The sequence below is a fragment of the Nocardia sp. NPDC059154 genome, assembly GCF_042755705.1.
In the GTDB taxonomy this organism is placed as follows: Bacteria; Actinomycetota; Actinomycetes; order Mycobacteriales; family Mycobacteriaceae; genus Nocardia.
This window is the reverse complement of the sequence record NZ_JBHZCS010000007.1, coordinates 72,299-182,916: the sequence shown is the minus strand read 5'-3', so window position 1 is coordinate 182,916 and position 110,618 is coordinate 72,299. Positions and strand designations below refer to the sequence as shown.

92 protein-coding genes, 4 tRNA genes and 2 pseudogenes are annotated in these 110,618 nt (G+C 68.7%); 51 read left to right on the top strand and 47 right to left on the bottom strand.

Going from position 1 to position 110,618, the window contains the following annotated elements:
* The first annotated feature begins 166 nt into the window (after positions 1–166).
* Positions 167–2,323 carry a S9 family peptidase gene (locus ACFXN1_RS09235; RefSeq protein WP_379398041.1) on the top strand — a complete coding sequence of 719 codons (2,157 nt, stop codon included), beginning with the start codon at positions 167–169 and terminating at the stop codon, positions 2,321–2,323.
* A 104-nt stretch (positions 2,324–2,427) separates the two neighbouring features.
* Here ACFXN1_RS09235 and ACFXN1_RS09230 read toward each other — a convergent pair whose 3' ends face one another.
* On the bottom strand, positions 2,428–3,936 hold the full coding sequence (locus ACFXN1_RS09230; RefSeq protein ID WP_379435743.1) for a glutamate decarboxylase: 1,509 nt from the start codon (positions 3,934–3,936) through the stop codon (positions 2,428–2,430).
* Between the two features lie 131 nt (positions 3,937–4,067).
* Here ACFXN1_RS09230 and ACFXN1_RS09225 point away from each other — a divergent pair, with 131 nt between their 5' ends.
* A complete protein-coding gene (locus tag ACFXN1_RS09225) occupies positions 4,068–4,277 on the top strand; it encodes a hypothetical protein (RefSeq protein ID WP_379398037.1) in 210 nt (69 codons plus the stop codon).
* Between the two features lie 13 nt (positions 4,278–4,290).
* On the top strand, positions 4,291–5,673 hold the full coding sequence (locus ACFXN1_RS09220; protein ID WP_379435744.1) for a dipeptidase: 1,383 nt from the start codon (positions 4,291–4,293) through the stop codon (positions 5,671–5,673).
* 99 nt (positions 5,674–5,772) lie between these two features.
* On the opposite strand, the gene ACFXN1_RS09215 is transcribed toward ACFXN1_RS09220, so the two are convergent.
* The gene (locus tag ACFXN1_RS09215) at positions 5,773–6,417 is read right to left on the bottom strand and encodes an MBL fold metallo-hydrolase (RefSeq protein WP_379383048.1); all 645 of its coding nucleotides are present in this window, start codon (positions 6,415–6,417) and stop codon (positions 5,773–5,775) included.
* Between the two features lie 153 nt (positions 6,418–6,570).
* On the opposite strand from ACFXN1_RS09215, the gene purS reads away from it, so the two are divergent.
* Entirely contained in the window at positions 6,571–6,804 is a 234-nt protein-coding gene (purS, locus tag ACFXN1_RS09210; RefSeq protein WP_040803258.1) for a phosphoribosylformylglycinamidine synthase subunit PurS, read from the top strand.
* Complete coding sequence (purQ, locus tag ACFXN1_RS09205) at positions 6,801–7,478, top strand: phosphoribosylformylglycinamidine synthase subunit PurQ (RefSeq protein ID WP_364606110.1); 678 nt, start codon at positions 6,801–6,803, stop codon at positions 7,476–7,478. Before purS ends, purQ begins: the two co-directional genes overlap by 4 nt.
* Before the next feature lie 17 nt (positions 7,479–7,495).
* Here purQ and ACFXN1_RS09200 read toward each other — a convergent pair whose 3' ends face one another.
* Positions 7,496–8,563, bottom strand: a complete 1,068-nt coding sequence (locus ACFXN1_RS09200) for a substrate-binding domain-containing protein (protein WP_379435746.1) — start codon at positions 8,561–8,563, stop codon at positions 7,496–7,498.
* A 47-nt stretch (positions 8,564–8,610) separates the two neighbouring features.
* On the opposite strand from ACFXN1_RS09200, the gene ACFXN1_RS09195 reads away from it, so the two are divergent.
* On the top strand, positions 8,611–9,048 hold the full coding sequence (locus tag ACFXN1_RS09195; RefSeq protein WP_379435748.1) for a MarR family winged helix-turn-helix transcriptional regulator: 438 nt from the start codon (positions 8,611–8,613) through the stop codon (positions 9,046–9,048).
* Positions 9,049–9,210: 162 nt separating this feature from the next.
* The gene (locus tag ACFXN1_RS09190; RefSeq protein WP_379463534.1) at positions 9,211–10,518 is read left to right on the top strand and encodes a M18 family aminopeptidase; all 1,308 of its coding nucleotides are present in this window, start codon (positions 9,211–9,213) and stop codon (positions 10,516–10,518) included.
* On the opposite strand, the gene ACFXN1_RS09185 is transcribed toward ACFXN1_RS09190, so the two are convergent.
* Positions 10,508–11,764, bottom strand: a complete 1,257-nt coding sequence (locus tag ACFXN1_RS09185; protein ID WP_379435751.1) for a glycosyltransferase 87 family protein — start codon at positions 11,762–11,764, stop codon at positions 10,508–10,510. The genes ACFXN1_RS09190 and ACFXN1_RS09185 overlap by 11 nt on opposite strands.
* Positions 11,765–11,954: 190 nt before the next feature.
* Here ACFXN1_RS09185 and purL point away from each other — a divergent pair, with 190 nt between their 5' ends.
* Positions 11,955–14,249 carry a phosphoribosylformylglycinamidine synthase subunit PurL gene (gene purL / locus ACFXN1_RS09180; protein WP_379435752.1) on the top strand — a complete coding sequence of 765 codons (2,295 nt, stop codon included), beginning with the start codon at positions 11,955–11,957 and terminating at the stop codon, positions 14,247–14,249.
* 94 nt (positions 14,250–14,343) lie between these two features.
* On the opposite strand, the gene ACFXN1_RS09175 is transcribed toward purL, so the two are convergent.
* Entirely contained in the window at positions 14,344–14,631 is a 288-nt protein-coding gene (locus ACFXN1_RS09175) for a YiaA/YiaB family inner membrane protein (RefSeq protein WP_354831026.1), read from the bottom strand.
* A gap of 151 nt (positions 14,632–14,782) precedes the next feature.
* Here ACFXN1_RS09175 and ACFXN1_RS09170 point away from each other — a divergent pair, with 151 nt between their 5' ends.
* From ACFXN1_RS09170 to ACFXN1_RS09160, 3 genes are read left to right on the top strand one after another with little or no spacing between them, the layout of a single operon-like run.
* Positions 14,783–16,537 carry an alpha/beta hydrolase gene (locus ACFXN1_RS09170; RefSeq protein ID WP_379435754.1) on the top strand — a complete coding sequence of 585 codons (1,755 nt, stop codon included), beginning with the start codon at positions 14,783–14,785 and terminating at the stop codon, positions 16,535–16,537.
* A gap of 2 nt (positions 16,538–16,539) precedes the next feature.
* Positions 16,540–17,190, top strand: a complete 651-nt coding sequence (locus tag ACFXN1_RS09165; protein ID WP_379435756.1) for a type II CAAX prenyl endopeptidase Rce1 family protein — start codon at positions 16,540–16,542, stop codon at positions 17,188–17,190.
* Positions 17,191–17,234: 44 nt separating this feature from the next.
* On the top strand, positions 17,235–17,621 hold the full coding sequence (locus tag ACFXN1_RS09160) for a sterol carrier family protein (protein WP_379435758.1): 387 nt from the start codon (positions 17,235–17,237) through the stop codon (positions 17,619–17,621).
* A 10-nt stretch (positions 17,622–17,631) separates the two neighbouring features.
* Here the strand turns inward: ACFXN1_RS09160 and ACFXN1_RS09155 are convergent, their stop codons facing one another.
* On the bottom strand, positions 17,632–18,990 hold the full coding sequence (locus tag ACFXN1_RS09155; RefSeq protein ID WP_379435759.1) for a YhgE/Pip domain-containing protein: 1,359 nt from the start codon (positions 18,988–18,990) through the stop codon (positions 17,632–17,634).
* Between the two features lie 113 nt (positions 18,991–19,103).
* Here ACFXN1_RS09155 and purF point away from each other — a divergent pair, with 113 nt between their 5' ends.
* The 7 genes and pseudogenes from purF to purM all read left to right on the top strand — a co-directional run bounded on the left by purF (position 19,104) and on the right by purM (position 27,774).
* Entirely contained in the window at positions 19,104–20,669 is a 1,566-nt protein-coding gene (purF, locus tag ACFXN1_RS09150) for an amidophosphoribosyltransferase (protein ID WP_379435761.1), read from the top strand.
* 10 nt (positions 20,670–20,679) lie between these two features.
* Positions 20,680–20,724, top strand: a pseudogene (locus tag ACFXN1_RS09145) (hypothetical protein); the annotation flags it as partial.
* Positions 20,725–20,947: 223 nt separating this feature from the next.
* A complete protein-coding gene (locus ACFXN1_RS09140; protein ID WP_379435762.1) occupies positions 20,948–22,534 on the top strand; it encodes an ABC transporter substrate-binding protein in 1,587 nt (528 codons plus the stop codon).
* 118 nt (positions 22,535–22,652) lie between these two features.
* Positions 22,653–23,663: an ABC transporter permease gene (locus ACFXN1_RS09135; protein WP_379463537.1), complete on the top strand. Its 1,011-nt coding sequence runs from the start codon at positions 22,653–22,655 to the stop codon at positions 23,661–23,663.
* On the top strand, positions 23,663–24,724 hold the full coding sequence (locus ACFXN1_RS09130) for an ABC transporter permease (RefSeq protein WP_379435764.1): 1,062 nt from the start codon (positions 23,663–23,665) through the stop codon (positions 24,722–24,724). Before ACFXN1_RS09135 ends, ACFXN1_RS09130 begins: the two co-directional genes overlap by 1 nt.
* Positions 24,717–26,453, top strand: a complete 1,737-nt coding sequence (locus ACFXN1_RS09125; RefSeq protein ID WP_379435765.1) for an ABC transporter ATP-binding protein — start codon at positions 24,717–24,719, stop codon at positions 26,451–26,453. The genes ACFXN1_RS09130 and ACFXN1_RS09125 overlap by 8 nt, the downstream gene beginning before the upstream one ends.
* A 241-nt stretch (positions 26,454–26,694) precedes the next feature.
* Positions 26,695–27,774, top strand: coding sequence for a phosphoribosylformylglycinamidine cyclo-ligase (purM, locus tag ACFXN1_RS09120; protein ID WP_356998884.1), 1,080 nt, complete (start codon positions 26,695–26,697; stop codon positions 27,772–27,774).
* Between the two features lie 345 nt (positions 27,775–28,119).
* Here the strand turns inward: purM and ACFXN1_RS09115 are convergent, their stop codons facing one another.
* The 4 genes from ACFXN1_RS09115 to ACFXN1_RS09100 all read right to left on the bottom strand — a co-directional run bounded on the left by ACFXN1_RS09115 (position 28,120) and on the right by ACFXN1_RS09100 (position 31,292).
* Complete coding sequence (locus ACFXN1_RS09115) at positions 28,120–28,332, bottom strand: DUF3073 domain-containing protein (protein WP_071811571.1); 213 nt, start codon at positions 28,330–28,332, stop codon at positions 28,120–28,122.
* A gap of 187 nt (positions 28,333–28,519) precedes the next feature.
* Positions 28,520–29,482, bottom strand: a complete 963-nt coding sequence (locus ACFXN1_RS09110; protein ID WP_379435766.1) for an asparaginase — start codon at positions 29,480–29,482, stop codon at positions 28,520–28,522.
* A gap of 26 nt (positions 29,483–29,508) precedes the next feature.
* A complete protein-coding gene (locus ACFXN1_RS09105; RefSeq protein ID WP_379435767.1) occupies positions 29,509–30,180 on the bottom strand; it encodes an MOSC domain-containing protein in 672 nt (223 codons plus the stop codon).
* A complete protein-coding gene (locus ACFXN1_RS09100; RefSeq protein WP_379435769.1) occupies positions 30,177–31,292 on the bottom strand; it encodes a YgfZ/GcvT domain-containing protein in 1,116 nt (371 codons plus the stop codon). The genes ACFXN1_RS09105 and ACFXN1_RS09100 overlap by 4 nt, the downstream gene beginning before the upstream one ends.
* Before the next feature lie 319 nt (positions 31,293–31,611).
* Here ACFXN1_RS09100 and ACFXN1_RS09095 point away from each other — a divergent pair, with 319 nt between their 5' ends.
* The 5 genes and pseudogenes from ACFXN1_RS09095 to ACFXN1_RS09075 all read left to right on the top strand — a co-directional run bounded on the left by ACFXN1_RS09095 (position 31,612) and on the right by ACFXN1_RS09075 (position 39,052).
* Positions 31,612–32,538 carry an aminodeoxychorismate lyase gene (locus ACFXN1_RS09095; RefSeq protein ID WP_379435770.1) on the top strand — a complete coding sequence of 309 codons (927 nt, stop codon included), beginning with the start codon at positions 31,612–31,614 and terminating at the stop codon, positions 32,536–32,538.
* Positions 32,539–32,717: 179 nt separating this feature from the next.
* Positions 32,718–34,190 (top strand): cytochrome ubiquinol oxidase subunit I, encoded by a 1,473-nt coding sequence (locus tag ACFXN1_RS09090; RefSeq protein ID WP_379435772.1) that lies wholly within the window; start codon positions 32,718–32,720, stop codon positions 34,188–34,190.
* A 9-nt stretch (positions 34,191–34,199) separates the two neighbouring features.
* Positions 34,200–35,249, top strand: a complete 1,050-nt coding sequence (gene cydB / locus ACFXN1_RS09085; protein WP_379435773.1) for a cytochrome d ubiquinol oxidase subunit II — start codon at positions 34,200–34,202, stop codon at positions 35,247–35,249.
* Positions 35,250–35,315: 66 nt separating this feature from the next.
* Positions 35,316–37,040, top strand: a pseudogene (cydD, locus tag ACFXN1_RS09080) (thiol reductant ABC exporter subunit CydD); the annotation flags it as partial.
* Between the two features lie 335 nt (positions 37,041–37,375).
* Positions 37,376–39,052: an ATP-binding cassette domain-containing protein gene (locus ACFXN1_RS09075; RefSeq protein WP_379435775.1), complete on the top strand. Its 1,677-nt coding sequence runs from the start codon at positions 37,376–37,378 to the stop codon at positions 39,050–39,052.
* A 327-nt stretch (positions 39,053–39,379) separates the two neighbouring features.
* On the opposite strand, the gene ACFXN1_RS09070 is transcribed toward ACFXN1_RS09075, so the two are convergent.
* The 6 genes from ACFXN1_RS09070 to ACFXN1_RS09045 all read right to left on the bottom strand — a co-directional run bounded on the left by ACFXN1_RS09070 (position 39,380) and on the right by ACFXN1_RS09045 (position 43,654).
* Entirely contained in the window at positions 39,380–40,048 is a 669-nt protein-coding gene (locus ACFXN1_RS09070) for an FABP family protein (RefSeq protein ID WP_379435863.1), read from the bottom strand.
* Between the two features lie 274 nt (positions 40,049–40,322).
* Positions 40,323–40,628: a DUF1416 domain-containing protein gene (locus ACFXN1_RS09065; RefSeq protein WP_354830981.1), complete on the bottom strand. Its 306-nt coding sequence runs from the start codon at positions 40,626–40,628 to the stop codon at positions 40,323–40,325.
* A 6-nt stretch (positions 40,629–40,634) separates the two neighbouring features.
* Entirely contained in the window at positions 40,635–41,468 is an 834-nt protein-coding gene (locus ACFXN1_RS09060) for a sulfurtransferase (protein ID WP_379435776.1), read from the bottom strand.
* A 69-nt stretch (positions 41,469–41,537) separates the two neighbouring features.
* Complete coding sequence (locus ACFXN1_RS09055; RefSeq protein WP_379435778.1) at positions 41,538–42,068, bottom strand: DUF4395 domain-containing protein; 531 nt, start codon at positions 42,066–42,068, stop codon at positions 41,538–41,540.
* Positions 42,069–42,323: 255 nt separating this feature from the next.
* Complete coding sequence (locus tag ACFXN1_RS09050) at positions 42,324–42,782, bottom strand: thioredoxin family protein (RefSeq protein ID WP_354830975.1); 459 nt, start codon at positions 42,780–42,782, stop codon at positions 42,324–42,326.
* The gene (locus tag ACFXN1_RS09045) at positions 42,779–43,654 is read right to left on the bottom strand and encodes an LmeA family phospholipid-binding protein (protein ID WP_379435780.1); all 876 of its coding nucleotides are present in this window, start codon (positions 43,652–43,654) and stop codon (positions 42,779–42,781) included. The genes ACFXN1_RS09050 and ACFXN1_RS09045 overlap by 4 nt, the downstream gene beginning before the upstream one ends.
* 246 nt (positions 43,655–43,900) lie before the next feature.
* Between ACFXN1_RS09045 and ACFXN1_RS09040 the strand changes: the two genes are divergently transcribed.
* The 7 genes from ACFXN1_RS09040 to ACFXN1_RS09010 all read left to right on the top strand — a co-directional run bounded on the left by ACFXN1_RS09040 (position 43,901) and on the right by ACFXN1_RS09010 (position 51,475).
* Positions 43,901–44,656: a winged-helix domain-containing protein gene (locus ACFXN1_RS09040; protein ID WP_379397989.1), complete on the top strand. Its 756-nt coding sequence runs from the start codon at positions 43,901–43,903 to the stop codon at positions 44,654–44,656.
* Positions 44,656–45,552, top strand: coding sequence for a mycothiol synthase (gene mshD, locus ACFXN1_RS09035; protein ID WP_379435781.1), 897 nt, complete (start codon positions 44,656–44,658; stop codon positions 45,550–45,552). Before ACFXN1_RS09040 ends, mshD begins: the two co-directional genes overlap by 1 nt.
* A gap of 229 nt (positions 45,553–45,781) precedes the next feature.
* Positions 45,782–46,900: a phosphate ABC transporter substrate-binding protein PstS gene (gene pstS / locus ACFXN1_RS09030; RefSeq protein WP_379463533.1), complete on the top strand. Its 1,119-nt coding sequence runs from the start codon at positions 45,782–45,784 to the stop codon at positions 46,898–46,900.
* Between the two features lie 114 nt (positions 46,901–47,014).
* Positions 47,015–47,986, top strand: coding sequence for a phosphate ABC transporter permease subunit PstC (gene pstC / locus ACFXN1_RS09025; RefSeq protein ID WP_356998922.1), 972 nt, complete (start codon positions 47,015–47,017; stop codon positions 47,984–47,986).
* On the top strand, positions 47,983–48,882 hold the full coding sequence (gene pstA / locus ACFXN1_RS09020; RefSeq protein ID WP_379397983.1) for a phosphate ABC transporter permease PstA: 900 nt from the start codon (positions 47,983–47,985) through the stop codon (positions 48,880–48,882). The genes pstC and pstA overlap by 4 nt, the downstream gene beginning before the upstream one ends.
* A gap of 12 nt (positions 48,883–48,894) precedes the next feature.
* Entirely contained in the window at positions 48,895–49,671 is a 777-nt protein-coding gene (pstB, locus tag ACFXN1_RS09015; RefSeq protein WP_040854892.1) for a phosphate ABC transporter ATP-binding protein PstB, read from the top strand.
* Positions 49,672–49,858: 187 nt separating this feature from the next.
* A complete protein-coding gene (locus ACFXN1_RS09010) occupies positions 49,859–51,475 on the top strand; it encodes an MFS transporter (RefSeq protein ID WP_379435784.1) in 1,617 nt (538 codons plus the stop codon).
* Positions 51,476–51,531: 56 nt separating this feature from the next.
* On the opposite strand, the gene phoU is transcribed toward ACFXN1_RS09010, so the two are convergent.
* The 8 genes from phoU to ACFXN1_RS08970 all read right to left on the bottom strand — a co-directional run bounded on the left by phoU (position 51,532) and on the right by ACFXN1_RS08970 (position 59,677).
* On the bottom strand, positions 51,532–52,203 hold the full coding sequence (gene phoU, locus ACFXN1_RS09005; protein ID WP_379397979.1) for a phosphate signaling complex protein PhoU: 672 nt from the start codon (positions 52,201–52,203) through the stop codon (positions 51,532–51,534).
* Positions 52,204–52,313: 110 nt separating this feature from the next.
* Complete coding sequence (locus tag ACFXN1_RS09000; protein WP_379463532.1) at positions 52,314–54,467, bottom strand: LCP family protein; 2,154 nt, start codon at positions 54,465–54,467, stop codon at positions 52,314–52,316.
* Between the two features lie 244 nt (positions 54,468–54,711).
* Entirely contained in the window at positions 54,712–55,860 is a 1,149-nt protein-coding gene (dusB, locus tag ACFXN1_RS08995; RefSeq protein ID WP_379435788.1) for a tRNA dihydrouridine synthase DusB, read from the bottom strand.
* 72 nt (positions 55,861–55,932) lie between these two features.
* Positions 55,933–56,754: a hypothetical protein gene (locus ACFXN1_RS08990; RefSeq protein WP_379435789.1), complete on the bottom strand. Its 822-nt coding sequence runs from the start codon at positions 56,752–56,754 to the stop codon at positions 55,933–55,935.
* Between the two features lie 4 nt (positions 56,755–56,758).
* Positions 56,759–57,532, bottom strand: a complete 774-nt coding sequence (locus ACFXN1_RS08985) for an alpha/beta fold hydrolase (RefSeq protein ID WP_379435791.1) — start codon at positions 57,530–57,532, stop codon at positions 56,759–56,761.
* A gap of 156 nt (positions 57,533–57,688) precedes the next feature.
* Entirely contained in the window at positions 57,689–58,675 is a 987-nt protein-coding gene (locus tag ACFXN1_RS08980; RefSeq protein ID WP_354830944.1) for an acyl-ACP desaturase, read from the bottom strand.
* A gap of 210 nt (positions 58,676–58,885) precedes the next feature.
* A complete protein-coding gene (locus ACFXN1_RS08975) occupies positions 58,886–59,470 on the bottom strand; it encodes a DUF937 domain-containing protein (RefSeq protein ID WP_379397969.1) in 585 nt (194 codons plus the stop codon).
* A gap of 134 nt (positions 59,471–59,604) precedes the next feature.
* A tRNA-Lys gene (locus tag ACFXN1_RS08970) sits at positions 59,605–59,677 on the bottom strand.
* A gap of 1,107 nt (positions 59,678–60,784) precedes the next feature.
* On the opposite strand from ACFXN1_RS08970, the gene ACFXN1_RS08965 reads away from it, so the two are divergent.
* The 6 genes from ACFXN1_RS08965 (at position 60,785) to ACFXN1_RS08940 (ending at position 62,956) form a co-directional block, all read left to right on the top strand.
* Positions 60,785–61,450, top strand: coding sequence for a TetR family transcriptional regulator (locus tag ACFXN1_RS08965; protein WP_379397931.1), 666 nt, complete (start codon positions 60,785–60,787; stop codon positions 61,448–61,450).
* A 92-nt stretch (positions 61,451–61,542) separates the two neighbouring features.
* A tRNA-Glu gene (locus tag ACFXN1_RS08960) sits at positions 61,543–61,615 on the top strand.
* 35 nt (positions 61,616–61,650) lie between these two features.
* A tRNA-Asp gene (locus ACFXN1_RS08955) sits at positions 61,651–61,724 on the top strand.
* 57 nt (positions 61,725–61,781) lie between these two features.
* Positions 61,782–61,855 (top strand) — tRNA-Phe (locus ACFXN1_RS08950).
* A 105-nt stretch (positions 61,856–61,960) separates the two neighbouring features.
* Positions 61,961–62,131 carry a hypothetical protein gene (locus ACFXN1_RS08945; RefSeq protein WP_379397929.1) on the top strand — a complete coding sequence of 57 codons (171 nt, stop codon included), beginning with the start codon at positions 61,961–61,963 and terminating at the stop codon, positions 62,129–62,131.
* A 123-nt stretch (positions 62,132–62,254) separates the two neighbouring features.
* On the top strand, positions 62,255–62,956 hold the full coding sequence (locus ACFXN1_RS08940; RefSeq protein WP_354831630.1) for a polyprenol monophosphomannose synthase: 702 nt from the start codon (positions 62,255–62,257) through the stop codon (positions 62,954–62,956).
* Here the strand turns inward: ACFXN1_RS08940 and ACFXN1_RS08935 are convergent, their stop codons facing one another.
* Together ACFXN1_RS08935 and ACFXN1_RS08930 are read right to left on the bottom strand one after the other, a co-directional pair.
* A complete protein-coding gene (locus tag ACFXN1_RS08935) occupies positions 62,957–64,486 on the bottom strand; it encodes an HAD-IB family hydrolase (RefSeq protein WP_379435792.1) in 1,530 nt (509 codons plus the stop codon).
* The gene (locus ACFXN1_RS08930; RefSeq protein WP_379397925.1) at positions 64,483–66,852 is read right to left on the bottom strand and encodes a glycerol-3-phosphate 1-O-acyltransferase; all 2,370 of its coding nucleotides are present in this window, start codon (positions 66,850–66,852) and stop codon (positions 64,483–64,485) included. Before ACFXN1_RS08930 ends, ACFXN1_RS08935 begins: the two co-directional genes overlap by 4 nt.
* A 161-nt stretch (positions 66,853–67,013) precedes the next feature.
* Between ACFXN1_RS08930 and ACFXN1_RS08925 the strand changes: the two genes are divergently transcribed.
* Positions 67,014–68,396 (top strand): salicylate synthase, encoded by a 1,383-nt coding sequence (locus ACFXN1_RS08925; protein ID WP_379435794.1) that lies wholly within the window; start codon positions 67,014–67,016, stop codon positions 68,394–68,396.
* Between the two features lie 3 nt (positions 68,397–68,399).
* Here the strand turns inward: ACFXN1_RS08925 and ACFXN1_RS08920 are convergent, their stop codons facing one another.
* Positions 68,400–69,269 (bottom strand): oxidoreductase, encoded by an 870-nt coding sequence (locus ACFXN1_RS08920; RefSeq protein WP_379435795.1) that lies wholly within the window; start codon positions 69,267–69,269, stop codon positions 68,400–68,402.
* 23 nt (positions 69,270–69,292) lie between these two features.
* Positions 69,293–70,930, bottom strand: a complete 1,638-nt coding sequence (locus ACFXN1_RS08915; protein WP_379435797.1) for a (2,3-dihydroxybenzoyl)adenylate synthase — start codon at positions 70,928–70,930, stop codon at positions 69,293–69,295.
* Between the two features lie 142 nt (positions 70,931–71,072).
* Here ACFXN1_RS08915 and ACFXN1_RS08910 point away from each other — a divergent pair, with 142 nt between their 5' ends.
* The 4 genes from ACFXN1_RS08910 (at position 71,073) to ACFXN1_RS08895 (ending at position 77,525) form a co-directional block, all read left to right on the top strand.
* A complete protein-coding gene (locus ACFXN1_RS08910; RefSeq protein ID WP_379435799.1) occupies positions 71,073–74,603 on the top strand; it encodes an amino acid adenylation domain-containing protein in 3,531 nt (1,176 codons plus the stop codon).
* A 313-nt stretch (positions 74,604–74,916) separates the two neighbouring features.
* Positions 74,917–75,798, top strand: a complete 882-nt coding sequence (locus tag ACFXN1_RS08905) for an oxidoreductase (RefSeq protein ID WP_379397915.1) — start codon at positions 74,917–74,919, stop codon at positions 75,796–75,798.
* Between the two features lie 19 nt (positions 75,799–75,817).
* The gene (locus tag ACFXN1_RS08900; RefSeq protein WP_354830917.1) at positions 75,818–76,180 is read left to right on the top strand and encodes a PH domain-containing protein; all 363 of its coding nucleotides are present in this window, start codon (positions 75,818–75,820) and stop codon (positions 76,178–76,180) included.
* 250 nt (positions 76,181–76,430) lie between these two features.
* Entirely contained in the window at positions 76,431–77,525 is a 1,095-nt protein-coding gene (locus tag ACFXN1_RS08895) for a 3-deoxy-7-phosphoheptulonate synthase (RefSeq protein ID WP_379397913.1), read from the top strand.
* Between the two features lie 127 nt (positions 77,526–77,652).
* Here the strand turns inward: ACFXN1_RS08895 and ACFXN1_RS08890 are convergent, their stop codons facing one another.
* The gene (locus ACFXN1_RS08890; RefSeq protein ID WP_379435800.1) at positions 77,653–78,234 is read right to left on the bottom strand and encodes a GNAT family N-acetyltransferase; all 582 of its coding nucleotides are present in this window, start codon (positions 78,232–78,234) and stop codon (positions 77,653–77,655) included.
* A 96-nt stretch (positions 78,235–78,330) separates the two neighbouring features.
* Here ACFXN1_RS08890 and sigJ point away from each other — a divergent pair, with 96 nt between their 5' ends.
* The 3 genes from sigJ (at position 78,331) to ACFXN1_RS08875 (ending at position 81,299) form a co-directional block, all read left to right on the top strand.
* On the top strand, positions 78,331–79,260 hold the full coding sequence (gene sigJ / locus ACFXN1_RS08885) for an RNA polymerase sigma factor SigJ (RefSeq protein WP_379435802.1): 930 nt from the start codon (positions 78,331–78,333) through the stop codon (positions 79,258–79,260).
* A 69-nt stretch (positions 79,261–79,329) separates the two neighbouring features.
* On the top strand, positions 79,330–80,514 hold the full coding sequence (locus ACFXN1_RS08880; protein WP_379435803.1) for a pyridoxal phosphate-dependent aminotransferase: 1,185 nt from the start codon (positions 79,330–79,332) through the stop codon (positions 80,512–80,514).
* 140 nt (positions 80,515–80,654) lie between these two features.
* Positions 80,655–81,299, top strand: coding sequence for a LysE family translocator (locus tag ACFXN1_RS08875; RefSeq protein ID WP_379382962.1), 645 nt, complete (start codon positions 80,655–80,657; stop codon positions 81,297–81,299).
* Positions 81,300–81,356: 57 nt separating this feature from the next.
* Here the strand turns inward: ACFXN1_RS08875 and ACFXN1_RS08870 are convergent, their stop codons facing one another.
* From ACFXN1_RS08870 to ACFXN1_RS08855, 4 genes are all read right to left on the bottom strand, one after another.
* On the bottom strand, positions 81,357–82,760 hold the full coding sequence (locus ACFXN1_RS08870) for a M1 family metallopeptidase (protein ID WP_379435805.1): 1,404 nt from the start codon (positions 82,758–82,760) through the stop codon (positions 81,357–81,359).
* 63 nt (positions 82,761–82,823) lie between these two features.
* On the bottom strand, positions 82,824–83,462 hold the full coding sequence (locus ACFXN1_RS08865; RefSeq protein ID WP_379435807.1) for a LysE family translocator: 639 nt from the start codon (positions 83,460–83,462) through the stop codon (positions 82,824–82,826).
* A gap of 63 nt (positions 83,463–83,525) precedes the next feature.
* Positions 83,526–84,194 (bottom strand): DUF3239 domain-containing protein, encoded by a 669-nt coding sequence (locus ACFXN1_RS08860; RefSeq protein WP_379397903.1) that lies wholly within the window; start codon positions 84,192–84,194, stop codon positions 83,526–83,528.
* 37 nt (positions 84,195–84,231) lie between these two features.
* Positions 84,232–85,890 carry a DNA repair helicase XPB gene (locus tag ACFXN1_RS08855; protein WP_379397901.1) on the bottom strand — a complete coding sequence of 553 codons (1,659 nt, stop codon included), beginning with the start codon at positions 85,888–85,890 and terminating at the stop codon, positions 84,232–84,234.
* 227 nt (positions 85,891–86,117) lie between these two features.
* Between ACFXN1_RS08855 and ACFXN1_RS08850 the strand changes: the two genes are divergently transcribed.
* Together ACFXN1_RS08850 and ACFXN1_RS08845 are read left to right on the top strand one after the other, a co-directional pair.
* A complete protein-coding gene (locus ACFXN1_RS08850) occupies positions 86,118–87,719 on the top strand; it encodes a cellulase family glycosylhydrolase (RefSeq protein WP_379435808.1) in 1,602 nt (533 codons plus the stop codon).
* 322 nt (positions 87,720–88,041) lie between these two features.
* Positions 88,042–88,572 (top strand): hypothetical protein, encoded by a 531-nt coding sequence (locus ACFXN1_RS08845; protein WP_379435810.1) that lies wholly within the window; start codon positions 88,042–88,044, stop codon positions 88,570–88,572.
* 93 nt (positions 88,573–88,665) lie between these two features.
* Here the strand turns inward: ACFXN1_RS08845 and ACFXN1_RS08840 are convergent, their stop codons facing one another.
* The 4 genes from ACFXN1_RS08840 to ACFXN1_RS08825 form a co-directional block, all read right to left on the bottom strand.
* The gene (locus tag ACFXN1_RS08840) at positions 88,666–90,936 is read right to left on the bottom strand and encodes a helicase-associated domain-containing protein (protein WP_379435865.1); all 2,271 of its coding nucleotides are present in this window, start codon (positions 90,934–90,936) and stop codon (positions 88,666–88,668) included.
* Positions 90,937–91,232: 296 nt separating this feature from the next.
* A complete protein-coding gene (locus ACFXN1_RS08835; RefSeq protein WP_356999003.1) occupies positions 91,233–91,421 on the bottom strand; it encodes a hypothetical protein in 189 nt (62 codons plus the stop codon).
* Positions 91,422–91,567: 146 nt separating this feature from the next.
* Entirely contained in the window at positions 91,568–92,200 is a 633-nt protein-coding gene (locus ACFXN1_RS08830; protein WP_379397895.1) for a transglycosylase family protein, read from the bottom strand.
* Positions 92,201–92,643: 443 nt separating this feature from the next.
* Complete coding sequence (locus ACFXN1_RS08825; protein WP_354830880.1) at positions 92,644–92,874, bottom strand: hypothetical protein; 231 nt, start codon at positions 92,872–92,874, stop codon at positions 92,644–92,646.
* Between the two features lie 182 nt (positions 92,875–93,056).
* On the opposite strand from ACFXN1_RS08825, the gene ACFXN1_RS08820 reads away from it, so the two are divergent.
* Positions 93,057–93,500 (top strand): cold-shock protein, encoded by a 444-nt coding sequence (locus ACFXN1_RS08820; protein ID WP_364606729.1) that lies wholly within the window; start codon positions 93,057–93,059, stop codon positions 93,498–93,500.
* 74 nt (positions 93,501–93,574) lie between these two features.
* Here ACFXN1_RS08820 and ACFXN1_RS08815 read toward each other — a convergent pair whose 3' ends face one another.
* The 3 genes from ACFXN1_RS08815 to ACFXN1_RS08805 all read right to left on the bottom strand — a co-directional run bounded on the left by ACFXN1_RS08815 (position 93,575) and on the right by ACFXN1_RS08805 (position 97,106).
* Entirely contained in the window at positions 93,575–94,168 is a 594-nt protein-coding gene (locus ACFXN1_RS08815) for a DUF2771 family protein (RefSeq protein ID WP_379397893.1), read from the bottom strand.
* 16 nt (positions 94,169–94,184) lie between these two features.
* Positions 94,185–96,158, bottom strand: a complete 1,974-nt coding sequence (locus ACFXN1_RS08810; RefSeq protein ID WP_379435811.1) for an MFS transporter — start codon at positions 96,156–96,158, stop codon at positions 94,185–94,187.
* Between the two features lie 153 nt (positions 96,159–96,311).
* Complete coding sequence (locus ACFXN1_RS08805) at positions 96,312–97,106, bottom strand: glutaminyl-peptide cyclotransferase (protein WP_379435813.1); 795 nt, start codon at positions 97,104–97,106, stop codon at positions 96,312–96,314.
* 17 nt (positions 97,107–97,123) lie between these two features.
* Here ACFXN1_RS08805 and ACFXN1_RS08800 point away from each other — a divergent pair, with 17 nt between their 5' ends.
* Entirely contained in the window at positions 97,124–98,506 is a 1,383-nt protein-coding gene (locus tag ACFXN1_RS08800) for a DUF3027 domain-containing protein (protein WP_379435814.1), read from the top strand.
* Between the two features lie 142 nt (positions 98,507–98,648).
* On the top strand, positions 98,649–101,828 hold the full coding sequence (locus ACFXN1_RS08795) for a sacsin N-terminal ATP-binding-like domain-containing protein (protein ID WP_379435815.1): 3,180 nt from the start codon (positions 98,649–98,651) through the stop codon (positions 101,826–101,828).
* 129 nt (positions 101,829–101,957) lie between these two features.
* Here the strand turns inward: ACFXN1_RS08795 and ACFXN1_RS08790 are convergent, their stop codons facing one another.
* The gene (locus ACFXN1_RS08790) at positions 101,958–102,572 is read right to left on the bottom strand and encodes a TetR/AcrR family transcriptional regulator (RefSeq protein ID WP_379397885.1); all 615 of its coding nucleotides are present in this window, start codon (positions 102,570–102,572) and stop codon (positions 101,958–101,960) included.
* Positions 102,573–102,705: 133 nt separating this feature from the next.
* The gene (locus tag ACFXN1_RS08785; protein WP_379397883.1) at positions 102,706–102,948 is read right to left on the bottom strand and encodes a DUF2530 domain-containing protein; all 243 of its coding nucleotides are present in this window, start codon (positions 102,946–102,948) and stop codon (positions 102,706–102,708) included.
* Positions 102,949–103,058: 110 nt separating this feature from the next.
* On the opposite strand from ACFXN1_RS08785, the gene ACFXN1_RS08780 reads away from it, so the two are divergent.
* Complete coding sequence (locus ACFXN1_RS08780; protein WP_354830859.1) at positions 103,059–103,496, top strand: MarR family transcriptional regulator; 438 nt, start codon at positions 103,059–103,061, stop codon at positions 103,494–103,496.
* Position 103,497: 1 nt separating this feature from the next.
* Here ACFXN1_RS08780 and ACFXN1_RS08775 read toward each other — a convergent pair whose 3' ends face one another.
* From ACFXN1_RS08775 to pdxH, 5 genes are all read right to left on the bottom strand, one after another.
* Entirely contained in the window at positions 103,498–103,887 is a 390-nt protein-coding gene (locus ACFXN1_RS08775) for a YccF domain-containing protein (RefSeq protein ID WP_379398247.1), read from the bottom strand.
* Positions 103,888–104,178: 291 nt separating this feature from the next.
* On the bottom strand, positions 104,179–105,384 hold the full coding sequence (locus ACFXN1_RS08770) for a GNAT family N-acetyltransferase (RefSeq protein ID WP_379435817.1): 1,206 nt from the start codon (positions 105,382–105,384) through the stop codon (positions 104,179–104,181).
* Between the two features lie 235 nt (positions 105,385–105,619).
* Positions 105,620–106,933, bottom strand: a complete 1,314-nt coding sequence (locus tag ACFXN1_RS08765) for a citrate synthase (protein ID WP_379397879.1) — start codon at positions 106,931–106,933, stop codon at positions 105,620–105,622.
* A gap of 187 nt (positions 106,934–107,120) precedes the next feature.
* The gene (locus ACFXN1_RS08760) at positions 107,121–108,404 is read right to left on the bottom strand and encodes an MFS transporter (protein ID WP_379435818.1); all 1,284 of its coding nucleotides are present in this window, start codon (positions 108,402–108,404) and stop codon (positions 107,121–107,123) included.
* A 106-nt stretch (positions 108,405–108,510) separates the two neighbouring features.
* Positions 108,511–109,236 carry a pyridoxamine 5'-phosphate oxidase gene (gene pdxH, locus ACFXN1_RS08755; protein WP_379435820.1) on the bottom strand — a complete coding sequence of 242 codons (726 nt, stop codon included), beginning with the start codon at positions 109,234–109,236 and terminating at the stop codon, positions 108,511–108,513.
* A 100-nt stretch (positions 109,237–109,336) separates the two neighbouring features.
* On the opposite strand from pdxH, the gene ACFXN1_RS08750 reads away from it, so the two are divergent.
* Complete coding sequence (locus tag ACFXN1_RS08750) at positions 109,337–110,479, top strand: citrate synthase 2 (protein WP_354830844.1); 1,143 nt, start codon at positions 109,337–109,339, stop codon at positions 110,477–110,479.
* The last annotated feature ends 139 nt before the right edge of the window (positions 110,480–110,618 follow it).

The following is a 110,618-nucleotide window of genomic DNA, read 5'->3' as shown; positions in this document are numbered from 1 at the left end:
AGACCCTCCTTCTCCCCCCCCCACAACACCCCCCAACCCACCAAGGAAACGAGAAAAAGACGACTCCGCCCCCTCCCCCCCCCCCCCCCCGCCGGGGCCCCCCCACCACGCCCGGTACCGCCGGGTCGGGGGTGCGCGGTGGGGGATCGCTACTAACGTGGTGCCCATGGCTTTGGACAGTGGTAGCGCGATCTCAGTAGACGGCGCGGTGGTGGCGCCGATCGCCAAGCGGGCTCCGATGGAGCGCGTGCACCACGGGGATGTCTTCATCGACGAGTACGAGTGGCTGCGGGAGAAGACGGATCCCGAGGTCACCGCGTATCTGGAGGCGGAGAACGCCTATACCGACGCGCAGACTGCGAAGCTGGGCCCGCTGCGGGAAAAGATCTTCGAGGAGATCAAGTCGCGGATCCAGGAGACCGATCTGTCTCTCCCGACCCGGATGGGCGAGTTCTGGTACTACTCGCGCACCTTCGAGGGCAAACAGCACGGCGTGCACTGCCGCTGCCCGATCGCCGGTCCGGACGACTGGACCCCGCCCAAGCTGGAGGCGTCGGCCACCATGCCCGGTGAGGTGGTCCTGCTGGACTCCAATGAGCTGGCCGAGGGCCACGACTATTTCGCGCTCGGCGCGTTCTCCATCAGCCACGCCGGTGACATGCTGGCCTACTCGGAGGACACCTCCGGTGACGAGCGCTATGTCCTGCGCTTCAAGAACCTGACCACCGGTGAGCTGCTGCCCGACGAGATCACCGGCGTCACCCAGGGCGCGACCTGGTCGCTCGACGGCGCGTACGTCTTCTACTCGACCTACGACGACGCGTGGCGGTCCGACACCGTGTGGCGGCACAAGCTGGGCACGCCGATGTCGGCCGATGTCCAGGTTCTCCATGAGCCGGATGCCCACTACTCGGTGGGCGTGACGGCGACCAATTCGGAGAAGTACCTGCTGCTCTACGTCGAATCCAAGATCACCACCGAGAACTGGATCCTGGAGGCCGACAACCCCGAGGGCGAATTCCGGCTCATCATGCCCCGGCGCGAGGGCGTCGAGTACTCGGTTGATCATGCGGTGGTGGGCGGCGAGGACAAACTGCTCATCCTGCACAACGACGTGGTCGACGGGGTCAAGGCCGAGAACTTCGTGCTCGCCGAGGCTCCGCTGCACGATCCGACCAACCAGACCATCCTGATTCCGCACCGCGACGATGTCCGCCTCAACGGCCTGGAGTCCTTCTCCGACAAGCTGGCGGTCAGCTATCGGCGCGACGCGATGCAGCGGGCCGCGGTCTGGCCGCTGACCGACACCGGGTACGGCGAACTGCACGAGATCGATTTCGGTCTGGAGCTGTTCGACTCCGGGTTCGGCGCCAATCCGGAGTGGGAGCAGCCGATGCTGCGGGTCGGGGTCACCTCCTACATCACCCCGATGAAGATTTTCGACTACGTGCCCGACACCGACGAGCTGCTGCTGCGCAAGGAGCAGGTGGTGCTCGGCGACTACAACCCCGATGACTATGTGCAGCACCGGGATTGGGCGGTGGCCGCGGACGGCACCCGGGTGCCGATCTCGGTGGTCATGCGCAAGGATGCCCCGGCCGGTCCGAAACCGTTGCTGCTCTACGGCTATGGCTCCTACGAGGCGCCGATGGATCCGTACTTCTCGGTGGGGCGGTTGTCGCTGCTGGATCGCGGCATGGTCTACGCGGTCGCGCATGTCCGCGGTGGCGGCGAGATGGGCCGGCGCTGGTACGAGGAGGGCAAGAAGCTCGAGAAGAAGAACACCTTCACCGACTTCGTCGCCTGCGCACGGCATCTGGTGGATTCCGGTGTCACCGCGCCGGACCGCATGCTCGCCGAGGGCGGCAGTGCGGGCGGGCTGCTGATGGGCGCGGTGGCGAACCTCGCGCCCGAGCTGTTCGCGGGCATCCTGACCAATGTGCCCTTCGTGGACCCGCTGACGTCCATCCTGGACGAGTCGCTGCCGCTGACCGTCACCGAGTGGGACGAGTGGGGTAATCCCCTGGCGGACAAGGAAGTCTACGAGTACATGAAGTCCTACGCGCCCTACGAGAACGTCGAGGCGAAGGACTATCCGGCGATCCTGGCCATCACCGGGCTCAACGACACCCGCGTGCTGTACGTGGAGCCGGCCAAGTGGGTGGCCAAACTCCGCGCCACCAAGACCGGCGATGCGCAGCTGCTGCTCAAGACGGAGATGAGCGCGGGCCACGGCGGTGTCAGCGGCCGCTACGAGAAGTGGAAGGAAGCGGCCTTCGAGCTCGCCTGGCTCCTCGACACCGTGGGCCTGGCGGACGCCTAGGCTCCGAGTCCGGAACATGAAGCGGCGGCGGGATTCCCGCCGCCGCTTCGCGGTATTCGGTTGCCGCCGTGGTTATCCGGTGGCGGCCGAACTCTCGGCCGCGCTCACTTCTTGCCGGCCTTGGATTTGGCGTGCTTGGTCTTGGCTTGCTTGGTTTCGGCCGGGGTCTCGGCGGTCTTCTTGCCGTTGATCGTGGCCTTGCCATCGGCCTTGGACCGCACCGGTTTCGCCTTGGGGGTGGGGACGACCGCGCGTGCGTTGTGCGGGAAGCCGCCCGCCTCCTCGCGGGTGAGCGAGGTCGTCATCGGGTGCTTGTCGAGCACCTGCAGGCTGCGGTGCAGGTCGGCGAGCAGCAGATCGGCCATGTCGATCGTGAAGCCGTGGCGCAGCACCGCACGCATGATGATCTCGTCCTCGCGGTCGGCGGGCAGCGGGTAGGCGGCGATGAGCCAGCCGCGGGTGCGCAGCCGATCGGACAGGTCGTAGAGGTTGTAGTCGGCGCCGTCGGCCAGTTTCCACGAGACGGCGGTGATGCCGCGGCGCGGATCGGCATCGTGGATGAGCTCGAACGGCCCGGCCTCGGCAATGCCCTTGGCCAGGTGCTGGCTTGCGGTGTAGATGGCGGTCTGCACATTGCGGTAGCCGGTGCGGCCCAGCCGGATGAACTCGTAGTACTGGGTGACGGCCTGCCCGCCGGGCCGGGAGAAGTTCAGGTTGAAGGTGGGCATATTGCCGCCCAGATAGTCGACATTGAAGATGAGCTCTTCGGGCAGATCCTCCTTGGTCCGCCAGATGGCCCAGCCCGCGCCCAGCGGTGCGAGACCGGTCTTGTGGCCGGAGGCGTTGATGGACTTGACCCGCGGAAGCCGGAAATCCCAACAGATTTCGGGTGCGCAGAACGGGGCGAGGAAGCCGCCGCTGGCCGCGTCGACGTGGATGGGGATGTCGAGTCCGGTCGCGGCCTGCAGCGCGTCGAGTGCCTTGCTGATGCCCTCGACATCCTCGAACAGGCCGGTGAAGGTCTGGCCGAAGGTGGGCACCACCATGATGGTGTTCTCGTCGCAGTAGGCGGCGATGTCGTCGGGGTGCATGGTGTAGCGCTCGCCGCGCAGCGGGATCTGGCGGATCTCCACGTCGAAGTAGCGCGCGAACTTCTCCCAGCACACCTGGACCGGGCCGCACACGAAGTTGGGGGTGCCGGTGCCGCCGCGCCGGCGCCAGCGGAATTTGGCGGCCAGGCCGCCCAGCATGGCGGCCTCGCTGGACCCGGTGGTGGAGGTGCCCAGCGTGCCCAACGGATCGGGGGAGTTCCACAGGTCGGCGAGCATGCGCACGCCGCGCTGCTCGAGTTCGGCGGTCTGCGGGTACTCGTCCTTGTCGACGATGTTCTTGTCGAGGCATTCGTTCATCAGCCGCCGGGCCTGGTCGTCGACCCAGGTGGTGCAGAAGGTGGCCAGGTTCATCCGGGAGACGCCGTCGAGCATCAGTTCGTCGTGGACGATCTGGTAGGCGACCTGCGGGAAGATCTCATGCTCCGGGAAGCCACGGTGCGGAGCGGCGCGTCTGATGCCGGGCATCGCGTAGACGTCGTCGGGTTCCGTGGTGCCGGTCATATGGCCTCCGATCGAGATTCGGCATGGGTTTGCCGAGATGATGGTAGCCAGCCGGTCATGATCGAAACTGGTTCGGCCAGCTACCGTTTCGTAATCAAGAGAAAGTTGCTGAACGGTTACTATTCAGCACTATGGACTATCAGCATGTCATAGTGCAGGCGATGTCCGCCACGCCGCCGCACCTCGGGGCGGGTGCGGTAGCCGATCAGCTGCTGACCGACACCGTCGACCGCAATCGCGCCATCTGCTATCTGATGTCGAGCTTCGGAAACCTGCGCACTCTGGAAACAATCGGTCACCTGAAGAAGGGTGAGACCGTGAAACCCGATACCGCCAAGTGATCAGGAGGATGTCATGACCACGACCGCAGGGGTGCAGGAGGATTCGAAGGTGGCCGCGCTGCGCGCGGCCGTCAAGGAACTCATGCCGCGTGCGAAAAGCGATCTCGCGCAGCTCGTCTCGTACAAATCGGTGTACGACGCCCGGCAGTTTCCGATCGAGGAGTGCGAGAAGGCCGCGCAGTGGGTGGCCGATGCGTTCGAGGCGGAGGGGCTGACCGAGGTGGGGCTGCACGAGACCCCGGACGGCAGCAATGCCGTCGTGGCCCGGAGCCGGGGGCCGCAGGGCGCGCCGACCATCATGCTCTACTGCCACTACGACGTGCAGCCGCCGCTCGACGAAGCCGCGTGGCAGACGCCGGTCTGGCAGCTCACCGAAAAGGACGGCCGCTGGTACGGGCGCGGCGCGGCCGACTGCAAGGGCAATATCGTCATGCATCTGACCGCGCTGCGGGCGCTGCGCAAGGTGTACGGCGACGAGTATCCGGTCGGGCTGGTGCTGGTCTCGGAGGGCTCCGAGGAGCAGGGCACCGGCGGCCTGGAGGAGTTCGTGCCCGGCAATGCCGACCTGCTGCGCGCCGACACCCTGCTCATCGGCGACTGCGGCAATTTCGCGGTCGGCGTGCCCACCTTCACCCAGACCCTGCGTGGCACCGTGAATGTGGTCGTCACCGTCGAAACCCTCTCCGGCCCCTTGCATTCCGGCATGTTCGGCGGTCCCGCGCCCGATGCGCTGGCCGCCATGATCCACCTGCTCGGCACCCTGCGCGACGTCGACGGCAACACCACCATCGACGGGCTGCGCAATGACCAGATCTGGCAGGGTCATGAGTATCCGGTGGGCCGATTCCGTTCCGACGCGGGCGTTCTCGACGGCGTCCATCTGCTGGGCAATGGCGAGGTCGCCGACATGCTCTGGGTCCGCCCGGCGCTCACGGTGCTCGGTATGGACGTCCCGCCCGTGGTCGGCTCCTCGGCGGCCATCCAGCCCAGGACCCGGGCCCGCCTCAACCTGCGCATCCCGCCGGGCACCAATCCGGAGGACGCGCTGAAAGCCCTGACCGCGCACCTGAAGTCGCACGCGCCGTGGCACGCGAGGGTGACGGTCGAGACCGAGGCCACCGGCTCGCCGTTCGTCGGCAGTACGGACGGCCCGGCGCGGCGGGCCATGTCGGCGGCCATGGAGGCGGCCTACGGCCGTCCCGCCACCACCGAGGGACAGGGCGGGTCGATCCCGCTGTGCAATGTCTTCGCCGACACCTATCCGCAGGCGGAGATCATGCTCATGGGCGTGGAGGAACCGAAGTGCCTGATCCACGCGCCCAATGAGAGCGTCGATCCGACGGAGATCGAGCACATGGCCCTGGCCGAGGCGCTGTTCCTGGCCTCCTACCGCTGACCCCGGGCGAGGCGGATTCGCCACGAATCCGCCTCGGCCGCAGTGGGTTACACAGCTCGCGCCGTCGGGCGGTGGCCGCTCCCGCCCGGCGGTGCGACATCAGAATTCCGCGTGATCCTCGGGTTCGATGATCTTGAATTCGGTATTGGCCGGACTCATTTCATTGAGCCGACCGAAATAGATGCCCTGTGCTTCGGGGGCGATGATGCCGTAGTGGATGGGGAACGCGACACGCGGATTTACCGCACGCAGGTAATCCACCGCCTCACTGATGCGCATCCACGGGGCGACCGCGGGAATGGCGAGAACACCGACCGGAGTCGGCGGAACCCAGAGTGAATCACCGGGATGGACGAGTTGTGCGGGATCGTCCGGAGTACCGAGTTGGAAGACGGTGTTGTCGATAACAGGGATCTCCGGATGGATGACCGCGTGCCGGCCACCACCGCCGGTAATTTGGACATCACCGACTTCGAGAATATTTCCGGCGTGCACCGGCTCCCACGGCTCGCCCCGCAGCAGCGCGGTCTGCGGATCGGACAGCAGCCTGGCCTGCGGATTCGCCTCGATCAGCGCCTCGATCCGGTGCGGGCAGATGTGATCGGGATGCTGATGCGTCACCGCAATGGCATCCAATCCGGTGAGGCCTTCGAATCCGTGCGAGAAATTGCCCGGATCGAACAGGATCTTGCTGCCGTTGAGCTCCACGAGAATGCAGGAATGTCCGAAATGGGCTATGTGCATGATTCAACGGTAGCCCGCGGGGCTGTGGTGTAGACCACGGACGGCACGACCCGGCGGTATGTCCGCCGCCCCCGCCAACTACGCTGATCAGCGATACCCCCCGCCCGGCAGGCATCCATGCCGGGCGCCGCCCCACCAGCTGAGGAGCAACGCGTGGCACGTGTCGTGGTCGAGGTGATGCCGAAGGCCGAGATCCTGGATCCGCAGGGACAAGCCATTGTCGGCGCGCTGGGGCGTCTCGGACACCCCGGCATCTCGGATGTGCGGCAGGGCAAGCGATTCGAACTCGATGTCGATGACAATGTCACCGACGCCGACCTGGAGCAGATCGCCGAATCGCTGCTGGCCAATGTCGTGATCGAGGACTGGAAGGTCGTCCGGCTGTGAGCGCCCGCATCGGTGTCATCACCTTCCCGGGCACGCTCGACGACGTCGACGCCGCCCGGGCGGTGAAACTGGCCGGTTCCGAGCCCGTTTCGCTGTGGCACGCCGATGCCGACCTCAAGCAGGTCGACGCGGTCGTCGTCCCCGGTGGCTTCTCCTACGGCGACTACCTGCGCGCCGGCGCCATCGCCTCGATGGCCCCGGTCATGGGCGAGGTCATCAAGGCCGCCGAGCAGGGCATGCCGATCCTGGGCATCTGCAACGGCTTCCAGATCCTCTGTGAGGCGGGCCTGCTGCCGGGTGCGCTGACCCGCAACGAGGGCCTGCACTTCGTCTGCCGCGACCAGTGGCTGACCGTCGAGCAGACCGACACCGCCTGGACCACCCGCTACGAGCCGGGCGCCCAGATCCTCATCCCCGTCAAGAACGCCGAGGGCCGCTACCAGGCGTCCACCGCCGTGCTCGACCAGCTGGAGGGCGAGGGCCGCGTGGTGTTCCGCTACGCGGGCGGCAACCCCAACGGCTCGCAGCGCGACATCGCCGGCATCACCTCGGCCAATCGCCGGGTCGTCGGCTTGATGCCGCACCCCGAGCACGCCACCGAGCCGCTCACCGGCCCCAGCGACGACGGCCTGGGCCTGTTCCTCTCGGTGCTGGACAGCCTCGTCAAGGCGTAGCCCCACGTGCGGCGGAACTAGATTCCGTCCAGAATCTCGAAGTCGACTCCGCCCGCCCTGGCCAGCCAGGTCGGGCGGACTGCTTGTACCCCCTCGAAACCGACCTCGCCCCACAGGGTTTCGACGACCCGCCGGTCCGCCACCGCGGCCTGGATGCACCGCACCTCGAGCGATCCGGCCAGCTCGGCCATGCCGTGCAGCGTGTGGATGGCCTCGTAGCTGGTATTGCTGAAATTGGTGAGCGTGGGCGCGAACCAGCCGTGCAGCCGGTGATAGCGGTCCAGCCGCTCCCGATCGTGCGGTCCGTTCACGAAGAAGCCCGACGGCACGAACAGATTGTGGTTCGCGCCGCCGCCCGCGGCCAGCAGCACGTTCTCGTCCACGGCCGGGCTCACCCGCACCTGCTGACCGGACCGCCCGGTCCGGGAGAACTGCAGGTTGAAGCGGGCGACATCGGCGCCCACCAGCAGCACGATGATCCCGTCGGCCAGGTCGAGCCGGGGATCGTCGAGGAAGCGGCCGAAATCCCGGGTGCGCATGGGCACGAACAGCTCCAGCGGAATCAGCTCCGGATCCTGCAGCGCCGCGCGCACGGCCTGCGCGGTGCGCCGCGGCCACACGTAGTCGTTGCCGATGATCGCCCAGCGCCGGGCCTCGAAGGAGCGCCGCAGCCAGTCCAGTGCGGGCACGATCTGGTGTTCGGGATCCGCCCCGATCATGAACAGCCCGTCCGGGACCGACTCCACGCCCTCGTGATCGGTGGCGAACAGGTACGGCACCCGCCCGGCCGTCACCCGCTCCACCGCGCGGCGCACCGCCGAGGTGTGCCAGCCGGTGACCGCGTGCACCATGCCGGTGGCCAGCAGTGCCGCCACCTCTCCGGCCACCAGGTGGGGTTCGCGCCCGCCGTCAATGTGAGTGACGCGCAATTCCCGTCCCAGAATTCCGGAATCGGAGTTGATTTCTTCCAACGCGAGAGAAATAGCCGCCTCACAGGATGGCGCGAAGATACCTCCGGGTCCCTGCTGCGGAACTATGTTGATGATCTCGATGACGTTCTCGGGATTCCCGCCGAACGGGGACATGGGCTACCCTTCCCCTCGTTCAAGCGGTTTTCTGACGGGCGGGAAATATGGCGACAATTCTAGGTGGATTTTCCACCTTGCATGGAGCCCTCCGAGCGGCCGAGCGGAGTTGGCTTCGTCACCTGGACGCCGCATTGTGTGCCAGGCGGCTCACCGCAGACCAGTGGTGCATGCTCACCAATCTGTCCGCTGACATCGGCATCACCATGAGTGAGCTGGCGTCGCGGGCGCAGCTACCCCCGTCCTCGGCCACCCGGCACGCCGACCATCTCGCCGAGCGCGGGCTCATCTTCCGGGTCGCGGCGGCCGACGACCGCCGGCGCATCCTGATCGGACTGAGCCGCCGCGGTGAGGAATTGGTCGAGGAGGTGCGCGCCGAGGAGGCGCGCGCCGAGGCCGAAATGCGCCGCAGTCTCGGAAGTGACGACTATCTGGAGCTGGTGCGGCTGCTGGGCCGCGTCGCCGAAGCCCCGCTGCCCGGGTAGCCTGGCGCAGTCCGAACGGGACAACTGATCTCGCAAGGATCGGGGTAACTCCCCGGGTACCCCCAAGATCGGTTTGGCAATCAACGCAGGCACGGAATGCCATCCCGTCAACGGCTCTCAGCTGCCCGCTGAAGTCTCGGGGAGGCGGATAAGCTCGAGCCCATGCCAGTTGCCGAGACCACCGCGACCGCCGCAGGCCTGTGCGCATTCATCGATGCCTCCCCGTCGCCGTTCCACGTCTGCCGAACTGTCGCAGCCGAACTCGACGAGCTCGGCTTCACCCGGCTGTCCGAATCGGCGCCCTGGCCCGTGGGTGGCGCGGGCCGCTACTACGTGGTGCGCGCCGGCTCCCTGGTGGCCTGGGCCGACGGCGGCCCGGACGCGGCCACCGGCTCCGGGCAGGCCGGCCCCTTCCGGGTGGTCGGCGCCCACACCGACAGCCCCAATCTGCGGGTCAAGCAGCATCCGGACACCGCCGTGGCGGGCTGGCAGATGGTCGGGTTGGAGCCCTACGGCGGCGCCTGGCTGAACTCGTGGCTGGACCGCGATCTCGGCATCTCCGGGCGACTGTCGGTGCGTGACGGAAATACGGTGCGGGAGCAGCTGATTCGCATCGACGAACCGATTCTGCGGGTGCCGCAACTGGCCATCCACCTCTCCGACGACCGGCGTGGCGTGCAGCTCGATCCGCAACGGCACGTGAACGCGGTGTGGGGGATCGGCGGCGAGCCGCGCTCGTTCCTGGCGTTCGTCGCCGAACGCTCCGGCATCGACCCGGGCGCGGTGCTGGGCTGGGAGCTGATGACCCATGATCTGGTGCCCTCCAGGCTGATCGGGCGCGACCTGGATCTGATCAGCGCGCCCCGGCTGGACAATCAGGGCACCTGCTACGCCGGGCTGCGTGCCTTCCTGGCCGCCATCGCCGAACCCGGCGCGGCGACGCCGGTGCTGGCCATGTTCGACCACGAGGAGGTCGGTAGCCAGTCCGACCGCGGCGCCCAATCCGGGCTGCTGCCCACGGTGCTGGAGCGCATCGTGCTCGCCCGCGGCGGCGGACGCGCGGAATACCTGGCGGCCCTGGCCGATTCGGTGTGCGCCTCCGGCGACATGGCGCACGCGACACACCCCAACTATCCGGACCGGCACGAGCCCTCGCACCGCATCGAGGTGAACGGCGGACCGGTGCTCAAGGTCAACCAGAACCTGCGCTACGCCACCGACGCCACCGGCGCGGGCGCCTTCGCCCTGGCCTGCGCGCAGGCGAACGTCCCGTTGCAGCGCTACGTGCACCGGGCGGATCTGCCCTGCGGCTCCACCATCGGGCCGATGACCGCGGCCCGCACCGGCATGTCCACCGTGGATATCGGCGCGGCCCAGCTGGCCATGCACTCGGCGCGCGAAATGATGGGCGCCGCAGACGTTCCCGCCTACGCGGCGGCTCTCGCGGCCTTCTTGACCCCTACGTCGTGAGCAGCGCGGCCTTTTCCGGGTCCGGGTTCGGGCGATAGCTCAGCGCCGCCACGACGAAGACGGCGAAGGTGAAGATGACGTAGCTGTTGCCGACGATCTGCTGCCACCAGTTCCAGGTGAGTTCGCGGTCGTGGTTGTGGGGGAGCAGCCACATCGGCCCGATGGCGAACATGACCACCGCCAGGCCGGCCGCGCCGAGGAACCACCGGTTGCGGCGGCCGCGGGCGACGGCATCGGCGGCCACGATCAGCGCGGGCGCGATCCACACCCAGTGGTGCGACCAGGAGACCGGGGAAACCAGCAGCACCGCAGCGGCATTCACCATCAGGGCCGCGACCGTCGCGCCGGCGTCGAGCAGGCGCTTCATCCACAGGGCGGCCAGCGCCACCGCGGCCACCGACAGCACCAGCCAGATCAGCGTCGAGATCGAGGTCGAGTAGCCGAGCCGGAACACGAAACCCTTGATCGACTGGTTGCCCGCGTACCAGGGCGGGCCGATGCGGCCGGTGTCGGACAGGGTGTGGAACCAGTACTGCGGCGAATCCTTCGGGAACAGCACGAATCCCACCGCAATCGCGCCGATGGCGGACAGCACCAGGGTGATGGCGCCCTTCCAGTCCTTGCGCAGCAGGAAGTAGAGGAGATAGCCGCCCGGGGTCAGCTTCACCGACACCGCGATGCCGATCAGCATGCCGCGCGGCCAGAAAGGCTTGCGCACCAGGCAATCCAGCGTCACCGCGGCCATCAGCACCAGGTTGATCTGCCCGAACCCGTAGGTCTCGCGGATCGGTTCCAGCAGCTGCAGCAACCCGACCGCGCCGACGACGACGGCCAGCCGGGTCTGCCACGCCAGGCTCGGCCGGATCCGGTCCAGCACCACCCACAGCGTCACACCCAGCGAGGCGATGGAGACTGCGAGCACCGCCCACTCCGCGACGGCCAGCGGCATGATGGCCAGCGGCGCGAAGAACAGCGCGGCCAGCGGGGGATACGTGAACGGCAACCCGATCCCGTACACCGCCGGCATCGGCCCGTAGAGATCCTTGCCGTCGAGCCAGGCCCGCGCGCCGTTCCGATACACCTGCAGGTCGATGTACCCGTGCCAGAGGGTCGCGAAACTGATCACCGCGGATATCGCGAAGAGCGCGACCGCGATCGCGAGCAGTTGCCCCTGCCGCCGTGTCAGCCCTCCGGGCGTGGTCACGGGTTTCTCGGTCGGATCCGCGACCCCGGATCGATCGTTCACCCGGACAGAGTAGCGGGCAGCGTTCGCGACTTCGGTTCTCGGCTGGTGCCGGGGTGTGCTCCCGAACACAGCGACAGGCGGCGCAAGTGTGAGATTTCCAGGCAATTAGACTCGGCCTGTATCTCGCCGACATCCAGCAACGCCGGCTTTCGCTTCCGACCTGCCCGGCCGAAAGGACTCTGGTATTCCCGTGACCAGCCACGTCGATACCGTCAGCAACGCCGCGGCCACCTCGGACCACCCGCAGCCCTACAAGGAACTCGGCCTCAAGGACGACGAATACGTCCGGATCAAGGAGATCCTGGGCCGGCGTCCCACCGACGCCGAGCTCGCCATGTACTCGGTGATGTGGTCGGAGCACTGCTCCTACAAGTCATCCAAGGTGCACCTGCGCTACTTCGGTGAGACCACCACCGAGGAGATGAAGAAGTCGATGCTCGCGGGCATCGGCGAGAACGCGGGTGTGGTGGACATCGGCGGCGGCTGGGCGGTGACCTTCAAGGTCGAGTCGCACAACCACCCCTCCTATGTGGAGCCCTACCAGGGCGCGGCCACCGGCGTCGGCGGCATCGTGCGCGACATCATGGCCATGGGCGCCCGCCCGATCGCGGTGATGGATCAGCTGCGCTTCGGTGCGGCCGATCACCCGGACACCCGGCGCGTGGTCGACGGCGTGGTGCGCGGCGTCGGCGGCTACGGCAACTCGCTGGGCCTGCCGAATGTGGGCGGCGAGACCGTGTTCGACTCGTCCTACCAGGGCAATCCGCTGGTGAACGCGCTGTGCGCGGGTGTCATGCGGGTCGAGGACCTGCACCTGGCCTTCGCCTCCGGCCAGGGCAACAAGATCATCCTGTTCGGCGCGCGGACCGGTCTGGACGGCATCGGCGGCGTGTCCGTGCTGGCCTCCGACACCTTCTCCGGCGACGAATCCGGTTCCGGCCGTAAGAAGCTCCCGAGCGTCCAGGTCGGCGACCCGTTCGCCGAGAAGGTCCTCATCGAGTGCTGTCTCGAGCTGTACCACGCCGGACTGGTGGTCGGCATCCAGGACCTCGGCGGCGCCGGACTGTCCTGTGCCACCTCGGAACTCGCGGCGGCCGGCGACGGCGGCATGCACATCGAACTGGACCAGGTGCCGCTGCGCGCCGCCAATATGACTCCCGCCGAGATCCTTTCGAGCGAGTCGCAGGAGCGCATGTGCGCGGTCGTCACCCCCGAGAACGTGGACGCCTTCATGGCCGTCTGCAAGAAGTGGGACGTCACCGCCACCGTCATCGGTGAGGTCACCGACGGCGAGCGCCTGATCATCACCTGGCACGGCGAGACCGTGGTGGACGTGCCGCCGCGCACCGTCGCCCACCAGGGCCCGGTCTACGAGCGCCCGGTCGAGCGGCCCGCGGATCAGGATGCGCTGAACGCGGATTCGGCCGCGCGCCTGAACCGGCCCAAGACCGGCGACGAACTGCGCGACACCCTGCTGAAGATGCTGGCCAGCCCGCAGCTGTGCTCGCGCAAGTGGATCACCGAGCAGTACGACCGCTACGTGCGCGGCAACACCGTGCTCGCCGAGCACGCCGACGCCGGTGTCATCCGCATCGACGAGGAGACCGGTCGCGGCATCGCGCTGGCCACCGACGCCTCGGGCCGCTACACCAAGCTGGACCCGTACACCGGCGCGCAGCTGGCGCTGGCCGAGGCTTTCCGCAATGTCGCCGTCACCGGCGCCACCCCGAAGGCCGTCACCAACTGCCTCAACTTCGGCTCCCCGGAGGACCCGGGTGTCATGTGGCAGTTCCAGCAGGCCGTGCGCGGCCTCGCGGACGGCTGTGCGGCCCTGGGCATTCCGGTCACCGGCGGCAATGTGTCCTTCTACAACCAGACCGGCCAGACCGCCATCCTGCCGACCCCGGTGGTGGGCGTGCTCGGCGTCATCGACGACGTGCACCGCCGCATCCCGACCGGTCTGGGCACCGAGCCGGGCGAGACTCTCATCCTGCTCGGCGAGACCCGCGACGAGCTGGACGGCTCCATCTGGGCGCAGGTCGAGCACGACCACCTCGGCGGTCTGCCGCCCCAGGTCGACCTGGCCCGCGAGCAGCTGATCTCCGAGATCCTGGTCTCGGGGTCCCGCGACGGCATGGTCTCCGCCGCCCACGACGTCTCCGAGGGCGGCCTGATCCAGACCGTGGTGGAGGCCGCGCTGGCCGGCGAAACCGCCTGCCGCATCATCATTCCCGAGGGCGCCGACCCGTTCGTCACCCTCTTCTCCGAGTCCGCGGGCCGCGTCCTGGTGGCCGTGCCGCGCTCGGAGGAGACCCGCTTCACCAAGATGTGCGACGCCCGCGGCCTCCCGTGGGCCCGCATCGGCGTGGTCGACGACGGCTCGGACTCGGTGGAGGTCCAGGGCCAGTTCAGCGTGAAGCTCGACGATCTGCGCGCCGCCCACGAGGGCACCCTCCCCGCGCTGTTCGGTACCTCCGACCACTGAACCGACTCGGCCCGAGGGCCGTGGACATTCCGAGAGCCCGCCGGTTTCCCCTCGATCCGGCGGGCTCTCGCCATTCCTGCGGTGCGGGACCAGCTCAATTGATCTTGAACGGGTCGTGTTCGGCCATCAGCTTCTCCATCCGGGCCTCGTCGATGCGGTGATGCACCTTCGAGGATTCGTGTTGATCGCGAATCACTTTCGCGAGGGTGAAACTGCTGCTCACCAGGAACAGCATTGCCATCAGCAGGAATCCGCGCTGCCAGATGTCCAGCGGGAGGTAGACGATGCCGATGATCAAGGCGCAGAAGCTGATTCCGAAGGCGATCGTGGCCTGAGCCAGAAACGCCGTGGTGCTCTTGGTGTGTGCGCTCGGAGTGCTCATGGTTGGTGAGTCTGGCGGCCCCGCCGCCGAATCGACCGAGTACATCTACTCGAGTGCACCGAGTAGAGGCCGCGGGCGACACGCCGGTGGGATGGTCCCTCTCACCTGCTGCGGTCCACGGATTCCGGCCGGTTGCGTCCATACTTGACGGGTGCTGGACTCCGCCGACGCCCTGAACCGGCTGCGCACACGTGGCGCGATGGTGTATCGGCGTGGCACGGTGGTGGCGCGGAAGGTCGAGGACGTCATCGACCTCAACCACACCGGACTGGTGGTGGCGACCATCTTCTTCGCGTGGTCGGTGACGCCGTCGCTGGTGCCGCGCGACTGGCTGTTCCAGGGTTTGATCTCCGGCCTCAATGCCGCCATCGGTTACGGCGTGGGTTGTGTGCTGCAGTGGTTGTTCCGCAAGTGGATTCGGCCGCGGATCACGATCGCGACTCCGCCCGAGTGGGCGCGCTACGTGATCAAGGTCGTCGTGGTGGTCGTCTGCATTCTGGTGGCGGGCTACATGCTGGTGCTGTCCGCCGACTGGCAGCGCGAGATCACCACCCTCATGGGCATGGAGGGCACCACCCGGGCCGCGTATCTGCGTACGGGCGGGCTGAGTTTCGCGGTCGGCGCGCTGGTGGTGGCGGTGTACCGCACGCTGCGCGAGATCGTGCGGTTCCTGGCGCGGCTGCTCAGCCGCTGGGTGCGGGTGCCGCCCGCGCTCGCGCCCGCCACCGGCGCGCTGCTGCTCACCGTGCTCATCGTGACGCTGTTCAACGGCGTCGCCACCCGCGCCTTCTTCGCGGTCGCCAACTCGGCGTTCAGTGTCCGCAACGACAAGGTGACCGAATACGCGGTGCAGCCGGCCGAACCCGAGCGTTCGGGCAGTCCGGCCTCGCTGGCCAAGTGGGAGACGCTGGGGTCGGAGGGCCGCTGGTTCGTCTCGCACGGACCCGACCCCATGCTGATCAGCGCCGTCACGGGAAAGCCCGCGCGCGAACCGATCCGGGTGTACGTCGGGTTGCAGTCGGCGGGCAAGGACACCACCGAGGAGGACCTGGCGGTCGCCGAACTCGAGCGCACCGGGGCCTTCGACCGCAAAGTGCTGGTGCTGGCGACCACCACCGGCACCGGCTGGGTGAACGGGGAGGCCGCGTCCGCCATCGAGTACATGTGGGGCGGCGACACCGCCATCGTGGCCTCGCAGTACTCGTATCTGCCGAGCGTGCTGTCGTTCCTGGCGGACCGGCAGAAGGTCGCGATCAACGGGCGGAAGATGTTCGACGCGGTGTACCAGCGCTGGTCGCAGCGGCCGCCCGAGCATCGGCCCAAGCTGCTGGTGTACGGGGAGAGCCTCGGCTCGCAGGGCTCCGAATCCGCCTTCGACGGCCTGGCCGACCTGCGCTCCAAGGTGGACGGCGCACTGTGGGTGGGCCCGCCCAACTCGAATCGCCTGTGGCAGCAGTTCGTTCAGCGCCGCGATCCGGGCACCCGCGAGGTGGAACCCATCTACGCCGACGGCCTGGTGGTCCGATTCGCGGCCACCGCAGCCGATCTGGGCAAACCCTCGGCGGACTGGCGCAAGCCGCGCATCGCCTATCTCCAGCACCCCTCCGACCCCATCGTCTGGTGGTCCTCGGATCTCATCTTCTCCCAACCGGATTGGCTCTCGGAGCCGCGCGGCGCGGATGTCTCGCCCCAGATGCGCTGGTGGCCCCTCGTCACCTTCTGGCAGGTCGTCGCCGACCTCACCAATGCCCAGGGGGTGAGCGATGGTCACGGCCACAACTACGGCTCCCTGGTGCTGGACGGCTGGGCCGCCATCGCCGCCCCACCCGACTGGGACCAGGACCTCGGTGAACGCATCCGCACCCAGATCGAACTCGCGGAGGCGTACGAGCGGGCGGTGAAATAGCCGTGCTCGCCACGGCCCGCGCCCTGCTCCGCCCGAAACCCCTTGCCGCGGCGGCGCTCCCGCTGCTGTGGAGCAACCGCATACTGCCCGCACTGGACCTGGACGTGCGCGGCCGCACCGCCGTCAGCACAACCTTCGCCGCCGCGTACACCCTGCTCTTCCGAGGCACACCGAACTGGTTGTCACCGCATGGGCTGCGTACCGGCGCGGCGGCGGCCGGGATGGTGCTCTCCGGTTACGCTGTCGCCCTGGCCCTGCCGCCCACCCGCCGTCACCTCGCCGGACTCGCCGATCGCGGCCCGGGCGTCTCCACCGTCGAATGGACCGCCCTGCACATCCCCGGCGGCACCGTCCTCACCGAAGAGCTCGTCTACCGCTCGACGCTGACGCCCCTGCTGGATCGGGCCGCCGGGCGCCAGGGAAATGCTTTGGGCGCGTTCGTCTTCGGTCTGTCACACATCCAACCTGCTCGCGCCGCAGCCGATCCGGTCCGCGCAACGGTGGCCCTCACCACCGCCGCGGGTCTGCTCTTCGACGGGTTGCGCCGCCACACCGGCAGCGCCACCGCCCCGGCCCTGCTGCACCTGGCCCTCAATGCCGGCGGAGCCCTGGCCCCACGGGTCGCCCGGCGCCTTGCCCGAGGTGAGCGTTAGCCCGCGAAAGGGGGATGTCGGCGCGCCGCAGTAGCCTCGGCGGCATGGCGCGACGAGGTGCGGTGGATCCGGCGGAGGTGCGGACGGCGGTAGCGGCGGTGAAGGAGTGGCTGCGCGACGAGACCACGGTGCCGCCCTCGCGCACCGAGCTCGCGGCCGCCGTGCGCGGGACTGCGCGGGCATTGGCGGCGGATGCGCCCGGGCATTCGGTGGAGGTGCGAGTACCGCCGTTCGTGGCGGTGCAGTGCATCGAGGGCCCCAGACACACCCGGGGGACGCCGCCGAATGTGGTCGAAACCGACCCCCGCACCTGGCTGCTGCTGGCCACCGGGCTGCTCGGCTTCGACATGGCGCGCGAATCCGGTGCACTGTCCGCCTCCGGCAGCCGGGCGGGCGAGGTCGCGCGGTGGCTACCGGTGGTGCGGGCCTGACGCTGCGGCGCTAGGCGTCGGCGGGTTTGGCGTGCTTGCCGCCGCCGGTATCCGGGGTCTCGACGGGCTTGCGCTCCAAGCCCTTTCGATCGTAGACGCGGGTGATGAACAGACCGCCGACGACGGCGATGACCAGGCCGAGCACCGCCATCCACACGCCGCGGGTGAGCCCGGCCCGGCCGTTGCCGTAGAAGTACAGGATCGAGCGGGTGCCCAGGAAGACCTGGTGCATGGGCTCGAACTTGGCCAGCCAGCCGAAGTACCTGGGTGTCGCCTCGATCGGAATGGTGCCGCCGGAGGAGGGCAGGCCCAGGATGATGAAGATGATCAGGTTGATGATCAGGCCCGCGGTGCCGACGGCGGCCAGCATCGAGGTGCAGGTGAAGCCGACCGCCACGATCACCAGGGTGCCGTAGATGAACAGCAGCAGCGGTCTGTCGATCGGCATGCCGAGCGCGGCTGCGATGCCCATCAGCGCACCCGAGACCGCCAGCGCCATCACCACCACCGCCGACCATTTGATGAGCAGCGTCTTCACCCGCGAGATCGATGCGCGTGGATAGTGCACGTACCACGGCCCCCACTCGGTCGGCAGGAACCCGAGGGCCGAATCGATGAGCTGGTGGATGATCATCGCCCCGACCATGCCGACCAGCAGGAGCAGCAGGCTGTAGAAGAACGCGGTCAGGCCTTCGCCGGAACCGCCGGGCAGCGGCCAGAATTGGTCGACGACGATATTCAGAGGTTGCGCCAGCACCAGCCGGGTGGCCGCGGTGAGTTCCGTCGGGGGTGCGCCCGGAGCCGGCGTCAGCTGCGCCTTCACCTGGTCGGTCAGCTGCTGCCCGACCTGAGCGTTCACCTGGGTGAGAGCTCGCTCACCGAATTTCTGCACCACGGCGGTGGCGAACGCGCCGGTACGCGGATTGGTCTGCAGCGTGATGATCGGCTTGGCGATGTCGCCGGGCACCACACTGCCGACACCCAGAATGCCGAGCCGCTTGGAGAAGTCGGACGGAATGATGATCGTGCCGTACACCCGAGCGGACTGCATCTGCAGCTGCGCCTCGTTGATGCCGAGCACCCGCAGATCGATCTGGTCCGACGGCACCGCCTGCTGTAGACCGTCGGAGATCTGATCGCCGAAGTTGACGTGCTTGCCGCCGATATCGTCGCCGACATCCTGATTCACCAGGGCGATCGGAAAGTCGTGCAGATTCTTCTCCGGATCGACCACGTAATCGAGGTACATGACGCCCAGCAGCGAGGCGAGCAAGGTGACCACCACAATGGGAAACACCCACCTGAACGGGCTCAGATGCCTGGGTCGCGGAGCGGTTTCCGCACTGCAGGTGCTTTCGGTGCTCGCCACGGTCGAACGCTAACAGCAAACCGCTTGCCATCCCCGTTATCCCAACGGTGGGTTGCCTTGGGGTTACCCGTAGAATGGCGAACGCCCCCAGCCCGCCGAACAGGGAGCAAACGGTGACTCTCCCCTCCGCCACCACCACCTCCGACCAGGACGAGAACGAACCGCGCGAAGAGTGCGGTGTGTTCGGCGTCTGGGCACCGGGCGAAGATGTGGCAAAGCTCACGTATTACGGACTTTACGCATTGCAGCACCGCGGTCAGGAGGCGGCGGGCATCGCCGTCGCCGACGGCGCGCAGGTGCTGGTTTTCAAGGATCTCGGCCTGGTCAGCCAGGTCTTCGACGAACAGACCCTGGCCGCCATGCCCGGCCACGTGGCCGTCGGCCACTGTCGTTACTCCACCACGGGTTCCACTACCTGGGAGAACGCGCAGCCCATCTTCCGCACCACCGCGGTCGGTACCGGAATCGCGCTGGGCCACAATGGAAATCTGGTCAACACCGCCGAATTGAGTACGCGGGCACGGGAACTCGGACTGGTCACCGGCCGGCTGGCGGGCACCGTGGCCGCCACCTCCGACTCCGATGTGATGACCGCGCTGCTGGCGCACGCGGCCGCCGACAAGAGCATCGAGCAGGCCGCCATGGAGCTGCTGCCGACGCTGCAGGGCGCCTTCTGCCTGACCTTCATGGACGAGCACACCCTCTACGCCGCCCGCGACCCGCACGGGGTGCGCCCGCTGTGCCTGGGCCGGCTGGACCGCGGCTGGGTCGTTGCCAGTGAGACCGCCGCCCTCGACATCGTCGGCGCGTCCTTCGTGCGCGAGATCGAGCCGGGTGAGCTGCTCGCCATCGACGCCGACGGCGTCCGCTCGCTGCGCTTCGCCAATCCGACGCCCAAGGGCTGCGTCTTCGAATTCGTGTACCTGGCCCGGCCCGACTCCACCATCTCCGGCCGTTCGGTGCACGCCACCCGGGTGGAGATCGGCCGCCGCCTGGCCGCCGAGCACCCGATCGAGGCCGATCTGGTCATCCCGGTGCCGGAGTCCGGCACCCCGGCCGCCGTCGGCTACGCACAGGGCTCCGGTGTGCCCTACGGCCAGGGCCTGATGAAGAACGCCTACGTGGGCCGCACCTTCATTCAGCCCAGTCAGACCATCCGCCAGCTCGGCATCCGGTTGAAGCTCAATCCACTACGCGAGGTGATCCGCGGTAAGCGGCTCATCGTGGTGGACGACTCCATCGTGCGCGGCAACACCCAGCGGGCCCTGATCCGCATGCTCCGCGAGGCGGGCGCGTTGGAGATCCACGTGCGCATCGCCTCCCCGCCGGTCAAGTGGCCCTGCTTCTACGGCATCGACTTCGCCTCGCGCGCGGAGCTGATCGCCAATGGCGCGGGCCCCGAGGGCATCGAGGGCGAGAGCCTCGACGACATGGTGGAGGGCGTGCGCCGCTCCATCGGCGCGGACACCCTCGGCTATATCTCGCTCGAGGGCATGGTCGCCGCCACCGAGCAGCCGCGCTCGCGGCTGTGCTGCGCCTGCTTCGACGGCGACTACCCGATCGCGCTGCCGGCGGAGAACGCCATCGGCAAGAACGTGCTCGAGGGCATGCTGTCCGGTGCGACCGAGACCGAGCTGCTGGCGGACAATGTCAATGCCTCGGCGCTGAGTCGCCCATAAGCACAAGCCCTGCGTCGCCCGTAAGCCCAAGCATTCACGGTGCCCGTTCGCGTAATCGCGAACGGGCACCGTGCTTTTCCCGCTCCGAACAGGGAAATTCGGTGGCGTAGTTGCGACATGGGCGTCTCGGGGCGGATGGCTCGATTTGTGTACCGATTGTTCCGAAACGCAACACGCCGGTTATAACCGGTCGATACTGTGCCCAGCCAAAGGATGTCCACCGCGGCGCGGCGGGACCGTGACCCGGCCGCTGCGCTGCGCTTCGAGAGCAGGGCAGTATGCGCGCGAGAAGAGTTGCGGCAGTAGGTTTTGCGGGACTAGCGGTGCTGGCGGTCGCCGGCTGTGGTTCGGGTAAGACATCGGACAGTGGTGGGGGAGCGGGAATCCTGGTCGGCACGACCGACAAGGTCACCTCACTGGATCCCGCCCGGGCCTACGACAACGGCTCACTGCTGGCGGAAACCCAGGTCTACCAGTTCCTGATGAATTTCCCGGCGGGCGAGGCGGTGCCGAAACCCGACGCCGCCGACAAGTGCGAGTTCACCTCGCCGACCGTCTACACCTGCACGCTCAAACCCGGATTGAAATTCGCCAATGGTGATCCCCTCACCGCGCAGAGCGTGAAGTTCTCCTTCGACCGCATGGTGAAGATCGACGACCCGCAGGGCCCGAAGGCGCTGCTGGACAACCTCGATCACACCGATGCCCCCGACGACAAGACCGTCGCCTTCACCCTCAAGAAGGGCAACGACCAGACCTTCCCGGCCATCCTGCCCACCCAGGCGGCGGCCATCGTGGACGAGAAGGTCTTCCCGGCCGACAAGGTGCTCGCCGACGAGGACATTGTGAAGGCCAAGCCGTTCTCCGGTCCGTACACCATCACCAGCTACGACAAGAACAAGCTGGTCGAGTACAAGTCCAACCCGGACTACAACGGCCTGTTCGGCAAGCCCAAGACCGACGCGGTCACGGTGAAGTACTACGCCGAGGCGGCCAACCTGAAACTCGATGTGCAGCAGGGCAATATCGACGTCGCCTGGCACACCCTCACCCCGACCGACCTGGACTCGCTGAAGACCAGCGACAAGGTGACCGTGCACCAGTCGCCCGGCGGCGACACCCGCTACATCGTGTTCAACCTCAACACCCAGCCCGGCGGCAATCCCGCCCAGAAGCTGGCCGTGCGCAAGGCCGTCGCCGTCGCCGTCGACCGCGAGGCGCTGGCCAACAGCGTGTTCAAGGGCACCTGGGCCCCGCTGTATTCGCCGGTGCCCAAGGGTGTTCCGGGCGGCACCGAGGCCCTGAAGGACATCTACGGCGCGCTGCCGAACAAGGACGCGGCCGCCAAGTTCCTCTCCGACGCGGGCGTGGCCACGCCGGTCGAACTGAACCTGCAGTACACCACCGAGCACTACGGGACCGTCAGCTCCGAGGAGTACGCCGCCGTCAAGAGCCAGCTCGAGGCCACCGGGCTGTTCAAGGTGAATCTGCAGTCCACCGAATGGGTCGCCTACCAGAAGGCCCGCTCCACCGACGGCTACCCGGTATTCCAGTTCGGCTGGTTCCCGGACTACCCGGACGCCGACGACTACCTGCGCCCCTTCTTCACCGAGGACAACTTCCTGCGCAACCACTTCGGCGATCCGAAGATCACCGCGGAGCTGAACGCCGAACTGACCGAACCGGATCCGGCCAAGCGGACCGCCGCGCTCGCCACCGTGCAGCACGACCTGATGGCCGATTTCCTGCCCATCGTGCCGCTGCTCACCGGCAACCAGATCGCGGTGGCGGGCAAGAACATCCAGGGCGTGGACAACACCCTGGACCCCTCGTCCAAGTTCCGCTTCGGCGTGCTGAGCAAGTAGTCGGATGGTGACGACCACCGAACCCGAGGGCGGGCCGGCGATCCCGGCCCGCCCGGCGGGTACACGAACGCACTGCAGGTTCTTCCCGGCCCGCCGCGGCGACACCCGCTACGGCGCGCTGGCGCGGTACCTCGGGGTACGAGCCCTGCTCATCATCCCCACCACGTGGATCCTGGTGACCCTGGTCTTCTTCCTGATGCGGGTGATCGGCGATCCCATCACCGCCGCGCAGGGCGGGCGGCTCACCCCCGAGGAGTTGCAGCGGCGCAAGGAGGCCGCCGGACTCACCCGGCCCATCCTCACCCAGTACCGGGAATACCTGTCCGGCCTGCTGCGCGGGGATTTCGGCCGCTCCCAGGACAATCGGGCCATCAGCGACGTCATCGTCACCTACGGTGCGGCCACGCTGGAACTGGTGTTCTGGGCACTCCTCGTGGCCTTCGCGGTGGGTGTGCCGCTGGGCAGATACGCCGCCACCAAACGGGATTCGGCCGCCGACGTGAGCCTGCGGTTGTTCGCGATCCTGGTGTACGCGGCCCCGGTGTTCTTCGTGGGCCTGCTGTTGAAGCTGATCTTCGCGGTCAAGCTGGGCTGGCTGCCCGTGGCCGGGCGGGCCACCACGACCGTGGAGTTGCAGCTGCAGCACGTGTCGCCCAAGACCAACATCATGATCGTCGACGCGATCCTCTACGGCGACACCGGGAACATCATCGACGTGCTGAAACACGCTGTGCTGCCGGCGATCGCGCTGGGCCTGCTCACCGCGGGCGTGTTCCTGCGACTGGTGCGGATCAACCTGATCCAGACCCTGCGCTCGGGCTACGTGGAGGCCGCCCGGGCCCGCGGCCTGTCCGACCGCGTCGTCACCGGACGGCACGCCTTCCGCAATGCCCTCATCCCGGTGGTCACCGTCATGGGCATGCAGATCGCCATGATGCTCGGCGGCGCGGTGCTCACCGAAACCACCTTCGAATGGAAGGGATTGGGCTACCAGCTCGCCACCTACCTGCAGGCGCGCGACTTCGTGGCGGTGCAGGGCATCGTCGCGTTCATCGCCATCGTGGTGGCCGTCATGAGCTTCCTGGTGGACCTGATCGTGGCGCTGATCGACCCGAGGGTGAGGTTCTGATGACCGTCATCGAAACCGGCGTGCGGGCGCCGGTCCCGCCGATCCGCTCCCGGCTGCGGATCCCCGGAACGGCCCTGGTGCGCATGACCTCCGGGCTGCAGCGGGCCACGCTGCTGCTCGGGCTCGCCCTGGTCGCGGGGTTCATCCTGGTGGCCGTCTTCGCGCCCCTGCTGGCGCCCTACGGATTCGCGCAGAACGCCTCCGGCGGCGTCGATTTCGCGCGGCAGCAGGCGCCGTCGGCCGCGCACTGGTTCGGCACCTCGGTGCGCGGGGAGGACGTGCTCTCCCGCGTCCTCTTCGGGGCGCGCACCGCGCTGTCGGTGATCGCGGTATCGCTGGTGCTGTCGCTCATCGTCGGCGTGCCGCTGGGCCTGGTGTCCGGCTACCTCGGGCGCTGGGTGGACCGCGTGCTGGTGCTGTTCATGGACGCCATGTACGCGTTCCCGTCGCTGCTGCTGGCCATCGTGGTGTCGATCGTGGTGTCCGGCGGGCAGTCCAGCAGCTTCGGCGGCATCCTGTCGGCGGCCATCGCCATCACCGTCATCTTCGTGCCGCAGTACTTCCGGGTGGTGCGCAACGCCACCATCTCGGTGAAACAGGAACCGTACGTGGACGCCGCGCGCGTCACCGGCGCGTCCACGCTGCGAATCCTGTTCCGGCACATCCTCGCCAATGTCACCCAGTCGCTGCCGGTACTGATCACCCTGAATGGCGCGGAGGCCATCCTCACGCTCGCCGGGCTGGGCTTCCTCGGCTTCGGCATCGAACCCACCCAGGCCGCGGAATGGGGCTACGACCTCAACAAGGCGCTGGCCGACGTCTCCAACGGCATCTGGTGGACCGGCGTATTCCCCGGCGCCGCCATCGTGATCGTGGTGCTCGGCATGACCCTGGTCGGCGAGAGCCTCAACGAGGTGCTCAACCCGCTGCTGCGCACCCGCCGCGCCGCCACCGCGGCGGCCACCGCCACCGCGGCGGCCACCGACACCGAGCCCGCGGCCACCGACACCGAGCCCGCGGCCACCGACACCGAACCCGCGCAGGAGGCGGCCGATGCCTGAACCCGTCCTGTCCTTCGACTCCCTCACCGTCACCTTCGCCACCGACGCCGGGGCCGTCACCGCCGTGAAAAACGTGTCCTACCAGGTGTATCCGGGCGAGGTACTGGCCGTGGTCGGCGAATCCGGCTCCGGCAAATCGGTCAGCTCGCGCACCGCCATGGGACTGCTGCCGCCCACCGCCGACGTCCGCGGGCACGTCCTGCTGGGCGCGAAAGCGATCACCAGGATGAGCGAGAAGGAACTCACCGCGGTCCGCGGCGGAGCCGTCTCCATGATCTTCCAGGAGCCCGGCGCGGCCCTGGACCCGCTGTTCACCGTCGGCTTCCAGATCGGCGAGGCACTGCGGGCGCACTCGGGCATGAAGCGGAAACCGGCCCGCGCCAAGGCCATCGAACTACTGCGCGCCGTCGGGCTGCCCGACCCCGAGGCACGGGTGGACTACTACCCGCACCAGCTCTCCGGCGGCCAGAAACAGCGCGTGGTGATCGCCATCGCCATCGCCTGCGAACCCCGGGTGATCATCGCCGACGAACCCACCACCGCCCTCGACGTCACCGTGCAGGCCGAAATCCTGGCACTACTCCGGGATCTGCGCGACCGCATCGGCGCGGCCATCGTGCTCATCACCCACAATATGGGCGTCGTGGCCGACCTCGCCGACCGCGTCGTGGTGATGCGTGAGGGGCGCATCGTCGAAGACGCGGCGGTGGAAAAGCTTTTCGCCGAACCCGAGCACGAATACACCCGTGCTCTCTTGGCCGCGGTGCCGAAACTACATGTGCTGCCGGATAACTGGGAAGCCGCAGAGCATCCCAGTGACAGTGCACCGGCCGCTGGGGTCGAGGCCCGAGCCGACTCGGCGCCCGTCGCCGGGGCGGCACTGGCGAGAACGATTGTCCGCGAACCCATTCCGGCCGACGCCGCCACCCTGCTGGAGGTCTCCGGCCTGGTGGTGGAGTTCCCGGCCCCGCTCGGCCGGCCGTCCTTCCGGGCCGTGAACGAGGTCGGCCTCACCCTGCGCCGCGGCGAAACCCTCGGCCTGGTCGGCGAATCCGGCTCCGGCAAGTCCACCATCGGCCGCTGCGTGGCCGGTCTGCAGCGGCCCACCGCGGGCAGCGTCCGAGTGCTCGGCACAGATATCGCGGGCCTCTCCGAACGCCGGCTGCGGCCCATCCGCCGCCGCTTCGGCTTCGTCTTCCAGGACCCCGCCACCTCCCTCAACCCGCGCCTCACCATCGGCGACTGCGTGGCCGAACCGCTGCTGGTGCACAAACAGGCCAAGGGCGCGGCCGCCCGCGACCGCGTCCGCCGCCTCCTCGACGACGTTCAACTCCCGGCCGGGGTGGAAAAGCGCTACCCGCACGAACTTTCCGGCGGCCAGCGCCAAAGGGTCAGCCTGGCCCGGGCCCTGGTACTCAATCCCGACCTGCTGGTCGCCGACGAACCCACCAGCGCCCTGGACGTCTCCGTCCAGGCCCGGGTGCTCGAACTGTTCGCGGGCCTCCAGCGCGAGTTCGGCTGGGCCTGCCTGTTCATCAGCCACGACCTCGCGGTGGTGGATCAGCTGGCCGACCGGATCGTGGTGCTCCGCGACGGGACCGTCATCGAACAGGGCACCAACGACGACATCCTGCGCAACCCGCGCGAAGAGTACACCCGCCGACTGGTTGCCGCCGTCCCAGTCCCCGACCCGGTAGAGCAACGGCGTCGGCATCGTTACGAAACGTGACAACAGATTTCGTAGCGGTTGGGGTAACTCACCGGGTACGTCCAAAATAGATTTGGCACCCAGTCGCCGGCACGGGTGCCGAAGTCCGACGGCTCTATGCCGTCCGCTGAGTTCTCGGGGAGGCGGGTGAGCCCGCTGAATTCTCGGGGAGGCGGGCGAGCCCGCTGAGTGCTCTGGGAGGCGGGTGAGCTAGCGTGAGCAGGCATCTATCCATCGATTCGGCTTGGAGCTCTCTCCGACAATGACTGAACAGATCCCCAGCGGTGCCGGTGCCTCGTACGCGGCGGCCGGCGTCGACATCGAAGCCGGTGACCGTGCAGTCGAGCTGTTCGCTCCCCTGGCCAAGAAGGCCAGCCGCCCCGAAGTACAGGGCGGACTCGGCGGCTTCGCAGGACTGTTCGCACTGAAGGGCGGCTACAAGGAGCCCCTGCTCGCCGCCTCCACCGATGGCGTCGGCACCAAGATCGCGGTCGCCCAGGCCCTCGACAAGCACGACACCGTCGGCCTGGACCTGGTCGCCATGGTCGTCGACGACCTGGTGGTCTGCGGCGCCGAACCGCTGTTCCTGCAGGACTACATCGCCGTCGGCAAGGTGGTCCCGGAACGCGTCGCGCAGATCGTCTCCGGCATCGCCGAGGGCTGCGTCATCGCCGGCTGCGCCCTGCTGGGCGGCGAGACCGCCGAGCACCCGGGCCTGATGGGTGTCGACGACTACGACCTGTCGGCCACCGGCGTCGGCGTGGTCGAGGCCGACGCCGTGCTCGGCCCGGACCGCGTCCGCCCCGGCGACGTGGTGATCGGCATGGGCGCCTCCGGCCTGCACTCCAACGGCTACTCGCTGGCCCGCAAGGTGCTGCTCGACATCGACCGCATGTCCCTCACCGGGCACGTGGAGGAATTCGGCCGCACCCTCGGCGAGGAACTGCTCGAGCCGACCAAGATCTACGCCAAGGACTGCCTGGCCCTGATCGCCGAGACCGACGTCCGCACCTTCTGCCACGTGACGGGTGGCGGCCTGGCTGCCAACCTGGCCCGCGTGCTCCCCGCCGGCCTGGTCGCCGAGCTGGATCGCGGCACCTGGAACCCGGCCCCGGTCTTCAAGATGATCGCCCAGCGCGGCCGCGTCGAGCGTGCCGAGATGGAGAAGACCTTCAACATGGGCGTCGGCATGGTCGCCGTCGTCGCTCCCGAGGACGCCGACCGCGCCCTCGCCGTCCTCACCGCCCGCCACATCGACTGCTGGACCCTCGGCACGGTGAAGAAGGCCAAGGACGCCGACGCCGCCCGCGCCGTCCTGGTGGGAGACCACCCGCGCTTCTGAGCACCGGACAGCAACGAACGAAGGCCCCGGCCACTCTGGAGAGTGGCCGGGGCCTTTCGTTATATCCGGCGGCGAGCCAAATCGCCCGTCTCCCAACGTGACAACTGATTTCGTTCCGGCGAGGGTAACTCGTCGGGGTACGTCCAGAATCGGATCGGTACTCAACCGGCGGCACGCGTGCAGAACTGGCTACGGCTCCCCAGCCGTGCGCCAAAGGCGCGGGGAGGCGGGGGAGCCGCTAGTGCTGCTGGCAAATCCTCAGCATCGCCTGCTGCTCGGCGTAAATCGACGTGCTAAAGGGGGAAGCCCATCGGCCTCCCCCTGCAGTACGTCGAAATATCCGAGTCAGCGACGCCAGTCGTCGTAGCTGTCTTCTTCTTCCCAGCTCGACCGCGATTCGCTCGCGTCATGCTCTTCGGAAAGCACACCACTCCGCTGTGTGTCGGAGGGACTCCCCGACAGCTCTCGCTGAAGGCTCGAGAAGTCGGTCGACGGTGAGCTGTACTTGAGCTCCCGTGCAACCTTGGTCTGCTTTGCCTTAGCCCGGCCACGGCCCATGGCTGACCCCCTCGCGTCACTGCGGGGCGGCCTGGGGTGGGTTTGGCGGCCCCGTTCGAATTAATACTCTTCCTGACGAACACTTTAGCGTGTGTCCGGCGGTCGCGCTTCCAGGAGTGGGGGATAAACGTCCCGGGGCCGGGCCCGGCGCTCTCCGGGCCCGTGCGAAAAGGTTGCTGACCGGGGGCTACAGCACCCCGGGAATCGCTCTGACGATGCCCACCCGGGTTCCGCCGCCGAGCACCGCGGGGGCCGCCAGCTCAGCGTGCTCGTCGGTCCACGGCACCCCCATACGCTGGAGAATGGCCAGCGTCAGGGGGAGTCGCGCGCGATCGGCGCCGTCATCGATCTTGTAGGCGAAGGCCGAACCGTCCGGCAGAGCGCCGGCGTGCACCCCGTCCGCGCCGATCTTGCACACCAGGCCGGGGGTCGCGGTCATCACCCGGAAGTCGGGACCGTCCGTGCCGGAAATCACTCGCGGATGCGTGCGAATCGCGTCCGCGACACGGCGTTCCGGGCTGTTCTCGGGCGCGGTGGCGAAGGTCGCGTAGGCGCGCGCCAGATTCACCAGCGACACCGGCACGATCGGCAGGCCGCAGCCGTCGATGCCCAGATCGGTCTCCGGTTCACCGGTCAGTTCGGCGACCGTCTCCAGCACGGCCCGCTGCAGCGGGTGCCCGAGCTCGAGATAGCCGCGGGTGGGCCAGTCGTTGATCCGGCAGGTCGCGAGCATGGCGGCATGCTTGCCGGAGCAGTTCATGTAGACGCGGCGGGACGCCTTGGCGCGGTCGCGCCCGGCCAGAGCCTGGGCCCGGGCGTGCTCCTCGAACGGCAGATCGGGCGGGCACTCGAGATCGTCCTCGGTGAAGCCGAAGCGGTCCAGCAAACGCTGTACCAGCTCCACATGATCGGCCTCGCCGAAGTGCGAGGCGGTGGCGATGGCCAGCTCGGCGTCGTCCACCGGCTCGAAACCGTTGCGCAGCAGGGTGAGTGCCTGCATCGGCTTGTTGGTGGAGCGCGGGAAGATCGGGCCGTGCACCGCGCCCACCGCGACCAGCGGCTCGCCGTCCGGGCGCAGCACCACCGCCGAGCCGCGGTGCACGCACTCCCGGAACCCGGACCGCACCACCTCGACCAGATCGACGCTCATGGTGGGGCTCCCCTCGGAAGTCGGTGTCATCGGGCGGCTGCCCCGACGTGACGGCGGCGGTGACGATCGATCTGCATGCGGACGTCGTCGGAGATGGTGGGTTCGGCCTCGGCCAGCAGTTCCAGGCGGGCCGGGTCGGCACCGGTGAACAGGTCGCGGACGGTGATCCGGTGCTCGGGCACGTACACCACCCGCACCTCGTCGCCCGCGCCGATCGTGCCCTCGGTGAGCACGCGCAGATAGGCGCCCGTATTCGCCTGTGCGGTGAAGCGTTTCACCCACTGCGGTTCGCCGGAGTGCCACTGGAAGGTGGAGCACGGGACGCGCGGGGCGGACACCTCGAGCAGGGTGTCGCCGATGGCCCAGCGTTCGCCGATGACCGCGTCGCTCACGGGCAGGCCGGTCAGGCGCAGGTTCTCGCCGAACCAGCCCGCGTCGAGGTCTCGGCCGAGCTCGGTGGCCCAGCGCCGCGCGTCCTCCTCCGCATAGGCGTAGACGGCCTGGTCCACGCCGCCGTGATGTTTGGTGTCGCACACGTGGTCGCCGTCCAGCCCCAGCGCCCGGACCGGAACCCGGTGCGGCACCGGGCGTTTGTCGATGGCGGTGCGACCCACCTTGGAGGACCGGGCGGGCACCTCCAGTTCGGCGTGCACGACGCAGACGGCCAGCACCCGGCCGGCCGGAACGACGGCGTTCACCGGCCGCGCAGCTTCTCGACGGCGAGCCGGCCGGCCTGCGGCTCGTCGTGGGCGGGCATCGAATCCGGGTCGATGGCCGCCGCACACGGGCCCGCCACCAGGGCGGTGTCGGCCGGGATGGTGCGTTTGATCAGGGCGAGGGCGATCGGGCCGAGTTCGTAGTGGTCGATCACGGTGCCCAGGACGCCGACGGCCCGGCCGCCCGCGGTCACCGGGTCGCCGGTCGCGGGGCGGGAATCCGCGGAACCGTCCAGGTGCAGCAGCACCAGGTGCCGGGGCGGCTTGCCGAGGTTGTGCACCCGGGCCACCGTCTCCTGGCCGCGGTAGCAGCCCTTGTTCAGATGCACCGCACCGTGTTCGGCGGGGCCGCCGATCCAGTTCACCTCGTGCGGGATGGTGCGGTCGTCGGTGTCGACGCCCAGGCGCGGGCGCAGCGCGGCCACCCGCAGCGCCTCGAACGCCCACAGGCCCGCTGGCGCCGCGCCCGCGTCGCGCAGCCGCGTCCACCAGGTGACCAGCTGGTCGCGCGGGACGATCAGGTCGAAGGAGTCGGCGGTGGGCCAGGGCATGCGGCGCAGGAAACCGCCGCCGGGCAGGGGGACCGCGCGATAGGTGCCGGGAAGGGCTGGGACGCCGAGGGTTTCGATGAGCTCGGTCACACCCGGGCCCAGCAGGCTCAGCACCGCATGGTCGTTCGCGTCGACGGGTTTCGCGTCGGCCCAGAACACCATCTTCTGCAGGAAGCTCAGCAGCTCGGGGCCGCGCGCGCCCTCGGTATCGATCCACACCGTGCCGTCCAGGTCGGTGAGCACGAAGTGGTTGAGCACCCGGCCGTTCAGATCCAGGTCCAGATTCTCGGCGGATTCCCGGTCGCCCAGATCGGCGACCGCCTGACTGGAGATGGTGTGCAGCCAGCTCAGCCGTTCCTTGCCCGTGATCGACAGCACGAATCGGTGGGAGCGATCGACCACCGCGACCCCCTGTACCGCCGCGCGCTGCTCGCCGAACGGATCGCCGTAATGCCACGCGACCGCGGCATCCGGTGACTCCGGCAGCCCCGCGACAGCCCCTGGAACCTGCAGAATCGGACTGGGTGCAACCGATGAGGACACACACCCACACTAACCCGCCGCTCCGCGCCTTCAGCGCACGGCTCGAGAGGCGTTGCCGGTTGGGCACGCGTGCCGGCGGTCGGGAGCCGAACCGATTGTGGACATACCCGGTGAGTTACCCGGATCCGTGTGAGATCAGTCGTCGCGTTGGGAGACGGGACCGGGTGGCGTGATCAGGTCATGGGTGGGTTCGACGTGCCCGGAACGATGTCGCCAATGGGCCGCGGGCAGAGGTTTACGGCGTGGTGACAGGCGGGTTTACGGGCTGGGTGGCGCGGTATGCCCGCCGGGGTCCGCCATCTGTCATAGGGTCGAGTCCATGGTGGAACGGGTTTTGGTGACACTCGACGGCGCGATCCGGGATCCGGACGCGCCGTTGTTGTATGCGGACGACATCGGGGTGCTGCGGGGGGACGGCATCTTCGAGACGGTGCTGGTGCGCGGGGGCGTGCCCTGTGCCCTGGAGTTGCATCTGGCCCGGCTACGCCGCTCGGCGGAGGCGCTCGATTTGCCCGCGCCGGATCTGGAGGCGTGGCGGTTCGCGGTGGAGCTGGCCGCCGAGCAGTGGGGGAGCGAGCGTGAGGGGACGCTGCGCATGGTGCTCACCCGGGGGCGTGACAGCGATCACGGAGCCGCTGGCGAACGAATGGCGAACAAGGGTGGGGACCTGGCCGGCGCCGAACCGGCAACCACCGGTTACGTTTTCGTGGTGCCGGTCCCGGACCGCGTGGAAAAGGCGCGCACCGAGGGTGTTTCGGTGATCACGCTGTCGAAGGGCATCTCCATCGACCTGGCGCAGAACGCGCCGTGGCTGCTGCTGGGTGCGAAAAGCCTGTCCTACGCCACCAATATGTCCGCGCTGCGGTTCGCCCAGCGGATGGGCGCCGACGACGTCATCTTCACCAGCACCGAACATCGGGTGCTGGAGGGTCCGCGCTCGACAGTCGTTGTGCAGCGCGACGACAAGCTCATCACCCCGCCCGCGCGCAATGGCGTGCTGCCCGGCACCACCCAGCGCGCATTGTTCGCGCAGGCGGAGAAGGCGGGCTGGGAGTGCCTGTACGAGCCGCTGTTCACCGCCGACCTGATCACCGCCGACGCGATCTGGATGCTGTCCTCGATCACCCTGGCCGCGCGGGTCAATTCCCTGGACGGACTGCGCATGTCGGCGCCGGAGAACGCGGACGAGATCGTCGAGATGGTGAATCGCGGCATCGCGCTGCCCGGGAGCCTCGCCGACTGGTGATCGGCCCGGGTTTCCTTGACGGTCACCAGGTTCCGGCGGTGACCGGTGGGATTCGCCGCGGCGTGTCCGTCACATTCCGGCAAATATCTGGCACGCTGTGGTGAGGCATACGTTGATCTGAGCTCCCATGGGCGTAATGTCGGGTACTACGTTATGTCGTAGATCGGCAGGGAGGTCGGATGAGCGTCGTAGATCTGGCGCGCTGGCAATTCGGAATTACCACCGTCTATCACTTCGTCCTGGTGCCGCTCACCATCGGCCTCGCTCCGCTCGTCGCGGGCATGCAGACCGCCTGGGTGATCACCGGTAAGGAGCATTGGCTCAGGCTCACAAAGTTTTTCGGCAAGCTGTTCCTGATCAACTTCGCCCTCGGCGTCGCCACCGGCATCGTGCAGGAATTCCAGTTCGGCATGGGCTGGAGCGAATACTCCCGCTTCGTCGGCGACGTGTTCGGCGCCCCGCTGGCCATGGAGGCGCTGGTCGCCTTCTTCATGGAATCGACCTTCCTGGGCCTGTGGATCTTCGGCTGGACCCGGCTGCCGCAGAAAGTGCACCTGGCCTGCATCTGGCTGGTCGCCATCGGCACCAACGCCTCCGCGTACTTCATCATCGCGGCCAACTCGTTCATGCAGCACCCGGTCGGCGCGAAGTACAACCCGGAGACCGGCCGCGCCGAACTGCACAGCATCTGGGAGGTGCTGACCAACAACACCACCCTCGCCGCCTTCCCACACGTGGTGGCCGGATCCTTCCTCACCGCAGGCACTTTCGTCGCGGGCATCGCCGGATGGTGGATGGTGCGCAATGCGCGCAAGAGCAAGACCGAGAGCAGCGACGCGCCGATCGAGGAGGCCCGCACCATGTGGCGGCCGAGCGCGCGCCTGGGCCTGTACGTGATCCTGGTCGCCTCGGTCGCCCTCATCTTCACCGGTGACATCCAGGGCAAGCTCATGTTCAAGCAGCAGCCCATGAAGATGGCCTCGGCCGAATCGCTGTGCCACACCGAGACCGACCCCGACTTCTCGGTCCTGACGGTCGGCACCCACAACAACTGCGACAGCGTCGACCACCTCATCGAGGTGCCCTACGTGCTGCCCTGGCTGGCCAGCGGCGACTTCACCGGCGTCACCCTGAAGGGCGTCAAGGACCTGCAGGTCGAGTACAACCAGAAGTACGGCGTCGGCGACTACCGGCCCAACCTGTTCGTGACCTACTGGTCCTTCCGCGCCATGATCGGCTTCATGGCCGGCCCGATCCTGTTGGCGCTGGCCGGATTCTGGGTCACCCGCCGCGGCCGGGTACCGGATCAGACCTGGTACAAGTGGCTTTCGCTGCTCGCCATCGCCACCCCCTACCTGGGCAATATCTCCGGCTGGGTGTTCACCGAGATGGGCCGTCAGCCCTGGGTGGTCGCACCCAACCCGACCGGCGACCAGCACATCCGGATGACGGTGCAGCAGGGCGTCTCCGGGGTCTCGGCGGGCACGGTGCTCACCTCGCTGATCGTCTTCACGGCGCTCTACGGACTGCTGGCCATCGCGTGGTTCTACCTGATGCGCCGCTACGTGATCGCCGGACCCGAGAAGGCGTCCACCGATACGGGCCCGAAGATGACCGGGGAGCCCGTCGAGAAGCTTTCCTTCGCCTACTAGGAGCCGAGGATGAGTCTCCCAGAATTCTGGTTTCTCCTGATCGCGGTGCTGTTCACCGGCTATTTCGTGCTGGAGGGCTTCGACTTCGGCGTCGGCATGCTGATGCCGATCATCGGTCGCGGCGACGAGCAGAAGAAGCGGACCGTGCTCAACACCATCGGCCCGGTATGGGATGGCAACGAGGTGTGGCTGCTCACCGGCGGCGGCGCCATGTTCGCCGCCTTCCCGGAGTGGTACGCCAGCCTGTTCTCCGGGTTCTACCTGGCGCTGCTGCTCATCCTGGTCGGGCTGATCGCGCGGGCCTGCGCCATCGAGTGGCGCGGCAAGATCAACGATCCGCGCTGGCGCACCTGGTGTGACGTGGGCATTGCGCTCGGGTCGTGGATTCCGGCGCTGGCCTGGGGTCTGGCCTTCGCGAACATCGTGCGCGGTGTGCAGCTCAACGAGCACAAGCACATCCAGGGCACGCTGCTCGACCTGCTCAACCCGTACGGCATTCTCGGTGGGCTGGCCACGCTGCTGCTGTTCCTGCTGCACGGCGCGGTGTTCATCGCCCTGAAGACCGGCAGCGAGGTGCGCGATGACGCCCACCGCATCATCCGGCTGATCTTCGCGCCAACCGCGGTGGTGGTGGCGTCCTTCGGCATCTGGACCCAGCTCGCCCACGGTAAGGGCTGGACCTGGATTCCGCTGGTGCTGGCCGTGGTCGGACTGGTGGTGGCGGGTCTCGCCGCCATCCGGGGCCGGGACGGCTGGGCCTTCACGGGCACCGCGGTCACCATCGCGGCGGCCACCGTGCTGCTGTTCGGGTCGCTGTTCCCGAATGTGCTGCCGTCCACCATCAATGACGCGTACAGCCTCACCGTCGACGGCCGCGGCGGCACCGTGGCGGCGTCCTCGACCCACTACACGCTGGTGGTGATGAGCTGGGTTGCGGTGGCCCTGGTCCCGATCGTGCTGATCTACCAGGCTTGGACGTACTGGGTGTTCCGCAAGCGGCTCACCGTGGAGCAGATCCCGGCCTCGATCGGGCTGCCCATGGAATCCGCGAAGAGCTGAACGGAGCGGGCGCGCCGGACGTGCTGTCTACGGGCCCGGCGCGCCCGTTCGCAGAGGAGATCGACCATGGCACGACCGGTGGACCCGCGACTGTGGCGGCACGCTCGCTCCGCCCGCAGGTATCTCGGGCTGAGCGTGGGGTTGTCGCTGGTCACCACAGGGTGCATCGTCGTCGCGGCGCTCGCGCTGGCGCGGGTGCTCGCGGGGGTCATCACCGAACCGGATCAGCGCCGCATCGGCTCCTGGACCGCCGAACTGGTGGTCTTCGCGGTCGCGGTCGGGTGCCGGGCGGCCGCCACCTGGTGGCAGTCGCGGCTCGCGCACCGGGCCGGGGCGCAGGTGGTCGCCGAACTCGAGACCGCCGCGCTGGCAGCCGGGGCCCAGCTCCCGCCCCGGGAATTGGAGAGCCGCCGCACCGAACTCGCGGTCGTGGTCGGCTCCGGATTGAGCGGGCTGCGCGCCTACCTCGCGGGCTACCTGCCCGCCCTGCTGCTGGCGATGCTCGTCCCACCGGTGGTGCTGGCCGTGATCGCGGTGCACGACTGGGTCTCCGGCCTGATCATCTTCGTCACCCTGCCGCTGATCCCGATCTTCATGATCCTCATCGGCCTGCTCACCCAGGGGAAATCCGCCGGCACCCTGGCCGCCACCACCCGGCTCTCCGACCAGCTCCTCGACCTCTTCGCGGGCATGCCGACCCTGCGCGCGCTCGGCCGCGAGACGGGACGCGCGGACAGCGGTGGGGGAGACGGTGATTCACCGCGCAGCATGGCGTGCCGGGTCCGCGAGCTCGGCGATGTGCTGCACCGCCGGACCATGTCGGCGCTGCGCCTGGCGTTCCTGTCCTCCATGGTCCTGGAGATGCTCGCCACCCTGTGCGTGGCCCTGGTCGCGGTCTCCATCGGCATGCGCCTGGTGTTCGGCCACATGGGCCTGTACGCGGGCCTGCTCGCCCTCATCCTCGCCCCCGAGGTGTACCTCCCGCTGCGCGCCGTCGGCGAACGTTTCCACGCTGCCCAGGACGGAATGGCCGCCGCCGACAAGGCTTTCGCCATCCTCGAGCCGGACACCGCGCCGGCCGCCGACGCGAACACCGATGCGGCATCCTCCGCGCCGACGCCCGTGCCGGCCGGACCCCAGCGCCGGAACCCGCACGGCCACATCGACATCCGCGAACTCACCGTGCGGTCGCGCGACGGATACGCACCCGAAGGGCTGTCCGCTGCCCTCCGGCCGGGCACGGTCACCGTCCTGACCGGCCCGAACGGGTGCGGCAAATCGACCGCGCTGCAAGCCATCCTGGGCCTGCTCACCCCGGACTCCGGAAGCGTTCTCGTCAACGGCATACCCGTCTCCGACCTGGACCCCGACCAGTGGTGGTCCCACATCGCCTGGCTGCCCCAGCGCCCGGTTCTCGTCCCCGGCACCCTCCGCGCCAACCTCGAACTCCTGGGCCCCCCATCCGGCCCGGACCAGATCGACGCCGCCTGCGCCGCAACCGGTTTCGACGCAGTCCTGGCCACCCTCCCGTCCCGCTGGGACACCGTGCTCGGCGCCGGCGGCATCGGCCTCTCCCTGGGCCAGCGCCAGCGCCTCGCCCTCACCCGCACCCTCGCCGCCCCGCGCACGATCCTGCTCCTGGACGAACCCACCGCCCACCTCGACGATGCCTCCGAGACAACGGTTCTCGCGGCCCTGACCGCCCGCGCCCGCGCCGGAGCCACCGTTGTCGTGGTCGCCCACCGCCCCTCCGTTCTCGCCATCGCAGACCACGTGGTCGAAGTCCGGGCCACGACCACGGCGCAGTCCGAGCATGAACCACAGTCGGATACGACGGCCGCTGCCCCACGGCAATCACAGGCGGCGACGAACTCGGCTGCCGAGCTCAGCGGCAACGCCGCGCCAGGGTCTTCCGGCGCATCCACCGGAACAGGGATCGAAGGGTCAGCGGCCGCTCCGGATCCGGGTGCCTGCGGACCCGCGCCGGAAACCGCTGCCGCCGAGTCGGTATCGGGTCCGCGAGCGGATCCGAGTCCCCGTCGAGCGGACGGGGGCGCACTCGGCCGAGCCGGGAGCGGCGCGACCGGGAGCGCGGGCGCGGTGAGCTCGATGGAGGTGTCGGCGCGATGAGGGCGGTACTGGCCGATTTCCGGCGGATTCGGGAGCTGCTCGAGCTGTCGCGGGGGCGGATGGCGCTGTCGGTGGGGTGGGGGGTGCTGGCGCTCGGGAGCGGGCTCGGGCTGGCGGCGTTGGCGGCGTGGCTGATTGCGCGGGCGTGGCAGATGCCGCCGGTGCTGGATCTGAGCATTGCCGTGGTGACCGTTCGGGCGCTGGGTATTTCGCGGGGGCTGTGCCGGTATCTGGAGCGGCTGGCCACTCACGATGTGGCGTTGCGGTCCATGAGCACCGCGCGGACCACGACCTATCGGACGCTGGCGGGTGCGGACATCTGGCGGTTGCGGCGGACCGGGTCGGCGGACGGCGATGCCGCCGGACCGGCGGGCGCGGAAGACGGAGCCCGGCGGGGGGATCCGACGAATCTGCGGCGCGGTGAGCTGCTCGGCCGGGTCATGAGCGATATCGACGATCTCGGGGCCGTGGTGGTGCGCGCGTTCGTCCCGATCGCGGTGGCGTTGATCCTGTCGCTGCTGGGCGTCGGACTGCTGGCGAGTATCTCGGTGTCCGCGGCGGTGATTCTGGCGGTGGCGCTGGCCGTTTCGGGCATCATCGCGCCGTGGCTGTCGGCGCGTGCGGCCCGGGAGGCGGAGCTCGCGGTGCGGGCCGATCGCACCGAGTTCACCGCCGAGGCGCTGACCGTGCTGGACCACGCGCCCGAATTGCGGGTGGCGGGCCGGCTTTCCGAGGCGGTCGGCGCGGCCGCCGCGGCGGGGCAGCGGGCGGTCGCGGCGGAGGATCGGGCGGCGGCACGCAGCGCGTGGGCCGCGGCGGTGCTGCCACTGTCCATCGGGGTGAGCGTGCTGGGGGCGCTGCTCATCGGAATCGTGCTGTACGGCAGCGGTTCTCCCATCCCGACCGCCGGCTTCCAGACCGTCCCGCCGGGCGGCATCACCCCGATGGCGTTCACGGTGCTGGTCCTGGTGCCGCTGTCCGCCTTCGAGGCCGTGGCGGTGCTCCCGGCTGCCGCGCAGGCCCTCACCACCGGTCGCGCCGCCCTGCACCGCCTGGATCGGCTCGAGCACGGCGAATCCGAGGCTCCCGCACCGAATCTCCCCGCGCTGCCGCCTGGGCGCCGGATCGCCGTGGTCGGCCCCAGCGGCGCGGGCAAGACCACGCTGCTGATGTCCTGGGCCGGGCTCTTCGAGACGCCGCGCCCGGGCGTCACCTTCTTCGCCGAGGACGCGCACCTGTTCGGCACGACGGTGCTGGAGAACCTGCGCGTGGCCCGCGGCGACATCACCCCGGGTGAGGCCGAATCCGCTCTGCGCGCGGTCGGAGCCGGCGACTGGCTGGACTCCCTCCCCGACGGCGTCGAGACCGATCTGGTCGGCGGCGCGGCCGCGGTCTCGGGTGGTCAGCGCCGGCGCCTCCTGCTGGCCCGCGCCCTGCTCGCCCCGGCCCGCGTATTGCTGCTCGACGAACCCACCGAACACCTGGAGGCCGAAGCCGGGGCCGAGCTGCTGCGCCGCCTGCTCGACGAATCCAGCGGCCTGGTGGAGCGTGACCGCACCGTGGTCGTCGTCACCCACCAGCTGCCGCCGGACACGAAGGCGGACACCATCGTTCGCGTCGAGCCGGGCGGCACCGTCGCCATCGCTCGATCTATTCCCACAACGCCGGCCTGACCTGTGATTTCGCAATCCGAGAAAATACGTTGCCGCCACTGTCTCATCCGACTAATTTCGTCGGTACACAGGAAGGAGGTGGTTCGAGAATGATTTCTAGGACGCGTGAGGTGGCTGCCAGCTAGGCGCTACCGCTGCAATCGGATTCCGATCGCGCGAGCCCTCGCGAATCCAAGGCAGCCACCCGGCCCCCGAGTTACGGTCCGTCCGACCGGATCAGCGTGAAAATGTTGCATCTTCCGCTGGTATGACTCGGGGGCCGTACCTGTTCCGCACATCCACGCATGAAAAAGCCCCGTCCGGCCGGACGGGGCTTCGCTGAATCTGCTAGCCGATGTAGCGCTGCAACCGTGCCGAGAGCCGCGGCTCCAGTGCGCCGTCGGCGGCGATGCGCTCCTCGACGTAGCCCAGGTCGCCGCCCTCGACAATGCCGTAGAGCCGCTTCGCGCCGCCCACCACGATGCCGGACTGGCTGCGGATCACCACGTCGGTGGCCAGCTCCCAGGAGGACTGGGTGAGCGCCTGGCCGTAGAACAGCTCGACAATGCCGGTGGAGTGGGTGAGCAGCAGCTCCAGCACCTCGTCGTCACCGTCGATGCCGACCCGCCAGAAACCGCTCTCCCGCAGATCCGGGCCCGCGTACTCGCCCTGGGCGTCCAGCTTCCAGGAGCGCGCCTCCCAGGTCAGGTAGTCGCCGCCGTCGTGCGAGACGATGATCTGCTGACCGAAGCGGTAGTCGCCGGTCTCGAAATCATTGCCCTCGCCCTCACCGCGCCACACACCGACCAGCGGCAGCAGCGCGAGCATGGAGGAACTCAGATCCGGGCCCAGCCGCAGGTTCGCGGTATCGACGGGCAACGGCAGATCGGGGAGCGTCGGAACGTTCAGCGACCCGGTCGACTTGGCACGCTCGGCCGCGTCCGCGACCGCCTGGTCGCCGCTGCGCCGGAGGGCGGCAGCATCAGCGGGCTTCGCGCCCTCGTCGTGGCGAACGATCGGCGTCGACGACGACGAACCGTTGGCCACTCCCTTTTCGATGTTCTCGTGGGCCGGATCTGTCACGACTCGGTGAACAGCCGGTAGAGGACGTACAGACCGAACCAGGCGATCAGCACGGAGACGAGAACCAGCAGAATCTCGAAGGTAAGCACCACGTCTGGGAGTGTAATCGCACCGCCGGGATCACGTGAAAACGACCCCGGGAAAAACTCCGGCACGCACGAGAACGGCCCCGGGATCACGAATCCCGGGGCCGTTCTTGATGTTTCGCCTACTTGGCGACGCTGACGTCCACGTTGTGGATGCCGGCGCCCTCCGGCGACACCTCGACGGTGCCGTTGCCGGACGCGGACAGCGCGCGCAGGGTCCACGTGCCCGGCGCCGCGAAGAAGCGGAAGTCGCCGGTGCCCGAGGCCACGACCTCGGCGGTGAAGTCGCCGTTGCCGTCCAGCAGGCGGACGAACGCGCCACCGACGGTCTGGCCGTCAGCGGTCAGGACGCGGCCGGTGATGACCGTCTCCTTCTCGACGTCGACGTTGGCGGGCAGGGCCTGGCCCTGGGTAGGTGCTGCACACATAGGTAATTACGCTCCCAACTCGATCGGTGCACCGACGAGGGACCCGTACTCGGTCCAGGACCCGTCGTAGTTCTTGACGTTCTGGTGGCCCAGCAGCTCCTGCAGCACGAACCAGGTGTGCGAGGAACGCTCACCGATGCGGCAGTAGGCGATGGTCAGCTTGTCGCCGTCCAGCCCGGCCTCCTTGTAGATCTCCGCCAGGTCGGCGTCGCTCTTGAAGGTGCCGTCCTCGTTCGCGGCCTTGGACCACGGCACGTTGATGGCGGTCGGGATGTGGCCCGGACGCTGCGACTGCTCCTGCGGCAGGTGCGCGGGAGCCAGGATCTTGCCCGAGAACTCGTCGGGGGAGCGCACGTCGACCAGGTTCTTGGCACCGATGGCCTCGATGACCTCGTCGCGGAAGGCGCGGATGGACAGGTCCTGCGCGGCAGCCTTGTACTCGGTGGCAGCGCGGTCCTTGATCTCCTTGGTCAGCTCACGGCCGTCCAGCTCCCACTTCTTGCGGCCACCGTCGAGCAGCTTGACGTCCTGGTGGCCGTACAGCTTGAAGTACCAGTAGGCGTAGGCCGCGAACCAGTTGTTGTTGCCGCCGTATAGCACCACGGTGTCGTCGTTGGCGATGCCACGCGCGGACAGCAGGGCAGAGAACTGCTCCTGGCTCACGAAGTCGCGGCGAACCTGGTCCTGCAGGTCCTTCTTCCAGTCGAGACGCACGGCGCCCTCGATGTGTCCCAGGTCGTAGGCCGAGGTGTCTTCGTCGACCTCGACGAGGACGACGCCCGGGGTGTTGAGGTTCTCTTCGACCCAGTCTGCGGAGACCAGGACATCGGAGCGAGCCATGTTGTTCCTTTCGATGCGGTGCCGGTACAGGCGTTGCGTTCGTGTGGTTGAGGGATGGACGGTCGGGGGTCAGACAGAGGAGTTCACGGAGCTGGTCGAGGTCGGGACGGTGCTGCCCGGGGCCGAGCGGAACCGCGCGACCAGCGGATAGATCTTGCAGCCCAGGCAGATTCCGAAGGCCGCGTTGAGGAAGGCTGCGAACAGCGCGAATCCGGTGAAGATCGCGCCCGCCACGGGGCTGCCGGCCGCGAAGCCCAGTACGCCCAGCACCGCGAAGGCCAGGCCGACCAGCTGCGCGAACCGCAGCGGCGCAACGGGTTCCAGCTCGGTCGGCGCACCGATGCGCGGGGCGACCGCGGCGGCGTAGAGCCGGCCGTACGGGCTCCGGCGCGGACCGTGGGCCGCGCCGAGGCCGAACACGATGGCCTGCAGCGCCAGCAGCACGGTCGCGGCGGGAACCGAGACGGCGGCGAGGATCAGAACGAGGGCGAGCACCGCGGTGGTGATCCAGGCGGCGAAGCGGGGGCCGCGGACATCCACCTGCCCGGCGGGCGGTGTGCTCCGCCCTGCGGGTGATGTGCTCGGATGAGGGTTCGACATGGGAGTGCTCCTGCGCTGAAGGTGTATTGGCCAGATCGCCGGAGGATCGAAACGATCTCTCGACAGCGGGTCAAATCCGGTCGGCGACAGGGGAATACGAAAGGCCGACCGGCTAGCGGCACAGGCAGCAACAACCACCGAGCCGGCACAGGTCTACCGTGCGGCGTCGGGTGAGCATCAGCTCGCGGTTGGATTGCACGAGAGGCAGTTTACCCAATTTTCGGGGGAAATTGGACCCGGGGTCCGTAATGCTGATCACTCAGCGGAGCCGGCGACCGTTAAAGGGGCCAATGACGTGCGCAGATCCGCCGCCTTCGGAACGCCGGAGATACGGAAGCGTTCCAATCCTCGAGAATCCAATCCGAAAGTGGTGGGCAGCGAGAGCACGTTCAGCTCGCGCGCCAGCTCCGGATACGCGTCGATGTCGACCTCGAGATCCAGTGGCGGCAGCTCGGCCGACTCCAGCTCGCCGACCACCGACGCGACCACCCGGCGCACCGCCGCGCACGGGCCGCACCAGTCGGCCGAGAAGTGCAGCACGGTGGGCCGTCCCGGGATCACGCCGGCCGCGGCCAGCAGCGCGGCCCGATTCGATTCGGGCTCAGGCGGATTCGCCGCGGCGGCGGCGCGCACGCGACCCTCGTTGCGGCGCACCAGGATTCCCACGCCGGTCGCCAGGACCAGCATGACCACCAGAATCTCGATCGCGATCATTGTTTCTGCAACCTGTCCAGGTCGACGATCGCATTGCGGCCGGCGCCCTCCACCACGATCTGCCCGCCGCTGGCCTGGACCCGGGTCGGGACGATGCCGAACGGCATGTTCTTGGTGTCGAGGGTACGGGTGAAGCGGGCCAGCACCGCGGGCCGGTCCTGCTCGGGGATGACGATCCGGTCCTGGTCGGGGAGCACCGAATCGGTGTCGGCCTGCAGGTCCCGGCCCGCGATGGCGGTGGCGGTGATCCGCACCTCGTCGCCCACCAGCCGCAGATCGGCGAGCACGTGCACCTTCTTCTTCGTCACCTTCTCGCCGCCGTCGCCGCGCGGATCGGTGACCGCCACGGTGTCGGCGTCCGGGCCGACCGGCACGGTGCCCTCCAGGATGATGGTGCCCCCGTTGGTCGTGGGGACACTGCCGGAACCGCCGGAGCCGTCGGACTTGTCGGTGGGTGGGCCGAAGACCTGCAGGTCCGGAATCTTGAACAGCCGGCCCAGCTCGGTCGGCTCGATGCGCATGCGGGCCTGCACCTCGTCCACCGGGACCTGGCCCACATTGCCGTCGATGAGATTGCGCATCGACAGGTGCGCGCCGGTCAGATCGGCCTCGACCGTGATCCGGCCGGGAATGTCCGGGCGCATGGCGCGGGCGCGGACGTCGATGTTTCCATACTGACCGTCCAGCGCCTGGGCGACGAACGGGTGCCGCAGCGACTCGTGAATGGTGATCTCCGGATCGGCGCTCAGGTCCGAACCGGTCCGCAGGAGTCGCGAGACCCGGTACTCGGAATACGCCGCTACCCCGAAATCGAGTAGGACGGCCAGCCCTGCCAGGCAGAGCAGTCCGATGAGCAGCCTCCGGAAACGCATAGCTGCACCCTAATAGGGAGGTGTGCCGTTACCACCCGCCGACGTCCGACTCGGGCCGGTCGCGGCCCGGTGAATGACAGGTGAATGGGAACCGGACCGGACCGAACGGTTGCGACGGCTGGCCGGAATACGAGGGTGTCGGCCGAGACACGCTAATGTAGGCAGCGATTACCTGTGATGACCTGCATGAGGTAGTGGCGGACAATGCGGTAGCCACACACATGCCAGATGGGATGGAGGGCCCCCATGGAGCTGCTCCTGCTGACCTCCGACCCCAACCCCGAGTCGGTGTTGCCGTCGCTGGCGTTGCTGCCGCACCACGTGCGACCCGCGCCCACCGAGGTGGCATCGCTGCTCGAGGCGGGTTCCGCCGACGTGGCGCTGGTCGATGCCCGCACCGATCTGGCCGCCGCGCGGGGACTGTGCCGCTTGCTGGGCAGCACCGGATCGTCGGTGCCGGTGGTGGCCGTGCTGACCGAGGGCGGTCTGGTCGCGGTGAACGCGGACTGGGGACTCGACGACATCCTGCTGCCCGGCACCGGGCCCGCCGAGCTCGACGCCCGGTTGCGCCTGCTGGTGGCCCGCAACGGCGGGGTCGCCAGCCCGGAGAACACCGGCAAGATCACCCTCGGCGAGCTGGTGATCGACGAGGGCACCTACACCGCCCGGCTGCGCGGCCGCCCGCTCGACCTGACCTACAAGGAGTTCGAACTCCTCAAATACCTGGCGCAGCACGCCGGCCGGGTGTTCACCCGTGCCCAGCTGCTGCAGGAGGTCTGGGGCTACGACTTCTTCGGCGGCACCCGCACCGTGGACGTGCACGTGCGACGCCTGCGCGCCAAGCTGGGCAGTGAATACGAGTCGCTGATCGGCACGGTCCGCAATGTCGGCTACAAAGCGGTGCGCCCGGCGCGCACGGCCGGCAAGGGCGAGGCGGTCACCTTCCCCGACTCCGACGGCACCGACGACTCCGAATTGACCACGGCGAACGGCGCTCTCTGATGACTTCCTGGGCCGACCGCCTGCCCGCCGAGACCGCCGCGCAGGTGCGGGCGGTCCTGGAGCGCGCCACCGCCGCCGACGGTGTGGCACCGGTATCCGAACAAGCGGTGCTCTCGCTCGGAAATGATTCGCCCGCACGACATCTGGTGGACATCCGCGATGGCGCGGTCGCCGGGTACGCGAATCTGGTTCCGGCCCATGACGAGCATCCGGCCATGGCGGAGGTCGCCGTGGATCCGGCGGCTCGCGGAAACGGGATCGGCGCAGGTCTGGTGGCCGCCGCACTGGCCGCGGGCGGGCCGGGTGCGCGGGTCTGGGCGCACGGTGACCTGCCGCCCGCGCGGGCGGTGGCGGCCCGGTTGGGCTTGTCCGTTTCGCGTGAATTGTGGCAAATGCGAAGAGAACTGGCTAATTCGGAGCTACCGGAATTGGCCGTGCCCGACGGACTCGAACTACGCACTTACACAGGGCCTTCCGACGATGCCGAACTGCTGCGTGTGAACAGTGCCGCCTTCTCCTGGCATCCCGAACAGGGCGGCTGGACCGAGCGCGATATCGACGCCCGCCGCGCCGAATCCTGGTTCGACCCCAAGGGTCTGTTCATCGCCGTGGATCCGGCGCGGCCCGAGCGCGTCCTCGGATTCCACTGGACCAAGGTGCATTCCGACGAGACCCCGCCGATCGGTGAGGTCTACGTGGTCGGCATCGACCCCGATGCGCAGGGACGCGGCCTCGGCCGGCTGCTGACCCTGGCGGGTCTGCACTATCTGCGGGACCGCGGTCTCGGTGCGGTGCTGCTCTACACCGAGGGCGACAACACCGCGGCCGTCCACACCTACACCCGGCTCGGTTTCACCCGATTCCACATCGACGTCGCCTACTCGAGCGGGTCCTGAAATCCCTTCGGCAACAGTGCGGTTAATGTCACATCCGGTGTGCCGCAATCAGGGTGGGTTGTTCATCTCTCGTTCACCTGTGCTGGTCCAACTGTCAACCAGGTGCCCTTACGTTGCAAGTGGGCCGCAGACCGCTGCCCGGTGCGCTAGTTCGCAGCGAACAGCCGCCAATCGCGCCCGTCCGACCGTTGAGGGGTTGGACGTGCAATCGTGATTCCCGGAGGAATAGGTGAATCTCAAGCGCAGCAGCGCCCTGCTCGGTGTGTTGGCCGCGGCCGGTGCCCTGACTCTGTCCGCCTGTGGCAGTGACAACAACAGCACCGCCAATGGCGCCGCCAAAATCGACGTCGCGTGTGGCGGGAAGACCTCGCTGAAGGCCAGCGGCTCGACCGCCCAGAAGAACGCGATGGACCGCTTCGTTGCCGCCTACCAGGCGAACTGCAGCGGCGCCAAGCTGGACTACACCGGCTCGGGCTCCGGCGCCGGCGTGAACGAATTCATCGGCAACCAGACCGATTTCGCCGGTTCGGACTCGCCGCTGTCCGCCGACAAGGGCGAGACCGACAAGGCCGCCGCCCGCTGCGGCAGCCCGGCCTGGAACCTGCCGGCCGTGTTCGGCCCGATCGCCGTCGCGTACAACATCCCCGGCATGGACGACCTGGTCCTGGACCCGCCGACCCTCGCCAAGATCTTCTCCGGTGACATCACCACCTGGAACGACCCGCAGATCAAGGCCCTGAACACCAACAAGGCCGACAAGCTGCCGTCGGACAAGATCGGCGTGATCTTCCGCTCCGACGAGTCGGGCACCACCGACAACTTCCAGAAGTACCTGACCGCCGCCGGTGGCTACACCAAGGGCGCGGGCAAGGCCTTCAACGGTGGCGTCGGTGAGGGCGCCAAGGGTTCGGACGGCACCTCGGGCGCGGTCGCGAACACCAAGTTCACCATCACCTACACCGAGTGGTCCTTCGCCAAGGCGCAGAAGCTGTCCACCGTGCGCGTGCTGACCACCGCCACCTCCAACGACCCGAAGCCGGTCGAGCTGACCGCCGAGTCCGCGGGCAAGGCCGTCGACGCCGCCAAGGTCGCCGGTCAGGGCAACGACCTGGTGCTGGACAACAGCTCGATCTACAAGCCCACCACCGCGGGCGCGTACCCGATCATGCTGGCCACCTACGAGATTGTCTGCTCGAAGTACAGCGACGCCAACATCGCCGGGGCCGTCGAGGTGTTCTTGGCCTCGGCGGTCCGCAACGGCCATCCCCCCCTCCCCCACGCCGGCTACGTGCCGCTGCCGGACGCGTTCAAGACCAAGCTGACGACCGCGATCAACGCCATTCAGTGATCGCCTGATCGAAAAACCACGATGACCGTGCACGACGAAGCTGCATCCTCGGGTCTGTCCGTTTCGACCGACCCGAGGGATGACCGTGCCCAACTGCCGGGGGATACTGCGCTGATGCCGACCGAACCCAGCACCAAACCGGCCGCGGGGCGCGGCGCACCCACGAAGTTCGGCGCGGAGTTCGCCTTCCGCTCGGCGGCCACGGCCGCCGGCGGGATCATCGTCGCCGCCATCGCCCTGATCGCACTGTTCCTGCTGATCCGGGCGTGGCCCTCGATCATGGCGAACAAGGCGAACTTCTTCACCACCACCGAGTTCAACGTCAAGGACGAGAACAACCTGCGCTTCGGCATCAAGGACCTGTTCATGGTCACGGTGCTGAGCTCGGTGTTCGCGCTGGCGATCGCCGTGCCGATCGGTGTGGGCATCGCGCTGTTCCTGACGCAGTATTCGCCGAAGGCGCTCGCGCGACCGTTCTCGATCATCGTGGATCTGCTGGCGGCCGTGCCGTCGATCGTGTTCGGTCTCTGGGGTCTCCTGGTCGTGGCCCCCAAGCTGGGGCCCTTCCAGGACTTCCTGAACAAGAATCTGAACTGGTTGTTCCTGTTCTCCGACGGCAATGTCAGCATCGCCGGTGGCGGCACCATCTTCACCGCCGGTGTGGTGCTGGCGGTGATGATCCTGCCGATCATCACCTCCGTCAGCCGTGAGGTCTTCGGCCTCACCCCGCGCTCGCAGATCGAGGCGGCGCAGGCGCTGGGCGCCACCAAGTGGGAAGTGGTGCGCCTGACCGTGCTGCCGTTCGGCCGCTCGGGCGTGATCGCCGGTTCCATGCTCGGCCTCGGTCGCGCGCTCGGTGAGACCATCGCGGTCCTGATCGTGCTGCGCACCTCGACCAAGGCCGGCCACTGGTCGCTGTTCGACGGCGGCTACACCTTCGCCTCCAAGATCGCCTCGGCCGCTTCGGAATTCAGCTCGAAGCTGCCGACCGGCGCCTACATCGCCGCCGGTTTCGTGTTGTTCGCTCTGACGTTCGTCGTCAACGCACTGGCTCGGCTGGCGGCCGGCGGGAAGGTCAACGGATGACCACCACACTCGACAAGCCGATCAAGGCGCCGACCTTCCGGCATGTCAGCGTCGCCCGCCGGCTCAAGAACAATGTCGCCACCGGCCTGGTCTGGCTGTGCTTCGGCCTGGCCCTGGTGCCGCTGCTCTGGGTGCTGTACGTGGTGATGCAGAAGGGCGCGAAGGCCGTCGCCAATATCGACTGGTGGACCAAGTCGCAGAACGGTGTGCTGCCCGATCAGCACGCCGGCGGTGTCTACCACGCCATCTACGGCACCATCGTGCAGTCGGGCATCGCCGCGATCATCGCGGTGCCGCTCGGCATCATGGCCGCCGTCTTCCTGGTCGAGTACGGCCGGGGCTGGCTGGCCAAGACCACCACCTTCATGGTGGACATCCTGGCCGGTGTGCCCTCGATCGTGGCCGCGCTGTTCATCTTCGCGCTGTGGATCGCCACCTTCGGCAACCCGCAGAGCGCCTTCGCGGTGTCGCTGGCCCTGGTGCTGCTCATGCTGCCGGTGGTGGTGCGCAGCACCGAGGAGATGCTCAAGCTGGTTCCGGACGAATTGCGGGAAGCCTCTTACGCTCTCGGCATTCCGAAGTGGAAAACCATTGTGCGGATCGTGATTCCGACCGCCGCGCCGGGCATGATCTCGGGCATGCTGCTGGCCGTCGCCCGCGTCATGGGTGAGACCGCGCCGGTGCTGGTGCTGGTGGGTTACTCGAAGGCCATCAACTTCGATGTCTTCAACGGCAATATGGCCTCGCTTCCGCTGCTGATGTACCAGGAACTGTCGAATCCGGAGCCCGCCGGCCGCGAGCGCATCTGGGGTGCGGCGCTGACCCTGATCCTGATCATCGCGCTGCTGTACCTCGCCGCCGCGGCGGTCAACAAGCTGCTGACGCGGAACCGATAGAAGGAAAGACTGATGGCCAAGCGAATTGACGTCAAAGACCTCAATATCTACTACGGCAAGTTCCATGCGGTCGCCAATGTCGGGCTGACGGTGCTGCCGCGCAGCGTGACCGCGTTCATCGGTCCGTCCGGTTGTGGCAAGTCGACCGTGCTGCGCGCGCTCAACCGCATGCACGAGGTGACCCCGGAGGCCCGCGTCGAGGGTGCGGTGCTGCTCGACGGCGAGGACATCTACGGCGCCCAGGTCGACCCGGTCGGCGTGCGCCGCACCATCGGCATGGTGTTCCAGCGGCCGAACCCGTTCCCCACCATGTCGATTCGCGACAATGTGGTGGCGGGCCTGAAGCTGCAGGGCATTCGCAACAAGTCCCAGCTGGACGAGGTGGCCGAGCAGTCGCTGCGCGGCGCCAACCTCTGGAACGAGGTCAAGGACCGCCTCGACAAGCCGGGCGGTGGCCTGTCCGGTGGTCAGCAGCAGCGTCTGTGCATCGCCCGCGCCATCGCGGTGTCGCCGGACGTGCTGCTCATGGACGAGCCGTGTTCGGCGCTGGACCCCATCTCCACGCTCGCGATCGAGGATCTGATCACCGAGCTGAAGAAGGAGTTCACCATCGTCATCGTCACCCACAACATGCAGCAGGCCGCGCGTGTGAGTGACCAGACCGCCTTCTTCAATCTGGAGGCGCAGGGCAAGCCGGGCAAGCTCATCGAGATCGACGAGACGGAGAAGATCTTCTCCAACCCGTCGCAGAAGCAGACCGAGGACTACATCTCGGGTCGCTTCGGCTAAAAACAGACCTTCCGGCGTTCACGGCCCCTGTCATCTGGCAGGGGCCGTTCCGTTTGTGCAGGTGGGGAGGTGTAAGCAGCCGCTGTGTGGCGTCGGTCATATGGCCTGCCGACGATTGTGTGCAACCGTTAGTAACAGTTAGTCTGACCCTGTTGGTAAACCGATCGGTTTAGTAAGGAGGTGTCGGATGACCGTCTCAACGGCGAGCCCGGGATCCGGACAGGCCGCGGCGGAACTGCCGCAGCGGGCCAAGGTGGCGGCCCTGATCGCCATCTGTCTCGCGGAACTGCTGGTGGTCCTGGACAACACGCTGGTCAATGTGGCCCTGCCGTCCATGGCCGTGCAGCTGCAGGCCGACATGAGCGGCCTGCAATGGATCGTGGACGCGTTCACCCTGGCCTTCTCCGGCCTGCTGCTCGCCATGGGACACCTCGGCGACCGGTTCGGGCGACGGCTGTTCATGATCATCGGACTCAGCGGTGTCGCGGTCATGTCCGCCGCCGGCGCACTCTCCTCCGGCCTCGGACAGGTCATCGCGGCGCGCGCCGGCATGGGCGTGTTCGCGGCCGTGGTCTTCCCGGCCACGCTGGCGCTCATCACCAATATCTTCACCGCGGCCCGCGAACGCGCCGCAGCCATCGCGCTGTGGACGGCCATGGCCGGCATCGCCGTCGCCATCGGCCCGACCGTCGGCGGCTGGCTGCTCGAGTACTTCTCCTGGCACTCGGTGTTCTGGATCAATGTCCCCGTGGCGCTGGCGGGTATCGGGGCGGTGCTGGCCACCGTGCCGGAATCCCGTGCCGACCAGGTGGATCGGCTCGACCAGATCGGCATCCTGCTGTCCCTGGCCGGGGTGACCGCGCTGGTGTGGTCCATCATCGAGGCCCCCAAGCACGGCTGGTTCGCGACCGAAAGCCTTGCGGGCTACCTGCTTTCGATCGCCCTGCTGGCCGCGTTCGTGGGCTGGGAGCTGCGGGTGCCCGCGCCGGTGCTGAATATGCGGCTGTTCCGCAATCGCCGCTTCGCGCTGCCGTCGCTGGCGATCACGGTGTCCTACTTCTCGGCATTCGGCTTCCTGTTCCTGATCACCCAGTACTTCCAGGGCGTGAAGGAGCTCTCGCCGCTCGAATTCGGCATCCACTCACTGCCTTTCGCGGTGGCGGTGGGCTTCGGCGCACCCATCGCGACCATGCTGGCGCAGCGGGTGGGCACCACGGCCATGCTGGTGTCCGGGCTGCTGATCCTGGCGGTGGCCATGTACATCGCGGGCCGGACCACCGTCGAAACCCCTTATCTGGGACCGGTTGTGGTGTCCATGATCCTGATGGGCCTGGGCTTCGCGGTGGTGCAGGGGCCGGCGACCGAATCCATCATGGGCACGGTGCCGCTCGAGGAGGCGGGGGCGGGCTCGGCGGTCAACGACACCACGCGTGAAGTGGGCGGCGCGCTCGGGGTGGCCCTGCTGGGCTCGATCATGACCTCGGTCTACGCCGGGAAGATCGGCGGCCGGATCGACGCGATTCCCGCGCAGATCATGAACGCGCAGCAGAAGGAACTGGCGGGCAATACGCCCATCAGCATCATCGGGATCGTGAAGGCGCCGGTGAATCCGCTGCTGGCGCAGGCGAAGGCGGATCTGATCCATGCCATGAAGGTCGCGGCCATGCAGGGCGCCGAGGCCGCATCCTATGTCGCGGTCGGCACCCTGGTGGTGTGCGCGGTCATCGTGGCCGCGACGCTCCCGTGGCGCCCCGAACGGGGCCGATCGATCCTGATGGGCTGGCGCGAGTCCGGCGAGGACTGACCCGCACCGAAACGAGGGAGTTCCGGGGTCGCCCCGGAACTCCCTCGTTCGTCGTCCTAGATGCTTTCCTTCTCGGAGTCCGGGTCGGGCGGCAGCACGCCGGTGACCAGGAACACCACGCGACGCCCGATCTCGACGGCGTGGTCGGCGAAGCGCTCGTAGTAGCGGCCCAGCAGCGCCACGTCCACGGCCGCCGCCACGCCGAACTGCCAGTCGCGGTCCATGATCAGCGTGAACAGGTGCTTGCGCAGGTCGTCCATCGCCTCGTCGTCGTCGGTGAGCTTGGCGGCCCGCTCGGGATCGCGGGACTCCAGCACCTCCTTGGCGGTGGCGCCCATCTTGACCGCGACCCGGCCCATCTCGGCGAAGTAGCTGTTGACGGCCTCCGGCACGGCGTGCGCCGGGAAGCGCCGCCGGGTCATCTTGGCCACGTGCAGCGCCAGCACGCCCATCCGGTTCACATCGGCGACGATCTGAATCGCGCTGACCACCTGCCGCAGATCACCGGCGACGGGGGCCTGCAGGGCCAGCAGCGCGAAGGCTTTCTCCTCGGCCAGCTGGATCATCTCGGCGATGCGGTCGTATTCGGTGATCACCTGCTCCGCGAGCTCGAGATCGGCACTGAGCAGGGACTGGGTGGCCCGCTCCATCGCCGATCCGGCGAGCCCGGCCATGCCGCCGAGCAGATCGGCGAGCTCGGCCATTTGTTCGTTGTAGATGACACGCATGACTCAAGACATTAGTGCGGACCGCTGACCAAGTCACCAACTGCGGGTTAACCGTCGGTAGCGGTCGGTTCCAGCGCCGATGCCGCAGTTGTGGCCAGTGGGACGTGCGGTCACTTACACAGGTCGTCGGCGGCGTTGACGTGCTCGAGATCGGAGGGAAGTGTGACCGGAGCCGCACTGGGTCCGCCGGAGTCGCTCGGCGTGTCGGGCAGCGGCTGCCCGAAGGCGGTGGGCGCTTTCACAGTGCCGGTGAAATCGGAACCGGCGACCACTTCGACAATGCTGCCCAGCCCGCCCGCCGGTTCCAGGATGGCGCCCGGAATGGCGCTGGCCACCGTCCCGGCCTCGGCCTCGTGGCCGCTGGAATAGCGGACCTTGGTCCTGGGCGAGGTGCCGTCGGCATAGTTGCCGGTGCTGTAGATCTGGAAGCCCTGCGCGGCCAGCTTGGTCGCCGTGGTGCTCGCGATGCCCGCCTGGCCGGAGCCGTTGGACACCTGCACCGAGAAGGTGCTCGTATCCACCGCGGCCAGCTTCGGCTTGGCCACGGGCGCGGCACTGGCGCTGGGCGGGGGGTCGGTCTTCTTCTCGCCGGGCAGCGGCTGGTCGTCGATGACGGCGCGGAAGATGGCCTTGATATCCGATTCGCGCGGGATCTCGTTGCCGTAGGAGGTGGTGCCCGCGGTGGGGACGGTCAGGAAGGTGATGGCCCCGGCCTGCATCTTCTGCATCGAACGGCCCAGTGTCAGCAGGTCTTTGGTGGTGACGTTGTCCATGAAGGAGTGCTTGGCGAAGGCATCGATGAAGCCGTTGAGCTTGCCCGGATCGAAGAGCACCTTGCTCGACAGCGCACTGCGCAGCAGCGACGACAGGAACCGCTGCTGCCGGTTGATGCGGTCGTAGTCGCTGCGCTCCTCGCCGTACACGTGCCGGGCGCGCACGTAGTCCAGTGCGGTGGAGCCGTTCACGACCTGCTTGCCCGGCGTGGTGAGCACGGTGCCGAGGATCTCGTCGACCAGCGGCTTGGTGGTGCACACCTCGACGCCGCCGACCACGTCGACCATGGATTCGAAGCCGGAGAAGTCGATGCCGACGAAGTGGTTGATCTTCAGGCCGGACAGTTTGGTGATCACCTTGGTCAGGCACTTGGGCCCGCCGAGGGCGTAGGTGGCGTTGAGCTTGTCGCCGTCGGCGGCGGGGAACTTCTCGCCGCTGTAGGCGGCCTTGTCGTTGTCCCAGCCCTCGCAGACCGGGCGGGAGACATCCAGGTCGCGGGGGAAGGAGACGGCGACCACGCGGGCCCGGTTGGCCGGGATGTTGACCAGCATGACGGTGTCGGAGCGCGCGCCCTCGGCGTCGTCCACGCTGCCCGCGCCGAGGCTGCCGTTGGCGCCCGCGCGGGTGTCGGTGCCGACGATGAGGAAGTTCTCGTCACCGGTCTGGCCGTCGGCGTCGACGACGTAGGGTGAGTTGTCGTCGAGTGCGGAAACCTGCTGGAAGTTGTTGTCCTTGGCGCGCAGGTAGCTCCAGCCGGTGCCGGTCACGATGAGCGCGATGACGGCGACGAGGGCGAGCGTGGCACGGCCGGCCAGCTGCAGCCGCCGGTTGCGGCGGCGGCGCGTGCTCGAAACCCATTTGGCCGGTGCGGGTCCCACGGCGGCCGGGAGCGCGGTGGTCGGATAATCGGCGGGCGACTTGACCTTTCGCGCGAGCAGCGCCCGGGTGCGGGCGGCCGCGCCGGGTGCGGCCGGTGGCGGTGCGGTGTCGGTGACCGGGGGTAGTTCCACGGTGACCGGATCCGCGGTCGGGTCGGCCGGGCGCGCGCCGCGATTGCCGGGTGCGTTGGCGACCCGGCGCAGGTGGCTGGTGTCGCGCACGGTGCGCTGGGACCCGGTGTTCGCCGCGGGCTGCGCGCTGGTCGAGGCCGCCGGCTGTGATCCGGTGGCGGGCACGGGAGCCGGTGGGGCTGCCGGTTGCGGCGGCACGGGTGCCGAGCCGTTCGGCCCGGGGGTTTCGCGGCTCGCCTCGGCCGCGGGTTCGTTCGGAGTCTCCGGTTCGGCGCGGCGCCGGCGTCGGGTCTGGCGTTCGCTGTCCACGCGCTCGACCAGGTCCTGGACCGAAATGGATGCGGCGGCAGCGGGTTCGGCGTCGTCGGTGTGGCGGGAGCGGCGGCCGGTGCGCGCCGGATCGTCCCCGTCCGCGGGGTAGCGCTCCCAGGGGGCGCGACCTCCGGGTCGTGGCGTACGCCCGTACCGATCGTCACCCACCAACGAACCTCACTTTGCTTCTGATGCCGAGGGCCATGATAACGATTTCGCCACGACGGACCACTCGAACATATGTCCACCGCAGGTGAGGACGGTTTTTCCGCTTTTGTCGGGTATGTCGCACACCCGGGTGGGCACGCTTCGCAAAGTGTGCCAGGGCATCGCCACAACGCCCGGGAGCTGCGCCGGGCGGTGATCGGATCGAACTCGAAACAGGGAGCGATCAGCCGCCCCTGTAGCTGACTCAGCCGCCGCTGTGCATGACGTCGGCCGCGGTGGGCACGGTCGCGTCCTCGGGATCGTCGAGCCAGCCGTCGGGGAGGGCCACCTTGGTCTGCGGGGAACCCTGGCGTCCGCGCGGGCCGAGCGCGTCGGCCGGGAACGGCACGTCCGGCTCCAGCTGACCGACCAGATCCGCGATCTGCGCCAGGCTGGTCACGGTGGCGAACTGCCGGCGCAGCGCCGACCCCACCGGGAAGCCCATCAGGTACCAGGCCATGTGCTTGCGGATATCGCGCATGGCCTTGTCCTCGCCGTCGTGCTCGACGAGCAGCGCGGCGTGCCGGTAGAGGATCTCGCCGACCTTGCCGAGGGTCGGGCCCTCCGGAATCGGCTCGCCGCGCAGGGCGGCGCTCAGCTCCGCGAACAGCCAGGGCCGGCCCAGGCAGCCGCGGCCCACGACCACGCCGTCGCAGCCGGTCTCGGCCATCATGCGGAGGGCGTCGTCGGCGGTGAAGATATCGCCGTTGCCCAGCACCGGGATGCTGGTCACGGTCTCCTTGAGCCGGGCGATGGCGGACCAGTCCGCCTGCCCGGAGTACAGCTGCGCGGCCGTGCGGGCGTGCAGCGAAACCGCCGCGGCGCCTTCGGCTTCGGCGATGCGGCCGGTGTCGAGGTAGGTGTGGTGCTCGTCGTCGATGCCGATGCGGAACTTGAAGGTGACCGGCACATCGCCTGCGGCCGCGACCATTTCGCGCACGATCTCGCGGAACAGCCGCCGCTTGTAGGGCAGCGCCGACCCGCCGCCGAGGCGGGTGACCTTGCGCACCGGGCAGCCCAGGTTCATGTCGATATGGTCGGCCCAGCCTTCGCCGACGACGATGCGCACCGCCTCGCCGAGGGTCTTGGGGTCGACGCCGTAGAGCTGCATGGACCGCGGCGACTCGTCCGGCCCGAAGGCCATCATGTTCAGCGTCTTCTCGTTGCGCTCCACGATGGCGCGGGCGGTGATCATCTCGCACACGTACAGCGAAGTGGCGCTGCCGAATTCGCGGCACAGGGTGCGGAAGGCGACATTGGTGATGCCCGCCATCGGGGCCAGCACGACCGGCGGATCGAGCGGGTAGGGCCCGATCCGCAGCTCGGTCTTGGGGGCTTCGAGCGAGGCAGTCACGTCGTCCAGTCTCTCATCCGCGCGCTCGCGGCCAGAGCCGCGTACCGCCCGCAGTGCCTCCGGTCACACGGGTCACCACATGCGCAGGCCGCGGCGGCGCACCACGGCGACCGCGAGCACCGTGCCGACCAGCCACACCGCGAGCCCGACCCCGAGGTGGATCGCACTGCGCAGGTCGCCCGGCATCGAGCGGCCCAGGTGGTGGCCGAGGATGGCGCGCTGCTCGCCGTCGATCGGCGCGACGAAGTAGTAGAGCCCGTACGGCAGGACCAGGTGGGTCAGCCAGGGCAGCGTGCTGCGCCAGTCCCGGCGCGCGGCCCAGCGCTGCCCGAGCGCGCGGGGCGGCACCGCGAGCAGCGCCGACACGATATTGCCCACCCCGAGCCAGGCCAGGATCGGCAGCGCCACATCGGCGACCGAAACCCCGGCCCGCTGCATCGGATGCGCGCTGGTCTTGGCGGTGAGCACGGCCGTGGCCAGCAGCGTCGGCAGTCCCACGATGATCAGCAGTGCGAGGTTCTTGACCACCAGGATGCGCTGCACCGGCACCCCGGCGGCCAGGCTCAGCCGGGTCCGGTCGGCGTCCACGCCGAGCACATTCGTGGTGGTGACGTCGGCGAGCACGAAGGTCGCGAAGTAGACGCCGACCAGCACCACCCAGCCGTGCTTGTGCAGGGTGAGCGGCGAGATCAGCAGAAAGAGCCCGGACAGCACCACATTCGCGCCGACGCCCTCGAGCCACAGCGCGGGCGGGGTGAACGACCAGCGCACCTCGCCCGCGACCTGCCGCCACAGCGGCCGTCCGGGCTCGATCGGGCTGGGGGCGGGATGGCGGCGCTCGGTGTGGAACTGGGTGAGCGCGCGTTCCCGCACGGCCAGCAGGGTGCCGCGCATCGGTTCAGTCCAACGAGTCGACAAAGTCACCTATCCGGGCGGCCACGGCGCCGGGCAGCCGTCGTGGCAGATGGTGGCCACCCCCACTGATCAGATCGATTCGGGCACAGGGCAACTGCTCGCACAGTGCGTGGGAGGTGGAGATCGGCACGACCTTATCGGCGGGGTCGGCGAGGATCAAGGCCGGCACGCGGATGTCGGCGAGCCGCGCCGTCCACCGGTCCAGCGTGTCGAACATTTCCCGCTGTTCGGTCAGGAAACTGCGCCACACCGGACCGTGCCGGTGGTGCACGCCGGCGAGCAGCGCGAGCGCGGTCCCGGCGGCGGTCCCGGCCGGGCTGTGGTCGAGGCCCTTGCGCGCCAGCCACGGCAGCACCGACCACGCGGTCAATGCCAGTGCGGTGCCGGCGTACGGCGCGGCGAGCAGTTCGTCCCAGGCGGTCAGGCACCCGGGGCCCACGCTGGAGACCAGTACCAGTCCGCGCACCCGGTGCGGCGCGAGCGTCGCGGCCGCCAGCGCGACCGCCCCGCCGTACGAATGTCCGGCCAGGACGGCACTGTCGATGCCCTCGTGGTCGAGCCGGTCGAGCAGCCAGCGGGCATTGTCCTCGATGGATCCCGCCGGTTCCGGATTGTCACCGTATCCGGGGCGGTCCAAGGCCAGCGCGGTGAGCGATCCGGGCAGCCGGGCGGTGACCGCGTCCCAGTCGGAGCGATCGCCCGGTTGCCCGTGCAGCAGCACCACATTCGCCGTGCGGACCCGGGTGTCGAGGCTCATGCAGTCATGATCGGGCCCGTGGACCTGGACCCGGCTGCGGAATCCCGGTGAGCTTGCTGTGAGTCGCGCGCAGGGCGCGAAACGGCCCCTCCGGATCGAAATCCGGAGGGGCCGTGTCTTATTCGCTCGGAGGGTCCGGGCCGCAGCCCGCAGTCGCTAGCTGCCGGTGGCGGCCAGCTCCTTCTCGCGCTTGGCGGCCTCACGGGCCAGCATGCGGTCGCGCTGCTCTTCGAACTTCACGACGTCCTTGCCCAGCTTCTCGAGGAAGGTGCCCAGGCGCTCCCGGATCTCCTCGCCGCGCGCGGTGAAGTCGTCGCGCTCGAAGATCCGCCACTTCTTGAGCACCGGGTTCACCACCTCTTCGAGGTGCTGGCGCAGGTCGTAGATGCCGTGCTTGGCCATCAGCACGCCGTTGCGGCGGAAGTTGGGCATGCCGGCGCCGGGCATCTGGAAGTTCTCCAGGATGAGGGTGATGGCCTCGAGGGTCTGGTCGGGCGACAGGTCGAGGGCAGCACCGCACATGTTGCGGTAGAAGATCATGTGCAGGTTCTCGTCGGCGGCGATGCGCTGCAGCATGCGGTCGGCGATCGGGTCGTCGCAGACGCGGCCGGTGTTGCGGTGCGAGACGCGGGTGGCCAGCTCCTGGAAGGTCACGTACGCGACCGAGTAGAGGAAGCCGGCATTGTTCGACAGCTGCTCGAGTTCCTCGGTGGGCGAGGCGAACCCGTTGGTCATGTGGATCATGCGGGCCTGCTCGAGGGCGACCGGGTCGACGCCGCGGGTCACGACCAGGTAGTCGCGCATGACGATGCCGTGCCGGTTCTCCTCGGCGGTCCAGCGACCGACCCAGGTGCCCCAGGCGCCGTCCTGCGAGAAGTTCTCGGCGATCTCACGGTGGTAGGAGGGCAGATTGTCCTCGGTGAGCAGATTGGTGATCATGGCCGCCTTGGCGACCTCGCTCAGTTTCGACTGTTCCGGATCCCAGTCGACACCACCCATGGCGGCGAAGTTTCGACCTTCGTCCCACGGCACGTAGTCGTGCGGGTGCCATTCCTTGGCCAGGGAGAGGTGGCGATTGACGTTCTCCTCGGCAACCGGCTCCAACTCCGTCAGCAGCTCGAGTTGAGTCAGATCCTTTGCCATACGTGTGCCCTTCGTGTCGTGCGTCGTGCTGTCGTACCCTCGCCGGCCTGCCGCCGCGCCCATACCTTACGTGACCGTAGGGTGATGTGAAACTCACATGTGCGCCATTGCGGCGTAGGTGAGAGATGTCATATGACAAGCGGCCCACAGCGACGGGTGTATCGCCGCGGGCCGTGGTTCGTTAGCCGCACATCCGGTTGAGATGCCCGATTACTTCTTACCCAGTAGCCCGCCCAGCACGTTGCCGAGCACACTGCCCGCGTTCTGGCCGACCGCCTTGCCGAGTATGTCGCCCAGACCGCCGCCACTGTTTCCGCCGGTGGCGCCGCCGAGCAGACTGCCGAGCAGATCGCCGATCCCGCCGCCGGACTGGCCGGCCCCGCCGTCGCCTCCGCCCAGGGCCTTCTTGCCGAGGTAGGCCAGCACGATCGGCGCGAGCATGGGGAGCAGCTTGCCCATCAGGTCCTGGCTGATGTTGTTGCCGCCGACATTACCGAGAGCGCTGATCACCGTGCTCTTCTCGGCGCCGAAGGTCTGATCGACGATCTGGCTGCCGTTGGAGACGTCCACCTGATCCATGTCGACACCGCCGTCGAGCAGGCCGTGCGGCTGGCCGGCGACTTCGTTCTCCAGATTCAGTCCGACCTCGGGGTTGCCGGCCTGTGCCTGGAAGCCGCCGAGTAGCACGGGGACGGCCGCATCGATCGCCGTCTTCGCGGTCGCCTCGTCGACGCCGAGCCTCTCGGCGATCTGCGCGACCGGGACATTGGAGAGCAGGTCATCGAAGGAATTCATGAACTCCGCCTGTGGTGATGGTTCCCGGGAAAAGCTCTGCTCCGGTCACGGTAGGTGAACTCCGGGCAGATTGCTACAGATTCGCGGATGTGGCGGGGGCCCGGAGGTATCGTTCCGGGCCCCTCGCATGGGAGTGCCCCCACCAGGGCTCGAACCTGGGACCTGCGGATTAAAAGTCCGTAGCTCTACCAACTGAGCTATAGGGGCGTGCGGGACGTCAGTTTAATGGGCCGACCCCATAAGTGTTAAACGAGTATCCGATTGCACTCTGGCAGACGGTATTTGCGCAGGTCACGATGCGCCGTCGGGGTCCGGGCCGGTGCGGCGCGGGCGCGCGGCGGGGGACCGGTGGCGTCGGGGTGGGGAGTGACGCGGTGTGCCGTTGGGGTGACGGGCCGTGCCGATCGGCGGGGCTCGGGGAGCCGAGGCGGTCGGTTGGGGGGACGATGTGGCCCTGTGAGGGTGCGGACCGGTCGGTGCGGCACCGCGAGAAGGTGGACCCGGGGGCGGGTCGGGGTCGGCGCGGAGTGTGGGCGGGGTGGGGTGGCGGTGTGGTTTCGCCGTGTCCATTGCCCGATGGGTTCCGGACGGCCCGGTAAGCGGGCGCTGATTGCCGGTGCCGAGGGGTCCGGCAATCGCCTTGCCACTCAGTTTGTTTCGTTGCGCTGGAGTGTGAATATCATCCAATGGTGATGTGTGGCAAGCTATTTGGAGCGGGGGGGAAACCGGTCGGAGTCGGCGCGGGCGTGGGGGCGGCGGCTCGGCGGCGATGTGGTGTCGGTGTGGACAGCGCATCGCGGCGGCGATCGGCCGGCCGAACATCGGTGGGATATGGGCGAATTCGTCGATTCGAACCAATCATCCTTACGATTGCTGGGGAATTGCGGCATTCGATAGGGGGTGTGCTGGCTAACTGACTCTCCGGTACGCCTCACGCTGGGTGCGCTTTCCGGGTACGGTGACCGACTGGTGAATTCCCGAGAAACCGGGATTGCCCCGGCGGCACGGGATTCGGCTTATCGTTGATGTGCCCGAACGTGTCGCGACCGGTCTGGCCGATCGCGGCTCCAATACGATGAAGCTGCGGGGAGGCGGACCAGGACGACGTGAACGCCCGGGTGCGCACCCCTGTGGTGCACCCGGGCGGGAAAAACTATACCTGTTGGTGTGTTTCAAGTTTTTCGCGCTTTTTCGTACCGAAAGTTTGGTAATTCCGGGCGAAGCCCGTTTTGAAGTATTTGAAAGACACATAACTTTGCGTCGAGGCCGCGCGGCGGTCGGCGACGGTTAGCTAGCTTCGGAGGCGTTTCGAGCATGGCACGGCAGCAAGAGCGGGCCCGCCGGACACGCGCGGCGATCATCAGGTCCGCCGCCGTTGAGTTCGGGAAGAGCGGCTATGCCGCTGCTTCGCTCAACCGCATATTGGAAGGTTCCCGGGCGACCAAGGGGGCCATGTACTTTCACTTCGACTCCAAGGAGGACCTGGCTCGTGCGGTGCTGGATGCGGCGGTCGACCGCTATCGGGCATCGACCGAAAGGTGGCTCGCCAGAACCGATCTCGGTCCGCTGGATGTGCTGCATGGCATGATCGACGAGATCGCGCTGCGGCTGGAGAACGACATCATTATTCAGGCGGAGTTCCGGCTCATCATCGAGCCGGAGTTCTACCGCGACATCCAGGCCGGCGGCGGCCGCATCCTCGGGCGCGCCATCCGGCAGCTCGCGGTGAAAGCGACCGAGCACAAACAACTGCGCCCGGATTCGGATCCGGACCGGTTCACCCGCACCTTGGCGGCGGCGCTGGCGGGCCAGCGCTACATCTCCGATGTGCTGGCGGGACCGGTGGATCTGCGGGCCCGGTTCGCCGAGGCGCTCGAGGTGATCGTGGAAGCCACCACGACACCGGAGTGGACCGAGGAGTTCCGGCGCACCGGCTGGCGGGTGTCCGCCCGGCTCGAAGATCTCAACTTGGGACTCTGACCAGCTGATTTGGGAATCACGCGGAGCCTGTCATAAGCTATCTCCGCTCCCAACGGAAGCCGTTGAGCAAACGGTCCGGAGAAATCCGGCGGGCCCCCTTCGTCTAGCGGCCTAGGACGCCGCCCTTTCAAGGCGGTAGCGCGGGTTCGAATCCCGTAGGGGGTACAACGATGGAAACATCGTTGTCGGAGCAAGAGCAAGGCCCTGTGGCGCAGTTGGTTAGCGCGCCGCCCTGTCACGGCGGAGGTCGCGGGTTCGAGTCCCGTCAGGGTCGCAAGACTCCTTGCATGGCAAGAAGTGGTATAGCGTGGCATTCGAATCGGGTGCCTACGGCCAGGTAGCTCAGTTGGTACGAGCGTCCGCCTGAAAAGCGGAAGGTCGCCGGTTCGATCCCGGCCTTGGCCACCGGATCTGGAAGACCCTGTCCCTCGGACGGGGTCTTTCCGCATTCCCGGGCTCTCCGCGTGTTTTTCGACCTGTGGGTCTGATCTTGGTGGAATGCTGGACCCCATGGCTCAGGACAACCAGTGGTATTACTGCATCTCCCATCAGAAGGCGGAGCAGGGGAAGACCTGCTGGGTCGGCGATCGGATCGGGCCCTATCCGGATAAGGCGACAGCGGAGCGGGCGTTGGATATTGTGCGGGAACGAAATCGGCGCGCGGACCAAGAGGACGACTGACGCCGGAGTGACGGGGGTGACGCGCTGTTCGGTGCGCTCACGAGGCACTCAGGTTGACCAGGTACGGTTTCGTAGCCAGAAAACGACCAAGCGGGAGGGTAAGCCTTGAAGGTCACCGTGGTGGTGCCGACCTACAACGAGCGGGAGAACCTGCCGGTGGCGGTGGAGCGGCTGACCGCGCTACCGGTGGCCGACCTGCATGTGCTGGTGGTGGACGACAATTCGCCCGACGGCACGGGTGAGGTGGCCGACAAGCTGGCCGCCGACCTGCCGAACGTGGTGGGCGTGCTGCACCGCACCGAGAAGGACGGTCTGGGCCGGGCCTACATCGCCGGCATCACCAGGGCACTGGACGAGGGCGCCGACGTGGTCATTCAGATGGACGCCGACCTGTCGCACCCGGCCGAGGTCATCCCGGCCATGCTGGACAAGCTGGAGTCCACCGATGCCGGCGTGGTGCTCGGATCCCGTTATGTTCCCGGGGGTTCCACCGCGGCGGAGTGGAAGTGGTATCGCAAGGCGCTGTCGGCCTGGGCCAACTTCTACGTGAATATGATTCTGCGCCTGGGCGTGAAGGACGCGACCGCCGGTTTCAAGGCGTGGAAGGCGGACACGCTGCGCGCCATCGACGTGGCCTCGATCAAATCCAACGGCTATTCGTTCCAGGTCGAGATGAACTACCGGACGGTCAAGAAGGGCATTTCGATCGCCGAGGTGCCGATCCGTTTCGAGGAGCGCACCAAGGGCGCGTCCAAGATGAGCCTGAAGGTGCAGCTGGAGTCCGCGGCCATGCCGTGGAAGCTGCTGTTCGGTCGCGCTGTCTGACTAACTGCCGGGGCGGCTTTCGGGCCAGTGGAGCAGCGTGCCCACGAACAGCTGCCGGACCTGCTCCACCTCGGCGTCCATATCGGCCGGATCCCAGCCGCTGACATCGATCGGCGGTAGGACGGCCACGTCTACGACGCCTTTGCGCACCACGGCCGAATTGCGCCACGCTATTTCGCCGGCATTCCGGATCACCACCGGAATCACCGGCACACCCGCCTGCCGGGCAATGTGGAACGCGCCCTTCTTGAACGGCCCGATGCGCGGGGTCAGGGATCGGGTGCCCTCGGGCGCGATCACGACCGACAGTCCGCCGCGCAGGGTGTCGACGACGGGTTCCAGCGCGGCCTTGGCGGCCGCGGTGTCGGCGCGGTCGATGAAGGTCACCTCGACGAAGCGCATGAGGGGACCGAAGATCGGGTTCTTGGTGATCTCCCGCTTGGCGATGCCGGTGAATCCGGTGCCCAGCACCTCGGCCAGCACCACGATGTCGAACTGGCTCTGGTGGTTGAAGATGAACACGGCCGGGCGTGGGGCGCGGGCGTTCCCGGCGCCCACCACACGGACCTTCACTCCGGTGCCGCGCAGGGTGGTGTCCGCGGCGTAGGTCATCATCGAATCCGCCATCTGGCGGCGCTGTTTCGTGTGCGCCTTGGCGGCCACGCCGAACAGGGCCCCGCCCAGCAGACCGGTGAATCCGGCCAGGGTGCGGGCGTAGTCGGTGGCCCCGGGCGCTTGCCGGGGCCGGAAATGCAGCACCGGCCAATCCTTTTCGGCCGCCTCCAGCACGACGCGCGGATCGGGGTTCACCGCCACCGGGTGCCCGGCGGTCTGCAGTAGCGGCAGGTCCGCGGCGCTGTCGGCGTAGGCCCAGCTCTGGGTGAGGTCGATGTCGTGGGTGATGGCGAAGCGGCGCACGGCGTCGGCTTTGCCGTTGCGCCACAGCGGCTTTCCCTCCACGTGCCCGGTGAGCACGCCGTCCTGGACGGCCATGGCCGTGCACAGCACGTGCGGGACGCCGAGTTCCTCGGCCACCGGCCGCACCTGGTAGCAGGTGACCGAGCTGATCAGCACCAGTGTGTGCCCGGCCGCCTCGTGTTCGCGCACCAGCCGCCAGGCCTCCGGATAGATGTGCCCGTACACGCTGCGCGCGAACGCCTGTCGCCCGAGTTGGGCCAGCTCGTCCTCGGCTGTCCCGGCCCAGCTGTACATCAGCGATTGCAGGAAGCGCTCGTACTCGCCCTCGCTGCGCGCCCCGCGAATACTGCCGAGCAGGGTGGCGGTGAGCGCGCCCTGGGTGCTGCTGCGCCGCAGCAGTCGCCGGGTCAGCGGCGGCGGGTTGAATCCGTGGACGACGGTGCCGCCGAAGTCGAAAATCGCTGCGACGCGGGGTCCTTGCGGTCCGGTGCGCACGGCTTCGAGGGCCGCGCCGAGGTCCTGTGCGCCGACCGGGCGCTGGGTGACGCCGACGCCGGGCCGGAGCGGCAGTGCGGGCCGGCCCGCGCCGATTCCCCGGACCCGGTGTGTCATAGCGCTTCCAGGCGGTTGGAGGGGTCGAGGGTGGCGGCCCGGGAGATGCGCTGGCCGATGGCGCGCAGTTCGGCGGCGAAGCGGCTGCGGCGGGCGGCCAGATCGGCGGGATCGTCGGAGGGGGTGAGCAGGCCGTGGTTGTCGGCGAGTTTGATCGCGCTGCCGAACAATTCGGAGGACACCGATTCGGGGCTGTGCAGCCGTTGTTGCAGCAGCATCTGTTTGCCGACCTGCAGGCATTCGTCGATGAGGACCTTCTTGTCGACCTCGGCGACCGGGTCGCGGGCGGCCAGCCGTTCGGCCACCACCAGTTGCGCGTCGAAGAAGGAGCGCAGCACCCGGTGCGCCATCATGAACCCGGATTCGGCCAGCCGGGCCAGGATGTCGGAGCCGACGGTGCCCGCGGCGGTGCGCTGATGCCAGTCGTGGTCCATCAGCAGCATTTCCGCGGTGAGCTGGCTGGTGAATTCGGCCCGCTCCGGGAAGAAGAATTCGAACTTGAGCAGGTCGCGCAGCCGGAAGGCGGCCTCCCAGCCGACCCGGAGCTGATCGCCCTCGGGCGCCTCGACGGCGGTGAGGATGGACAGTTCGAGGATGGCGCGGTTGACGAACCAGTGCACGGCGCTGTTGCGGTAGAACGCGGCCTCCAGGTGTGCCCCGGCATTGATGGCGTACACCGGTTCCAGCCCGCCGCGGTACACGGTGACCACGGTGGCGACGGTCAGCTGTTCGAGCACCACGGCCAGCCCGTGGTCGTCGCGCAGCGCGTCGAGTTCGCCGCTGGGCAGGTTCCGGCGCTGGATGTAGCCGAGCACGGGCGCAATGGCGGCGCGCAGTTCGCCGCGGGTGAGGGCGCGCTCGTGCACGCCCAGCAGCACCAGGGTGGTGAGGGCGTTGACGGTGATCGGGGTGACGTCGTTGATGCCGACGGCGACCTCGAAGGCCAGCCGCTGCACGGCCAGGTGCTCGAGTTCGAGGGTCGGCTCGGAAGGCGGATTCGGGTGGACCGTCAGCGGATCGCCGTTCACGGCCAGCCGGTCGCGGGCCGAGAGCGGGGTCCCGAAGCGCACGTACACGCGCCCGGCCGAGTGCTGCTGGTTGCGCACGTAGCGGGCCAGCCAGGTCAGGCCCTCGGGTTGTTTGCGGCCGCCGGTCTGTTCGAGGGCGATGGCCCCGATCTCGTTGAGCCGCTCGTAGGTGATGGATACCGGCACCAGCATGACGTCGTCGATGCGTTTCGAACGCAGCGCGGCCGCAAGGTAATTCAGCAGTCCGTAGCGGGGCGGCCGGAGTTTGCCGGTGCGGGTGCGCCCGCCCTCGAAGTACCACTCCAGGTTGAAGCGTTTGGTGAGCAGGTAGGCGAAGTACTCCTCGACGACCGCCTTGTACACCTCGTCGTCGCCGAAACTGCGGCGGATGAACACGGTTCCGGTGCGCCGCGCGACGGGCCCGATCGGCCAGAACTTCAGATTGGCTCCGCCGACCACGTGATTGGGCGGAAAGTCGTTGCGCGCCAGGATGTCCCCGAGCACGAAGGCGTCGACGTAGGACCGGTGCGAGGGCAGGAAGACCAGCGGGTAGCGCCGGTTGAGCGAGCGCAGCCGGTCCAGCCCGGACTCGTCGGCATCGACCTTCCAGGTGGAGGCGTGCACGGGCCGCATGGCCTGGGTGAACAGGTCCGACACCAGCCGGCTCTGTGCCGCGACGAGTTCGCGCAGGCCCTTCTCGGCCCGCCGGTACACCTCGCGCGCGGGCACGCCGGTCTCCTCGGCGATGGCGTCGAGCCGCCGCAAGAATTCGGGCGAGTCCAGGATTTCCTCGACCACCAGCCGCGGCACCTTGTACCGGTCGCCGATGACGGCGCGTTCGGCGCGTTCCAGGGCGACGATGCCGGCGCGCACGATGGCCCGCCCGAAAGCGTCGGGCGCACCGGCGGATCCGGGATTGTTGGCGCGCAGCTCGCTGAGCCGGGCCGGTTGCCCGGTCAGCACCAGGTGCCGGTCGGGGGCCTTGCTGAGCAGCCGCCGCTGCATGAGCCGGTTGGGTTTGCGCGGGTTGGTGAGGGTGAGCAGGTCGCTGAAGGTGGTGCGGCGCACGCCGTCTCGCTCGGGCGGCAGCCACAGCACCCGGACCGGCACCACCAGCGGATCGTCGCTGCGCCCGACCAGCCGGGCGGTGACGGCCGCGGCGTCGAGGTCGAGCTGGGTGACGGGCGCGGCGGTGCCGAACTCCTGGGTGATGCCGCCCTCGGCCAGCCAGTGTCCGACGAGGGCGCGCTCCACCTGGGAGGCGGCGTCGACCAGGGCGACCACGGACTGCGGAGCGGTGAGCGCGGCTTCGGGGAGCCGGCTGTCATGATCGAGCATTCTGGTTACCTCCGCATGAGCCGCTGCGATCCATTGAAGCCCAAACGTGCGGCGTCGGTCGGTAGGTCGGGCAATTCCCCGGTCGGAGCGTGGGTTTCGGGGCGGCGCGGCGGCGTCGTGACGCAGGTCGCGATCGACCCCTCCCCGCTCTGGGAAAGGTAATGCTAACCTCACTCATTAAGTTAGGTAAGCATAACCTTGGAGGTCTGGTGTCGGTCGCTGACGAACGGGTACGGCTCGAGGGGGAGCAGCGGTGGGGCGAACACGTCACCGATCCGGTCGCGGCGGTCACCGCGCTGGCGGCGGCGGATCGCTTCGGCGAATACGTGGTGTACGAGCGGCCCGGCGAATGGGTGTTCGCGGCCGACCCGCTGGGCGGCGTCGAGCTGGACGCGAACGAACTGCGGGTGAGCTGGGACGGACGCACCACCGCCGGGCCGTGGACGGGGAATCCGGCGCAGGCCGTCGACGGCGCGCTGGCCGCACTGCCGCTGGACGGCCGGAATGCGTTCGGGTGGATCGGATTCGAGTTCTGCGCCTGGTCGCTGGGCGCGACCGCGCACGTGCACCCGCGAGCGACGCTGGCGCACCTGATGATTCCGCGCATCGAGGTACGCATCGACGCCTCGGGGGTACGGGTGTCGGGTGCGACGCCGTCCGAGACCGGCGACATCCACGCGCTGATCGCGGCCGCGCAGGACACGCCACTGCCGGTCGCGCACCCCGTCGACGTCACCGTGGATCCCACGGGCTACCGCGACCGGGTGGCCACCGGCGTCGCCGAGATCCGGGATGGCAAGTACCAGAAGGTGATTCTGTCGCGGAAGGTGGAACTGCCCTTCGCGGTGAACATTCCGGCCACCTACCGGCTGGGCCGCATGCACAACACCCCGGCGCGCTCGTTCCTGCTGCGGCTGGGCGGGCTGGAGGCCGCGGGCTTCAGCCCGGAACTCGTCGCGGCCGTGGACGGGGACCGGGTGGTCACCACCGAGCCGCTGGCCGGGACCCGCGCCTTCGGGCGCGGCGGCGAGGTCGATCTGGCCGCCCGCGCCGACCTGGTGCGGGATCCGAAGGAGATTGTCGAGCACGCCATTTCGGTGCAGACCTCGTTCGCCGAGATCGCGGCCGTGGCGGAGCCGGACACCACCGCGGTCTCGGACTTCATGGCCGTCCGCGAGCGCGGCAGCGTGCAGCACCTGGCCTCCACGGTGCGCGGGCGGCTGGCGGCCGACCGCAGCCCGTGGGACGCGCTGGAGATGCTGTTCCCGTCGGTCACCGCCTCCGGGATTCCCAAGGCCGCGGGCGTCGATGCGGTGTTCCGCCTCGACCACGATCCGCGCGGCCTGTATTCCGGTGCGGTGGTGACGGTTTCGCCCGACGGTGCGCTGGAGGCGACGCTGGTGCTGCGCGCGGTCTACCAGACCGGTGCGGGTGCGTGGCTGCGCGCGGGCGCGGGCGTGGTCGGGCAGTCCCGGCCCGAACGCGAATTCGAGGAGACCTGCGAGAAACTCGGCAGCGTCGCGCCGTACGTGGTGCGCGCCTGAGCGTCAGACGCCGAACTCGACCCCGGTCAACCGCTCGGACAGCTCCCAGAGCTGCCGGGCGGTCTTCTCGTCGTGGGAGGCGGCATTGGAGCCGACCTTGGCGGGGTGACCGCGCCAGTTGAACCGGTCCGGCCCGTAGTAGCCGCCCGGTTCGACCGCGGCGGTGGCGGCGTACAGCGTTGGGAGAGCGCCCATCTCGGCGCTCTGCGCCACCAGCCGATTGCCGAGCCCGACGATCTGCTCCAGCAGGTTCTGGGTCTCCGAGCTGATCTCGGTGGCGGCATAGCCCGGGTGCGCGGCCACCGACAGCGTGGGCGAGCCGGTGAGCGTCAGCCGGCGCTGCAGCTCGTAGGTGAACAGCAGCAGCGCCAGCTTGGACTGCGCGTACGCGCCGAAGCGGGAGTAGGCGCGCCGCTCCCAGTTCAGGTCCTCCAGATCGATACGGCCGATGAAGTGGGTGATGCTGGAGGTGTTCACCACACGCTCCGAAATCCGGTCCAGCAGTAGGCCGGTCAACGCGAAGTGGCCCAGATAATTGGTGCCGATCTGCAATTCGAAGCCGTCGGCGGTGCGCTGTTTCGGCACCGCCATCACCCCGGCGTTGTTGATGAGGACATCGGCGCGCTCGACACCCGCGGCGAAGGCGCGCACCGAGGCCAGGTCGGCCAGGTCGAGCTGGCGGATCTGCACGGTCCCGGGCATGGTCCGGGCCACGGACTGCGCCTTGATCTCATTGCGGCAGGCCATGATCACCTGGGCGCCGGCGGCGGCCAGGGCGCGCGTAGTGGCCTCGCCCAGGCCGCTGGTCGCGCCGGTGACGATCACGATGCGACCGGTCTGGTCAGGAATGTCCGATGTGTTCCACCCGCCCATGGCTGAACCCTAGGGCGTGTGGCTCAGTAGCGCGCGGCGAGGGCCTTCTTGTCGATTTTGCCGACCGCGGTGACGGGCAGGACGTCGGCCTGCCGCAATACATCCGGGAGCTTGTAGGTGGCCAGGCCGCGCTCGGTCAGGAAGGCCTTGACGGCGGCCAGCGACGGGAGGTCGTCCACGGTCACCAGGACCACGCAGACCTTCTCGCCGAGCGCCGGATCGGGCAGGCCCACGGCGGCCGCGTGCCGGACGCCCGGATAGGCGAGCAGGTGTTCCTCGAGCTCATCGCAGGAGATGTTCTCGCCGCCGCGATTGATGACGTCCTTGATGCGGCCGGACACGATCAGGTGGCCGCAGGGCAGGCGGCGCACCAGATCGCCGCTGCGGTAGTAGCCATCCGGGGTGAAGGCGCGCGAATTGTGTTCGGGGGCACGGTAGTAGCCGCGCAGGGTGTAGGGGCCGCGGGTGAGCAGCTCGCCCTCCTCGCCGTCTTCGACGTCGTCGCCCTGCTCGTCCACCACGCGGACCTCGTCGGCGGGGGAGAGGGGGCGGCCCTGGGTGGTGCAGACCAGTTCGTCGGAGTCCTCGGCGCGGGTGTAGTTGAGCAGGCCCTCCGCCATGCCGAACACCTGTTGCAGCCGCACGCCCAGGGCGGGGACGACATCGCGGGCGTTCACCTCGGCCAGCTTCGCACCGCCGACCTGAAGCAGGCGCAGCGAGGACAGGTCGGCGTCCTCCCACTCCACTGCCGCGCACCAGAGCTGGGCCAGCGGCGGCACCACGGCGGTGACCGTGACGCGGTGGCGTTCGATGGCGGCGAAGGCGCTCTCCGGGCTGGGGTCGGTGACGAAGGCCATGGCGCCGCCGGTGGCCACCGTGCCGAGTACGCCGGGGCAGGCCAGCGGGAAGTTGTGGGCGACCGGGAGGGTCGCGAGATAGACGTCGTCCGGGCCGAGCTCGCAGACCTCGGCGCTGGCCTTCGCGTTGTAGGCGTAGTCGTCGTGGGTGCGGGCGATGAGCTTGGGCAGGCCGGTGGTGCCGCCGGAGACCAGCATGAGCGCGATATCGGAGGCGTCGACCTCGGGTAGCGAATCACCCTCGGCGGGAATCGAATTCAGGTCGGTGAACGGGCCGGGGTCGCCCAGCACCAGGACGTGCCGCAGGGCCGGGACGTGCGCGCTCACCTCGGCGGCGAGGGTGCGGTAGTCGAAGTCGGCGAGCCGGTCCGCCGTCACGTAGGCCACCGCGCCGGAAAGCCTGGTCAGATGCTCGATCTCGGCGCGCCGGTGGGCGGGCAGGGTGAGCACGGGGATGATCCCGGCGCGCAGCAGGCCGAACAGCACCGGAACGAACTCGGGGACATTGGGCAGCTGCAGGACGACCCGGTCGCCAGGCCGGATGCCCAGGGCGAGGAAGCCGTGCGCCATCCGGTCGGCCGCCAGATCGAGCGCCGCGTAGGAGGTCTCGGTGCCGCCCAGCAGCGCCGGTCGGTCGGGCCACTGCCGAGCCGCGTTGCGCAGGAGTTCGCCCAGCGGCCGGCCCGCCCAATATCCGGCCCGCCGGTACTGCTCGGCCAGGTCGTCGGGGAACGGGACGAAGCCGTCACGGTGGTCCGTGGCGGGTTTTGCGGTCGATGTCTCCGCGGATGCGGTCGATGTCACAGCTCTGACCTCTGGCTAGTAAGGGTGGCCTTGCATAGGTTAGGCAACCCTATCTCAATGGGTTACGCTGCTGTCGAACGACATCCGAATTCCGGATCGGCAGCGGCCATCCCCTCCCCTCGAACAAGGAGTACCAGCGGAAATGGAGTCACCCCAGGGGTCAGCGGCGAGCATCGCCCGGGACGAGATCCGTACCGCCGTCGCCGGCCACCTCGGCCTCGACCCGGTCGCCGTCCCCGACCACGCCGACCTCATCGAGCTCGGCCTCGACTCCATCCGCACCATGAAACTCGCGGGTTCCTGGCGCAAACGCGGCCTGGCCGTCAACTTCGCCCAACTCGCCGCCGAGCCCACCGTCGCCGCCTGGCACCGCCTCCTCGGCGGAGCGGAATCGAATGACCCGGCGGACGATGTCCTTGCGGCCGCGAGCGAGAAGGCGGATGACGGGAGTCCGTTCGGGCTGGCACCGATGCAGCACGCGTACTGGGTCGGGCGGGGCGAGGGCCAGGAGCTCGGGGCGGTCGCGGCGCATCTCTATGTCGAATTCGACGGGGCCGGGGTGGATCCGGAGCGGCTCCGGGCGGCGGTCGACGGGCTGGTGCGGCGGCATCCGATGTTGCGGACGCGGTTCCTGCCCGATGGGACCCAGCAGACGCTCGAGCGGCCGGGCCGGGAGGTCTGGAGTGTCACCGATCTTCGCGCGGCCGACGCCGAATCGGTGGAGCGGACGCTGGAGGCGTTGCGGGAGCGCCGGACTCATCAGCTGATGGCGGTGGAGGACGGCCAGGTCGTCGATATCGCGCTGACCTTGCTGCCGGACGGGCGCACCCGGCTGCACCTGGATGTGGACATGCTCGCGGCCGACGCCATGAGCTACCGGATCCTGGTGGCCGACCTGGCGCGGCTCTATCACGGCGAGCAGCTGCCGCCGCAGCACTACACGTTCCGGCAGTACCTGGCCGAACATGCCGGTCCCGCACCGGAACACGCCGCCGATCGCGAGTGGTGGCAGCGGCGGCTCGCGGATCTGCCGGGCGCGCCGGAACTGCCGGGCGCCGCCGAGGTCCAGGAGCAGGCGCGCACCGTGCGGTTGCATCGGTGGCTGTCGCCGGAGGCCAAGGCGCGGATGTTCGCGGCGGCGCATGCGCGGGGGATCACCCCGGCGATGGCGTTGGCGTCGGTGTTCGCCGAGACCATCGGCGGGTGGTCGGCGCAGCGGCGGTTCCTGCTGAATCTGCCGCTGTTCCATCGGGAGCCGGTGCATCCGCAGGTGGACGGGGTGGTGGGCGATTTCACCTCCTCGGTGTTGCTGGAGGTCGATGTGACCGAGCCGGCTACCGTCACCGACCGGGCCCGCGCCCTGCAGCGTGAATTGCATGCCGCCGGAGCGCATTCCGGCTACACCGGCCTCGGGGTGCTGCGCGATCTGGGCCGGCTGCGCGGCGAACCGGTGCTGGCCCCGATCGTCTACACCAGCGCCATCAATCTCGGCGAACTCTTCGCCGACCAGGTCACCGCCACCTTCGGCGAGCCGGTCTGGATCATCTCCCAGGGCCCGCAGGTGCTGCTCGATGCCCAGGTCACCGAGGTCCGCGGCGGCCTCCTGCTGAACTGGGACGTCCGCGCCGACGCCTTCCCGCCCGCCATGGTCGAGACCATGTTCACCCGCTACATCGACGCCGTCCTGCGCCTGGCGGGCAGCGACGAGCCGGACGTGGAAGTCCGCGACGCGGGGTGGGATGCCGAGGCGGCGGTGCGAATTCCGGTGGAGCAGGCGGTGGTTCGCGCCCGGGTCAATGCCACCGATGGTCCGGTGAGCGGGCGGGCACTGCACAGTGGGCTGTTCGAGTTCGCCGCCGCGAATCCGGATGCGCCCGCGGTCATCTGGGAGGACGACCGCGCGGACGCGTCCGACTCCCGGGCTCGAGTGCTGACCTATGGCGAGCTGGCCGGGCAGGCGCTCGCGGTGGCGGGTGCGTTGCGTGCGGCGGGGATGCGGCCGGGTGATGCGGTCGCGGTGCAGTTGCCGAAGGGGCCCGATCAGATCCTGGCCGGCGCGGGTGTGCTCGCGGCCGGCGGCGTGTATGTGCCGATCGGGTTCGATCAGCCCGCGGCGCGCCGGGACGAGATCGTGCGGATCGGTGCCGTGGTGGCGGCGGTGACGGCCGGGGCGGAGGTCACCGGGGTGCCGACGCTGGCACTGACCGAGGCGCGGCGGTATCCGGAACCGTTGGCCGAGGCCGTGATTCCGGATACGGAGGCCATCGCGTATGTGCTGTTCACGTCGGGGTCGACGGGGCAGCCGAAGGGCGTGGAGGTGCCGCATCGCGCGGCGATGAACACCATCGACGACCTCAACGAGCGGTTCGGAATCGGCGCTGACGATCGGGCGCTCGCCCTGTCGGCGCTGGAGTTCGACCTGTCCGTCTACGACATCTTCGGCCTGCTGAGTGCCGGGGGTGCGGTCGTCGCGCTGGATGAGGGACAGCGCGGCGAGCCGGGACGGTGGGCCGAAATGATTCGGCGGCATCGGGTTTCGGTGGTCAACTGTGTCCCCAGCCTGCTGGACATGCTGCTCGAGGCGGCCGCCGGGAAGCCTGTGGATAGCTTGCGCATGGTCATTCTCGGCGGCGACTGGGTGGATGTGGCGCTGCCCGGACGGCTGGCCGCGGTGGCCCCGGACTGCCGGTTCGCCGGATTGGGCGGGGCCACCGAGACCGCCATCCACTCCACCATCTGTGAAGTGGTGAATGCCGAAGTGCCGCAGGAGTGGTCGGCCGTCCCGTACGGCACTCCGCTCCGCAATGTGCGCTGCCGGGTGGTCGGGCCCTCGGGGCAGGACTGCCCGGACTGGGTCACCGGCGAGCTGTGGATCGGCGGGGCGGGCGTGGCCGCCGGGTATCGCGGCGACGCCGAGCGGACCGCCGACCGGTTCGTCACCCACGAGGGCCTGAACTGGTACCGCACCGGCGATCTCGCGCGCTACCTGCCGGACGGCTGCCTGGAGTTCCTGGGCCGCGCCGACCATCAGGTCAAGATCCGTGGGTATCGCGTGGAACTCGGCGAGGTGGAGAGCGCCCTGCGCGCCCTGCCGGGCGTGCGGCACGCCATCGCGGCGGTGATCGGCGCGGCCGCACCGAAACTCGCGGCGGTCGTGGTGGCGGGCGAGGGCGTCACCCTCGAGGTCCCGGCCCTGCTGGCGGCCGCCGCGGACCTGCTGCCCGCCTACATGATTCCGTCCCGGGTCGAACTGCCGGCCGAGCTGCCCTTCACCTCGAACGGCAAGCCGGACCGCAAGGCCATCGCGACCCTGCTGGCCGCGGGTGAGCGGGACGGCGAATTCGTCGCTCCCCGAACCGATATCGAGCACGCCGTGGCCGACATCGTCGCCACGGTGCTGGGCCGCGAGCGGGTCGGCGTGACCGACGACTTCTTCGCCCTCGGCGGCGATTCGGTACTGGCGACCGCGGTCGTCGCGCGCGTGCGGGATTGGCTGGATTCCCCGGACACCGTGGTCGCCGACTTCTTCGCGGCGCGCACGGTCGCGAGACTGGCCCGCCGCCTGCTGGATCGTGAGGAGCGGGCGGGCGCGGCCGGCCGGCTGGACGAGGTGGCCCGCCTCTACCTGGAGGTGGCCGCCATGTCCGACGACGAGGTCCTCGCCCTGTCCTGACCGCCGCCAGTACTGGATCCGACCCGGGAATCCGTCACCGCCGCTCTCGGTGACGGTGGTCTCGGTGTCCGTGGCGGTCACAATGTCCGATCAGCACCAGAACGTCGGATCAGCACCAGAACACCCAGCAAACCCGGGATTATCAGGGCGTCCATGGTCGCGGACGCTACCGCTCGAGCAGGTCGAAGGGCTCGACGGCGAGGCGGACACGACGCGCCGGAGCACCCTCGGCAGGCGTCGGCAAATTCCGAATCCGGGAGCGGTTCGCGCCGAGATCAGACGAGCACGCCGCCGCGCCCCTAGACTCGACCCCGTGAGTGGTTGGGACATCTCCGACATCCCCGATCAGGCGGGCCGGACGGTCATCGTGACCGGCGCCAACAGCGGGCTGGGCGCGGTCACCGCGCGTGCGCTCGCCGGCGCCGGGGCGCGCGTGATCATGGCGTGCCGCAATGAGGTCAAGGCGCGGGCCGTCGCCGACGAGATCGGCCCCAATGCCCAGGTGCGCCGGCTGGATCTGGCCGACCTGACCTCGATCCACGAGTTCGCCGACTCCGTCGACGGCGCCGACGTGCTGATCAACAATGCGGGCGTGATGGCGGTGCCGTTCAAGCGCACCGCCGACGGCTTCGAAATGCAGATCGGCACAAACCATCTCGGTCATTTCGCACTGACCGGGCTGCTGCTGGACAAGATTCGCGACCGGGTGGTCACGCTCTCCAGCGGCATGCACGCCATCGGCCGCATCGACCTCGAGGATCTCAACTGGGAGCGGCGCTCCTATCAGCGCTGGGCCGCCTACGGGCAGTCCAAGCTGGCCAATCTCATGTTCGCGCGCGAACTGCAGCGCCGCCTGACGGCCGCCGGATCCACCAAGGTGTCGGTGGCCGCGCATCCCGGCTACGCCGCCACCGAGCTGCAGGGGCACACCGAGTCGCTATACGACACGCTCATGTCCATCGGCAACCGGCTGTTCGCGCAGAGCGCCGAAATGGGCGCGCTGCCAACGCTGTTCGCCGCCACCTCGGAGGTCGATCCGGGTGGCTTCTACGGCCCGACCGGGCTGCGCGGCATGCGCGGCTACCCCGGGCCCAGCACCTCCACCGCCGCCTCCAAGGACGAGGTGATGGCGCGGCGGCTGTGGGAGCTGTCCGAGCAACTGACCAAGGTCACCTATCCGTTCGTTCGCCGCTGACCCGGAGGCCGGAGAACCGATGAGCATTCCATTCGACCGGCGGGATCAGCTCGACAAGATCCAGCAGGGACTGCTGCCGGGTGAACAGATCCTGGCCGTGTACGACGCCATCGGGGTGGGCACCGGATTCCTGGGGATCACCGACCGGCGGGTGGTCATCCAGGACAACTCGTTCGTCGGGAAGAAGATCGCCATCACGAGCATCCCGTACGCGCGGATCTCGAGCGTCAGCATCCTGACCAACAAGTCGTTCGCGGGACAGTTCTTCTCCTCCGGGCACATCGCCATCAGCACCGGGCACCACACCTACGAGGTGGAGTTCCGGGGCGACGAGAAGACCCGCCACGTGCACGATGTGATCCTGCACTACATCCTGCGCTGACCTGGTCCGTCCCAGTCTGTGAGATGTCGGTCCCATCAATGGTGTTCCACGCCACAGGCACGATTCGAGATCTCTGATACAGTCTCGGGCATGCAGCGTGTGTATTTCTGGTTTAGCCAGCCGGCCCCGGGTGGGTCGCGCGGCGTGAACCTGCGCTGACATCCTCCACCCCGAGCCGGACGAAAACAGACCGGCTCTAAGGGGTTTCGAACAACTCTCCGTGGGTCGGCCTGGGACAGGAAACCCACCCATGACTACCACCGCCGATCTCGAACGGCATGCAGATCTGGACGATCAGCGCACGCTCAGCGTGAGCCCGCTGCGTTCGCCCCGTGAGATCCGTGCCGCCCACCCGATCGACGACACCCTCGCCGACACCGTGCGCGCCGGCCGCAAGGCCACCGTCGACGTGCTCAACGGCTCCGACGACCGCCTGATGGTGATCGTCGGCCCGTGCTCGGTGCACGATCCCGACGCCGCCATGGACTACGCCCGCCGGCTCGCCGCCAAGGCCGCCGAGCTGGACGACCGGCTGCACGTGGTGATGCGCGTCTACTTCGAGAAGCCGCGTACCACGCTGGGCTGGAAGGGTCTCATCAACGACCCGCACCTGGACGGCAGCTTCGACATCAACACCGGCCTGGACCTGGGCCGTCGCCTGCTGGTCGACATCACCGCGCTGGGGCTGCCGGTGGCGTGCGAGTTCCTGGACCCGATCACCCCGCAGTACATCGCGGACCTGGTCGCCTACGGCGCGATCGGCGCGCGGACCGCGGCCAGCCAGGTGCACCGGCAGCTGTCCTCGGCGCTGTCCATGCCGGTCGGCATCAAGAACGGCACCGACGGCGACGTGCAGGTCGCGGTGGACGGCGTGCGCGCCGCGGCCGCCTCGCACGTCTTCCCCGGCACCGACCTGGACGGGCGTTCCGCGCTCATCCGCACCGCGGGCAACCCGGACTGCCACGTCATCCTGCGCGGCGGCAGCAACGGCCCCAACTTCGACGCCGCCTCCTGCGCGGAAGCCCTGCTGCGCCTGGAGAAGTCGTCGCTGCCGCAGCGGCTGGTCGTGGACGCCTCGCACGGCAACTCCAACAAGGACCACAACAAGCAGATCGACGTCGTCACCGATCTCGCCGAGCGCATCGCGGCGGGCGAGGACACCGTGGTCGGTCTCATGATGGAGTCCTTCATCGTGGCGGGCCGCCAGGACCTCACCCTCGGCCACCCGGAGGCGCTCACCTACGGGCAGTCCATCACCGACGCCTGCATCGACTGGGACACCACCGCGGCCCAGCTCGACCGGCTCGCCGACGCCGTCACCCGCCGCCGCGAGGCCCGCGGCTAGCCGGCCCGGCCATCTGACCAGCACCCGCTCGTTTCGAGTTCACCTCGCACGGAACGAGTCCGGCGTGCACACTGTGTTCGGCGCACACCCAGTCCGGCGGGTGTGCGCCGAACCTTTTCCGGGTGTGTCAGACACCCTCGGGCCAGTGCGGGCTGGGCGTCGCGGGGTCGTCGCGCAGGCGGCCCGCCACCCAGGTGTCGCGGCGGACGCCGCGCTGCAGCGAGCCGCCGCGCAGCAGTCCCTCGTAGTGGTAGCCGGCGCGGCGGGCCACCGCCGCGGAGGCGTGATTGCCGACGAAGGCACGCCACTCCAGCCGCTCGAAGGCCAGCCCGGCGGGATCCAGACCCGCCGCGGTGACCAGGAGCGCGGCCCGGGTCATCAGGCCCTCGCCGCGGGCGGCGGGGGTGAGCCAGAAGCCGATCTCGGCGGTGTCCTCGTCCCGGCGGCGATTGGGCAGGGTCAGGCCGATCATGCCGATCACCGGCCCGTCCGCGGCGCGGCGCAGCGCCCAGGTGGGGCTGCGGGTGGCCCAGCCCGGGCCGACGATGTCGTAGATGAACTTCTCGGCGTCGGCGCGGTGATAGGGGACCGGCATGGTGGTCCAGGCGCCGATGGACGGTTCCTGACACAGGGCCGTGATGGCGTCGATGTCGGAAACTGCGGGCGGCGACAGCCGGACCACGCCGTCGGAGAGGAATTCCGCGTCCATGCGGTCATGCTGTCACGGAAACGTGCGCGGGCACAGCGGGTTCTGGCCACCGGGGCGGTGCGGAGGCTGTCGGAGCCCGGCCGTAGGATCGATCCGATGGTTGCCGCTCTCCTTGCCGACTTGTTCGAAACGCATCGGCCGCATCTGCTCTCGGTGGCCTACCGGCTCACCGGCAGCGTCAGCGATGCCGAGGACGCGGTGCAGGAGAGCTGGCTGCGGCTCGCGGTGGCCCGCCAATCCGAGATCGAGGATCTGCGCGCCTGGCTCACCACCGTGGTCGGCCGCATCTGCCTGGACCGGCTGCGCAGCGCCGCGGTCCGGCGGGAAAAGTATGTGGGGCAATGGCTCCCGGAGCCGGTGGTCAGCGCGGTGACGCCCTCCAGCACCCCGGACCCGCTGGCGGCCGTGGTGCGCAAACAGGAATTCCGCTTCGCCGCCCTCGTGGTGCTGGACACACTGACCCCGCCGCAGCGCGTGGCATTCGTTCTGCACGACGGCTTCTCGGTGCCGTTCAGCGAAATCGCCGACATCCTGGGCATTTCCGTGGACTCCGCGCGGCAGCTGGCCACCCGGGCCCGCAAGGCGGTGGCGGCCGCGCCCGCCCCGGTCACCGACGACGAGCACAATGCCGCGGTGCAGCGACTGCTCGCCGCGCTGGGCAGCGGCGACGTCGACGCCATCGTGGCCGCGCTGCACCCGGACGTGCGTACCGTGGGCGACGGCGGCGGCGCCGTGTCCACCGCCATCAATGTGGTTGCGGGCGTGGACAAGAACGTCCGCCTCTGGCTGGGGCTGTCGCGCCGATTCGGGCTCTTCGACGCCGAGCACATCGGACCCGCCCGGCAGCTCGAACCGGTGCTGGTCAACGGGCAGTGGGGAATCCTCGCGCACGCGATCCCGGCCGAGAACGGGTCCGCCGGGAACCCGCAGCGCGTGTACGCCTTCACCGTGCGCGAGGGCCGGGTGTGGGGCGTCTACGACGTGGTGAACCCCGCCAAGCTGACGGGCATCCGGTTGCCACAGTGAACCGCGGCCCGTCGCTGTGAGGTAACTCACCGTCGCGGGCCGTTTTCGCCGATGGATTAGGCTCCGGACATGCCGCGCATTCCCACCGTCGCCCGACTGCAGCCCTTCGCGTCGACGATCTTCGCCGAGATGACCGAGCTCGCCGTGCGCCACGGCGCGGTCAACCTCGGTCAGGGTTTCCCGGACAGCGACGGCCCCGCGGGCATGCTCGAGGTGGCGCGGCAGGCCATCGCCGACGGGTTCAACCAGTACCCGCCCGGCCGCGGCGTGCCCGTCCTGCGGCAGGCCATCGCCGCCGACCGCGCCCGCCGCTACGGCACCCACTACGACCCGGACACCCAGGTGCTGGTCACCGTCGGCGCCACCGAGGCCATCGCGGCCACCGTGCTCGGACTGGTCGAACCCGGCGAGGATGTGGTGCTCATCGAGCCCTACTACGACTCCTACGCCGCCGCAATCGCGCTGGCCGGGGCGCGGCGCCGCACCGCGCGGCTGGTGCCCGACGGCGACGGCTTCGCCCTCGACCTGGACAGCCTGCGCGCCGCCATCACCCCGAAAACCCGGCTGCTGCTGCTGAATTCGCCGCACAACCCCACCGGGACCGTGCTCTCGCACGCCGACCTCACCGCGATCGCGGACATCGCCATCGAACACGACCTGTACGTCATGTCGGACGAGGCGTACGAGCACCTCTACTACGACGGGCACGAGCACATCAGCCTGTCCACCCTGCCCGGCATGTTCGAGCGCACCATCGTGATCTCCAGCGCCGCCAAGACATTCAGCGTCACCGGCTGGAAGATCGGCTGGGCCTGCGCGCCCGCGCCGCTGCTGGACGCGGTGCTCGCCGCCAAGCAGTTCCTCACCTTCGTCGGCGGCGGGCCGTTCCAGCCCGCGGTCGCGCACGCGCTGAACACCGAGCAGCGGTGGGTGGCCGCGCTGCGGGACACGCTGTCGGAGAAGCGACTTCGGCTCTCGGCGGCGCTCGCCGACGCCGGATTCGGGGTGAAGCGCAGTGACGGCACCTATTTCGTGTGCGCCGACATCACGCCGCTGGGCGCGAGCGACGCCTACGCCTTCTGCAAGGAGCTGCCCGAACGCCTCGGCGTGGCCGCGGTGCCGGTGAGCGTTTTCGCCGACGACCAGGCCGCCTGGAACCACCTGGTGCGCTTCACCTTCTGCAAGAAGGAGGAGACCATCGCCGAGGGTGTTCGCCGGCTGCGCGCGGGCCACACCGCCGACGTCGTCCGCTAGCGCCGGGCCTCGGAAAGCCGTCCGCACCCTCGGGAACCGGCGCCGCCGATCCGGCTGTGCCGGATGGCTCCGGGTTCGGGGTCCAGATGGTGGCGAGTGGACCGCGACAGCGGGTGGGTGGGGCTCGGAGAATTGGCCGGGTGATCGAGACGAGTGCGGTGCTGGGGGTGGCCGCGGCGGCGCTGGGGCTGGTGCTCACGCCGGGGCCGAACATGATGTATCTGGTGTCGCGGACCGTGTCGCAGGGGCGGCGGGCCGGGCTGGTGTCGCTGGCGGGGGTGGCGGTCGGGTTCGGGGTGTATCTGGCGGCGGCGACCGCGGGGATCACCGCGGTGTTCGCCATGGTGCCCGCGCTGTACCTGACCCTGAAGGTGGCGGGTGCGGTGTACCTGCTCCATCTGGCGTGGAAGACGTTCCGGCCCGGCGGGGTTTCGCTGTTCACGCCGACGGAACTGCCCGCGGATCCGACGCGGCGACTCTTCACCATGGGTCTCGTCACCAATCTGCTGAATCCGAAGATCGCCATCCTGTACATGGCGCTCATCCCGCAGTTCGTGGTGCCGGCGCACGGGCGGGTGTGGCTGCAGAGCCTCTGCCTGGGCGCGGTGCAGATCAGCATCGCCATCACCGTGAACGGGTTGATCGTGCTCAGCGCGGGCGCCATCTCGACCTTCCTGGCGCGGCGGCCGCTCTGGCTGCGGGCCCAGCGGTTCGTCACCGGCTCGGTGCTCGGCGCCATGGCCGCGCTGGTGCTGTCGGACCGCACCCGCCCGCTTCCGGCCTGACCGGATCACGGTCGCCGCTGCGGTGGCCCGCCGCGAATTCCCGCGGCGGGCAACGTCTCACGCGCGCAGGCTGCCGGGGTAGAGGAACTCGTCGGCGGGACGGTCGGTGCGGTCGAGCCAGGCGGTGAAGAAGCCGTTCAGATCGCGGGGTGTGCGGGTCTGCATGAACGCGCGGAACTCGGGCATGGACGCATTGCCGTACTTGTGTCCCATGACGAAGTCGCGGACCGCCGGGAAGAAGGCGTCATCACCCATGGTGCGGCGCAGCGCGTGCAGGAACAGCGGCCCGCGATAGTAGACCGAGGTGAATTCGCTGCCCTTGCCGGGGTTCTGGAGCGGGATCTCCCAGAACTTCGGATCGTCATGGTATTTCGCGATGGTCTCCCGGTACTCGGCGTCGACGTCCTTGCCGTCCTTGCGTTCCGGCCACAGGTAGTCGGCGGTGTAGCTGGCGAAGCACTCGTTCAGGCAGACGTCCGACCACTGCTTCACCGACATGGAGTCGCCCCACCACTGATGGGTGATCTCGTGCACCACGGTGTCCAGATCGGTCCAGGGCGCGTAGATGGGGCGCGTCTGGGTCTCCAGCGAGAACTGCAGATCGGTGTCGACGTAGATGCCGCCCCCGGTGTCGAACGGGTACGGCCCGTACAGCTGCTCCTGGAAGTCCAGGATCTCCGGCAGCCGCGACTCCACCTCCTTGGCCTTCAACGCGTCCGGCGCGAACGCGCTCAGCAGTGGAGTTCCATTGGCGCGCCGCTGTTCCAGGAACTGGAACCGGTCGATGGCGATGGTGGTCAGGTAGCCGACCACCGGCTGGCGCATCTCCCAGGAGACGGTGCGGTCCGCGCCCTGCACGGTGTCGGACACCTTGTCGCCGTTGGACATCACCTCCCACTCCTGCGGCACGGTGGCGTGCAGCGTGAAAGTCGCCTTGTCCAAGGGCGTGTCGTTGAGCGGGTACCAGGCGCTCGCCGAATGCGGTTCGCCCGCAACGAAAGCCCCGCCGCTGGGCGAGAACCACCACCCGTCGCCATCGGTGCTGGTTGCCGCGCCCGCATACTGCACCTGCACGGTGAACGGCAGGCCGGGCAGCAGCGGGATCAGCGGCGTCACGACCAGTTCGTGCTCATCGGTGCGGTCGAACCAGGCCGGCAGCCCGTTGACCGACACCTTGGAGATCTCCGGCCCGCTGTAATCCAGGTTGAACGTGCGCAGCGCCTGCGTGGCCACCGCGTCGATCCGGGTCGACCCGGTCAGCTGATGAGACGGCGGATCGTAGGAGATGGTGACGTCGTAATGGTCGGCGTGATAGCCGCCATTGCCGTCCATCGGATAGTAGGGATCGCCCAGCCCGGGCGAGCCGACGAGCGGGTCGCCCGAATCCGCCTGCGCGGGAGCCGCATTCGCGCCCGCCAGCAGTACCGCCCCCACCGCGAGGTACCGCCAGTTCCGCCTCATGCGCTGCACCGACCCCTTTCCGTGATCGACCGCCGACCAGCCCGATGCTAATCGGCGCACCCCTCAGTTACCGCTGCCCGACACGGCGACGCTCGCGCCCAGTCCGATGATCATCACGCCACCCGCGCCGCCGATCACCTCCAGCCGCTTGGGCGACCGGGCGAACCAGTTCCGCGCGGTACCCGCCAGCAGGGCGTAGACCGAGTCCGAGATCAACGCGACCACCAGGAACAACCCGCCCAGGATCAGCATCTGGACCGGGACCGCGCCCGCCTTCGGCGCCACGAACTGCGGCAGTACCGCGGAGAAGAAGATGATGGCCTTCGGATTGGTCAGCCCGACCAGCGCCGCCTGGCGCAGCACCCGGCCGTTCTCCATGGGTTCGGCCTTCGCCTCGAAGGCCTCGCGCAGTGAACGCCGTTCCCGGACGGCCTGGATGCCCAGGTAGATCAGGTACAGCGCGCCGGCCAGCTTCACGATCGAGAGCGCGATGGCCGAGGCGGCGAGAATGGCGCCCAGCCCGGCGGCCACCAGGCCCAGGACCACCATGACGCCGGCCGAATGGCCCAGCACCGACAGCAGAGCCGCGCGCCGCCCGTAGGTCAGCGCCCGGCCGATCACGAAAAGCACACCGGGACCGGGGATTATGACAATGACAATGGATGCGACGAGAAACGCCAGCATATTCGCGGCGGGAATCATCCGATCATTCTATTTTCGGCGGGCGCGCCTGTCGCCCTTATTGTTGCCTGTCGCCCGGATTGTTCAGCCGCGCAGTTCTTCCGGCAGCTGCTGCGGGTCCAGCAGCAGGCGTTTGGCGTCCGCGCCACGCACCTTGGTGGCCAGGTCCAGATTGTCGGTGAGCAGCTTCCACTCCGCCTCGTTGATGGCCCCGCGGGCGCGCTCGATGATGTTCAGGTCCCGGGTGCCCCAGGCAATGGGCATGGCGCTCACCGACTGCCACAGATCCCCGACCGGGCCGGGCGCGCGGTCCACCCGCACGGTCACCGCGGGCACGCGCTCCCCGGCGCGGGCCCGATGCCCGGGTAGTGAGCGGACCGTGCGGGTCACCAGCGCGTAGCGCGGGCCCGCGGTATTCGGCTTGGCCAGATCGACCAGGGCCAGCAGGGTGGCCCCGTTCCCGTGGGTCTCCGACACCACCGCGGGCACCAGATCGCCGGCGGCGTACAGCTTGTCCACCCGGCCACGATGCGGCGTCCAGTACCCGATGAACAGCGCGGTCACTGCGGCGAGCAGGAACGCCACCGCCAGCAGCCAGGACCAGGGGTGGTTCACCCAGATCAGGAATGCCGTGCCCAGTCCCAGCCCGATGGCCGCGCTGTACGCCCAGATGCGAAGCCGCCGCAGGTACGCGACGACCTCGTTGACCGCCCGGGCATGGGCGCGATCCACCGCGAATTCGAAGCGCCGCACGTGCGTCCCTCCCGCCTTATGGAGGCTCTTCCTCCACTTATCCTATCGTCGGCCCCAGCAGGTCGTCCGCATCGGTGATGCGATAGGCATACCCCTGCTCCGCCAGGAAACGCTGCCGGTGCGCGGCATACTCGGCGTCCAGCGTGTCACGTGCGACCACGGAATAGAAGTGAGCTTGGCCGCCATCGTGTTTGGGGCGCAACAGCCGCCCGAGCCGCTGCGCCTCCTCCTGCCGCGACCCGAACGTGCCCGAAACCTGCACCGCCACAGAGGCTTCCGGTAGATCGATGGAGAAATTGGCCACCTTCGACACCACCAGCACCGGGATCTCGCCGCGGCGGAAGGCGTCGAAGAGCTCCTCGCGCTCCCTGGTGCGGGTGGAACCCTGGATGACCGGGGCGTTCAGATGCTCGCCCAGCTCGTCCAGCTGATCCAGGTAGGCCCCGATCACCAGGCTCGGCGCGTCCTGGTGCCGGGCCAGAATCGACTCCACCACCGGCAGTTTGGTGCGCGCGGTCGAGCACAGCTTGTAGCGCTCCTCCGGCTCGGCGGTCGCGTAGGACATGCGCTCGGCGTCGGTCAGGGTGACCCGCACCTCGATGCATTCCGCGGGCGCGATCCAGCCCTGCGACTCGATGTCCTTCCACGGCGCGTCGTAGCGCTTGGGGCCGATCAGCGAGAACACATCGCCCTCGCGGCCGTCCTCGCGGACCAGGGTGGCGGTCAGCCCGAGCCGGCGGCGCGACTGCAGGTCGGCGGTCATACGGAAGACCGGGGCGGGCAGCAGGTGCACCTCGTCGTAGATGACCAGGCCCCAGTCCCGGCTGTCGAAGAGCTCGAGATGCCGGTACTCGCCCTTGGTCTTGCGGGTGACGACCTGGTACGTGGCAATGGTGACCGGGCGGATCTCCTTGCGCTCACCGGAGTATTCGCCGATCTCGTCCTCGGTCAGCGAGGTGCGGGCCAGCAGTTCGCGCCGCCACTGCCGCCCGGCCACGGTATTGGTGACCAGGATCAGCGTGGTGGCCTTGGCCTTGGCCATGGCCGCCGCGCCCACCATGGTCTTGCCCGCGCCACAGGGCAGCACGACCACGCCGGACCCGCCCGCCCAGAAGGAGTCCGCGGCCATTTCCTGGTAGTCGCGCAGATGCCAGTCGCTGGACTCGTAGTCCAGGTTGATCTCGTGGGCCTCGCCGTCCACGTATCCGGCGAGATCCTCGGCGGGCCAGCCGATCTTGAGCAGCATCTGCTTGATGCGCCCGCGCTCGGACGGATGCACGACCACCGTGTCGTCGTCGAGGCGCTCGCCCAGCATGGGCTGAATCTTCTTGTGCCGCAGCACTTCTTCCAGCACCGCGCGATCCAGGCTGACCAGCACCAGCCCGTGCGCGGGATGCTTGACCAGCTGCAGCCGCCCGTAGCGGGCCATGGTGTCGACGATGTCCACCAGCAGTGGCTGCGGCACTGCGTACCGGCTGTGGCTGACCAGTGCGTCCACCACCTGCTCGGCGTCGTGCCCGGCCGCGCGGGCGTTCCACAGCGCGAGCGGTGTCACCCGATAGGTGTGCACATGCTCGGGCGCACGCTCCAGTTCCGCGAACGGCGCGATGGCCTGCCGCGCCGCATCGGCCGACTCGTGGTCGACCTCCAGCAGCAGCGTCTTGTCGCTCTGCACGATGAGTGGACCGTCGGTCACGACACCTCCTGGCTTTGTCCGAGCCCGAATGGGCCTGGTCCATTCTCCAGGAAGTCACCGACAATGCCACGTGACCTGCGTCCTTTTCGCTCATGGCGCACGTGACCGGCCCGGAAGCGGCCGATCGATCTCGCGAAAACGGTCAAGACCCGAGTTTCGGTGGCTACGATCACTCCAACTTGGACGGATGTCCATTTGGACGATTGACCTGAAAGAACTGAACAGCGATGCCGATACACAGCACCACCACGGCCCGGATCGGGCGCGGGCGCGCCGGACGCTGGATCCGCGGACTGCTCACCGCGGCACTGGCGGGTGCGCTGATCGCGCCCGCCGCCGTCGCCCAGGCCGCGCCCGCGGGCTCCGCGCTCGCGCGGCTCCACACCGACGGCGTGCGGTTCGTCGACGACAGCGGCCGCGTCGTCCTGCTGCACGGCGTCAACAATGTCGACAAGGAGCCGCCCTTCCTCGAACCCGGCGACGGCCTCACCGTCACCGCCGACGATGCGGCGCTGCTCGCGCGGCACGGCTTCGATACCGTGCGGCTCGGCGTCTCCTTCGACGCGCTCATGCCGACCAAGGGCGTGGTCGACACCGCCTACCTCGATCGCGTCGCCGGCGTGGTGGACACGTTGGCGCAGTACGGGATTCACACCCTGCTCGACAACCACCAGGACGGACTCTCGAACATCTGGGGCGGCAACGGCTTTCCCGAATGGGCCATCCACGCGCGGCCCAACGGCCTGGAGCCCAATATCGGCTTCCCGTTCTACTACCTGATGCCCAGCATGAACTCCGGTTGGGACGAGGTCTGGAACAACACCTACGGAGTGCTCGACTACCTGGGTGACGCGCTCGGGGCGCTCGCAGCGCGGGTGAGCGGGCACCCGGGCGCGCTCGGCATCGAATTGCTGAACGAGCCGTGGCCGGGTTCGGCCTTCCTGTCCTGTTTCCCGAACGGTTGTCCGGGCTTCGACGTCAAATACCAGGCGGCCATGCAGAAGCTGACCGATGCCGTGCGCGGCCGCAACGGCGACCTCATGGTGCTGTGGGAACCCAATGTCACCTGGAACGAGACCATGCCCACCAATCTGGGCAAGAATCCGCCGATCAGCGCGCCCGACATCGCCTTCGCGCCACACGACTACTGCATCCCGAGTCAGCTCGCCATCTATTCGGGGCTGCCCACCTTCCTGCGCGGTCTGTGCCCGGTGCAGCAGGCCAAGACCTGGAGCAATATCGACGCCTTCACCGCCCGCACCCAGTTGCCCACCCTGGTCACCGAATTCGGCGACGGCGACGCGTCCGTGCTGAGCAATACCCTCAGCCGCGCCGACGAGCGCTTCGTCAGCTGGCAGTACTGGACCTACACCTCGCGCTTCGGCGCGGGCGGGCCGAAGCCGGACCCGTTCCTCGGGGATGTCGGCAAGCAGCTGGTGCGGACCTATCCGCAGGCCACCGCGGGCACGCCGGGGCGGATGATCTTCGATCCCGACACCGGTGACTTCGCCTACCGGTACACCCCGCGCCCGGCGAGTGAGCCGACCGAGATCTATGTGTCGGATGTGCACTATCCGGACGGGTACGCGGTACGGGTCGACGGCGGCCATGTCACCTCCGCGGCGGGTGCCCGGGTGGTGACGGTGGAGGCGGACGCGTCGACGCCGGTGACCGTCTATGTCAACCGGCCGGGGTCGAAGGGTGCGACCGTGCCCAGCGGTCCGATCGGGACGGGTTCGGCGGACAGCGGTTCGGCGAGCGGCTCGGCCGACAGTGGTTCCGCGAGTGGCTCGGCGGGCACCGGATCGGGGACCGGTTCGGCACGCTGATGCGCGAAACCCGTTGATGTGCTTATGTAACGAGTCGAGGGTGGGGAGCGACACAGGGCGCAGGGACAATGTTGGACCTGCGCCCAGTTTGATCCGATCGAGAGGTATAGACCGTGAACGCCTTCAGCCTGCAATTGCTCAGTGCCCTCCCGACCATCCTCGTGAACCTCTCGTGGCTGGGCATGCGCGGGCTGTCCATGCTGCACTGAGAAATTCATGCGATTCTGATATAACCCCCATGTCGGATGCGCTCGCAGGCGGCACACAGGTATTCTCACCGCGTTCACAGCCGTGAATTGTTCGGTGAGAAAGGTTTTCGCTAGTGAAGTTCGCAGGAACGAGGACGCTGGTGCGCCTCGTACTCGCCCTCGTGGCGGTGGCCGTGGCCGTGCTGGCCGTTTCCGGCTGTTCGATGCTCCAGGACGCCAGCAAGTCCGACACCGCCAAGTCCAAGGTGGGCGACTGCATCAACGTCATCGAAGGCTCGGCCACCGACTCGAAGACGGCGCCCGTCGACTGCTCCGACCAGAAGGCGGTGTACAAGGTCGCGGCGGTCTACGACAAGAAGACCGACTGCAAGGAGGAGGAGACCTCCTACGAGGAGACCCTCAATGGCGGCACCACCGCGTTCCTGTGCCTGAGCCCGAACTTCAAGGAGGGTGCCTGCTACAACGAGAGCCCGTCCACCGGCTACAGGTACGTGGCGTGCACGGCCCCCGAGGCGTCCTTCAAGGTGCTCAAGCGGATCGAAGGCCAGGACGACGAATTCGCCTGTGACGCCAACACCGCCACCAGCTTCCGCATCGTTCACGACCCGAAGACCACGTTCTGCCTGGGCAGCCCGAAGGGGTAGCCCGGCACTCGGGACTTGCGGCCCGGTACGCGGACGACATGACGAATGTCGTTCGGGTACCGGGCTTTTCCTGTTCCAGGGCGACCGAGGCCGCTATTCGACCAGGGCGACCGACGCGATGCGGTGCAGCGTGAAGTGGCGGACGGCGCCGGTGACCGGATCCCGGGCATCGAGCTGGCCGCCGCCGACCTTGAGGGGTTCGACCACGCGCTGGGTGGCGACGCCCTGGGCGTCCACGTAACCGATGTGGACGGGGCGGCGGGTGCGGGCGGCCAGCTGCAGCAGGTTGAGGGTGGCGGCGGTGCTGGTGCGGGAGCCGTCGGAGCGCACCGCCTGGCCGGGGCGGACATTGGCGGCGCGTTCGCCCGCGCGGAGTTCGGCGACCAGGGATTCGAGCTGTTCGGTGCTCGGCGGGCTGGGCCGCCAGTTCGGGCGCTGCTGGCCCCGCGTGGACAGGCGGGCCCCGCGGGGTCGCAGGTCGACGATGGCGCCGGACGAATCCTCGCCCGCCGGGCTGAAACCGGCGGCGCGCAGCCGCTCCAGCACCTCGCCCAGCGGCGCCTGCGAGATGGCGACGGTCGGGGCCACGGCGCGCAGCGCGAGTTGGCCGGCCACGGGCGCGGCCAGCACCTCCGCCAGCAGCGTCGGGTCCTCACTGCGCAGGAAGCTCTGCGCCATGCCCGCGCGCAGGCGTCCGTGGCGGCGGGCCACATCGTCGATGAGATAGGTCAGTGACTGGGGGACCGGGGTGCGGGAGTGCATGGTGAACAGGTTGTGCAGTTCCGCGGCCGTCGCGCCCGCGTCCAGCGCCCGGCGCACCGAGGTCTCGCTGATGCGGTAAACCGTTGCGGCGCCCGCGGATTCGACATCGGCGACCATGGCGACCCGGTCCTGGAGTTCCGGGGTGAGCGGACCGGGCGCGATGACCGTCAGATCCGCCTGCACCAGGACGTGGTCCACCGGCTCCGGCAGCGCGATCGCCATCTCCGATTCGGCGTCCTCGGGACTGCCGTGCAGCAGGGTCCAGCCCGCCGAGCTGAGGGCCCCGCGCGCCACCAGCCCGAGCGCCTCGGCCTCGGCCAGCGTGTTCGCCACCGCCTCCAGCCGGTAGTGCCGGCGCCGGCGCGGTTGCCGCCAGGCCAGGATCCGGCCCAGGTCGGCGGCGGAGACCTCGGTGCCGGGCGGGAATTCGGCCAGCGCGCCCAGCACGGCGTGCCGGTCGCGGACGGCGTGCACATACCGCAGCTCCGCCGACAGCGCGGCCAGGGGCTTGTCATTGGCGTCGCGCAGCCCGATCATCCACGGGAACCGGTCCAGGTCCAGCCAGGCCTGCGCCAGCACCGTCCAGCGCCGCGGCGGCACCACCGCGAGCCAGGCGTCGGCGGTGGTGGTGGGCGCCCAGTAGTCCTCGGCCCCGTCGTCGGGCGCGGGCTCGGGACTGCCCTTGTCGATCAGCCGGGCCGCGGTGAGGACCTCGGCCAGCAGACCGACCCGGTTCTCCTCGATGCCGGTCTGCTTGGCGACGCGGCGCAGCTCCCGGACACCGAGACCGCCGGAGCGCAGCACCGGGGCGGGCGACCCACCCAGCGCGTCGAGCACGGCCGCACTGTGCCGCAGCAGTTCTCCCACCTCGCCCGCGGCCACCGCATTGATGTCGGCGGGGGCGTGTTTGGTCGAATCCGGGTGTGGCGGCACCAGCGCATGCGGATCACTGACCGGCTCGTTGCGCAGCACCTGCCCGACCGAGACCGGCAGCTCCACGGTCTCCTCGTCGATCCAGTTCAGCAGCCGGTGTGCCAGCAGCCGCTGCACCGGGCGCTCGGAGGGGGTGCCGGGCGCGGCATCGCGGGTGCGTCCGCGATGGCCGGTGCCGGCCAGCTTCTCCAGCAGAGCCCGCTCCTGCGGGGTGGACGCGGCCAGGGCCGCGGTGATCTCGGGTTCGGTGAGCGCGTCCGGCAGTTCGGTGGTGCTGCCCAGCGGCCACGGCAGCGCCTCCTGGGCGGCGGGGGTGACGCGCAGGGCGGTATCCGGGCCCCAGACGAGGGCGCGGGCGCGCAACTTCTGCAGCGCGGCATTGACGGTGGCCGCCGGAACCCGGTCCGACAGCAGCTTGCGCAGGGTCTTGGCGGGCAGCGGCACGCCGCGGCCACCGTCTCCGGCGCCTTGCACCACCAGGGTTTCGATGACGGCGAAATCGAGGGTGTCCAGCTCGTCGCCCGCGCGCAGCACCGAGGCGCGCTGTTCGGTCCGCGCGGCCAGCACGGCCATCGAACCGGGCAGGGGGACGGCCAGATCGGGCCGCAACTGCAGCAGCGTCACGAGATCAGCGTCGCTGCGCTTGGAAAGCCATTCGGCCAGAGTCATATCCGCGCGGGCGGCGGATTTCGCGGACTTGGCGGGGCTGGCGGCCGCGTCGGCGGTCGTGGCTGAGGTGGGGAGGTCGGTCACTTCACCCGATCCATCGGGCAGCCGGCATGTCGGGCAATGCGCGGACGAGGTTCATCGGGCACGGTGCGGACGCGGTTCAGCGGCCGCCGCGGCGACCAGGCGGTAGGTGGGGCTGTTGGCACTGTGCCCGCCCCGCGGGCCTGGGGTCGTATGCGCGGCGGCCGCCCGGGAACGAGCGCCGTTAACCGCATGGTTGTCGGTCGTACGTCGGATCAGCGGTTGACGATGGTGTGCGGGTGCACGTAGGGCAGCTGATCGGCCGGCAGCGGGAACTCGGTGTCCTCGCCGTAGGGGGACAGGCCACCGGAGCGGGTCGAGGAGAGTTCGGTGACCGCGTGATCGCCATTGGCCATGTCCGGCCAGCCATTGTCGACATAGGGTTTGTTCGATTTGTTCACCACGCGCTCATTCTGGCATGCGGCCATCGGGACCGCCCCCTCCGGCACCCCGAAGTTTGCCCCCGCCACGGCGTTCCGCCGGCAACCCCGGAAATCGCGAATGCCCCGCATCGGCATTGATGCGGGGCATTCCGAAGAGGGAACGGGTGCTACTGCGGCAGCAGGCCCTTGTTCGCCTCGAAGAAGTTCACGATGCCGGGGTCCAGCTTGGTGCCGTTGGCCTTGGTGGCATTGAGGAAATCCAGTGCGGGCTGCGGGATCTGGACGCCCTGCGACTGGGCGACCGCGATGGCGCGGTCCACGGCCTGGAAGACTTCCTGGGTGCCGTCGCTGCCGGCGCCGGGGCCCGCCTGCTGCGGGTTCCACTGCGGGGTGTCCGAGGTCGCGGGCGCGGGGGCGGTACGCGGCGTGGATCCGCTGGTCAGGCCGAGGCTCGAGGAGCAGGAGGGCCAGGCGCCCCAGCCCTGCGTGGCGAGCACCTTCTCGGCGACCGCGATCTGCTGCTCGCGGGTGGCCTGGTTGGCGGTGGCGGCGTATTCGCCGCCACCCGCTGCGTTCCAGGTGCCGGGCGAGAACTGCAGCCCACCCTGGAAACCGTTGCCGGTGTTGATGCCCCAGTTGCCGCCGGCTTCGCACTGTGCGAGGCGATCCCAGTCGGAGTCGGGTGCCGCGCTGGCGTTACCCGCCATGGCCACTCCGGCGCCGCCGAGAGCGATGCCCGTCAGGGCAACCTTGGCGACAGTGCGGCCGGTGTTGGTCGGCTTGCGATGGCGTCCACTCATTTTCGGGTCTTTCCTCTCGTACGCGCCTGCGAGGCCGACTACCGGGGTCGAACTGAGAGGTCGTCCGGCCCGGCGCACTGGATGTGCGCTGTTCCTCGTCTTCGCCCCTTTTCTCCAGTTGGGGGTCCGGTACCCGCGGGGCGAAGTTCGGTGCGGCGGGCCGGTGGCGCCGGGCTGACCCGGCGAGGAAGACACTACGACGACCGCCGCCAAAAATCACCATTTGGTAACCGACGTGTCTGTCCGGGTCACTAACCGGCGCAAGAGGTTCCGGATGGCTTCTGTGCAGGTGGTCACGGCGAGTCCCCGCCGATAGGGGTCTGTCACCGCTCTGTGACCTCCTCGTTATGTGACGAAGATCACACGCATGCCCGGGTAACGAACTGGGCAATCTCCGTGTCGTCGCCCGCGTGTCGGCCGAGTCCCGATCCTGACCCGGACGGTCAGCGGGACCGGCGGCCCGACCAGAGCGCGTAGACCACCGAGAGCAGGAAACCCAGCGGCGCGCACATGGCGAGCAGATACAGCCACAGACCCGGCTTCGCATCGGTCAGCAGATGCACGCCGAAGATCGCGAACACCGCCAGCAATCCAATCGCGAACAGGCCCAAGGCGATATACAGCAGCCAGCTCGCGGAACCGCGAGGGGCCTGCTTGGAAGAAGTGTCGGACACCTCTGAACCGTAAAACTGATGTGCTTGCGCTATTCGCACCGGGGTAGACTCAGTGTCAGTCGCGTCCTGCATAGCTGTGTGGGGCGCGTTCTTTTCGCAAACGGAAAGGTCGCCGGCTCATGCGTCCGGCGACCACGAATGTGCCCGGCTGCCCGGGCTTGAATGACGAACGGGTGAGCGCAGTGCCGACCGGCAAGGTGAAGTGGTACGACGTCGAAAAGGGCTTCGGCTTCCTTTCCCAGGATGAGGGCGAGGACGTCTATGTTCGATCGTCGGCGCTGCCCGATGGCGTGGAGGCCCTCAAACCGGGCCAGCGCGTGGAATTCGGAATGGCGGCGGGTCGCCGTGGCCCGCAGGCGCTTTCGCTGAAGCTGCTGGAGACCCCGTCCCTGCGCGAGGAGCGCGGCGGCCGTGGCGAGCGCGGCGACCGTCGCGGCGGCGGGCGCAATGACGCCCCCATCAATCGCAAGAGCCCCGACGAGCTGCACGGCCTCATCGAGGACATGATCACGCTGCTGGAGACCAAGGTGCAGCCGGATCTGCGCCGCGGCAAGTACCCCGACCGCAAGACCGCCCAGCGCATCGCCGAAGTGGTGCGCGGCGTGGCGCGGGAGCTCGACCACTAGGTCGCGACGAGAAGCCAACGGGCCCCGGTGATTCCATCACCGGGGCCCGTTCCGTTGTTGCGGCAGGCGGGATCTCAGCTGAAGAGCGCGGGATCGAATGCGGGGGTGTGCAGCGCCCAGATCCCGCGGGAGATGACACCCTCGTTACCGTTCTCGTCACGGGCGGGTATCGGCAGGTGCAATTCCATGATGGCCAGGCGCACGTGCTCGGTCGGCGGGGTCTTGATGGTCAGGGTGAGCGGCTTGTCATATTTGGGATCCTTATCCCGCTCCGGCTTGCCCGACAGCCGCCAGGGCTGTTTGTAGGTCAGGACCTCCGCGTCGGCCTTGTTGTTCGGCAGGCGGTAGCCGATCAGCAGCTCCCACGGCGCGTCGGCGACCTCCTTGGGCAGCGAGATCTGCACCGTCGAGCCCGGGGGCACATCGAGATCGGAGACGGACTGGGTGGAATTGCACTTGCCGATCGCCAGCCGGTCCTTCGACACCTCGAGGTCGCAGTACAGGAACGGATTCACCGACACCGACTTCCCGTGCGCGTACGCGGTGATCTGCGGATCCGGCTTGGTGGTGTGGCGGGCGATGACGACGATCGCGGCGAAATAGGCCACTGCCACCACGACTAGAACCGCCAGCAGAGCGATGATCGTGCGGGCTTTGGGTTGGTTCACCGGGGCTTCCTGTCCGTCACTGGGTGGGTTCCCCCGCGCCGTGCGCGGCGGGGATCTCCTGCTTGGCGTGCTGAGGTCGGTTACCGCCCAAACCGGGCAGCAGCGAATGACCACGGTAGCTGACCACGGTTTGGATCAAGCCCAGCGCCATCACCGACGCGACCACGGTGAAGCCGATCCACCAGGTCGTCGGCAACAGGACACCCAGGGCGCCGCCGAACACCCAGGCCAGCTGCAGCACGGTCTCAGAGCGGCCGAAGCCGGAGGCGATGGACTCGATGGGGAGATCGTCCTGGATGGAGGCGTCGAGGGACACCTTCGCCAATGCGCTGGTCCCGGCCGCGATCAGGGTCGCCACGGCTGCGCCCAGCAGGTTGCCCATCACGGCCGCCGCCACCGCGGCGGCGACACAGGCGATGGCGCAACTCAACACGATCAATTGCGGGCGGCCCAGTTTCATGCGGGCGCCGGTCGCGTTGCCGGTGAAATTGCCGATCGCCGCGGCCGCGCCGATGACGCCCAGCATGGCCAGCTGCTGGACCGGCCGATGCTCGGTGGCCTTGGCCACGAAGGCCGGATAGAAGAAGAGGAACCCGGTCAGCAGGCGCACGGTGCTGTTGCCCCACAGGCCGGTCACCACCGAACGGCCAAGGGGCTGGCGACGTTTGCTCGGCTGCACCCGGTCGGCCTGGCTCGGATCGAGCACCTCGGTGCGGGAGTCGCCGCCGTGATAGCCGATGGTGGCCGGGACCTCGCCCTCGGTGACCTCCACCCAGGAGGGAATACGCAGGCTCAGGAACGCGCCCGCCGCCGCCAGTCCGGCCGCGAACAGCAGTGCGCCCGTGGAACCCCCGACCTTGGCGATCAGGGCTGCCACGCCGCCCGCGCCCAGCGTGCCGCCGACCAGGCCGAACACGGTGAGCCGGGAATTGGTGCGCACCAGGTCGATTCCAGGTGGCAGTACACGCGGGGTGACCGCGGACTTGAGCACCGAGAATGACTTGCTGAGGATCAGCATGCACAGGGCCAGCGGGTACAGCGCCCAGTTGTCGATATTGAAGATGAGTAGCCCGGCGATCAGCACACGCAGCGCGAACGAGCCCGCCAATGCCAACCGGCGGCCGCGTTGCAGCCGGTCCAGCATTGGGCCGATGACCGGTGCGATCACCGCGAACGGAGCGATGGTGATCAGCAGGTACAGCGCCACTTTGGTTTTGGATTCCGCCGTGGCACTGGCGAAGAAGAGCGTATTGGCCAGCGCCACCGCGATCGCCGCGTCGGTCGCGAAGTTGGCCATGGTGGCGTAGATGAGCGCGGTGAGACCCGACTCCTCAGCCCCGTCGGCCTTGGCGGCGCGCTGGAAGGTCGCGAAACCGCTCTGCGTCAACTCGATGCTGCGGCGTGCGGCGACCCGGGTGACGGTCAGTTTGCGGGGCGGCTTGTACAGCCCGCTGCTGTCCTGGGCATCGGGGTCGGCTTCGTGTGAAAACGATTGCGTGTGAGCCGTTTCCGGGTGCGGCGGTTCGGTGTGCGCGTGCCGCGTGTTGTCGGGGCGCGTCGGATAACCCTGATCGCGGTGTGCGGGCGAAGCGGATTCCGGCTCGGGTGATCGGGACGCGGACTCCGGGTCGTAGCGCACCCGCCGTGTGGTGCCGAAGTCGTGCGGCTGCTCCCACGCTTCCGGCTCGCTCGCAGTTCCCTTGGGCGACTGGGTTTCGTACGGCCGGGTCGGCGGGTTGTCCTTTGCCCTGTCATGCGTTTCGGCCTTGTCGTGGCGGCGGCGCGCCCAGCGTGACGTACGGCCCTCCGGTTCGCCACCTGAGCTGCGCGGAGATTCGCCGCGCGACCTCGATGGCGGGTCGGTGGGACGCGCGGACATACGCCGGGCCAGGAATTCCGGCACTTCGCTCTCGTCGCCGGGCGGGACGGGTCGGCGGCCCGCGCGGTTGGCGGGCGGATAGCGGTCGTACCCCGGGTGCCGTTCGATCATGGGAGAGTCCTCGTCGCCCCAGCGACCTGGGTCGGCACCGGGGTCACGGGGAGGAGTCACGCACCCAATTCTTGCAGTGCCGTCGGCCGGTGGCTGCACTACGGCCGGTGTGGGCCGCCACAAGTTCGGAGCGACCGGTCGCGATGGACCAGATCAGGCGGGGACGAAACGCACTTCATAGGACGTCGGCCACTTCTTGCCGGTGAGGAGGAAGTGGTCGGTGCCGGGGAGGTGGGCGATGCCGTTGAGGACATCGGTGTCGGGGGTGCGGGCGCTGCGGGGGAGCAGGCCGGAGGCGTCGATCGCGGCGAGGACCTCGCCGGTGCCCGGATCGATGCGCAGGATGGTGTTCGTCGGCCAGGTGTTGGCGTAGACGGAACCGTCGGGGGCGCAATCCAGTTCGTTGAGCTCGGCATCCTTGTAGCTGGTCAGCGCCACGCTCCCGGTGATCGCGAAGGTCTGTGGATCGCGGAAGGTGAGGGTCGAGCTGCCATTGCTCATCAGCACGCGATCGTCCCGGGTGCACAGGCCCCAGCCCTCGCCGTCGAAATGCGTGGTGCGCAGTTCCGCGAGGGTGCCCGGGTCGCGGGCGATCGCCACGCCGTTCTTGTAGGTGAGCTGCCACAGCACGTCGCCGGCCCGGGTGATGCCCTCGCCGAACAGGGGCGCGGGCAGGTCGGCGCGGGCGAGTTCGGCGCCGGTGTTCAGGTCCGTGGCCCGGATCGAGGAATGGCCGGCGAGTCCGGTGCCCTCGTAGAGAACCGACCCGTCGACCTCCAAGCCCTCGGTGAACGCGCCCGGGTCGTGCGGCCGCGTGGCGACCACCTCGACCCGCAGCTTCGGCGTGTTGTCGCTGCTGGTGCAGCCGGTCGCGGTCGCAGCCAGGGCCAGGGCCGTGGACAGCGTGATCGTGGCGGCCGCTACCGGTGCACGGCGTTTGCGCTCCATACGGCAAAATGTAGGGCGTGAGCGCGGTTGGAGTTTCGGAGTCCGGTATGCGGCCGATCCTGGCGGAGGCGGTCGAGCTGGCCCGCCGTGCGCTCCTGGACCTGGAACCGGTCGGGGTGGGCGCGCATCTGGGCGTGACCGGCGAGGACGAATCCTCGGCCACCCATCACTTCGAGGCGACGCTGCCCGGCTATCGCGGCTGGCAGTGGGCGGTCGTGGTGGCCGCGCCGCCGGAGGCGACCACCGCCACGGTGAGCGAGTCGGCCCTGCTGCCCGGGCCGGACGCGCTGGTGGCGCCCGACTTCATCCCGTGGGATCAGCGCATCCGCCCCGGCGATCTCGCGCCCGGCGATCTGCTGGCCCCGCCGCTCGGCGACCCGCGCCTGGTGCCCGGCTATATCGCCACCGGTGACCCGGCCGTCGACGAGGTCGCCCTCGAGATCGGGCTCGGCCGCACCCAGGTGCTCTCCCGCGAGGGTCGCGAGGAGGCCTCCTACCGCTGGTTCTCCGAATACGGCCCCGACACCGACATGGCCCGCGCCGCCCCGTCCACCTGCGGCCGCTGCGCCTTCTTCGTTCCGATGGCCGGCGCCCTGGGCGCTGCGTTCGGCGTCTGCGCCAATGCCATGGGCGCCGACGGCCATGTGGTCCACGTCGCCTACGGCTGCGGGGCCCACTCCGACGTCGAACTCCCCACCGGCAGCGGCTCTCCCCTCTACGAGGCCTACGACGACGCCGCCGTGGACCTGTTCCCCACCGCCGACCTCCGCAACGGAACCGGTGCGCTGGAAGCGGAATCCGCCAAGAACGGCGAAGTAGACGGATCCGGCACGGTAGCGGGTGCGGAAGCGCCTGCGAGCGACGCTGATTCGACGCCCACCGTGACGGACGCCGACGCGACCACCGATGCCGCCACGACCGACGCTGACTCCGACGCGATCGCTGACGCCGCCGCTGAGTTCGCCGCGACTGCTGACGCTGCCGCGACGACCGAGGCCGCGGAGGCCGAACTTGCCGCTGTGGCCGAGGTGGAATCGGGCGATGCGGACGAATCTGGCGCGGTTCGGACTGCGGAGACCGACACGGTCGCCGCGGACACGAGCGTTGCGGCTGACGCTGATTCGGCGACGGGCCTGACTGATGCCGCGGATGTGCAGGCGGGTGTGGTCGATGCGGACGTCGAGGTCGCCGCTGTTTCGGTGGTGCCCGAGAGCGGCGAGGCCGCAGGACCGTCCGAGAACGCCGAGGCTGCCGGAGCGTCCGAGAAGTCGGTGGCCGCGGACGATTCCGGCGCGGCCGGGTTGTTCGAGGTGCGCGATCCGGATGCGGTGTACGACGATGCGTGGGCCGTGGATGCGGTGCGGGTGGAGCCCGAGACCGGTTCGGCCGAGTCGCGCTGAGGCGCTCGCCCGGATAGGTTGTAGCGCCGCCGGATTCCCGGCGGCGGGTGCGGTTTTCGATGGATCGCGCCGTAGTCCTGTGAAATACCCGGATGCTTGGCTCTGGCGTGCCATCAACGGTTGTGCGGAAGGGGTGTAGGGCGTGGTCGCGACCGATGCGGGGGATCCCTTCGGGACGGCGGAACTGCGGGCCGGGGTGGTGGCCGCCTGGCGCGGGTCGCCCACCCGGTTGCGGGAGGACGCCGCCACGGAGGCGGACCTGGTCCGGGCCGGATACCGGGACCGGCTGCTGACCGAGCTGGCGCAGAACGCCGCCGACGCGGCCGCCAAGGCGGGCGTCGACGGGCGGATCGCGGTGTGGCTGGACGGCCGCACCCTGCATGTGGCCAATACCGGTGCACCGCTGGATGTTTCGGGCGTGCACGCGCTCACCGCACTGCGGGCTTCGGGGAAGACGGACGCCGCGGCCGTCGGGCAGTTCGGCGTGGGATTCACCGCCGTGCTGACGGTGTCGGACGAGGTGGAGTTCCGTTCGACCGGCGGCTCGGTGCGGTTCTCACGGGCCGAGACCTGGGCGCTGCTCGGCGCGCAGGGCATCGAGATCCCGCAGACGCCGGACGATTTCGAGCCGCCCGCGCTGCGACTGGCCTGGGCCACCGCGGAGCAGCCCGTGAACGGCTTCGACAGTGAGATCGTGCTGCGGTTGCGCGAGCACGTGGATACCGTCGCCCTGCTCACGGAGATGCGGTCGGAGGCGGCCGATCTGCTGCTGGAACTGCCCGCGCTGCACGCCATCCGGATCGGTGACGACGAGATCGCCAGTGCCGAGCGGGAACTCGGTGACGGCCTCACGGAACTGCGGGTCACCGGCCCGAATTCCGATGAGCGCGTGTGGTGGCAGTACCGCACCGAGCGCGCCCGCTGGCTGCTGCCGGTGCGCGACGGCCGCCCGATCGCCGCCCGCCCCGATGTGCTGCGCGCACCCACCCGTTCCGACGAGGAGCTGTCCATTCCGGCCCTGCTCATCGCCGACATCTCCATGCAGCCGGACCGCCGCCGCCTGCTCCCCGGTGCGCACCTGACCGCGCTGGCCGCCGGTTACGCCGCGTTCGCGCGCGCCCTGCCGCCGCGCGACCGCCTGGTCCTGGTCCCCACTCCCGGCTTCGCCCGCAGCGAGGCGGACGGCCTGCTCCGCGAGGCCCTGATCGCCGAGCTCCGCGACAACGAGTGGCTTCCGGTCCTCGCCGGTCGTCCGGAACGCGCTGCCGAATACGCCCCGGTGCCAGAAGAATTCGACGCCGCGTTCGGCGAGACGACAGTCGGCAGTGGTACCGAGGCCGATGAGGTGCGGGCATCGGGCGATCCCGATACCGCGGCCGCGCTCGAACTGGCCGCCGCGCCGGACGTCGACTCGGCCGCCGCGCCGACCGCCAAGGCGAGCGCGGTATGGGAGCAGGAAACCCTGCCGCTGTGGGATCTTCCGGCCCAGGACGAGGCGCCCGGCGACACGGTCGAACCCCACGACGCCATCGGACCGCACGATGTGGTCGCGACCTTCGACTCGACCGAGTTCGAGGAACCATCCCCGGTGGACCTGGGGATGGTTGTGGATGAATCGGCGATCACCGAAACCCCGGGCGCGGATTCGCGGGCGAATGTCGCCTCGCCGCGCCGGGCCACCGTATTCACCGGTGCGACAGTGGAATTGGCCGATCTGCTGGCGGACATGGCCGGCCCGCTGGTGATTCCGGAGCTGTCCGGCCGCATGTACGCCGATGCCCTCGCCGTGCTGGATGTGCACCGGATCGGCCTGGCGCGGATCGCCGAGCTGTCGAGCAGCCTGGAACGTGACCCGCAGTGGTGGTATTCGCTCTACGACGCTCTGGAGCCGTTCGCGGTGGATCCGCTGGCGGTGGAGGAACTGGGCGCGCTGGCGGTGCCGCTGACCGATGGCCGCCTGGTGACCGGCCCGCGCACGGTGGTGCTGGATGACCGTCTGGAACAGGCGATTCCGGTGCACTGGGCACGTCTGGTGCACCCGGAGGCGGCACACGAGCTGCTGGGCCGGCTGGGTGCGCGCCCGGCCACGCCGGAGGATCTGCTCAATGACGCCGGGCTGCAGGCGGTGCTGGAGGACGATCCGAGCGATCCGGACACCGTCGACGCGGTGCTGAAGCTGGCAGCCACCACCCTGGCCGCGCCGGGTGTCCTCCCATCCTGGCTGGGCCTGGTCGAATTGCCCGATGTCGACGGCGAATCGACGCCGGCCGACGAACTGCTTCTGCCCGATGCGCCGCTGGCCCGCGTGCTCGTCGAGGATTCGCCCTTCACCACCGTGGACGCCGGCGTGCTCGAGCGCTACGGCCCGGAGGCCCTGCGCGCCATCGGTGTCGGCTGGAGCTTCACCCTGGTCGCCGAGTCGGATCCGACCGGCCCGGACCACCACCTCGACGACGAGGAGACCTGGTGGGAGGGTCTGGCCGAGGATCCGGCCGAACTGGTGGCCGTCCGCGACCTGGACCTGGTGGACGACGCCGAATGGCCGGAGGCGCTGCGGCTGTTGCTGTCCGATGAGACGACCCGCCGGCTGCTCGCGGACCGCGACGGCTACACGGCCTGGTGGCTGCGCCATCACGCCCACATCGACGGCATTCCGCTGGGCCTGCTGCGCCACCCGGACGACACCCTGTTCGCGGGTCTGCTCCCGCAGCTGCCGGGCTTCGACGCGAACGATCTGGCGGTGCTGCGCGGCGTGCTCGCCGACCCGGAGGTGCTCACCCCCGCGCTGGCCGAGGAACTCCTCGACGCCCTCGCCGATCCGGCGAGAATGCCCACCCCGGAATCGATTTCACAGACGTACCGGTATCTGGCCGAGGCGCTCGACGCGGGCCGCCTGGACACCGAGGATCTGGTGCTGCCGGGTCAGGTGCGCGCCCTCACCGGCGAGGTGATTCCGGCCGCGGACGCCCTGGTGCTGGATCGCCCGTGGCTGGGCCCGGCGCTGCCCGCCGACCGGCTGGTCGTGGGTGACCTGGCGTCGGCGCGCCCGCTGGCCACGCTGCTGGATCTGCCGCTGGCCTCGGAGGCGGTGACGGCGGAGGTGGTGAGCACCGGCCGGGAGACCAGCTGGACCGCCGAGCCGCTGGGCGTGCTGCTGCGCCTGCAGTTCGACTTGCCGCTGCCCGCAGGCGATCTCGTCGTGCACGACGAACTCCGGGTCCGGCTGACGGGTGCGTTCGAGGCCACGGTGACGGTCGCGTGGTGGCGGGAGGGCGATATCACCCACGTGCAGGCGCAGCCGCAGAACTTCTCGCGCCGCTGAGGATGCGTGCCGGCCCGAATGGCCGTGCGCGGGCCCGGCCTGGTTGAGATACACAGGCGGGCAGGCGAATTCGGGTCCGGCGCGGGCGGTGCTGCACAGTGCCCGCGCCGGAGCGGGGGGAGGCCCGGGTCAGGCCGCGTGGGCTGCCACGGTGGTGGCGAGGACATCCAATTGCTGACGGACAGCGGCGCTGTCGTTGTCGACCAGCCAGCGCAGCACGATGCCGTCGATGGCCGCCAGTATGAAACGGGACAGCGTGTCGACGGGAACGGTCCAGGAGGTGCCGGTGGCTTCGCGCGCGTGTTCGATGACGTCGGCGACCGTGGAGTCGTTGAAGGTGTACTGCTCGCGTGCGATGGCGAGTTTCGCGGGCGTCTGCTCGCCTTCGCGTAGGGCGTAGGTGGTGGTTTCGTAGGTGAGTAGTTGGCGCTCCGGAGTGGCTTCGATGTTGAGCCACATGAGTTCCAGACCGGCGCGCACCAATTGTTGCAGCGCTTCTTTTCCGGTTCCGACGTCCTGCCATACCGTTTCGTTGGCATCGACGGAATCGCGCAATTCCATCGAGAGCGCCTTGACCAGCTCGGTCATCAGCTGATCTTTGTTTTCGAAACAGTAATGCACCACACCGAGGGAAACACCGGCTGCCTGGGCAACATCGCGCGTGGTAACTCCTGCCACGCCCTTTTTTTCGGCAAGGCCGATGGCTGCCTCGATAAGGTGGGCCCGTCGTTCTTCGACGCTCAATCGGGAGGACACTCCAGGGAGTTAAGCCTCCGAGGCGCGTGCAGTCAATTCGCACGGTCCGCAAGTTCGTTTTGTCAGGCCCCTCTGGACGGGCGACCAGTCGCTTCTGGTGCTAATCCGGGCCCGGGGCCCGCTAATCCAGACCGAGTTGTGCGCCTTTGTCCCCGCGCCGCGCGCTCCGGCGCTGAATCGTGAAGATCGTGTAGCCGAGCAGACCCACCGCCAGACCCATCAGGCAGACCGGACGCGCGGTCGCCCACGCGTCGTTCGCCCACACCGCCACCGTCGCGATCAGGAAACCGATGGTGCCCACGGCCAGTACCGGGCGCGGATCGGTGAAGCGCGGGGGAATCTCCGGAACGGGCGGCGTGGTCACCCCACCAGACTAGAGGGCAGGGGCCGGTTCGGGTGGCGCGCCGGGGCGGCCGGCCCCCACGCACCGGAACAGCCGACTCCCGCGCGGGCGGTCCCGTATCGTTTGCCTCTGTGACAACGCCTTCCGACATTCGAGCGCTCGCCGGTGAACTTTCGCTGGCGGTAGTGCGCTTGACTCGGCATCTGCGAGGCCGGCGGGCCGATGCCCAGATTTCGCTGACCCAGCTGTCCGCGCTCGCCACGCTGAATCGGGAGGGCGCCATGACGCCGGGCACGCTGGCCGCCAAGGAGCGGGTGCAGCCGCCGTCGATGACCCGGGTCATCGCCTCGCTGTCGGAAATGGATCTGGTGGAACGCAATCCGCACCCCACCGACGGGCGGCAGATCATCGTGTCGCTGTCCGACGCCGGGCGGGCCCTGATCGCCGACGAGAACCAGGCCCGCGAGGCCTGGATGACCGATCAGCTGTCCCGGCTGTCCCCCGCCCAGGTCGGCGTGCTCGCCGAGGCGGTCGGGATCATGAAGCAGATCGTCGACGAATCCGAGTGATTCAGTAGCCGAAACGCCGGTCGCTGTCGACGATTTCGCGGCCCAGAGGGAACAGCGAGATCGGGATCAGCTTGAGATTGGCCCAGGCGAACGGGATCCCGATGATGGTGACGGCGAGGGCAATGCTGGTCATCAGGTGGCCCAGCGCCAGCCACCAGCCCGCCACGATGATCCAGACGATGTTGCCGAGCATCGAGCCCACGCCCGCGCTCGGCTTCTCCACCGCTTCCCGGCCGAAGGGCCAGAGCACGAAGTAGGCGATGCGGAAGGATGCGACGCCCCACGGGATGGTCACGATCAGCACGCAGCAGATCAGCCCGGCGACGACATAGCCGATGGCCATCCAGAATCCGACCAGCACGAGCCACAGGACGTTGAGTATCAACTGGATGGGTTTCACGTATCCCAGCATGCCAGCGTCCGGTGCTCACCCACCACCGGGAAAACCCTGAACTCGCCAAGGGTGACCCTCGTCCGAATTGGGTGAAATACCCCGAAAGGTGGGTTGAAGCATTGACCCGCCGTTAATGTCTCGCTATCTAGAGCTCATGCAGCTCTATTCATTCTTTCTGGCAAGAAAAGAATCGGGAGCGCATTTTGAGCAAATTGATGCGACTATCGGTGGCTCTGACGGCCCTGGCCTAGGCGGCCACCAGCACGCTCGTCGCGTGCAGCAGTCGACTCAGAAGAACCAGCCGAGTTCGGCGTCGCGTTCGGCGGCGAACGCCTCGTCGAATGCGCGCAGCACGGCCGCGTCCTTGGCCTGGATCCGGTTGGCGGCGGCGAAGACCCGGGCCCGGTACGCGCCGAAGTAGAGGCTGCCGAGTACATCGATGCCGAGCTCCAGATCCGGGGTGCGGCCGGTGGGCGCGCACTCGGCGATGCCGTCGCGCACCCGCAGCGCGAAGCTGCCGCCCGCGTCGCGGAACGGATCGTCCACGGACAGCACGACATCCAGATCCCGCTGGTAGGTGCGGGCGGTGAGAGCGGCGGGGACGTCCATGACCCGGGTCCACAGCGCGTCGTGGCGGCCGGTGACGCGCACCAGACGCGGATTCGTGACCAGGTAGGGGAGTGGATCGTTATCACTCAGCGTGGCCTCGACCGTGTCCACCAGATCCAGGCTCAGCAGCACCCGCCAGAGCGCGACATGGGCTTCCGCTGTGACAGCCCGCAATTCACGGACCGTGGCGGTGTTCTTGTCCCCGTGCCAGGCGCGCCGCAGGATGGCGTAGCCGTCCGGATGGATCAGGAAGAACTGCGGTGAGCTCTCCTCGCTCTGCACCACGTCGGCGAAGAACCGCTGCTGCCAGCGGGCTGCGGGCCGCGCCTGCGCGCCCGGGACCAGCCGCCGCCAGCGGTCGTAGATCTCGGGCAACCGGAGCTTCGCCTCTTCCGGGTCGGCGACGTGCACCCCTCCGGGATCCGGTGTGGTGGAACGGAATTCGGCGGTGCGCCCGCGCACGGATATCCCGTTCTCGACAATGGACGGGCCGTAGCCGAAGCGGCCGTAGATGGTGCCCTCACTGGCGGTGAAGATGGTGAGCGGTATGCCCTCGGCCTCGGTGCGCCGATGCTGCTCGGTGTAGAGCGCCCGCAGAATGCCGCGCCGCCGATGGGTGGGCGCGACCACGACGCTGCTGACGCCGCAGGCCTGCACGGTGCGCGCGCCGGGCACGGTGACGGTCATGGTGCGGTCGTTGGTGTGCCCGACGATGCGATCGCCGTCCACGGCCACCAGGGCCCGCTCGGTCGGAAAGACGTCGCCGCCGTATTCCAGATCGGCCGGGCCGACCCGCATCCCGAAGCAGATCTCCGAGAGCCGGATGATCTCCGCCCGCTCGTCCGCTCGCGCCGAACGCACGGTAATGCCATTCGTCGATGCCATACCCCGAACATCCCACGTATTACCGGGCCTCGCACCCGATTTTCTCCGGCGCCACCTGCCGCCCCCGCCGCGGCAGGTGACACCGGAGCTGAGATCGTTTCCCTCTCACGGGAACAAGATTGCCGTCGCACCCCAGCGAGATTCTCAACAAGACCTTGTGAACGAAAAACCCCGCCGCAACCATGCGTTGCGGCGGGGTTCGTCGGAAACCCTTCGGGCACAGGGCCCGTCGGGGTCAGCGACCGTTGATCTGCATGTAGTCGCGCTCGCCGTAGCCGGTGTAGATCTGGCGCGGACGGCCGATCTTCAGCGGCTCGCGGTGCATTTCGCGCCAGTGGGCGATCCAGCCCGGCAGGCGGCCCATGGCGAAGAGCACGGTGAACATGCGGGTCGGGAAGCCCATGGCCCGGTAGATGACGCCGGTGTAGAAGTCGACGTTCGGGTACAGGCGACGCTCGATGAAGTACTCATCGGTGAGGGCGGCCTCTTCGAGGGACTTGGCGATCTCGAGCAGCTGGTCGTCGCCGCCGATCTTGGCCAGGATGTTGTCCGCGACCTGCTTGACCAGGGTGGCGCGCGGGTCGTAGTTGCGGTAGACGCGGTGCCCGAAGCCCATGAGCTTCACGCCGTCTTCCTTGTTCTTGACCTTGCGGACGAACTCCTTGACGTCGCCGCCGCTGGCCTTGATGTCGTCCAGCATCTCCAGCACGGCCTGGTTGGCGCCGCCGTGCAGCGGGCCCCACAGCGCGTTGATGCCGCCGGAGACGGAGGTGAACAGGTTGGCGTCGGACGAACCCACCAGACGCACAGTCGAAGTCGAGCAGTTCTGCTCGTGGTCGGCGTGCAGGATGAGCAGCATGTCCAGCGCCGCGGCGATCTCCGGGTCGACCTCGTAGGGCTCGGCCGGGAAGCCGAAGGTCATCCGCAGGAAGTTCTCCACCAGCGACAGCGAGTTGTCCGGGTACAGGAACGGCTGGCCGACCGACTTCTTGTACGCGTAGGCCGCGATGGTCGGCAACTTGGCGAGCAGCCGGATGGTGGACAGCTCGACCTGCTCGGGGTCGCGCGGGTCCAGCGAGTCCTGGTAGTAGGCCGACAGCGCGTTGACCGCGGAGGACAGCACCGGCATCGGGTGCGCGTTGCGCGGGAAGCCGTCGAAGAACCGCTTCAGGTCCTCGTGCAGCAGGGTGTGCCGGCGGATCCGGTCGGTGAAGTCGTCGAGCTGGGCCTGGGTCGGCAGCTCGCCGTAGATCAGCAGGTAGCTGACCTCGATGAAGGTCGACTTACCGGCCAGCTGCTCGATCGGGTACCCGCGGTAGCGCAGGATGCCCGCCTCGCCGTCGATGTAGGTGATGGCCGACTTGGTCGAGGCGGTGTTCATGAAACCGGGGTCATAGGTGACGTACCCGGTGCTGGCGAGCAGCTTGCCCAGGTCGATCCCGTCATTGCCCTCGACAGCCTTGGCGACGGTCATCGGGTACTCGCCGCCCGGGTATTGCAGTACCGGCTTGGCGTCGTCGTCGACGTTGATGATGTTCTCAGCGGGCACGGAAGGATCCCTCTCAGGCTTGTAACCGTAGGCATCGGACACGGTCGGCGTGCGATGCGCTCGAGTCAACGCTAGCCGCTGTCCACTACGCCCGACCAATGAGGGTGGCTCTTTGCTACCTCACAGTCACATCGTTCGCAGGTGAGGAGAGCGGCGGTCATGTGCTATGAGCATGAACCCCGCGACATCACGCGAGCTGCACCTCCGAATACGCACGTGCCACCCGGTATCGAACGAACGCCGGAAACGCCACGGCCGCGATCATCATGCCGATCACGACCAGGACGCCACCGCCGGCCGCAGCCGTCGCGGTACCCACCGCCGCGGCCGCGAAACCGTGCGCAACATCACCGATGCGCGGTCCACCCGCCACGACGACGATGAAGACCCCTTGCAGTCGTCCGCGCATCTCGTCGGTCGCCACCGACTGCAGCATGGTGGTGCGCAGGGCCGCGGAGAACATGTCCACCGCCCCGCCGAAAGCCAGGCAGGCCAGCGCGATCCAGAGTGCGAGCGTCATGCTCAGCCCGTGCCCGACCAGGCCCACGGCCAGGCCGAACCCGACCATACCCAGCCCCCACAGCACGATGCAGACCACCACGGCCAGACCCTGCCGCCGCACCCGCGACAGCCAGCCGGAGAACACCCCGCCCAGCACCGCGCCCACCGACATGGCCGCGAACAGCAGGCCCAGTGCCGTTCCGCCGGAAGCGGTGTCGCCGAAGCTGTCCTGGGCGATCTGCGGGAACAGGGCGCGCGGCATGCCGAACACCATGGCCACCACGTCGACCGCGAACGAGGCCAGCAGGATGCGCTGGGTGGCCAGGTAGGCGAAACCGTCGAACACCTCGCGCAGGCCCGCGCGCCGGGTCTCGCCGTGCGGCGGGATGGGCGGCAGCTTCCAGGTGGCCCACAGCGTGGCCAGCAGCGCGATGGAGTCGATCAGATACAGCGTGGCCAGGCCCGCGAACGGAATCAGCATGCCCGCCAGCACGGGCCCGGCGATGGCGCCGAACTGCATGACCGTCATGCTCAGCGAATTGGCCGCGGGCAGCTGCTCGGGCGGCAGCAGCCGGGGGTAGATGGCGCTGCGGGCGGGCTGGTTCATGGCGAAGAACGCCTGCTGCACCGAGAACAGGATCAGCACCAGCCAGGCATTGTTCAGCCCGGCGGCGGCCTGCGCCCAGAAGGCCAGCGAGGTCAGGCCGGTGCCCGCACTGGTGACGAGCAGCATTTTGCGGCGGTCCATGGCGTCGGCGAGCGCGCCGCCCCAGAGGCCGAAGACGATGAGCGGGATGAGGCCGAACAGCCCGGCCAGGCCGACATACGAAGAGCTGTGGGTGATGTCGTAGAGCTGTTTGGGGACGGCAACGACGGACAGCTGCGCGCCGATCACGGTGACGATGCCGGTGGTCCAGAGCCTCCGGTAGTCGGGATTCCGTAATGGAGTTATGTCGGCGAGCAGCTTCACCGGCCCAACCTAGCGACGTCGAAGAGCGCTTGGGAAGGCATTTTGGGCCGATCATCCCATCATTTGAACGTGAGATATCCAACTCTTTCGGGCCGGCGAGGGTCGGTCAGGGTTGCAGGCGTTCGACTTTCATGACCGACACGTCGGTATTGCCCGGTTCGACGGTGACCCGGATGCGGTTGTGCATGCGGCTGCGGCGGCCCTGCCAGAACTCCACGGTCTCCGGCTGAATCTGGAAGCCGCCCCAGAACGGCGGCACCGGGATGTCGCCGACCTCGGCGAACCGGGCGGCCGTCGTCTCCATCTGCCGGTCCAGCTCGGCACGGGAGGCGATGGGCCGCGACTGCTCCGAGGCCCATGCTCCCAGCCGGGAACCGCGCGGACGGGACTGCCAGTACACCTCGGTGGCCTCGGCCGGGACCCGCCGCACCGGCCCGCGCACGGTGACCTGCCGGCCCATGGCGGGCCACACGAAAGTGGCCGAGGCATACGGGGTTCGGGTCAGCTGGCGGCCCTTGAACGATTCGTAATTCGTGTAAAAAGTCACACCTTCGGGAGAAAGCCCCTTGCACAGGACAGTTCGCGACGCGGGCCGCGGACCGGTTTCGGTGATCTCGACGGTGCTCAGCACCATCGAGTTCGGATCGGTCATGCCCGCGCTGGTCGCGTCCTCGATCCAGTTGCGCAGCAACGGCTCCCAGCCGTCGGACAGCCAGGTCTCGTCGAGGTCGGTTTCCGGGCCCGGATGGTTGTCGCCCTGATCGACTCCGTACTCGACCCGCAGGGCAGCCATGTCGACGTCGGGCGTGGCGAATTTCTCCTGGTCAACCATGGGGCAGACGTTACTCCGGAGTAATGCGGGGGTTAAGCTCCAGTTGATCGGCGTGGCTGCCCAAAGATCGGGCGCCCGACTTTGCAAGGAGAGTCACAACATGACTGCCAGCGCTGCGGTACCAAGCTCGGTCGTCCCCGACGGCTTCGTGAGCGGTCTCGAGGGAGTGGTGGCCTTCACCACCGATATCGCCGAACCCGACAAGGACGGCGGTGCACTGCGGTACCGCGGCGTCGACATCGAGGACCTCGTCGGCAACTCGGTCACCTTCGGCGACGTGTGGGCCCTGCTGGTCGACGGCGAATTCGGCCGCGGCCTACCGCCCGCCGAGCCGTTCCCGCTCCCCATCCACACCGGCGACGTGCGCGTCGACGTGCAGGCCGGCCTGGCCATGCTGGCCCCGATCTGGGGCTACGAGCCGCTGCTCGACATCGACGACGACACCGCCCGCGAGAACCTCGCCCGGGCCTCGGTCATGGCGCTGTCCTACGTCGCCCAGTCGGCGCGCGGCATCTACCAGCCGGCCGTGCCGCAGGCGAAGATCGACGAATCGGCCACCATTACCGAGCGGTTCATGACCCGCTGGAAGGGTGACCCGGACCCGCGCCACATCGAGGCCATCGACGCCTACTGGGTGTCGGCCGCCGAGCACGGCATGAACGCCTCCACCTTCACCGCACGCGTCATCGCCTCCACCGGCGCCGACGTGGCGGCCTCGCTGTCCGGCGCCATCGGCGCCATGTCCGGCCCGCTGCACGGTGGCGCCCCGGCCCGGGTGCTGCCCATGATCGAAGCCGTCGAGAAGACCGGCGACGCACGGGCTCTGGTCAAGGGCATCCTGGACCGCAAGGAGAAGCTGATGGGCTTCGGCCACCGGGTCTACCGGGCCGAGGACCCGCGCGCCCGCGTGCTGCGCGCCACCGCCAAGCGCCTCGACGCCCCGCGCTACGAGGTCGCCGCCGCCCTGGAGCAGGCCGCCCTGGCCGAGCTGCGCGAGCGCCGCCCCGACCGCGCCATCGAGACCAATGTCGAGTTCTGGGCCGCGGTGATCCTGGACTTCGCCGAGGTCCCGGCGCACATGATGCCCGCCATGTTCACCTGTGGCCGCACCGCCGGCTGGTGTGCCCACATCCTGGAGCAGAAGAAGCTGGGCAAGCTGGTCCGCCCGGCCGCCATCTACACCGGCCCGGCCCCGCGCAAGCCCGACGCCGTCCCGGGCTGGGATCTGGTGTCGCACAAGTAATCCGGTTCGAACACGACGGTGGCCCCCAACGAGAACCGCCGCGGGCCCACCTTTTTTCCCTCCCTCCCCCGGTCACCCCCCAACCCCAGGAAAACCCCCGCCCTCTCCCACGATGGGGCCCACAACCCTTTTCGCGCGA

Bases quoted from the DNA above. Each gene is read 5' to 3' on its own strand.
- ACFXN1_RS09040 (WP_379397989.1), top strand. From the start codon at position 43,901: ATGGAGCTGCTCCTGCTGACCTCCGACCCCAACCCCGAGTCGGTGTTG.
- ACFXN1_RS09050 (WP_354830975.1), bottom strand. From the start codon at position 42,782: ATGATCGCGATCGAGATTCTGGTGGTCATGCTGGTCCTGGCGACCGGC.
- ACFXN1_RS09055 (WP_379435778.1), bottom strand. From the start codon at position 42,068: ATGTCGAACCCTCATCCGAGCACATCACCCGCAGGGCGGAGCACACCG.
- ACFXN1_RS08870 (WP_379435805.1), bottom strand. From the start codon at position 82,760: ATGAGGCGGAACTGGCGGTACCTCGCGGTGGGGGCGGTACTGCTGGCG.
- ACFXN1_RS08975 (WP_379397969.1), bottom strand. From the start codon at position 59,470: ATGAATTCCTTCGATGACCTGCTCTCCAATGTCCCGGTCGCGCAGATC.
- ACFXN1_RS09235 (WP_379398041.1), top strand. From the start codon at position 167: ATGGCTTTGGACAGTGGTAGCGCGATCTCAGTAGACGGCGCGGTGGTG.
- ACFXN1_RS08985 (WP_379435791.1), bottom strand. From the start codon at position 57,532: ATGAGCCTCGACACCCGGGTCCGCACGGCGAATGTGGTGCTGCTGCAC.
- ACFXN1_RS08965 (WP_379397931.1), top strand. From the start codon at position 60,785: ATGGCACGGCAGCAAGAGCGGGCCCGCCGGACACGCGCGGCGATCATC.
- phoU (WP_379397979.1), bottom strand. From the start codon at position 52,203: ATGCGTGTCATCTACAACGAACAAATGGCCGAGCTCGCCGATCTGCTC.
- ACFXN1_RS08810 (WP_379435811.1), bottom strand. From the start codon at position 96,158: ATGATCGAACGGCACCCGGGGTACGACCGCTATCCGCCCGCCAACCGC.
- ACFXN1_RS08895 (WP_379397913.1), top strand. From the start codon at position 76,431: ATGACTACCACCGCCGATCTCGAACGGCATGCAGATCTGGACGATCAG.
- ACFXN1_RS08930 (WP_379397925.1), bottom strand. From the start codon at position 66,852: ATGCTCGATCATGACAGCCGGCTCCCCGAAGCCGCGCTCACCGCTCCG.
- ACFXN1_RS09140 (WP_379435762.1), top strand. From the start codon at position 20,948: ATGCGCGCGAGAAGAGTTGCGGCAGTAGGTTTTGCGGGACTAGCGGTG.
- ACFXN1_RS09160 (WP_379435758.1), top strand. From the start codon at position 17,235: ATGGCGCGACGAGGTGCGGTGGATCCGGCGGAGGTGCGGACGGCGGTA.
- ACFXN1_RS09010 (WP_379435784.1), top strand. From the start codon at position 49,859: ATGACCGTCTCAACGGCGAGCCCGGGATCCGGACAGGCCGCGGCGGAA.
- ACFXN1_RS08805 (WP_379435813.1), bottom strand. From the start codon at position 97,106: ATGGAGCGCAAACGCCGTGCACCGGTAGCGGCCGCCACGATCACGCTG.
- mshD (WP_379435781.1), top strand. From the start codon at position 44,656: ATGACTTCCTGGGCCGACCGCCTGCCCGCCGAGACCGCCGCGCAGGTG.
- ACFXN1_RS08850 (WP_379435808.1), top strand. From the start codon at position 86,118: ATGCCGATACACAGCACCACCACGGCCCGGATCGGGCGCGGGCGCGCC.
- ACFXN1_RS08750 (WP_354830844.1), top strand. From the start codon at position 109,337: ATGACTGCCAGCGCTGCGGTACCAAGCTCGGTCGTCCCCGACGGCTTC.
- ACFXN1_RS08865 (WP_379435807.1), bottom strand. From the start codon at position 83,462: ATGATTCCCGCCGCGAATATGCTGGCGTTTCTCGTCGCATCCATTGTC.
- ACFXN1_RS08910 (WP_379435799.1), top strand. From the start codon at position 71,073: ATGGAGTCACCCCAGGGGTCAGCGGCGAGCATCGCCCGGGACGAGATC.
- ACFXN1_RS09045 (WP_379435780.1), bottom strand. From the start codon at position 43,654: ATGCGTTTCCGGAGGCTGCTCATCGGACTGCTCTGCCTGGCAGGGCTG.
- ACFXN1_RS09230 (WP_379435743.1), bottom strand. From the start codon at position 3,936: ATGACCGGCACCACGGAACCCGACGACGTCTACGCGATGCCCGGCATC.
- ACFXN1_RS08770 (WP_379435817.1), bottom strand. From the start codon at position 105,384: ATGGCATCGACGAATGGCATTACCGTGCGTTCGGCGCGAGCGGACGAG.
- pstA (WP_379397983.1), top strand. From the start codon at position 47,983: ATGACCACCACACTCGACAAGCCGATCAAGGCGCCGACCTTCCGGCAT.
- pdxH (WP_379435820.1), bottom strand. From the start codon at position 109,236: ATGGTTGACCAGGAGAAATTCGCCACGCCCGACGTCGACATGGCTGCC.
- ACFXN1_RS08900 (WP_354830917.1), top strand. From the start codon at position 75,818: ATGAGCATTCCATTCGACCGGCGGGATCAGCTCGACAAGATCCAGCAG.
- ACFXN1_RS09190 (WP_379463534.1), top strand. From the start codon at position 9,211: ATGCCAGTTGCCGAGACCACCGCGACCGCCGCAGGCCTGTGCGCATTC.
- ACFXN1_RS09090 (WP_379435772.1), top strand. From the start codon at position 32,718: ATGAGCGTCGTAGATCTGGCGCGCTGGCAATTCGGAATTACCACCGTC.
- ACFXN1_RS08935 (WP_379435792.1), bottom strand. From the start codon at position 64,486: ATGACACACCGGGTCCGGGGAATCGGCGCGGGCCGGCCCGCACTGCCG.
- ACFXN1_RS08840 (WP_379435865.1), bottom strand. From the start codon at position 90,936: ATGACTCTGGCCGAATGGCTTTCCAAGCGCAGCGACGCTGATCTCGTG.
- ACFXN1_RS09225 (WP_379398037.1), top strand. From the start codon at position 4,068: ATGGACTATCAGCATGTCATAGTGCAGGCGATGTCCGCCACGCCGCCG.
- ACFXN1_RS08830 (WP_379397895.1), bottom strand. From the start codon at position 92,200: ATGAGTGGACGCCATCGCAAGCCGACCAACACCGGCCGCACTGTCGCC.
- ACFXN1_RS08980 (WP_354830944.1), bottom strand. From the start codon at position 58,675: ATGGCAAAGGATCTGACTCAACTCGAGCTGCTGACGGAGTTGGAGCCG.
- ACFXN1_RS08890 (WP_379435800.1), bottom strand. From the start codon at position 78,234: ATGGACGCGGAATTCCTCTCCGACGGCGTGGTCCGGCTGTCGCCGCCC.
- ACFXN1_RS08945 (WP_379397929.1), top strand. From the start codon at position 61,961: ATGGCTCAGGACAACCAGTGGTATTACTGCATCTCCCATCAGAAGGCG.
- ACFXN1_RS09115 (WP_071811571.1), bottom strand. From the start codon at position 28,332: ATGGGCCGTGGCCGGGCTAAGGCAAAGCAGACCAAGGTTGCACGGGAG.
- ACFXN1_RS09215 (WP_379383048.1), bottom strand. From the start codon at position 6,417: ATGCACATAGCCCATTTCGGACATTCCTGCATTCTCGTGGAGCTCAAC.
- pstC (WP_356998922.1), top strand. From the start codon at position 47,015: ATGCCGACCGAACCCAGCACCAAACCGGCCGCGGGGCGCGGCGCACCC.
- ACFXN1_RS09195 (WP_379435748.1), top strand. From the start codon at position 8,611: ATGGCGACAATTCTAGGTGGATTTTCCACCTTGCATGGAGCCCTCCGA.
- ACFXN1_RS09095 (WP_379435770.1), top strand. From the start codon at position 31,612: ATGGTGGAACGGGTTTTGGTGACACTCGACGGCGCGATCCGGGATCCG.
- ACFXN1_RS08925 (WP_379435794.1), top strand. From the start codon at position 67,014: ATGCTAACCTCACTCATTAAGTTAGGTAAGCATAACCTTGGAGGTCTG.
- ACFXN1_RS09200 (WP_379435746.1), bottom strand. From the start codon at position 8,563: ATGTCCCCGTTCGGCGGGAATCCCGAGAACGTCATCGAGATCATCAAC.
- ACFXN1_RS09125 (WP_379435765.1), top strand. From the start codon at position 24,717: ATGCCTGAACCCGTCCTGTCCTTCGACTCCCTCACCGTCACCTTCGCC.
- purM (WP_356998884.1), top strand. From the start codon at position 26,695: ATGACTGAACAGATCCCCAGCGGTGCCGGTGCCTCGTACGCGGCGGCC.
- pstB (WP_040854892.1), top strand. From the start codon at position 48,895: ATGGCCAAGCGAATTGACGTCAAAGACCTCAATATCTACTACGGCAAG.
- ACFXN1_RS08990 (WP_379435789.1), bottom strand. From the start codon at position 56,754: ATGCGCGGCACCCTGCTGGCCGTGCGGGAACGCGCGCTCACCCAGTTC.
- ACFXN1_RS09075 (WP_379435775.1), top strand. From the start codon at position 37,376: ATGAGGGCGGTACTGGCCGATTTCCGGCGGATTCGGGAGCTGCTCGAG.
- ACFXN1_RS09175 (WP_354831026.1), bottom strand. From the start codon at position 14,631: ATGAGCACTCCGAGCGCACACACCAAGAGCACCACGGCGTTTCTGGCT.
- ACFXN1_RS08920 (WP_379435795.1), bottom strand. From the start codon at position 69,269: ATGGGCGGGTGGAACACATCGGACATTCCTGACCAGACCGGTCGCATC.
- ACFXN1_RS09065 (WP_354830981.1), bottom strand. From the start codon at position 40,628: ATGTGTGCAGCACCTACCCAGGGCCAGGCCCTGCCCGCCAACGTCGAC.
- sigJ (WP_379435802.1), top strand. From the start codon at position 78,331: ATGGTTGCCGCTCTCCTTGCCGACTTGTTCGAAACGCATCGGCCGCAT.
- ACFXN1_RS09060 (WP_379435776.1), bottom strand. From the start codon at position 41,468: ATGGCTCGCTCCGATGTCCTGGTCTCCGCAGACTGGGTCGAAGAGAAC.
- ACFXN1_RS08880 (WP_379435803.1), top strand. From the start codon at position 79,330: ATGCCGCGCATTCCCACCGTCGCCCGACTGCAGCCCTTCGCGTCGACG.
- ACFXN1_RS09220 (WP_379435744.1), top strand. From the start codon at position 4,291: ATGACCACGACCGCAGGGGTGCAGGAGGATTCGAAGGTGGCCGCGCTG.
- ACFXN1_RS09130 (WP_379435764.1), top strand. From the start codon at position 23,663: ATGACCGTCATCGAAACCGGCGTGCGGGCGCCGGTCCCGCCGATCCGC.
- ACFXN1_RS09110 (WP_379435766.1), bottom strand. From the start codon at position 29,482: ATGAGCGTCGATCTGGTCGAGGTGGTGCGGTCCGGGTTCCGGGAGTGC.
- cydB (WP_379435773.1), top strand. From the start codon at position 34,200: ATGAGTCTCCCAGAATTCTGGTTTCTCCTGATCGCGGTGCTGTTCACC.